The sequence below is a fragment of the Haloarcula vallismortis ATCC 29715 genome (assembly GCF_000337775.1).
Taxonomy (GTDB): Archaea; Halobacteriota; Halobacteria; order Halobacteriales; family Haloarculaceae; genus Haloarcula; species Haloarcula vallismortis.
In genome coordinates, this window is sequence record NZ_AOLQ01000059.1 from 57,384 (window position 1) to 144,252 (window position 86,869).

The 86,869-nt window shown below is 64.1% G+C and carries 97 protein-coding genes and 1 pseudogene (1 of these 98 running past the window's edge); 55 read left to right on the forward strand and 43 right to left on the reverse strand.

All coding sequences use genetic code 11. From position 1 onward, the window contains the following. The 4 genes from C437_RS14070 to C437_RS14080 all read left to right on the forward strand — a co-directional run. Window positions 1-138, forward strand: the 3' end of a protein-coding gene (locus tag C437_RS14070; RefSeq protein ID WP_004517642.1) for a lamin tail domain-containing protein. The gene continues 1,311 nt to the left of window position 1, outside the view; only the last 138 of its 1,449 coding nucleotides appear in the window; the start codon falls outside the window, past its left edge; it ends in the stop codon at window positions 136-138. Further along, window positions 138-422: a DUF3006 domain-containing protein gene (locus C437_RS14075; protein WP_004517643.1), complete on the forward strand. Its 285-nt coding sequence runs from the start codon at window positions 138-140 to the stop codon at window positions 420-422. The genes C437_RS14070 and C437_RS14075 overlap by 1 nt, the downstream gene beginning before the upstream one ends. Window positions 423-482: 60 nt before the next feature. Continuing rightward, entirely contained in the window at window positions 483-650 is a 168-nt protein-coding gene (locus C437_RS20680) for a DUF7837 family putative zinc-binding protein (protein ID WP_004517644.1), read from the forward strand. Between the two features lie 149 nt (window positions 651-799). After that, complete coding sequence (locus C437_RS14080; RefSeq protein WP_004517645.1) at window positions 800-1,105, forward strand: hypothetical protein; 306 nt, start codon at window positions 800-802, stop codon at window positions 1,103-1,105. A gap of 71 nt (window positions 1,106-1,176) precedes the next feature. Here C437_RS14080 and C437_RS14085 read toward each other — a convergent pair whose 3' ends face one another. After that, the gene (locus tag C437_RS14085; protein WP_004517646.1) at window positions 1,177-1,914 is read right to left on the reverse strand and encodes a ribonuclease H-like domain-containing protein; all 738 of its coding nucleotides are present in this window, start codon (window positions 1,912-1,914) and stop codon (window positions 1,177-1,179) included. 86 nt (window positions 1,915-2,000) lie between these two features. Next, a complete protein-coding gene (locus C437_RS20375) occupies window positions 2,001-2,174 on the reverse strand; it encodes a hypothetical protein (RefSeq protein ID WP_160163018.1) in 174 nt (57 codons plus the stop codon). A gap of 145 nt (window positions 2,175-2,319) precedes the next feature. Here C437_RS20375 and C437_RS14090 point away from each other — a divergent pair, with 145 nt between their 5' ends. Further along, window positions 2,320-2,694: a universal stress protein gene (locus C437_RS14090; protein ID WP_004517647.1), complete on the forward strand. Its 375-nt coding sequence runs from the start codon at window positions 2,320-2,322 to the stop codon at window positions 2,692-2,694. On the opposite strand, the gene C437_RS14095 is transcribed toward C437_RS14090, so the two are convergent. The 3 genes from C437_RS14095 to C437_RS14105 are packed head-to-tail and all read right to left on the reverse strand — an operon-like array spanning window position 2,691 to window position 4,548. Then, window positions 2,691-3,419 carry a ParA family protein gene (locus C437_RS14095; protein WP_004517648.1) on the reverse strand — a complete coding sequence of 243 codons (729 nt, stop codon included), beginning with the start codon at window positions 3,417-3,419 and terminating at the stop codon, window positions 2,691-2,693. The genes C437_RS14090 and C437_RS14095 overlap by 4 nt on opposite strands. 42 nt (window positions 3,420-3,461) lie before the next feature. Continuing rightward, window positions 3,462-3,890 carry an HIT family protein gene (locus tag C437_RS14100; RefSeq protein ID WP_004517649.1) on the reverse strand — a complete coding sequence of 143 codons (429 nt, stop codon included), beginning with the start codon at window positions 3,888-3,890 and terminating at the stop codon, window positions 3,462-3,464. Window positions 3,891-3,924: 34 nt separating this feature from the next. Further along, window positions 3,925-4,548, reverse strand: a complete 624-nt coding sequence (locus C437_RS14105) for a uracil-DNA glycosylase (protein ID WP_004517650.1) — start codon at window positions 4,546-4,548, stop codon at window positions 3,925-3,927. Between the two features lie 104 nt (window positions 4,549-4,652). On the opposite strand from C437_RS14105, the gene C437_RS19940 reads away from it, so the two are divergent. Both C437_RS19940 and ileS read left to right on the forward strand, forming a co-directional pair. Next, complete coding sequence (locus tag C437_RS19940) at window positions 4,653-4,823, forward strand: DUF4177 domain-containing protein (RefSeq protein ID WP_004517651.1); 171 nt, start codon at window positions 4,653-4,655, stop codon at window positions 4,821-4,823. Window positions 4,824-4,907: 84 nt separating this feature from the next. Next, the gene (gene ileS, locus C437_RS14110; protein ID WP_004517652.1) at window positions 4,908-8,132 is read left to right on the forward strand and encodes an isoleucine--tRNA ligase; all 3,225 of its coding nucleotides are present in this window, start codon (window positions 4,908-4,910) and stop codon (window positions 8,130-8,132) included. Between the two features lie 102 nt (window positions 8,133-8,234). On the opposite strand, the gene C437_RS14115 is transcribed toward ileS, so the two are convergent. Then, window positions 8,235-9,089 carry a ribose-phosphate diphosphokinase gene (locus C437_RS14115; RefSeq protein WP_004517653.1) on the reverse strand — a complete coding sequence of 285 codons (855 nt, stop codon included), beginning with the start codon at window positions 9,087-9,089 and terminating at the stop codon, window positions 8,235-8,237. Window positions 9,090-9,324: 235 nt separating this feature from the next. On the opposite strand from C437_RS14115, the gene C437_RS14120 reads away from it, so the two are divergent. After that, window positions 9,325-10,437 (forward strand): PAS domain-containing response regulator, encoded by a 1,113-nt coding sequence (locus C437_RS14120; protein ID WP_004517654.1) that lies wholly within the window; start codon window positions 9,325-9,327, stop codon window positions 10,435-10,437. Between the two features lie 81 nt (window positions 10,438-10,518). On the opposite strand, the gene C437_RS14125 is transcribed toward C437_RS14120, so the two are convergent. Both C437_RS14125 and hemL read right to left on the reverse strand, forming a co-directional pair. Then, window positions 10,519-11,337: an HVO_0234 family beta-propeller protein gene (locus C437_RS14125; RefSeq protein ID WP_004517655.1), complete on the reverse strand. Its 819-nt coding sequence runs from the start codon at window positions 11,335-11,337 to the stop codon at window positions 10,519-10,521. 1 nt (window position 11,338) lies between these two features. Beyond that, window positions 11,339-12,676 carry a glutamate-1-semialdehyde 2,1-aminomutase gene (hemL, locus tag C437_RS14130; RefSeq protein ID WP_004517656.1) on the reverse strand — a complete coding sequence of 446 codons (1,338 nt, stop codon included), beginning with the start codon at window positions 12,674-12,676 and terminating at the stop codon, window positions 11,339-11,341. A 177-nt stretch (window positions 12,677-12,853) separates the two neighbouring features. Between hemL and nasA the strand changes: the two genes are divergently transcribed. From nasA to C437_RS14145, 3 genes are all read left to right on the forward strand, one after another. Beyond that, window positions 12,854-14,962 (forward strand): assimilatory nitrate reductase NasA, encoded by a 2,109-nt coding sequence (nasA, locus tag C437_RS14135; RefSeq protein WP_004517657.1) that lies wholly within the window; start codon window positions 12,854-12,856, stop codon window positions 14,960-14,962. Between the two features lie 320 nt (window positions 14,963-15,282). Then, on the forward strand, window positions 15,283-16,605 hold the full coding sequence (locus C437_RS14140) for an MFS transporter (protein WP_004517658.1): 1,323 nt from the start codon (window positions 15,283-15,285) through the stop codon (window positions 16,603-16,605). A 425-nt stretch (window positions 16,606-17,030) separates the two neighbouring features. After that, window positions 17,031-18,797 (forward strand): nitrite/sulfite reductase, encoded by a 1,767-nt coding sequence (locus tag C437_RS14145; protein ID WP_004517659.1) that lies wholly within the window; start codon window positions 17,031-17,033, stop codon window positions 18,795-18,797. A gap of 259 nt (window positions 18,798-19,056) precedes the next feature. On the opposite strand, the gene C437_RS14150 is transcribed toward C437_RS14145, so the two are convergent. The 5 genes from C437_RS14150 to C437_RS14170 form a co-directional block, all read right to left on the reverse strand. Continuing rightward, a complete protein-coding gene (locus C437_RS14150; protein ID WP_004517660.1) occupies window positions 19,057-20,412 on the reverse strand; it encodes a substrate-binding protein in 1,356 nt (451 codons plus the stop codon). 171 nt (window positions 20,413-20,583) lie between these two features. Continuing rightward, window positions 20,584-21,228 (reverse strand): chemotaxis protein CheC, encoded by a 645-nt coding sequence (locus C437_RS14155; RefSeq protein ID WP_004517661.1) that lies wholly within the window; start codon window positions 21,226-21,228, stop codon window positions 20,584-20,586. Between the two features lie 201 nt (window positions 21,229-21,429). Beyond that, the gene (lrp, locus tag C437_RS14160; RefSeq protein WP_004517662.1) at window positions 21,430-21,888 is read right to left on the reverse strand and encodes an HTH-type transcriptional regulator Lrp; all 459 of its coding nucleotides are present in this window, start codon (window positions 21,886-21,888) and stop codon (window positions 21,430-21,432) included. 9 nt (window positions 21,889-21,897) lie between these two features. Beyond that, window positions 21,898-22,263 carry a P-II family nitrogen regulator gene (locus C437_RS14165; protein ID WP_004517663.1) on the reverse strand — a complete coding sequence of 122 codons (366 nt, stop codon included), beginning with the start codon at window positions 22,261-22,263 and terminating at the stop codon, window positions 21,898-21,900. Beyond that, window positions 22,256-23,584, reverse strand: a complete 1,329-nt coding sequence (locus C437_RS14170; protein WP_004517664.1) for an ammonium transporter — start codon at window positions 23,582-23,584, stop codon at window positions 22,256-22,258. Before C437_RS14170 ends, C437_RS14165 begins: the two co-directional genes overlap by 8 nt. A 464-nt stretch (window positions 23,585-24,048) precedes the next feature. On the opposite strand from C437_RS14170, the gene C437_RS14175 reads away from it, so the two are divergent. Then, window positions 24,049-25,659: a methyl-accepting chemotaxis protein gene (locus C437_RS14175; protein WP_004517665.1), complete on the forward strand. Its 1,611-nt coding sequence runs from the start codon at window positions 24,049-24,051 to the stop codon at window positions 25,657-25,659. Beyond that, window positions 25,659-27,008, forward strand: coding sequence for a PAS domain-containing sensor histidine kinase (locus C437_RS14180; protein WP_004517666.1), 1,350 nt, complete (start codon window positions 25,659-25,661; stop codon window positions 27,006-27,008). The genes C437_RS14175 and C437_RS14180 overlap by 1 nt, the downstream gene beginning before the upstream one ends. Window positions 27,009-27,078: 70 nt before the next feature. Here C437_RS14180 and C437_RS14185 read toward each other — a convergent pair whose 3' ends face one another. The 5 genes from C437_RS14185 to hemB form a co-directional block, all read right to left on the reverse strand. After that, on the reverse strand, window positions 27,079-27,561 hold the full coding sequence (locus C437_RS14185; protein WP_004517667.1) for a DUF7519 family protein: 483 nt from the start codon (window positions 27,559-27,561) through the stop codon (window positions 27,079-27,081). Next, a complete protein-coding gene (locus C437_RS14190; RefSeq protein WP_004517668.1) occupies window positions 27,558-28,814 on the reverse strand; it encodes a DUF58 domain-containing protein in 1,257 nt (418 codons plus the stop codon). The genes C437_RS14185 and C437_RS14190 overlap by 4 nt, the downstream gene beginning before the upstream one ends. Then, the gene (locus C437_RS14195; protein WP_004517669.1) at window positions 28,811-29,338 is read right to left on the reverse strand and encodes a DUF7269 family protein; all 528 of its coding nucleotides are present in this window, start codon (window positions 29,336-29,338) and stop codon (window positions 28,811-28,813) included. The genes C437_RS14190 and C437_RS14195 overlap by 4 nt, the downstream gene beginning before the upstream one ends. Beyond that, window positions 29,335-30,030, reverse strand: a complete 696-nt coding sequence (locus C437_RS14200; protein ID WP_049919817.1) for a DUF4129 domain-containing protein — start codon at window positions 30,028-30,030, stop codon at window positions 29,335-29,337. Before C437_RS14200 ends, C437_RS14195 begins: the two co-directional genes overlap by 4 nt. A 96-nt stretch (window positions 30,031-30,126) precedes the next feature. Further along, window positions 30,127-31,107 carry a porphobilinogen synthase gene (gene hemB, locus C437_RS14205; protein ID WP_004517671.1) on the reverse strand — a complete coding sequence of 327 codons (981 nt, stop codon included), beginning with the start codon at window positions 31,105-31,107 and terminating at the stop codon, window positions 30,127-30,129. Between the two features lie 811 nt (window positions 31,108-31,918). On the opposite strand from hemB, the pseudogene C437_RS14210 reads away from it, so the two are divergent. After that, a pseudogene (locus tag C437_RS14210) lies at window positions 31,919-32,062 on the forward strand (type II toxin-antitoxin system VapC family toxin); the annotation flags it as partial. On the opposite strand, the gene C437_RS14215 reads toward C437_RS14210, so the two are convergent. After that, a complete protein-coding gene (locus C437_RS14215; RefSeq protein WP_004517673.1) occupies window positions 32,059-32,796 on the reverse strand; it encodes a competence/damage-inducible protein A in 738 nt (245 codons plus the stop codon). The pseudogene C437_RS14210 and the gene C437_RS14215 sit on opposite strands and share 4 nt — an antisense overlap. A 402-nt stretch (window positions 32,797-33,198) precedes the next feature. Here C437_RS14215 and C437_RS14220 point away from each other — a divergent pair, with 402 nt between their 5' ends. Continuing rightward, complete coding sequence (locus tag C437_RS14220) at window positions 33,199-33,948, forward strand: potassium channel family protein (RefSeq protein WP_004517674.1); 750 nt, start codon at window positions 33,199-33,201, stop codon at window positions 33,946-33,948. A gap of 14 nt (window positions 33,949-33,962) precedes the next feature. Here C437_RS14220 and C437_RS14225 read toward each other — a convergent pair whose 3' ends face one another. Together C437_RS14225 and C437_RS14230 are read right to left on the reverse strand one after the other, a co-directional pair. Then, a complete protein-coding gene (locus C437_RS14225; RefSeq protein WP_004517675.1) occupies window positions 33,963-34,166 on the reverse strand; it encodes a hypothetical protein in 204 nt (67 codons plus the stop codon). A gap of 45 nt (window positions 34,167-34,211) precedes the next feature. Then, window positions 34,212-36,299, reverse strand: coding sequence for a (Fe-S)-binding protein (locus C437_RS14230; RefSeq protein WP_004517676.1), 2,088 nt, complete (start codon window positions 36,297-36,299; stop codon window positions 34,212-34,214). Between the two features lie 144 nt (window positions 36,300-36,443). Between C437_RS14230 and C437_RS14235 the strand changes: the two genes are divergently transcribed. Then, a complete protein-coding gene (locus C437_RS14235; protein WP_004517677.1) occupies window positions 36,444-37,064 on the forward strand; it encodes a hypothetical protein in 621 nt (206 codons plus the stop codon). 105 nt (window positions 37,065-37,169) lie between these two features. Next, on the forward strand, window positions 37,170-37,832 hold the full coding sequence (locus C437_RS14240) for a CRISPR-associated protein Cas4 (RefSeq protein WP_004517678.1): 663 nt from the start codon (window positions 37,170-37,172) through the stop codon (window positions 37,830-37,832). Between the two features lie 31 nt (window positions 37,833-37,863). Here the strand turns inward: C437_RS14240 and C437_RS14245 are convergent, their stop codons facing one another. From C437_RS14245 to C437_RS14255, 3 genes are read right to left on the reverse strand one after another with little or no spacing between them, the layout of a single operon-like run. Further along, a complete protein-coding gene (locus tag C437_RS14245; protein ID WP_004517679.1) occupies window positions 37,864-38,448 on the reverse strand; it encodes an L-threonylcarbamoyladenylate synthase in 585 nt (194 codons plus the stop codon). Window positions 38,449-38,450: 2 nt separating this feature from the next. Further along, entirely contained in the window at window positions 38,451-38,960 is a 510-nt protein-coding gene (locus C437_RS14250; protein ID WP_004517680.1) for a redoxin domain-containing protein, read from the reverse strand. Continuing rightward, window positions 38,960-39,238 (reverse strand): glutathione S-transferase N-terminal domain-containing protein, encoded by a 279-nt coding sequence (locus C437_RS14255; RefSeq protein ID WP_004517681.1) that lies wholly within the window; start codon window positions 39,236-39,238, stop codon window positions 38,960-38,962. The genes C437_RS14250 and C437_RS14255 overlap by 1 nt, the downstream gene beginning before the upstream one ends. A gap of 98 nt (window positions 39,239-39,336) precedes the next feature. Between C437_RS14255 and C437_RS14260 the strand changes: the two genes are divergently transcribed. Continuing rightward, on the forward strand, window positions 39,337-40,725 hold the full coding sequence (locus tag C437_RS14260) for a hemolysin family protein (RefSeq protein ID WP_004517682.1): 1,389 nt from the start codon (window positions 39,337-39,339) through the stop codon (window positions 40,723-40,725). A 50-nt stretch (window positions 40,726-40,775) separates the two neighbouring features. Further along, window positions 40,776-41,147 (forward strand): cupin domain-containing protein, encoded by a 372-nt coding sequence (locus C437_RS14265; RefSeq protein WP_004517683.1) that lies wholly within the window; start codon window positions 40,776-40,778, stop codon window positions 41,145-41,147. 25 nt (window positions 41,148-41,172) lie between these two features. Here the strand turns inward: C437_RS14265 and C437_RS14270 are convergent, their stop codons facing one another. After that, window positions 41,173-41,385, reverse strand: coding sequence for a hypothetical protein (locus C437_RS14270; RefSeq protein WP_004517684.1), 213 nt, complete (start codon window positions 41,383-41,385; stop codon window positions 41,173-41,175). Window positions 41,386-41,509: 124 nt separating this feature from the next. Here C437_RS14270 and C437_RS14275 point away from each other — a divergent pair, with 124 nt between their 5' ends. The 3 genes from C437_RS14275 to C437_RS14285 all read left to right on the forward strand — a co-directional run bounded on the left by C437_RS14275 (window position 41,510) and on the right by C437_RS14285 (window position 42,575). Beyond that, the gene (locus C437_RS14275; RefSeq protein WP_049919826.1) at window positions 41,510-41,824 is read left to right on the forward strand and encodes a hypothetical protein; all 315 of its coding nucleotides are present in this window, start codon (window positions 41,510-41,512) and stop codon (window positions 41,822-41,824) included. A gap of 30 nt (window positions 41,825-41,854) precedes the next feature. Then, window positions 41,855-42,268 carry a hypothetical protein gene (locus C437_RS14280; protein ID WP_004517686.1) on the forward strand — a complete coding sequence of 138 codons (414 nt, stop codon included), beginning with the start codon at window positions 41,855-41,857 and terminating at the stop codon, window positions 42,266-42,268. A 100-nt stretch (window positions 42,269-42,368) separates the two neighbouring features. Beyond that, window positions 42,369-42,575 (forward strand): hypothetical protein, encoded by a 207-nt coding sequence (locus tag C437_RS14285; protein WP_004517687.1) that lies wholly within the window; start codon window positions 42,369-42,371, stop codon window positions 42,573-42,575. Here C437_RS14285 and C437_RS14290 read toward each other — a convergent pair. Next, complete coding sequence (locus C437_RS14290) at window positions 42,572-43,873, reverse strand: CobW family GTP-binding protein (protein WP_004517688.1); 1,302 nt, start codon at window positions 43,871-43,873, stop codon at window positions 42,572-42,574. The genes C437_RS14285 and C437_RS14290 overlap by 4 nt on opposite strands. A 145-nt stretch (window positions 43,874-44,018) precedes the next feature. Here C437_RS14290 and C437_RS14295 point away from each other — a divergent pair, with 145 nt between their 5' ends. The 3 genes from C437_RS14295 to C437_RS14305 all read left to right on the forward strand — a co-directional run bounded on the left by C437_RS14295 (window position 44,019) and on the right by C437_RS14305 (window position 47,409). After that, complete coding sequence (locus tag C437_RS14295) at window positions 44,019-44,315, forward strand: hypothetical protein (RefSeq protein ID WP_004517689.1); 297 nt, start codon at window positions 44,019-44,021, stop codon at window positions 44,313-44,315. Next, entirely contained in the window at window positions 44,315-45,289 is a 975-nt protein-coding gene (locus tag C437_RS14300) for an ArsA family ATPase (protein WP_004517690.1), read from the forward strand. Before C437_RS14295 ends, C437_RS14300 begins: the two co-directional genes overlap by 1 nt. Before the next feature lie 254 nt (window positions 45,290-45,543). Then, a complete protein-coding gene (locus C437_RS14305; protein ID WP_004517691.1) occupies window positions 45,544-47,409 on the forward strand; it encodes a carbon starvation CstA family protein in 1,866 nt (621 codons plus the stop codon). 44 nt (window positions 47,410-47,453) lie between these two features. Here the strand turns inward: C437_RS14305 and C437_RS14310 are convergent, their stop codons facing one another. Together C437_RS14310 and C437_RS14315 are read right to left on the reverse strand one after the other, a co-directional pair. Next, entirely contained in the window at window positions 47,454-48,053 is a 600-nt protein-coding gene (locus tag C437_RS14310) for a DUF6517 family protein (RefSeq protein WP_049919818.1), read from the reverse strand. Continuing rightward, a complete protein-coding gene (locus tag C437_RS14315) occupies window positions 48,050-48,733 on the reverse strand; it encodes a hypothetical protein (protein WP_004517693.1) in 684 nt (227 codons plus the stop codon). The genes C437_RS14310 and C437_RS14315 overlap by 4 nt, the downstream gene beginning before the upstream one ends. 176 nt (window positions 48,734-48,909) lie before the next feature. Between C437_RS14315 and C437_RS14320 the strand changes: the two genes are divergently transcribed. Continuing rightward, window positions 48,910-49,125 (forward strand): hypothetical protein, encoded by a 216-nt coding sequence (locus tag C437_RS14320; protein WP_004517694.1) that lies wholly within the window; start codon window positions 48,910-48,912, stop codon window positions 49,123-49,125. 5 nt (window positions 49,126-49,130) lie between these two features. Here C437_RS14320 and C437_RS14325 read toward each other — a convergent pair whose 3' ends face one another. Further along, complete coding sequence (locus C437_RS14325) at window positions 49,131-50,330, reverse strand: inorganic phosphate transporter (RefSeq protein WP_004517695.1); 1,200 nt, start codon at window positions 50,328-50,330, stop codon at window positions 49,131-49,133. Window positions 50,331-50,458: 128 nt separating this feature from the next. Here C437_RS14325 and C437_RS14330 point away from each other — a divergent pair, with 128 nt between their 5' ends. Further along, a complete protein-coding gene (locus C437_RS14330; protein WP_004517696.1) occupies window positions 50,459-50,740 on the forward strand; it encodes a hypothetical protein in 282 nt (93 codons plus the stop codon). A gap of 192 nt (window positions 50,741-50,932) precedes the next feature. Here the strand turns inward: C437_RS14330 and C437_RS14335 are convergent, their stop codons facing one another. Next, entirely contained in the window at window positions 50,933-51,631 is a 699-nt protein-coding gene (locus C437_RS14335) for a DUF5828 family protein (protein WP_004517697.1), read from the reverse strand. Window positions 51,632-51,889: 258 nt separating this feature from the next. On the opposite strand from C437_RS14335, the gene C437_RS14340 reads away from it, so the two are divergent. The 8 genes from C437_RS14340 (at window position 51,890) to C437_RS21305 (ending at window position 59,506) form a co-directional block, all read left to right on the forward strand. Continuing rightward, complete coding sequence (locus C437_RS14340; protein WP_004517698.1) at window positions 51,890-52,582, forward strand: type 1 glutamine amidotransferase domain-containing protein; 693 nt, start codon at window positions 51,890-51,892, stop codon at window positions 52,580-52,582. A gap of 198 nt (window positions 52,583-52,780) precedes the next feature. Beyond that, window positions 52,781-53,833 (forward strand): TAXI family TRAP transporter solute-binding subunit, encoded by a 1,053-nt coding sequence (locus C437_RS14345; RefSeq protein ID WP_004517699.1) that lies wholly within the window; start codon window positions 52,781-52,783, stop codon window positions 53,831-53,833. A gap of 61 nt (window positions 53,834-53,894) precedes the next feature. Then, a complete protein-coding gene (locus C437_RS14350; protein WP_004517700.1) occupies window positions 53,895-54,383 on the forward strand; it encodes a DUF1850 domain-containing protein in 489 nt (162 codons plus the stop codon). After that, the gene (locus C437_RS14355) at window positions 54,380-57,091 is read left to right on the forward strand and encodes a TRAP transporter permease (protein ID WP_004517701.1); all 2,712 of its coding nucleotides are present in this window, start codon (window positions 54,380-54,382) and stop codon (window positions 57,089-57,091) included. The genes C437_RS14350 and C437_RS14355 overlap by 4 nt, the downstream gene beginning before the upstream one ends. Window positions 57,092-57,131: 40 nt before the next feature. Continuing rightward, on the forward strand, window positions 57,132-57,809 hold the full coding sequence (gene upp, locus C437_RS14360) for a uracil phosphoribosyltransferase (protein ID WP_004517702.1): 678 nt from the start codon (window positions 57,132-57,134) through the stop codon (window positions 57,807-57,809). A 264-nt stretch (window positions 57,810-58,073) separates the two neighbouring features. After that, window positions 58,074-58,511 carry a DUF2391 family protein gene (locus C437_RS14365; protein ID WP_004517703.1) on the forward strand — a complete coding sequence of 146 codons (438 nt, stop codon included), beginning with the start codon at window positions 58,074-58,076 and terminating at the stop codon, window positions 58,509-58,511. Window positions 58,512-58,557: 46 nt separating this feature from the next. Next, on the forward strand, window positions 58,558-59,142 hold the full coding sequence (locus tag C437_RS14370; protein ID WP_004517704.1) for a DUF7090 family protein: 585 nt from the start codon (window positions 58,558-58,560) through the stop codon (window positions 59,140-59,142). 205 nt (window positions 59,143-59,347) lie between these two features. Beyond that, window positions 59,348-59,506, forward strand: a complete 159-nt coding sequence (locus C437_RS21305; RefSeq protein ID WP_044952319.1) for a DUF7563 family protein — start codon at window positions 59,348-59,350, stop codon at window positions 59,504-59,506. A 103-nt stretch (window positions 59,507-59,609) separates the two neighbouring features. Here C437_RS21305 and glmM read toward each other — a convergent pair whose 3' ends face one another. Further along, window positions 59,610-60,926 carry a phosphoglucosamine mutase gene (gene glmM, locus C437_RS14375; protein WP_004517705.1) on the reverse strand — a complete coding sequence of 439 codons (1,317 nt, stop codon included), beginning with the start codon at window positions 60,924-60,926 and terminating at the stop codon, window positions 59,610-59,612. Window positions 60,927-61,010: 84 nt separating this feature from the next. Continuing rightward, the gene (locus C437_RS14380) at window positions 61,011-61,187 is read right to left on the reverse strand and encodes a hypothetical protein (RefSeq protein WP_241431692.1); all 177 of its coding nucleotides are present in this window, start codon (window positions 61,185-61,187) and stop codon (window positions 61,011-61,013) included. Between the two features lie 58 nt (window positions 61,188-61,245). On the opposite strand from C437_RS14380, the gene rpiA reads away from it, so the two are divergent. Beyond that, entirely contained in the window at window positions 61,246-61,932 is a 687-nt protein-coding gene (gene rpiA / locus C437_RS14385; RefSeq protein WP_004517707.1) for a ribose-5-phosphate isomerase RpiA, read from the forward strand. A gap of 47 nt (window positions 61,933-61,979) precedes the next feature. Here the strand turns inward: rpiA and C437_RS14390 are convergent, their stop codons facing one another. Beyond that, window positions 61,980-62,147 carry a hypothetical protein gene (locus C437_RS14390; protein ID WP_004517708.1) on the reverse strand — a complete coding sequence of 56 codons (168 nt, stop codon included), beginning with the start codon at window positions 62,145-62,147 and terminating at the stop codon, window positions 61,980-61,982. Between the two features lie 289 nt (window positions 62,148-62,436). Between C437_RS14390 and larB the strand changes: the two genes are divergently transcribed. From larB to C437_RS14410, 5 genes are all read left to right on the forward strand, one after another. Continuing rightward, window positions 62,437-63,201: a nickel pincer cofactor biosynthesis protein LarB gene (gene larB, locus C437_RS14395; protein ID WP_004517709.1), complete on the forward strand. Its 765-nt coding sequence runs from the start codon at window positions 62,437-62,439 to the stop codon at window positions 63,199-63,201. 102 nt (window positions 63,202-63,303) lie between these two features. Continuing rightward, on the forward strand, window positions 63,304-63,453 hold the full coding sequence (locus C437_RS21310; protein WP_420182198.1) for a DUF7563 family protein: 150 nt from the start codon (window positions 63,304-63,306) through the stop codon (window positions 63,451-63,453). Between the two features lie 27 nt (window positions 63,454-63,480). Further along, window positions 63,481-63,765 carry a GIY-YIG nuclease family protein gene (locus C437_RS14400; RefSeq protein ID WP_049919819.1) on the forward strand — a complete coding sequence of 95 codons (285 nt, stop codon included), beginning with the start codon at window positions 63,481-63,483 and terminating at the stop codon, window positions 63,763-63,765. Between the two features lie 91 nt (window positions 63,766-63,856). Continuing rightward, the gene (locus tag C437_RS14405) at window positions 63,857-65,254 is read left to right on the forward strand and encodes a phosphohexomutase domain-containing protein (protein ID WP_004517711.1); all 1,398 of its coding nucleotides are present in this window, start codon (window positions 63,857-63,859) and stop codon (window positions 65,252-65,254) included. Between the two features lie 24 nt (window positions 65,255-65,278). Beyond that, on the forward strand, window positions 65,279-65,731 hold the full coding sequence (locus C437_RS14410; protein WP_004517712.1) for a pyridoxamine 5'-phosphate oxidase family protein: 453 nt from the start codon (window positions 65,279-65,281) through the stop codon (window positions 65,729-65,731). 12 nt (window positions 65,732-65,743) lie between these two features. On the opposite strand, the gene C437_RS14415 is transcribed toward C437_RS14410, so the two are convergent. Together C437_RS14415 and samp2 are read right to left on the reverse strand one after the other, a co-directional pair. Continuing rightward, a complete protein-coding gene (locus C437_RS14415; RefSeq protein WP_004517713.1) occupies window positions 65,744-66,127 on the reverse strand; it encodes a GNAT family N-acetyltransferase in 384 nt (127 codons plus the stop codon). Window positions 66,128-66,151: 24 nt separating this feature from the next. Further along, complete coding sequence (gene samp2 / locus C437_RS14420) at window positions 66,152-66,352, reverse strand: ubiquitin-like small modifier protein SAMP2 (protein ID WP_004517714.1); 201 nt, start codon at window positions 66,350-66,352, stop codon at window positions 66,152-66,154. 79 nt (window positions 66,353-66,431) lie between these two features. On the opposite strand from samp2, the gene C437_RS14425 reads away from it, so the two are divergent. The 4 genes from C437_RS14425 (at window position 66,432) to C437_RS14440 (ending at window position 71,521) form a co-directional block, all read left to right on the forward strand. Beyond that, entirely contained in the window at window positions 66,432-67,409 is a 978-nt protein-coding gene (locus tag C437_RS14425) for a replication factor C small subunit (RefSeq protein WP_004517715.1), read from the forward strand. 92 nt (window positions 67,410-67,501) lie between these two features. Further along, window positions 67,502-68,131: an archaellin/type IV pilin N-terminal domain-containing protein gene (locus C437_RS14430; protein WP_004517716.1), complete on the forward strand. Its 630-nt coding sequence runs from the start codon at window positions 67,502-67,504 to the stop codon at window positions 68,129-68,131. A gap of 64 nt (window positions 68,132-68,195) precedes the next feature. Continuing rightward, the gene (gene alaS / locus C437_RS14435; protein WP_004517717.1) at window positions 68,196-70,979 is read left to right on the forward strand and encodes an alanine--tRNA ligase; all 2,784 of its coding nucleotides are present in this window, start codon (window positions 68,196-68,198) and stop codon (window positions 70,977-70,979) included. 350 nt (window positions 70,980-71,329) lie between these two features. Beyond that, complete coding sequence (locus tag C437_RS14440; protein ID WP_004517718.1) at window positions 71,330-71,521, forward strand: DUF7511 domain-containing protein; 192 nt, start codon at window positions 71,330-71,332, stop codon at window positions 71,519-71,521. Between the two features lie 20 nt (window positions 71,522-71,541). On the opposite strand, the gene C437_RS14445 is transcribed toward C437_RS14440, so the two are convergent. Continuing rightward, entirely contained in the window at window positions 71,542-73,404 is a 1,863-nt protein-coding gene (locus tag C437_RS14445) for a cation:proton antiporter domain-containing protein (RefSeq protein ID WP_004517719.1), read from the reverse strand. Between the two features lie 82 nt (window positions 73,405-73,486). Between C437_RS14445 and C437_RS14450 the strand changes: the two genes are divergently transcribed. From C437_RS14450 to C437_RS14475, 6 genes are all read left to right on the forward strand, one after another. After that, window positions 73,487-74,248: an alpha/beta fold hydrolase gene (locus C437_RS14450; RefSeq protein WP_004517720.1), complete on the forward strand. Its 762-nt coding sequence runs from the start codon at window positions 73,487-73,489 to the stop codon at window positions 74,246-74,248. A gap of 42 nt (window positions 74,249-74,290) precedes the next feature. Beyond that, entirely contained in the window at window positions 74,291-74,878 is a 588-nt protein-coding gene (gene hisB, locus C437_RS14455) for an imidazoleglycerol-phosphate dehydratase HisB (protein ID WP_004517721.1), read from the forward strand. 75 nt (window positions 74,879-74,953) lie between these two features. After that, window positions 74,954-75,457, forward strand: a complete 504-nt coding sequence (locus tag C437_RS14460; protein WP_004517722.1) for an ACT domain-containing protein — start codon at window positions 74,954-74,956, stop codon at window positions 75,455-75,457. A gap of 39 nt (window positions 75,458-75,496) precedes the next feature. Further along, window positions 75,497-75,850, forward strand: coding sequence for a DUF4260 family protein (locus C437_RS14465; protein ID WP_004517723.1), 354 nt, complete (start codon window positions 75,497-75,499; stop codon window positions 75,848-75,850). Between the two features lie 2 nt (window positions 75,851-75,852). Further along, on the forward strand, window positions 75,853-76,188 hold the full coding sequence (locus C437_RS14470; RefSeq protein WP_004517724.1) for a 2Fe-2S iron-sulfur cluster binding domain-containing protein: 336 nt from the start codon (window positions 75,853-75,855) through the stop codon (window positions 76,186-76,188). 66 nt (window positions 76,189-76,254) lie between these two features. Beyond that, window positions 76,255-76,857 (forward strand): IMPACT family protein, encoded by a 603-nt coding sequence (locus tag C437_RS14475; protein ID WP_004517725.1) that lies wholly within the window; start codon window positions 76,255-76,257, stop codon window positions 76,855-76,857. Between the two features lie 6 nt (window positions 76,858-76,863). On the opposite strand, the gene ygfZ is transcribed toward C437_RS14475, so the two are convergent. The 4 genes from ygfZ to mutL all read right to left on the reverse strand — a co-directional run bounded on the left by ygfZ (window position 76,864) and on the right by mutL (window position 82,442). Next, window positions 76,864-77,949 carry a CAF17-like 4Fe-4S cluster assembly/insertion protein YgfZ gene (gene ygfZ, locus C437_RS14480; RefSeq protein WP_004517726.1) on the reverse strand — a complete coding sequence of 362 codons (1,086 nt, stop codon included), beginning with the start codon at window positions 77,947-77,949 and terminating at the stop codon, window positions 76,864-76,866. 38 nt (window positions 77,950-77,987) lie between these two features. Next, the gene (locus C437_RS14485) at window positions 77,988-79,220 is read right to left on the reverse strand and encodes a carboxypeptidase regulatory-like domain-containing protein (RefSeq protein WP_004517727.1); all 1,233 of its coding nucleotides are present in this window, start codon (window positions 79,218-79,220) and stop codon (window positions 77,988-77,990) included. Between the two features lie 51 nt (window positions 79,221-79,271). Continuing rightward, complete coding sequence (locus C437_RS14490; RefSeq protein WP_004517728.1) at window positions 79,272-80,216, reverse strand: sugar kinase; 945 nt, start codon at window positions 80,214-80,216, stop codon at window positions 79,272-79,274. A 72-nt stretch (window positions 80,217-80,288) separates the two neighbouring features. Beyond that, on the reverse strand, window positions 80,289-82,442 hold the full coding sequence (gene mutL / locus C437_RS14495) for a DNA mismatch repair endonuclease MutL (protein ID WP_004517729.1): 2,154 nt from the start codon (window positions 82,440-82,442) through the stop codon (window positions 80,289-80,291). 135 nt (window positions 82,443-82,577) lie between these two features. Between mutL and C437_RS20685 the strand changes: the two genes are divergently transcribed. Together C437_RS20685 and C437_RS14500 are read left to right on the forward strand one after the other, a co-directional pair. Beyond that, window positions 82,578-82,721 (forward strand): hypothetical protein, encoded by a 144-nt coding sequence (locus C437_RS20685; protein WP_004517730.1) that lies wholly within the window; start codon window positions 82,578-82,580, stop codon window positions 82,719-82,721. Window positions 82,722-82,826: 105 nt separating this feature from the next. After that, window positions 82,827-84,095, forward strand: a complete 1,269-nt coding sequence (locus C437_RS14500) for an HAD family hydrolase (RefSeq protein ID WP_004517731.1) — start codon at window positions 82,827-82,829, stop codon at window positions 84,093-84,095. A gap of 12 nt (window positions 84,096-84,107) precedes the next feature. Here C437_RS14500 and C437_RS14505 read toward each other — a convergent pair whose 3' ends face one another. Further along, a complete protein-coding gene (locus C437_RS14505; protein WP_004517732.1) occupies window positions 84,108-84,965 on the reverse strand; it encodes a hypothetical protein in 858 nt (285 codons plus the stop codon). Window positions 84,966-85,181: 216 nt separating this feature from the next. Between C437_RS14505 and C437_RS14510 the strand changes: the two genes are divergently transcribed. Next, window positions 85,182-85,688 carry a hypothetical protein gene (locus C437_RS14510; RefSeq protein WP_004517733.1) on the forward strand — a complete coding sequence of 169 codons (507 nt, stop codon included), beginning with the start codon at window positions 85,182-85,184 and terminating at the stop codon, window positions 85,686-85,688. A gap of 64 nt (window positions 85,689-85,752) precedes the next feature. Next, window positions 85,753-85,953, forward strand: coding sequence for a hypothetical protein (locus C437_RS14515; RefSeq protein WP_004517734.1), 201 nt, complete (start codon window positions 85,753-85,755; stop codon window positions 85,951-85,953). A gap of 14 nt (window positions 85,954-85,967) precedes the next feature. Here the strand turns inward: C437_RS14515 and C437_RS14520 are convergent, their stop codons facing one another. Together C437_RS14520 and C437_RS14525 are read right to left on the reverse strand one after the other, a co-directional pair. Continuing rightward, complete coding sequence (locus C437_RS14520; RefSeq protein ID WP_004517735.1) at window positions 85,968-86,417, reverse strand: molybdopterin-binding protein; 450 nt, start codon at window positions 86,415-86,417, stop codon at window positions 85,968-85,970. Between the two features lie 76 nt (window positions 86,418-86,493). Then, window positions 86,494-86,805: a DUF7521 family protein gene (locus tag C437_RS14525; RefSeq protein ID WP_004517736.1), complete on the reverse strand. Its 312-nt coding sequence runs from the start codon at window positions 86,803-86,805 to the stop codon at window positions 86,494-86,496. Between the last annotated feature and the right edge of the window lie 64 nt (window positions 86,806-86,869).

Here is an 86,869-nt window from a genome sequence, read left to right on the forward strand (position 1 = left end):
ACCCTCCACACCGGCAGCGGTACGGACACGGACACCGACCTTTACTGGGGGTCCGGGCGTCCGATATGGAACAACGGTGGCGATACAATCACCGTGACCGACACCGACAACGAGACTGTGCTGAAACGGAGTTACTAATGGTATCCGACGGAACCTACACCGCCGTTATCGACCGAATCGAGGACGGAATCGCCACGCTGGAAGTAGACACCGAGGACGGAGTGTCTGCCCTCGACATTGAGGCGGCTGAACTGCCAGCCGAGGCACGGACGGCCGACGTGGTTCTGGAAATCACTGTTGTGGACTCGGCGCTCGCAGACGTAACCCATGATCCCGAAGAAACCGCCGACCGGGCGAGCGAGGCGCAGCGTCGCTTCGATCGGTTATCGAAGCGACCGCCACAGGACGGCGACGACACCTAAGGCCGCCACACACTCCGTAGGAGCCTGGTAACAATATGTGTTGAGTGCGTAGCTCGGTGTATGTGGAACAGTGACATAGAAACGGCCGACCCACCGCTGGGGCGGTGTCCGGCCTGTGACGTGACGATTCCCGCAGCGAATCTCGTTATCGCGTACGACACGACCGGCGACTGGCCGCGGATGCTCGCTACGTGTCCAGACTGTGAGGACGCGGTGAATCCAGTGTAATTCCTGTCGGCACAGAAATGACAGCTTTCCTGACCGTGAATACAGATAGACGTGCTGGTGCAGTCGCCTATCTGTGTAGTGACCACGGATTAGGTGGGGTATACTGTTGATTCAACTAATGATACTGAGGTCAGACAGGGTGAGTGACGGTGGGGTCATCGAGCGGCGATAGTCCCCCGCTCCCACACCAGAGCGACACCGACGGACTACGGCCGACGGATCCCGGCCGCTATCTCGATACGCTTGCGCTTGCCGCCCGCGGGGCTTGGACCGTGACGCTCGCCGGTGTCCGACCGTTTGCCTTTTGGGGAGCGGTATTGCTACCGCTGTTGTACATCCCCTCGCTCTACGGCGTCGGCACTGAACAGGACACGGCGCTGTTCGTCGAACTCGTTATCTGGCATATGGCTTCTATCGTTCTCGGTCACGGACACACGCCGTTCTGGAGTGAGTAGCCCGGCAATTCCCTTACGACCGCTGTCCACCTGAAACGATGGGGGTATGAGGACGGTTCTCTCCCTCGGTCTCAGCCAACGAAAACCTGCTCGTCAAGCCGTTCGGTGGCGGTCTCGGCCAGCGTCCTGAGGTTCACCGTATCCTCACGGTTGTACGACACCAGCGTTTCGAGTGCACCGTCTCGGCCCTGCTCGTGTTCCCGCCAGAGTCGCACGGCGTCCTTACCTGAAATGTCGGGCCGGTCCCGCTCGATACCGATGTCCTGCTCGACCTGTTTGAGCCCGCCGGAGAGTCCGATTTTCTTGCAGGTGTACATCAGGTCCAGATGCGGGCGGTCGAGGTCGACATCGAAGTTCGCTTCGAGAAAGGGCACGTCGAAGCGCTTGCCGTTGAACGTCACCAGCAGGTCCGCGCCGTCGAACGCGGCCCGAAGGTTCTCTGCGGTCAGGTCGTCGCCGGCAATGAGCGTCTGTGTTTCTCCGTCTTGGTGGAGGCTCACCGTCGTCACCTGATTGCGGTCCTGATCGAGTCCAGTCGTCTCGATATCGAAGAAACAGGCCCGTTCGCGGAAGGTTTCGTACAGTCGCCAGCGCTCGCTGCTGGGGAACGTATGATCGAAGTAGGTAACATCGGTTTCGGCGATGCGCTCACGTCCCTCGTCGATGAACTGCTGGATGCGGTCGCCACGCTGGCCGCCGACGACGGACGGTTCGAACTGGTCCCAGTGGGTGATACCCTGTTGCCAGATAGACTGCTCGGTCTTCTCCCCGACGCCGTCGGTACCGATGAAACTGTTCTCGACGCGCACGCTCTCCGGTACAGGGTGGGCTGTATGTAAGCCCGTCGGTGCGAGTGATGCGCGACCGACCGGCGACTACGGACTGACTGCCCGGTTCAGAGCCGCTGTGTCCCACACATCTGGAGAATGCTGTCGTACACTGACTGGTCTTCCAGCGGAACGACGACGGTACTGTCACAGTTGCGACACACTGACTGGGGCTGGTCGAACGTCCGCTCACAGAACGGACACACGAACACTGTGGCCCCAGTGGACGCCACTTTGCTCATAGTTCCCGGAAGACATCCGATACCAAGGGCGTACTTGTTACGTCTATACGCCGGCCGCGTCCAGCCACTATACAAATAGTACTGCTCGCTGTGTCCGGCCTCTCTGAGCGAAAGCACGAAGCCGGGTGGAGCCCATGGTGGCACAATGACCACGTTTCTGCTCGCCACCACCTCGGTTCACGTCACAGCGGCCGCCGCTGACTACCTCCAGCACCGACTCGACCCGGCAGACGATCACGATATCGTCGCGGTCGCCGTCCGCGACCCCGACGCGCCGTCGCGGGACGCAGGTGACGCCGTCAACGTCGCCCGCTCGCGGCTCGCGTCGTTCATGCCCGCCACGGAAACACGAGAGGGAACGCCCCTGACAGAGATACTGGCAGCTATCGACGAGCACGACCCGGACGAACTGCTCATCGGACCACACCGCGGGACTGACGACAGCGACGGTGTCGGCTCGACAGCCCGGGACCTCCTGACCCGCGTTGCCCGTCCCGTCATCGTCCTTCCGCTTCCCTAGCGGGAGAACAGGCCGTCGTCCTCGAAGGTCAGGCCGAGGTCGACATCAAGCAGGTCTTCGGCTATCGCGGCGACGGCCGGTGCGACATCCGAATCGGGCTCCGCCGCGAGCGGTCTGGGTGCGTCCGGGCCGATATGTGGGACCGTATGCGCCGCGTCCTCGATAGCGTCGCCGTTCTGGCCGTGCACGCGGGTTGCGACAACGGCTGCTGCTGGCGCGTCGATGTCACGGAGTCGGCCCTGTTGTCGCGGAAGCAGGTCGCCCCCGCGCTGGCCGGCCGGCACCACGAGCGCCCGCCGCTGTGCGGTCGTGGCGGCGGCGACGGCCTGATTCGATGCAATCGGCGGCACGTCGAGGAGGACGTGGTCGAACCGCCCGGCTACCGCTTCGATGGCCCGTTCGAGCGCCTGTGCGCTCTCGGCTGACTTCGCCCGCGCGAGGCGCTCGAACGGTGCGTGGGCCGGACAGAGCGCGACTCGCCCGTCTGCGTCGATGTCCCACTCGAACAGCGCGTCATCGATTGGCGCGTCCCCAACGGCCACCGCGGTCACGTCGGTGTCGAGTCGCCCGTCGACATACGTTGCAAGCCCCTGCGTGCCAAAGGCCGCGTCGACGACGGCGACGGACCGCCCACCCCGGGCCAGCGTTGCCGCCGTCTCGACTGTTAGTCTGGTCGTTCCAGCCCCACCGGTACACCCGACGAACGCAAGCGTCGAAACCCCCATGCGTCGCTGTTGGCGTATCTTTCGATAAAAAGATACGGAATTTTACGTCTGTTCGGCGACGATGTCCGATTCGATAGCGTCCAGTTCGTCATCAGAGAGGTCGGGGCGGTCGGTGACCAGCGCGTGGATCGGCCGGCCGCCATCGTCCTCGAATCGCGGGACGATGTGGCCGTGAACGTGGGGGACCTCTTGCCCGGCTTCCTCGCCGTTGTTGAACGCGACCGTGCTTGCGGGGGCGTCGACGGCCGCCTCGACCGCAGGGACGAGTTCGTGCAGGGTCGACATGACCGCACCCGCCACGTCGGCGGGTGTGTCGTTCAGCCGCTCGTGGTGGGCTTTCGGGATGACGAGCGTGTGGCCCGGCGACAGTGGGTTGGCGTCCAGAAACGCCAGCACGGTGTCGTCCTCGTAGACGGTTCGACCGGGGATGTCACCGGCGACGATCTGGCAGAAGATGCAATCCTCGCTCATGGTCGCCTCTGTGTCCGGCGGTCACAAGAAGGTTCTAGGTGTCGCTGACACCGGCGACCGCATCTGTGATAGCGTCGACGTACGTCTCGCGGTCATAGCCCAGCCGCGAGAGCCAGACCTCCTGATAGGAGGGGTGGAGCAGCGGAACCACGGGGACGCCCAGCGCCTCGTTCCGTCGGGGAGTGAGTACGCTGTCGAGGAAGCCATCGAGGGCCGCGTCGTCGAGTGCGAGGACCGTCTTCGTCGCGTGCTTTCCCGTTGTCACGACTGCTGCCGGCTTGACCGTCTCGACTTCCTCGACGAGATACGGGCGACAGTTCCCCAGTTCCGCGCCGGTCGGGTCGCGGTTCCCCGGCGGGTGGCACTTCACCGCGTTCGTGTAGTAGCAGTCTGTGTGGCCGAACCCGGCATCGGCGAGCAGTTGCCGGATTTTCCGGCCGGAGCGTTGCGAGGTGTAGGCCAGCCCGGTCAGATTACCGCCCCGCCACTGCTCGGCCTCGAGGTCGCCCTCGGCTGGGGCCTCACCGACGACTACTATGTCGGCGTCCAGCGGTCCGTTACCCCACGAGATGCAGGTCCGACTTTTGGCGAGTTTTGGGCAGCGCTGACAGTCCGCCGTGAGCGCGTTTTGTTGCTCGTCGTCCGGGAACTCGGGCACAGGCGAGGGCACGGATGTAAGCGGCAAAGCCGTGGCGGTCAGCAGACGCCGCGGCCACCGCGTAGCCCAAAACCTTTGCTGGTGGCGGCTATCGCAACGCGTGTATGCCCTCCTACGAATACAAGACCCTCGACGTCGACACCGGGATGTTCGGAAGCAGTAGTGTCCCCACCGAGAAACTGAACGAACTCGGCGCTGATGGGTGGGAAGTAGTCGCACCGATAACCGAAAACAGCGGGCAGACAGCCGGGTTGCTCCTCCAGCGCGAGCGCTGACTGACGCACGGGGCTGTCGGCCTGCTGTCTGAAGAGAACGCACACAACCGATTGTCCTTTATTGGAGGCGGCGAATGTGCCGGTATGGAACGTTTCGCCGCTGTCGACGACCAGTACGACCCCGACGCCGTCGAGGACGGCGTCTTCGAGTACTGGGACGACGTCGACGCCTACGAGCAGACGAAGGCCTATCGGGCCGACGGCGAGGATTACTTCTTTGTTGATGGACCGCCCTACACCTCCGGCGCGGCCCACATGGGGACGACGTGGAACAAGACCCTGAAGGACTGTTACATCCGCTACCTGCGGATGCAGGGCTACGACGTCACCGACCGGCCGGGCTACGATATGCACGGCCTCCCGATCGAGACGAAAGTCGAGGAGCGACTCGACTTCGAGAACAAGAAAGACATCGAGCGCTTCGGCGAGGAGAACTTCATCGAGGAGTGCAAGGATTTCGCCGAGGAGCAACTCGAAGGCCTCCAGAGCGACTTCCAGGACTTCGGCGTCTGGATGGACTGGGACGACCCGTACAAGACGGTGAACCCCGAGTACATGGAGGCCGCCTGGTGGGGCTTCCAGCAGGCCCACGAGCGCGGCCTGGTCGAGCAGGGCCAGCGCTCTATCAATCAGTGTCCCCGGTGTGAGACCGGTATCGCCAACAACGAGGTCGAGTACCACGACGTGGGCAAGCCCTCTATCTACGTGAAGTTCGATCTGAGTGACCGCGATGGCAGCCTGGTCATCTGGACGACGACCCCGTGGACCATCGTCGCCAACACCTTCGTCGCTGTCGACGGCGACTTAGACTACGTGGGCGTCGACGCCGAGAGTGAGGGCGAGACCGAACGACTCTACGTCGCCGAGGCCTGCGTCGAGGACGTGCTGAAGGCCGGCCGCTACGACGACTACGAGGTCGTCGAGGAACTCACTGGGGAGGAAATGGTCGGCTGGGCGTACGACCACCCGCTGGCCGAGGAAGTGCCGGACCACGCCCAGGGCGAAGGCTCCGGGCAGGTGTACACCGCTGACTACGTCGAGGCCGACCGCACGGGCCTCGTCCACTCCGCGCCCGGCCACGGTGAGGAGGACTTCGAGCGCGGACAGGAACTCGACCTCGAAATTTTCTGTCCGGTCGGGTCTGATGGCGTCTACACCGACGCCGCCGGCAAATACGAGGGCACGTTCGTCCGCGACGCCAACGACGATGTCATCGCGGACCTCGACGACAACGGCCACCTCCTCTCCAGTGAGCAGGGCCACACCGTCCGTGAGGGGCAGTGTTGGCGCTGTGACACCGATATCGTCCGCATCGTCACCGACCAGTGGTTCATCACGGTCACCGACATCAAGGACGAACTGCTGGCGAACATCGAGGACAGCGAGTGGTACCCCCAGTGGGCGCGGGACAACCGCTTCCGGGACTTCGTCGAGGACGCGCCGGACTGGAACGTCTCGCGGCAGCGCTACTGGGGTATCCCCATCCCTATCTGGCTGCCTGAAGACTGGAGCGGCGACATGGACGACGCTATCGTCGTCGGCGACCGCGAGGAACTCGCCGAGCGCGTCGACCAGGACATCGACCCCACAGCTGTTGACCTCCACAAGGGAACTGTCGACGACCTCACGATCACTGAGGACGGTACGACCTACACCCGTGTCGGCGATGTATTCGACGTGTGGCTCGACTCCTCCGTCGCGACGTGGGGGACCGTCGACTACCCCGAACAGACCGAGGACTTCGAGGAACTGTGGCCTGCCGACCTCATCATGGAGGCCCACGACCAGACCCGCGGGTGGTTCTGGTCCCAGCTGGGCATGAGCACCGCCGCGACGGGCGAGATTCCGTACAAGCAGGTGCTGATGCACGGCTACGCCAACATGCCCGACGGCCGCGGTATGTCCAAATCGAAGGGCGTCCTCATCGACCCCCACGAGGTCATCGAGAAGCACGGCCGCGACCCGATGCGGCTGTTCCTCCTGTCGGTGACTGCCCAGGGCGAGGACATGAACTTCTCGTGGGAGGAGACTGCCGAGATGCAGCGTCGTCTCAACATCCTCTGGAACGTCGCACGCTTCCCGCTGCCGTACATGCGGGCTGACGACTTCGACCCCGAGGAAACGACGGTCGAGGACGTCCGAGACGACCTCGAACTCGTCGACGAGTGGGTCCTCTCGCGGCTCCAGAGCGTCACCGAGGCGATGACTGACTCGATGGAGGACTTCGAGAACGACAAAGCGGTCGACGAACTGCTCGACTTCGTCGTCGAGGATGTCTCCCGCTTCTACATTCAGGTCGTCCGCGAGCGGATGTGGGAGGAGGAAGACAGCGCCTCGAAGCAGGCCGCCTACGCCACCCTCTATCGCGTGCTCGAATCCGTGGCCGCGCTGTTTGCACCGTTCACGCCGTTCGTCGCCGAGCAGGTGTACGGCGCGCTCACCGGTGACGCCGGCCACCCGACGGTCCACATGTGCGACTGGCCCGAGGTTGAGGATGCCCTCCACGACCCCGCGCTCGAACGCGAGATTGAGGTCGTCCGCGAGGTTGAGGAAGCGGGCTCGAACGCCCGCCAGCAGGCCGAACGCAAGCTCCGCTGGCCCGTCACGCGCGTCGTCGTCGATGTCGACAGCGACGACGTGGCCGACGCGGTCCGCGCACAGGAAGCCATCATCGCCGACCGACTCAACGCCCGCGCCGTCGAGGTCGTCGGAGCCGACGAGGAGTGGGGCGAACTCCAGTACTCCGCCGAGGCCGACATGAGCGAACTCGGCCCGGCCTTCGGCGACGACGCCGGACGCGTCATGAACGCGCTCAACGAGGCCCGCGTCGCCGAGCAGTCACTCGATACCCTCGAAGGCACAGTCAGCGACGCACTCAGCGAGAACGTCGATATCACAGAGGAGATGGTCGAGTTCCGCCGCGAGACTCCCGAGGGGGTCACCGGGACGGAGTTCGCCGCGCTGGACGGCGGCGGCGTCGTCTACGTCGATACTGCGCTCACTGAGGATATCGAGAGTGAGGGGTACGCCCGCGAGGTCATCCGCCGGGTCCAAGAGATGCGGAAAGACATCGAACTGGACATCGAGGCACGCATCGTCGTGGACCTCGCTATCGACGACGAGCGCGTGGATTCGCTGGTCAGAGAGCACGAGGACCTGATCAAAGAGGAGGTCCGTGCCGACGAGTTAGATGGCGTCGAAGACGGCCACCGCAAGACGTGGGACGTCGAAGGAACCGAGATGGAGATCGCGATAGCGCCGTGCGAGGCCGACCAGCGGGAGGCCTCTGAACAGGCGAGCGGCGACTAAGAGAAGCCGCGAGCCGTCGCTGCGGCTGAAGCGTCGGATTAAGCGGCACGCAGTCGCGTTGCAACGAGCGAGATTTTTCGGCCTCGTGTTTCAGACGGGTGTCTACAGTTCTTCGGAAACGATGGGTGCGGCGCTGACCTCGCTGACGGCGCGTTCGAGCGTGTCGGTCCCGTAGACGGCTTCGACGCCGGCGCTGTTCAGTTTTGTCAGGGCGTTGCTGGCGAGCATCGGGTGGACGCAGGTGACAAAGATTCGCCGGGCGTCGCGGTCGTCGAGGACGCCGACGGACTTGCTCATCGTCGACCCCGTGGCAATGATATCGTCGACCAGCACGACGTCCCGGCCCTCGACCGGCGCGTCGCTGGGGCTGATTTCGATACTGCCGGTGTCGTAGTCGCGTTCCTTCTCGAAGAAGTCCGTCTCTCCCTCGCCGTAGGCGTCCCGGACTGTCTTCGCGAGGCCGATTGCCCCCTCGTCTGGCGAGAGGAAGAGGGGGTCCGTCAGGTCTGCAGGCAGTGGTTCGGCGAGGACGCTCGCGGCGTCGACGTGGGTGGCCGGCACGTCGAAGAAGTCACAGACAGCCGGTTCGTGGGGGTTCACCGTCACGACGCGGTCGGTCCCGGTCGAGATAGCGCGGGCCACTGCCCGCGAGGAGACCGGCTCGCCGGGCTTGAACGCCTCGTCCTGCCGGGCGTAGCCCATGTACGGGATGACGGTGACGACCTCGCTCGCGCCGCTCTCGCGGGCCGCGTCCTGCAACTGGAGCAACTGCAAGTGCGCGTCGCTGTCGACGGTGGAAGCGATGACGACGGCACGCTCACCGGAAACCGTCTCGGGCACCTGAACGACGTGCTCGCCGTCGGGGAACCGCTCGTACTCGACCTGTCCCAGCCGCTCACCGGTCGCCTCGGCGAGGGTCGCCGCGAACGCCTGCGTGTCCGCCCCGGGGATAATCATGTGCGGTGGGTGGCTGTCCGGGCTAAACCCTGTTTCGGTTCCTCGACAGCGTGATTGATTCGATATCTAATCCACGTATCAGAATTCTATCACTCTCTGCAGACGACGCTCACGTAGCTTTTGTGTCCATGCCGATACCACGATGAGCCGACATATTTGGATAATAGCATTAATATTTAAGTGATATATTTATTACTGTTCGCCTTTATGTCAGAAACAGAGCGGGACTCTCTGTATGATAACCATATTACATGTAGATGACGAGCCCGGCTTCGCGGATTTGACTTCGCAGTTTCTCAAACAGGAAGACGAGCGGTTCGAAGTCCGAACGGCGACAAGTGGGACCGACGGCCTCGCCATTCTCCAGGCGGAGGCCGTCGATTGCATCGTCTCAGACTACGATATGCCAGGGATGGACGGGCTGGAGTTTCTGTCGGCGGTTCGCCAAGAGCACCCTGACCTGCCCTTCATTCTCTACACCGGAAAAGGGAGCGAAGAGATCGCGAGCGAAGCCATTACCGCTGGCGTGACGGAGTACATACAGAAGGAGCACGGAACCGAGCAATACGCAATCCTGGCCAACCGGATCACGAACCTCATTGAACGGCACCGCGCCGTCCGCACAATCGACCGTAGCTACCGGGCGATGAAAACTGCTAGCGAGGGGATTAGCCTCATCGACCCGGACGGGCGGTTCTCGTACGTGAACCCTGCGTTTGCGGACCTGTTTGGATACGGGCCGGACGAACTGACCGGCGAACACTGGACAGTTCTGTATCACGACGACGAAGCGGATCGGCTGGAGAACGACATCATCCCGGCGGTCCAAGCAAACGAGTACTGGTCGGGCGAAACAGTTCGACTAATGAAAGGCGGAAACAGGCTCGTCACAGACCATCGCCTGGCTCACGCTGACGACGGGGTGATCGTGTGCACGGCGCGGGACATCACGCCTGAACGGACGCAATCGACGGAGCAGAGCACTCAGTTCGACGTGCTTATCGATGCTATGGACGACCACGCCTTCTTCACCCTCGACCACGAGGGATACGTCACTCGCTGGAACGACGGTGCTCGACGATATACGGGTTACGGTGTGGATGAGATACTTGGAGCACACGTTTCGACGGTCCTCGGGGAATCAGACCCGGCGAACCCACTCTCAGAGCGCCTCCTCGAAACAGCGAAAACAGCGGGGTCTGCCGCCCACGAAGGGCTGCAGGTCCGACAGAACGGTACGCGCCCCGGGACAGACGTCACGGTCTCTGCGAGCTTTGACGAGTCCGGAACGCTTCGAGGCTACGGGATTATTTTGAAAGAAGCCGACGAACAGCAGATACCGCAGTAAGGAGGTCCGTCCACCAGCTAGCGCTGGTCTGTTCGGTGAACCGAAGTAGGGCATAGTCTCACTCTGCCACTGCCGTCCGAATCAGGCCACCGCGACGCCAACGACGTCGGGGACGCCCAGTGAGCGCTGTCGCCAGCCACCCTGTCCGTCGGCGGTCGCCTCGGCCGCGGTCGCAACGAGGAAGGTGCCGTTCTCGGTGATAGCGTAGGTGTCGTCGCCGTAGGTCACGTCGACGACGCGCTCGGTCGCCGGCAACGCACAGGGCTCCCACGCGCCGTTTGCCAGTTCGTACAGGCCGTCCGCCGCGGCGGCGTGGACCCGGTCGCCGTCGCTTGCAACCGCCAGGTGTCGGCCTGACCGGACCTCGATCCACTCGCCGTCGCTGTCGGCGTTCTCGCCTTCGTAACGGTACAGCCCGCTCTCGGTCGCGGCGTAGTCGCCGGCCACGTCGGCCACGTCCACGAGACCGAGTCGGTCGAGGTCGGGCAGGGCGTACACCCCTTCTGCCGCGGCTAGGCGGTCGCCGTCGATGGCACGCACGTCGTCGACGTTTCCGAGCTCGGTCCATTCGCCGTCGTCGTACCGAGCGACGCGACCGCCGCCGGCTGCGAGCAGCCCGTCGCCGTCGTAGCCGACGGCGGTGGCCGGCCCGAACCCGGTCGGGACGAAGCCGTCGTCGGTCAACACGAGCACGTCCTCGTCGGTGGCGACCGCGACCTCGCCGCTTGCGCCGGCGACATCACGGGCGTTGCACCGTTCGCTCAGGCTGAAGCGCCCGATCTGGCCGCCGGCGGTCTCGACGCGGGTGACGCCCAGTCCCGACGCGACATACGCGTGGGTCTCCGGGCGTTTCTCGCCGTACATCCGCTTCTCGGAGAGTGCGATGTCGTCGTCGCTCACCTCATATCGCCTCTTTGTATGCTTCGAGCGCATTCTCTATGTCTTCACCTGTGTGGGCATCACAGATGAACTGTGACTCGAACTGGTTCGCCGTGAGGAACACGCCCTGGTCCTTCATCGCGGGCCAGAACAGCCGCTCCCACCGTTCGGTCTCGGCCTGTGTCACGTCGCCCCCGGTCTTCGGACAGTAGTCGAAGCGCGGACAGGATTCCCGCTGCCGGCAGCCAGCCTCGCAATGTCCGTCGAAGGAATCCGGGCCGTCGCGGGTGAAGATGATCTTGAACATCGAGTCCCGGCCGACGACGGTGTACTCGGGGGCCTGATCTTCGAGGATATCCTGCAGGCCTGCCCGGAGGCGGTCGCCGAGCTCGTTGACGTGGTCGTATACGTCGTGTTCAGCTGCATACTGTAACGTCTCCAGACCGGCCGCCATCGTCACGGGGTGGCCCGAGAACGTCCCGGACTGGAACACGTCGCCGGCGGGCGTGAACTGCTCGATGATCTCGCTTTTGCCGCCGATAGCTCCCACGGGGAAGCCGCCGCCGACGATCTTGCCGAAGGTGGTGATGTCGGGATCGATGTCGAACGCGCCCTGGGCGCACTGGAGGCCGCCGACGCGGAAGCCGGTGATAACCTCGTCGAAGATGAGCAGCGAGCCGTGGTCGTCACACAGCTCCCGGAGCGTGTCGTGGTAGCCCTCGACCGGGTGAACGATGCCGTAGTTCCCGAGGATGGGTTCGGTGAGAACGGCCGCGATGTCGTCACCGTGTTCCTCGAACACTTCGTGGGCGGCCTCCTCGTCGTTGAACGGAACGGTCAGCGTGTGTTCGGCGAAGCTCTCGGGGATACCGGGGCTGGAGGGTGCGGTGTGGTCGCCCTCGCCCTCGACCAGCGTGGACTCCTGTGCGCCGTGGTAGCCGCTTTGCATCACGACGATCTTGTCCCGGCCGGTGTAGCCACGAGCCAGTCGGACCGCCGAGACCGTCGCTTCGGTCCCGCTGTTGACAAACCGCAGCATCTCGACGCTGGGGACGTGCCGCGTGACAAACTCGGCCAGTTCAACCTCAACTTCGGTCGGCGCGCCGTACATCGGCCCTTCGGCGGCGTGTTGCTGGATGGCTGACTGGACCTGTTCGGGGAGGCTGTGGCCAAGCAGCAGCGGCCCGTAGCCCATGACGAAGTCGATATATCGGTTGCCGTCGGCGTCGATGACGTGCCCGCCGTCCCCCTTCTCGACGAAGAACGGGTAGGGCCGCGTCGCTCGCACGGAGGAGTTGACGCCGCCCGACAGCACCGACAGGGCGCGGTCGTACAGCGCTCGTGACTGCTCGTGGTTCATACGCTGCCGTTTGACCGCTGTCAGAAAGAAACTGTTGTTACCCGGCGGTGCTACCGATCTAGTGGACGGATGTCACATACGCTTCGGTGAAATAAGTATTTCGTAAAGAGACACTGTTATACAGTGTGTATTCATCTATGTACATACGACAATGGCATCCGAACGTACTGTAATCTTATGCCAAACTGGACGAATGGGCGTCGGCACGGCGCGTGGGTGGCTGTGAGCGACTGGGTTCCGACGACGTGTATGCGGTGTGCCGTCGGCTGTGGACACATGCACCAGGGGGCCGATGAGGGCTACGGCATCGACGCCGTTCGCGGCGATGCCGCCCATCCGGTCAGTCAGGGACTCGCCTGTGCCCGTGGCCTCAGGGAGAGCAAGGCCCCCGACGGGGAGTGGCTCACCCGGCCGATGGTCCGCAGTGACGGCGAACTCCGCCAGACGCAGTGGGATGTGGCGCTGGCCCGCGCCGTCGAGGGGCTCCAGGCCGTCCAGCAGCGGGACCCCGATTCCGTCGCTGTCCTCGGAAGCGGCCAGCAGACCAACGAGGCCGCCTACGCGCTGGGAAAGGTCGCCCGCGGCGGCTTCGGCACGACGAACTACGACGCCAACACGACGCTGTGTATGGCGAGTGCCGTCACTGCTTACTACCAGGCCTTCGGCAGCGACGCGCCGCCGTGTACCTACGCCGACATCAGCGACGCCGACCGCCACGTCGTCTGGGGGGCGAATCCGGCGGTCGCCCACCCCGTGATGTTCCGCTGGATTCAGCAGTCCGCCGACGAGGACGGCGTCGAAATCATCGTCGTCGACCCTGTTCGCTCCGAAACTGCGGAGAACTCCGAGCACCACGTCGCACCCGACCCGGGGAAAGACCTCGCGCTGGCCCGCGCCGCCCTCGCCCGCATCGTCGAGACGGAGCGGGTCGACCGCGAGTTCGTCGACGCGGCGACCGACGGGTTCGAGGACCTGCTCGCGACCCTGCCCGATGCCGCCGACGCGGCCGCCGAGGCTGGCGTCGAGATGGCCGAAGTGGACCTGCTCGCCGACGCGATGGACCAGCAATCGCTGGTCTACTGGGGGATGGGCATCAATCAGCACATTCAGGGAACCGAGACCGCCCGGGCGCTTATCGACCTGACGCTGGCGACGGGGAACCTCCGGCCCGGCGGCGGCCCGTTCTCGCTGACCGGCCAGGCCAACTCGATGGGGACCCGCATCTGCTCCTCGAAGGGGACCTGGCCCGGTCAGCGGGCCTTCGAGGACCCGGACCACCGCCGGCTCGTCGCCGACCACTGGGACGTGCCGGTCGACCGCCTCCCCGACGACACCGGTCCCGGTCCGGTCGGGATGCTCGAAGAAGGCCCCGAGGCCGTCTGGGCCGTCGCAACGAACCCCGTGGCCGGCATGCCCGAGGCCGATTCGGTCCGCGAGACACTCGAAGACGCCTTTGTCGTCGTTCAGGACGCCTTCCACACCGAAACGACGGAAATCGCCGACGTGGTCCTGCCCGCCGCGACGTGGGGGGAAAGCGACGGGACGACAACGAACATGGAGCGGACCATCTCCCGGGTCCGGTCAGCGACCGACGTCCCAAGCGGCGTCCGGTCGGATCTGGACATCATCGCCACTATTGGCTCGCGGCTGTTCCCCGGCCTCTTCGACGGCAAGACCTCTCCAGACCCGTCGGCCGTGTTCGACGAGTTCGCCGCGCTCACTGAAGGGACGGTCGCCGACTGCTCGGGCATCACCTACGAGCGGCTGGACGACGTCCACGCGGTCCGGTGGCCGGCACCGGACGAGGCGAGTTCGGGCGGCTACCGCTACTACGACGACGAGTCGTGGTCGTTCCCGACGCCGTCCGGCCGGGCGCAGTTCTCGACCAGTCGTCAGGGGTCGCTCCCGGAGCCGACCGACGACGACTACCCGCTGACGCTCACGACGGCTCGCGAGGCCGACGGGTACAACACCGGCGTCCGGTCCCGCGGCGGGGAGGCCGGCACGCTGGTGGCCCGCATCCATCCCGAGACGGTTGCGGAACACAGCGAACACGTCTCCGATGAGACGCTGACCGTCGAGACTCGCCGCGGCTCTGCGACGGTCGCTATCGACCGGGATGAGGGCGTTCCCCGCGGGATGGTGTGGCTCCCGATTCACCATCCGGCGACGAACCGGCTGACACTTTCGGACCGGGACCCCCAGTCCGACGAACCGAACTTCAAGCAGTGTGCTGCCCGCCTCGTGGCGGCCGAGGCTGAACTGCCGCCGGCGACGGCTGACTGAGTCCGTCTACGGCGCAGCCCACCCAGTTCGTCAGTCAGGCGAACTCTGGCGCAGTGTGACGGGATCCAAATATGTCAAATTATCTCTGTGAAGATTGGGCGTTCAATGTCCTTAAACAGGGGATATCTGATGATATATTTGCTTACCATCCACTCAGCCGGACTATAATACCCGTTATGTAAAGGGATATTGTTATTAAATGGTAGTACCTTCGCATTTCATGTACTGATGTGGTCACACATCCAAAATATAATCGGATTGGTGGACAAAAATTCGTTAATAACCGTGAATAAGCCTCATTCCGTAACTGAGGTGTTGCCATGGGTCTGATCAAGATGACGAAATACCGGACGCTGCTGCTGGCGACCATCGGCTTCAATTTCTCGTTTCTCATCTGGTTTTCCTTCGCGCCGTTTACCGGCCCGATGGCCGAAGAGTTCGGGCTGTCAACCGCTGAAATCGGTATCCTGGCGAGTTCGGCCATCTGGATGGCTCCGTTTGGCCGGATGCTCACTGGGTGGCTCTCAGATAAGTTCGGTGCGCCGGCCATCTTCGCCATCGTGTTGGCCTACGTCGGCGTGTTCTCGATAGGGAGCGCCTTCGCACAGAACTACTCCGTGTTCTTCGTGTTGCGCCTCATCGTGGCGACGGCCGGCATCACGTTCGTCATCGGTATCCAGCACGTCGCCGAGTGGTTCGAAGAGGAGAACCTCGGCCTTGCGGAGGGCATCTACGCCGGCGTCGGGAACGCCGGTGCCGCCGGGGGCGCGCTCATTCTCCCCCGCGTGTTCGGCACCGGTTGGAACGGGCCGCTGTTCTCGACGAACTGGCGAGCCGCGTTCTTTTACACCGGCATTGTCTCTATCCTCCTCGCAATCGCCTACTACACGCTCGGTGAGGCCGCAAAGAGCGAGGAGAAACGTCAGGCGACCAAAGAGAACACCAGCTTCAGAGGCTGGCTGCACACGGCCACGCGGTACGGGACTGTCGTCCTCGCCGCCGCGTACATCATGTCGTTCGGTCTCGAACTGTCGATGAACGGGTGGCTCGCCACCTACTACCGCGAAGCGTTCAACCAGGACAACCTCGTCATTGCGAGCACCTTCGCGGCGACGTTCTCGATTGCGGCGGGGCTGCTCCGGCCGTTCGGTGGCTACGGCAGCGACCTGCTGGCTCGCAAGGAGAAGAACATCCTGCCGTTCTTCGAGGGCCAGTACCGCGGACAGTGGACGTTCCTCGGGCTCTGTTTCATCGTGGTGATGATGTTCGCCATGACGCTGGCCGGCCTCTCCGGAGTCCTGCTGAACGCGGTCGTCATCGGCTTCCTCGTGGGCACGGGGTGTGCTTGGGCTGAAGGCGCTATCTTCGCGCAGGTGCCCGCGATGTTCCCCAACGACTCCGGCTCGGTCGCGGGCGTCGTCGGCGGTGTCGGCACTGTCGGTGGTATCGTCTACCCGCTGTTTTACTCCGCCCCGTGGCTGTCGAATCTCCACATCGGGTACTCCGTGACCGCTCTCACTATGCTCCCCATCGTTGCGCTGTCGGCGTGGGTGTTCCGGCCGGAGATCGCAAAAGTCGCCAACACGGCCGGGTTCACCGGGAGCACGCAGGAAGGCACCAGCGTGGCCTCTGGCGACGACTGACGCCTATCGGCCTCGAACGACGCTTCTCTCTTTTGTGCAGACGTTCAGACTCGACCTGTGGAACGGCTGTCGCGCCGTCGTTCTTCGGTTCGCGCGCAACTGACACCTCAGTTCTACGGGGTCACGGACCCCGTGGGCGAACCACCCTCCCGAAGCGTGCCGACGTACCGTTCCAGCACTCGACCGGCAATCCGACTGCCGTACTGCGGTTTCGACCGCTCCGCCGGTGTGGTGTATAACTTCCTTAAACACCTCTCAGACGGTATAATTCTGGACGGCCGTTTTCTAACCCATCCCCACTCTTTATTTCTTTAACGAATAGGGTTATAAGGAATCAAGCTCAGTAATTAGACGTGAATTAGCGGACATTCAGGTAAATATGAGAGATAAAAAGCTACATCCATTAAGATTGGGGGTTCACGACGATGGCACATAAAAAAGAGGAGTACAAGGCGGAGCTGTACGGCGACGAGGTGCGGGAGAAATTAGCGGAGTTCGCGGAACAGGGCTGGGAGTCGATTCCCGAGGACGAACGCGAGAAGTGGTTCTCGCGGTTCAAGTTCTGGGGCGTGTTCCATCACCGCAGCGGGCAGGAGTCGTATTTCATGATGCGACTGACCAACTGCGGTGGCGTCTTGGAGCCCGACCAGCTCCGGGCCATCGGCGAGGTCGCTCGCGACTACGCCACGGGACCGGCCGAGAACCCCGAATTCGGCAACGGCTGGATCGACTTCACGACGCGCCAGTCCATCCAGCTGCACTGGCTCAAGCTAGAGGACATCCCGGACATCTGGGAGAAGCTCGAAGCCGTCGGCGTCTCCTCGCGGTCGGCTGGCGGAGATACGATGCGGAACATCTCGGGCTGTCCGGTCGCCGGCAAGGCAGCGGAGTACGTCGAGTCCCGCCCGATCCTCGACGAGATTCAGGAGACCATCCGCGATGATAACGACCTCTCCAACATGCCCCGGAAGTTCAACATCTCGGTGACGGGCTGCAAGCAAGGGTGTGCTCAGGACAGCATCAACGACATCGGGCTGGAGCCGGCCCACAAGTTCATTGACGGCGAAGAAGTCGAGGGATTCAACGTCCGTGTCGGTGGCGGCCTCGGCGGCCGCGAACCGCGCGAAGCCCGTCCACTCGACCTGTTCATCCGGCCCGAACACGCCGTCAAGACCGTCCGGGCGTTCGTCGAATACTACCACGAGGCGGGTAACCGTCAGAACCGCTCGAAGAACCGTGCACGCTTTTTCGTCGACGAGCACGGCACCGACGCCATCCGCGCGGAACTCGACGAACGGCTGGATTTCGAGTTCGAAACCGCCGGGACCGACTTCCGCGGGGAGTACACGTACAACGCCGGTACGGCGACCGAGTACGGTGCCCACGATCACGTTGGTGTCTACGACCAGAACGACGGCAGGAACTATGTCGGTCTCTCGGTACCGGTGGGCCGACTTTCCGCTGAGGACACCATCGAACTGGCTGACCTCGCCGACGCCTACGGCTCCGGCGAGGTACGACTCACCCGCCGGCAGAACCCGCTCATCATGGACGTGCCCGACGACAGGCTCTCGAACTTGCTCAACGAGCCGCTGCTGGAGAAGCACTCGCCTGAGCCCAATCCGTTCGTTCAGGGCGCGATGGCCTGTACCGGCACGGAGTTCTGCTCGCTGGCGCTGACCGAGACGAAAGCGCGGATGGCTCGCCTGCTCCGCTGGCTCGGTGACAACGTCGACGTGCCCGACGACGTGGACCGTATCAAGATGCACTTCTCGGGCTGTACGGCCGACTGCGGCCAGGCGATGACGGCCGACATCGGCCTGCAGGGGATGCGCGCCCGCAAGGACGGCCAGATGGTCGAGGCCGTCGACGTGGGCGTCGGCGGCGGCATCGGCGCGGAGCCGACGTTCATCGAGTGGGTCCGCCAGCGCGTGCCCGCCGACGAAGCACCAGGCATGATAAAGAACATCGTCGAGGCCTACGCCGCGCTCCGCTCTGAGGGCCAGACGTTCCGCGAGTGGGTCGACGCCACCGGCCACGAGACCATCGTGGAACTGGCCGAGCCCCACGAGGTCGAAGGATACACCGACCCGTGTCTGGCCGACGGCAAACAATCGTGGTATCCCTTCGACGACGGCGACAGCCCGGCCCCGACCGACGCCGAAGGCCAGCCGATTTCCGCGGACGACTGACCATGGCGGACAGTTCGACCGACAAGGATGACGCGGCCGACCCGTCGGAACCTGTAATCAAGGGGGTGGCATACGACGCGGCACCGGAGCTACTGGAGTAACGCGGCCCCGGCTCCGAAAGCCGGTCCCAGCGACGTGACTCGCCCGTCTCAGGGCGTGTCCGTCCGCCTCTGACAGACGGGGACAGCTCGTGTCCATATCCCCGTTTGGTTCTCTGTTTGCTGTCCGTTCCGCTGCGCAGTAACGCCACACTCCGGCTTTAGTCCCCGTAGCCTCCGAGCTCGCACTCGGCGGCCGGGCCACTGTCGCAGTCGTATCCGACCGCCTTCGTGACACTGAGGAGGTCATAGAACCGACCGAGCGACTGCTCGGACTCAGAGAGCCCTTCGACCACTGGCACGCCACGCTGGGCCTGATGATCACAGCTCCGCATCGTCTGGCTGCCCAGCCCGACCGAGTACTCGTGGTCTTCCAGTTCTCGGATAACCGCTGGCGGGTAGAAGGTACCGGCCCGTTCTGCGGCCGCGGCGAACTGGAGCGTCTGTGCGTACGCCAGATGGGCCACGCCGGAGGGGCGCTGTGCGTTCCCGTATTCGGCGGTGAAGGCGTTCTTGAACTCGTCGGAGAGATCCGAGGAGATGCTGGTGTCCCACGCCACTGTCCCGACGACGCCGTCGAGTGCCTTCGAGGCGTTCTGTGCCACGATGCGGTTGTACAGCGGCACCACAATCCCCACCTCGTCCGGGAGGATTTCCTGAGCCGTTGTCAGCGAGTTCGCGGCGTCGAGTCCGTAGTGGTCGAGGAAGACGACCTCCGCACCGGCGTCCCGGGCCTGCTTGAGCGGTTCCTCGTAGTCTGTCGTCCCGAGACGCGTCGGGATGCTCGTGAGTTCGACCCAGCCACTCGACGTGAAGAAATCGCGAATCGACGACTCCATCGTCTTGCCCCAGTTGTAGTCCGCGTAGATCTGGACGTACTGGGCATTTCGGCCGAACCGTTCCTTGAGGACCGGCATCAGCGCCTGTGCGGTCATGTACGCGTTGAACATCTCCCGGAAGCTGTAGCGGACACAGTCTCTCCCTGTCGTGTCGTTCGAGTGAGTCAGACAGCACATATACGGGACTTTCTGGGCCTGTGCGACCTCCTGCTGAGCGATGGCGACGGAACTGGACGAGCCGCCGGAGAACATGACGACATCGTCTTGCTTGACCATCTCCTCGGCGTTGGCCGTCGCGACATCCGGTTTCGTCTCCGTGTCCCCAGTGACGTACTCGACGGTCTTTCCGAGCACGCCGTCGCCGCTGAGTACGTCGAAGGAGCGCTGGCCGACCCAGCCGCCGCCCTCGTTGAGGTGCGTGACCGCGAGCTCATACCCCCGGAGTTCGTCGCGCCCTTCGGCGGCATAGGTCCCGGACTGTGGGACGTTGAAGCCGAACGTGACCGCGTCGCCGTCGACAGGATAGTTCCCGAGCGGTGGATGCTCTGGTGTGTTTTCGGCTCTCGATCCCCCGCCCTGGTACCCCGCCAGCCCGGCGAGTCCCGCTGTCCCGACCCCACCGGCAATCTGTAGTAGCGACCGCCTGTCAACCGCTGCGCCCCCTTTTTCCAATCGCATACCAGTTGTTTTGATAATAAATATATATAATACTTATTTCAGTAGAAAAGGGTGATCAAGTAGTACAGACAGTGCTGGCCTCAGGTAGTGACGGCTGCTGGTCGTATTCCCGGCGGTTACAGTAACGACGGAGGCGCGATGAAACGAGATCGCAGAAACAGCGTGCCGATATCAGTCAAGAATGTCGCTGGCTTCGGTGTCTACCGCTACGTCGGTGTCGAGGTCGATATCCTGAATCAACGCGACGAGGTCTTCCAGTTCGGGGAACGTGTACACGGTCATCCCGAGGTCGCCGTCGTCAACAGTGATACGCGAGTCGACGACGAACACCAGATCTGAGTCCGGCCAGCCACCCATTTCGTCGATGATGCCGTCGGCCGGCCCGAACACGAAGTTCGGCGTCCCCATGTCGATGGTCGTCTCCAGCACGTTGGCCCACCCGTCGATGAACGCGGAGGTCATGATGTTGCCGATTTCCTGCATCGCCGACCGTTCCATGTCGGAGAACCCCTCGCCCTCGCTTGGCTCACCCATTCCACCCATCATTGCGCTGGCCATCTGCTTGCTGTCGGCCGGTTCGAGCAGAAACAGGACGTAGCCGTAGGGCGGTTCGTTCAGTTCGACGTAGATGCCGACGCCCTTGTCGTCGCCGATGTGTGTTTTGACGTCTGCAATGTCGAGAAAATTGATCTGTGAGGTCCGAACTGTCGCGTCGAGTCCGGTCAACTGACCGAGGTTCTCCGCGACCGTCCCGGACCCCTCCTTTGCCATCTGATTGAAAAGGTCCAGCTTCCGCACGTCGACTTTCAAGCCCATATCTACCGGAACGTCGCAAGCGGCTTAACGCCACCGCTGGGAGCCACACTCACCAGCGGCCCGGATTTGTCGCTATTTATCTCGGTTCCGCAGTATTGAATTCGGCCTCCCTCGTCACGGAGTCACTACAGACGCGTCCCACCGCACTGTCGCCGCGTCTCACCGAGTCGGCCCAACAACAAAAACACAGTGCAGGCGTCGTCAGGCGTCCGTTCCGTCGACCGGGAACTGCTCGTGCTCACACACCGTGTTCAGTACGACTGATGTCGAAGCAGAGCGGATATCCTCGTCGGTCAGCAGCGTCTTTATCCGCTCGTTCATCGACTGCGTATCGGTGAACTTCCCGACGGCCACGATGTCGTGGTCGCCGGTCACTTCGTAAACCGCAACCATCTCGCGTCGGTCACGTAGCTGCTCCACCACCCGTCCGAGCCCGTCGCCCTCGACGGAGAGCTGGAACACAGCGGTCACGTCGTAGCCCAGCGCCCCGTAGTCGATGTCGACGGTGTATTCGTCGATCACACCGGTCGACTCCAGGTCGTCCATCCGGCGCGACACCGTGGTCGCCGCGATGCCGGTCGCGGCGGCGACGTCACGGGCGCTCGCCCGGCCGTCCTGGAGCAGTGCGTTCACTACCTGTCTGTCGGTATCATCGACCATTTCGTCCGCTCAGACTGCCTCTGGGCCTTCTTTACCGGTTCGGACCTGGTAGGCGTTGTCCACAGGGAGGACGAATATCTTGCCGTCACCTTTCTCACCGGTGTGGGCACCGTCGGCAATAGCGTCGACGACATCCTCTGCGGGGATGTCTGCGACCACTGTCTCGACTTTGACCTTCTGGTGCAGGTCGACGACGTACTCCTCGCCGCGCCACTGCCCTTTCTTCGCGGGCTGTGAGCCGCGGCCGGAGACGTTCGTCACTGTCAGCGAGGGCGCGCCGACCTCCGCGAGCGCCTTCTTCACGTCGCCGAGTTTGTCCGGTCGAACCATTGCGACTACCATCTTGATTTCGGAGTCGTCGGTTTCGTCAGTCATCTTTGGAACCTCCGTCAGTACGCATGCTCGGGCTCACTTTACCACCATCGGCGACAACACTCTCGCCGCCACCGAACTCGGGGTAGGTCTCGACGCCGTGCTCGCTGACGTCCAGCCCCTCCTGCTCGTGTTCGGGCGTGACTCGGGCCTGCCCGGCTGCCTTGAGGGCGTACCAGACAACCCCGGTTGCGACAATCGTCCAGCCCGCGATGGCCACGACGCCGATCAGCTGTGCGATGAAGGCGTTGACGACTGACCCGACCGTGCCGGACGTGGCGACGAACGGGAACAGCAGCGTGCCGAGCACGCCGGCGCTTCCGTGGACCGGGAAGACGGCACAGACGTCGTCGATTTTCATCCGGTTCTCGATGAAGCTGAAGACGACCGGTAGCTGTCCGCCTGCGAGGCCGCCAACGACGATTGCGCCCCACCACGTCGTGGTGTCGGGAATCGCCGTGATGCCGACCAGCCCGGCGAGCAGTCCGTTCGCCACGTACAGGGTGTCAACCTTGCCGGTCTTCAGCCACGCGACCAGTCCGGCACCCATCGCACCACAGGCCATCGCAATGGTCGTGGTCATCGCGACACGGCCGACCGTTGCGAATGCTCCGAGAGCCAGCGATCCGTCCTCGACGACGAAGACGGTCGCCGCCGTCCCGACGTTGAAGCCGTACCAGCCGAACGCGAGGATGAGCGTTCCCAGCACGGCGAAGGTCAGCGAGTGGCCCGGGATGACGTTTGCGGAGCCGTCCTCGTTGTACCGGCCCATGCGTGGACCGAGAACGTACGCCGCCGTGAGGCCCGCGATGCCGCCCATGCCGTGTACGATCATTCCGCCAGCGAAGTCGTGGAAGGCCTCGCCGCCGAAGCTAATGTACGCGCCGGCCCACGTGATTCCGGTGACGACGGGGTAGATGACCGCCGCCAGCAGGAAGGTGTACGTGATGTACGCGCGGAGCTTGGCTCGTCCGGCGACAGCACCGGAAACGATGGTCGCTGCCGTCATCGCGAAGACGGCACCGAATAACCAGCCGACGTAGTCGTTTGCGGCCCCGGCGCCGAAGGCCGGCGAGAACCCGCTGCCGCCGACTAGGGCACTGATCCCTGAGCCGATCAGGAAGAACACCGTTACGCCGACCGACCAGGTCAGGAGGTTCTTCGTCAACTGGTTCGCGACGTTCTTCGAGCGCACCTGGCCCGCCTCAAGCATGGCGAAGCCCGCGTGCATGAAGAAGATCAGGAACGATACTGTAAGGACCCACAGAAGATTGACACCTTCTGCGAGTACGCTCGGGTCGACCTGTAGTGCAGTGTAGCTCATTTCTAGTTCACCTGTTTCGTTTTGTTATCGACTGCCGTCTGCATGTCCAACTTTCCCCCATTCTGGCTCAACTTCTTCAACTCTTTCACGAGAAAGGCTCTGGTAACACCACTACATAAGGTTTGCCTTTATGAACACGGAAATTAGAGGGGATGTGGTAGACGACCGTCCAAATTATGGTATGATATTATGGATATAAGGTTGTTCTCCGTAAAGAAAGTCCGTATATGTATACTGGAATTTTGGACGTTTGTCGACCCCAGTTCCGCCCGCAGGGGGCCAAATAGGCCGTTTTTGCTTGCGCGCGCTCTCGGCTGGCGGGTGTTGCCAGCGCCAACAGGGTTATACTTCGCGGCCACAGATTCGAATCCAGTATAAATGTCCGGAAAACAGTGGGGAGACGTGGCACAATGTCTCGATAAACTGTACAAATCGAACATGTATTGGAGGGTTCGCAGCTGATTATGGCTTCGGACCACTACCCCTCCGTTCCGGACCAGTCATCGGCTGTGACAGAGGAACGGGCAGTCGCGAATGCACAGGGGGCACTGGATGTCGTTCAGGCGGCGTCGATGACTGTCGGCGAGCAGCTCGCGGCGATTGATGACCGTGCAACAGCACAGGCGACCGACGCACAGCAGATTGCCGACAATGTCTCGTCGCTTTCCGCCACAATCGAGGAGATCGCCGCGACCGCGACCGAGGTCAGCGAGCAGAGCCAGCGGGCGACGGACGCAGCGAACGACGGTCGAGAGGCCGCGGCCGATGCCATCGAGTCGATGGACGAGGTCCGCGAACTGGGCCAGGCGGTCGCTGCCGAGGTGGCCGCCCTGCAGGACCGGGTCGACAGTATCGCCGACGCGCTGGCCGGCATCGACCGCATCGCCGACCAGACAAATATGCTCGCGCTGAACGCATCAATCGAGGCCGCGCGAGCGGGCGATACCACCGATACGGACGGGTTCGCTGTTGTTGCAGATGAAATCAAGGCGCTCGCTGAGGAGTCCCAGCAGCAGGCTGAAGAAATCGATACGACGCTGACGGCGGTTCGAGACGCCACAGGGGATACCGTCGAACAGCTCGATGCGGCCATCGACGGCATCGACACCGGGGCCGAGCAGGTCACCACGGCGATGGCACGGCTCGACGACGTGGCCGACACCGTTGCGGAAACGGCCGACGGCATTGCATCTGTCTCGGCGGCGACCGACGAGCAGGCGACGACGAGCGAAGCGGTTGCCCAGCGGTGTGAAACGGTGTCGGACCGCGCCGCTGCCATCGAAGACGACCTTTCCGAGATACGAGCCGCTCGCGCCGAGCAGACTGCTATGCTGGACGAGATCGACGACGTGCTCGCTGCCGCCGAGGCCGACCGGCAGAACCGACTGGCGGACGCGCCGACAGTTTCGACCGGCATCGACGGCCTCGACGACCTCTGTGGCGGCGGGCTTGTCATGGGCGGTCAGGCCGTGGTCCGGTACGCCGATGGGACGCAGGTCGACGGTGTCGTTTCACAACTGTGTGCCACGGCTGTTGCTGCCGGCCGGGCGGTTTCGCTGACACCGCCGCCGTCGCTGGACCGGTCGACGCTGGCCGCTGCGTTCGCGGCGACCGACCACTCGCTCGAAGACGCGCTCGACGACGATGCCCTGTTCATCCTCGACCCGTTCGGGCACTGGGACGCCCGGTACAACGTGTTCGACCTGGAACGGACCTCGCTCGCTGCCGCCAACGAGACGACGGCCACCAGACGGGACGCCCCGCTGGTTATCGTCGGGAACATTCAGGGAGAAATACAGCTGATGGGCGAACAGGCGGCCAGAGAAGCCCGGTACGAGAACGACGATGGCGTCTTCGAACCCCACGACACAGTGGTCAACGTCATCGACGACAATGCGGTCCCGGAAACGCTCGGGGCCTTTTACTCCGGCGCTGCCGATCAGGAACTCACGCTGACACGGACTGACGGCCACGAGCACTTGACGCTCACCGCCTCGCCGCGTGGCACTGTGGGAGCGAAACAACCGGTATCACAGCTGTCGAGTCCACCTTTCCTCCGACTCAGAGACAACTGATGTTCGGTATCGACGACACCGGTCGGTTCACGTTTGCGACGGCTGAGTTCGCTGCACTGCTCGACCGAACACCCGCCGAACTTGTCGGCACGCCCGTCGACGCGCTGGTCGTGGCCGAGGACAGAGAGACACTGACTGACGCCAGACAGGCCGTCAGCAACGCGTCGGGCCGGGTGACGCGGACCTGCCAGGTCACACTCCGCCAGAGCGTCCGCTCTCGTTCGGTTACGGTCGAACTTACGACCGCAGACGACGGGTCCGTGGTCGGCTCGCTCTGTCAGACGGCCGAGGCAGCCGACCCGTTTCAGTACCTGTTCGACCTCATTCAGGATGCGGTCGTCGGCTTCGAAATCGTCAACTTCGTCCCGATTGTGCGGACGGTCAACCCTGCGTTCGTCGAGACCTTCGGGTACGACTGCGAGGAGATCGTCGGCGAACCACTCAACGACTACATCGTCCCTGGCGACCGCGTCGAGGAGGCGGTCAACTACGACCAGCGGACGGCCGCCGGGGAAGTCAACTACGCCGTCGTCTCTCGAAAGACGGCTGACGGCTGCCGCGAGTTCATCTACCGCGGCGTTCCGTACGACACGGCCGACGGCCGTCGCTGTGGGTTCGCAATGTACACGGACGTGACGGATAGCCGGCGGCAAAAGCGGCGGCTTCGTGTTCTCCACCGCGTCCTGCGGCACAATCTCCGGAACGAGCTTTCGGTCGTGTTCGGGACGGCGGAATACGTTCGTGCCAACGTAGCCGACTCGTCGGTCTCGCTTGCCGCGTCCCGGGCCCTCGATGCGGCTGACCGCCTTGCCGCCGTCAGCGAAAAGGCCCGGAGCGTCGAAACTGCATTCGATGGGGACGCTGACCAGTCGGTCGACGTGGCGGCACTGGCCCGGGCTGTCGCCGACAGCTACCGCCCCGACGCAGCGGTCGAAACGGCACTTCCGAGCACACTCCCTGTCACTGGTGGGACGGCCGTCTACGACGCCATCGACAACCTCGTCGAGAACGCAGTCGAACACACGCCGCCGGATACGGCCGTCCGAATCACAGCCGAACAGGCTAACGGCGACGCGCTCGTCCGTGTCCTCGACGACGGCCCCGGTATTCCCGCTGTCGAGCGGGCCGTTGTGTTTGAGGACGCAGACATCACCAACCTCCAGCACGGCAGCGGCCTCGGTATCTGGCTTGCCCGGTGGGTCGCAGAGACAGCCGGCGGCGGCATCGAGTACGACCGAACCGACGGATGGACGACCGTCTCGCTTCGGTTCCCGCTGTCTGATGCCGATGCCGAGGACGTGCTTACGGTGGTCAATTCTCCGGAATCAGCGGCTGAGCCGACACGGTAGTCGCTGTGATGTGTTTAGAAGCACCCCGTCCCAGTCGCCAAGCCGGCCGAGACCGACCCAGCCCGGGCCGCTATCGCCTGAGCGCCGCGGTGAGTGCGATTGCGCCCAGCACGACGCTTGCCAGCGCCAGCGGCGACAGCGGTGGCACGTCGAGCTGAAAGAGCAGGGTCGTCACGACGACGCTCCCGCCGACCAGTCCTGTCGTTCCCGCAACATGGGTGAGTTCAACGGGCGTTCCGGGGGCGGTCCCAAGGTCCGCGTGGATGTCGATAGCCGCGTGGGCGAACGTCCAGGCCAACACCGTCGCGCCGCCGGCAAGCAGCACCGTCGTCGTGGTTGCCCCCTGCAGGGCGGCCACTAGCAGCGCCAGAAACAGCGACGCGCTGGCGAGGTCGACCAGCCGCCCGGACTGAATCAGCTGCCCGCCGGCGAGCAGCACCACGCCAACGAGGGCGGCGGCGGTCGAGACGGCGCTGATACCGGCGACGAACAGTGTCACAACACCCGCCGTCAGCGCCGCACCGCCACAGACGGCTCCGGTTCGCGATATCATCGGCCACCCCGCCAGGCCCGTTCGGTCACCTGTTCCAGCGGCTCAGTCCCGCCCCAATCGTGGACCGATATCCCGGCCGCACGCAACCGACGGAGCCGCTCGCGGCGTTCGAGCCGCGCCAGCCGGTGTCCCGCCGTGTCCGTCGCGGTCGGGTCGGGACTCAGGACCGTCACCGGGTGGCCGCTGGCGGCGAGTCGGCGGACCAGCGCCTCGCTGTCGTCGTCACACAGCGGGCCGAGGAAGACGACGTTCGCCGCCGTCGGCAACTGCGCGATGAGCTTCGTCGTATCCGGCGTTCGGGTGACCGATGTCGCGGCGAACGCGCGGTCGGTCCTGAGCAGGTCCCGGGCCTGCTGCTGGTGGGCGGCGCTCGTACCCGGTGCGAGCCACGCGTCATGTGGTGAGTACGCCGCGACGCCGACCTCGTGGCCGTCATCCGGGAGCCCCTCGACGAGGGCGACGGCGGCCATCGTCGACCGCTCGATTGCTGTCTCGGCGTCCGGTCGCGGGGCCAGTGCGGCGGCTGACCTGGCGTCGACGACGACCACGACCGTCGCCGACTGTTCGCGGCGGAACTCGACGGTCCGCAGGTCACCGGTGCGGGCGTACTGGTTCCAGTCGACGCGCGAGAGCGGGTCGTTCGAGCGGTGCTCTCTGACCGCGTAGAAGGAGAGGCCCTCGCCGCCCTCGTCCACAGGCACTGTCCCGGGCCGGCGGGCCACTGCGGGGACCAGCGGCAGCAGCGCCGAACTGGTCGGCTGCTCCCAGGTAACGGTGTCTGGTTCGGCCGTGACAGATGTCCGTCGGGCGACGACGCCGACCACGTCCCTGACGATCACTGTCGCCGGGTCGAACACGCAGCGGTCGGTCCCGCCGGTAATCTCGTAGGTGATCGTCGTCGACGCGCCGGGCCGAAGCGCTGTCCCGAGCGACGCCGACCCGTCGACTACCCGAACGGAGTTGGGGACGCCGTCGGCCAGCCGGAGGTCCGGAATCGTCCGTGACCCGTCGTTTCGGACAGTCAGCGCGACCGTCACTCGCTCTCCCAGCGCCGGCTCTGTCGGTGTAATCGAGCGCTGTATCGACACGTTCGCCGCCGGCGGGACAGAGACCCGGTCGTACGCACTCAGTGTGACGCCGAGCCCGCCAAGCAACACGAGTGCGGGGACCTGCCCAACCAGCCCGACACCGACGGCGACCAGCGCGGCCCCGGCCAGCCCGAACCAGCGGCCGGTGCGGTGGGTCTCGCTCATCGCTCCTCGTCGCGCCGTCGGAGTTCAGCTGTCGCGTGGGCGACGCGCCGCTGGAACGGGTGGACGCCCGAGAGCCACCCGGACAGCCGCGCCCGAAGCGATATCGGCGTCCCGTCGAACAATTCCTGCGCTGGCTTCCTGTCCGTCCACGCACCGGAGCGAAGTGCGTCCATCGCATCATCGGGCGAGAAGCCGTCCCGCTGGAGCACGGTGACTGCGACCCCCTCGACACGTTTCCGGATCGCCTCCTGTCCAGCCCCGGCAGCAAGCGCTTCGTCGATATCGTCGCCCGGGACCGTGACGTACTGGCTGTCAGTGTCCGGCAGCGCCATCCCGCGTTCGCTGTCGAGGGAGCGAACGAGGAGCGCAAGCAGCGCGACACCGCCGGCGAAGACAGCCGCGGCGAGTATCGGGAGGTCCGAGACAGCGCCAGCGGGCAACAGCGGCGCGCCGAGAGCGGTGAGACCGATGCCGATGGCTGTCGCGACGAGGCCGAGCGCCAGCGGGACCCGACGCAGCGTCACGGCTCGGCCTCCGTTTCGGACTCGTCACCGATGTCGTCGGGACTCGCCGTGACGGCATCCGTGTCGTCAGTCGCCCGTTCCAGCGCCTCGCGGGCCTGCGATTCCAGATCCGCATCCGGCTGGTCTCGGCCGTAGCGGACCCGCTCGAACACCGACCGTAGCGAGGCGACGGCGTCGGGGTCGGCACCGGCAGCCGCCGCGTCCGCCTCGATGTCCTGTGGCGTCGAGGAACTGCGTTCCGGGGCGACCGCGTTTTCGAGGGCGGCCCACGCACGGTACACGTCGTTTGTGAGCGGAATCTCGATCTCGCTAGCACTATGGGACAGGCGTCTCTCGGAACCCGTCGCTGTGACGGCTGGCGTCTCGCCGCCCGCCTCATCGATTGTCCGGCTCTGACCGGCCAGTCGCCAGAGGACGACCAGACCCACTGCGAGGCCGACGGCGAGCGCACCGACTGCCGGGGCGGGGACGCTCGGCAGCAGCGCGCGGGCACCGCCGTCACTTTCCGGCGGGTCGATGCTACCGGGCGGATCGGTGAGGCCCTGTCCGTCGGGGTTGTCGATCTCGCTGTCGTCCCTGGTCATCTCTGCCTGCTCGGACCCGGTGGCAGCATCGAGGCTCGCGGCCCCGACGCTGAACGACAGCAGCGCAATCGCGGCGACAACCGCCACGAGGAGGGACTGTCGCTGCATACAGCCACTCCGCTCCTGTCGCATGAATAGGTTGGGGACCTGTGACTTGTCGTGGGTTTCCCACGGGTGTGGTCGAACAGCCCGAAAGCCACCGAGTTAGAGTTCGTCAGCGAGGTCCTCGGCGAAGTAGGTCAGAATCAGGTCCGCGCCGGCCCGCTTGATAGACAGCAGCGACTCGTAGGCGACCGCTTCGAGGTCGAGCCACCCCTTCTCGGCGGCGGCGTGGAGCATCGCGTACTCGCCGGAGACATTGTAGGCGGCAACGGGATGGTCGTAGGACTCGCGGACTTCCTTGACGATGTCCAGATACGGCAGCGCGGGCTTGATCATCAGCACGTCAGCGCCCTGCTCGACGTCGAGGTCGACCTCGCGGCGGGCCTCGCGTGCGTTCGCGGGGTCCATCTGGTAGTGTCGCCGGTCGCCGAAGGCCGGCGCGCCGTCGGCGGCGTCCCGGAACGGGCCGTAGAAGGCCGACTCGTACTTCGCGGCGTAGCTCATGATTGGTACGTCGGTGTCGCCCTGGGCGTCCAGCGCCGCTCGAATCGCGCCGACCATGCCGTCGATCATCCCCGACGGCGCGACCATGTCGGCCCCGGCCGCGGCGTGGCTCGCAGCGATTTTCCCCAGCAGGTCCAGCGTCTCGTCGTTGCGCACCGTCAGCCGCGGGTCCTCGGCGGCGGCGTCTTCGAGGACGCCGCAGTGGCCGTGGTCGGTGTACTCACAGAGACAGACGTCCGTGATGACGTAGGCGTCCGTCTCGCTTGTAATCTGGCGGGTCGCCTCCTGTACGACGCCGTCCTCGGCCCAAGCGCGGCTGCCGCGCTCGTCTTTCGACTCCGGGACGCCGAACAGCATGACGGCTTCGACGCCGGTCTCGCGGACCTCCTCGACACGCTCGACCGCGTCATCGATAGGGACCCGTTCGTGGCCCGGCATCGTCTCGATAGGGACCCGTTCGTCAGTCGTCGCGTCGACGAACACTGGGGCGATGAGGTCAGATGCCGAAAGGTCAGTTTCGCGCACCAGCGGTCGGACGCCGTCGGTCCGCAGGCGGCGCGGGCGCTGTGTCAGGTTCATACTGCCATTTCAGACCGTGGCCGGCATCAACCCACCGCTTGTATGCTTAAATAGAGCCAATATTTTCGCCGACGGCGGCACATATCCAGTTAGTCATTCCGTCTTCGTGGCCCGATTTGCGAATATATCGGAGAACTAGCCTGTAATTGAGTATTTTGGTTGGTATGGACCGTCAGTCAGGCCATGCACTGCACACAGACTCGGGCGCAGCTATCCCATTCATACACTGGCTTGTCTCGGACTATTTCCCTCATTGACTGAAGCCTCAATAGGGGAAGAAGGCACAATTTAGCAAGGAGCTATAGTATCACCGGACAGCCTTTCAGTCTTCGTTTTGGTTACGAGATAGCGGGCATAGTGCTCTACGTCAATTTCCTTTTCGCCCTTTGCCATTGCATATGGGCGTCTGACCCGGATAATAATTCCACGATCCGATTGGTTTACTACGGTCTGCTTTGGACCCGCAGTAAATGAACCTACGTCCCAGCTATCAAGGCAACTCGCACTCTGAAGCCGATCAGTCACATAGTTCGTTTCCGAGCGTAATACGCGTTCTTTTGCTTCAGAGACATTGATCTGTGCGCCAATAGTTGGAGTTTCTTGACCACTGGCTACGGCTGATTTCGGCGTTGCCGGGTCGTCTGAAAGCGTCGAACATCCTGTGAATGCAAGGCTACAGGCAATAGCGAGAAGTAGGACCATTCGATGGTACATATGGCGAAATTACTGGTACCTGACAAATATTTTGTGGGCAATGCTATTCCGTGATATGTTCTTCATCGGCCGTGCCCTGTTTTTTGAGGGTGTGGCTGTCCGGGAGCGGTACGAGGATCACTGTCTGAGTTTCACCGATGCGACAACGATTGCCCTGGTGGAACACCACGACTTTGATTACGTGCTGTCTTTCGACGACTTCGACGGCCTCGTCTCGCGGCTGGACCCCACTGACCTCTAGTACTCGTCGGCCGTCTCGATTCGCTCGCGGAGCCAGGCCGCCGCGTCGGCGACGGCCGCCGGATTGTCGCCGGTAATCTTCACCCGTCCCGGCGCGTCGTCTTTGCGCGGATAGCTCCCGACGGCCACGTCGAACTGTTCGCGGGCTTCGGTAACACGGCCGACCAGCGCGCCCTCGGGCGCGGGCGTGTGAATCGTCTCCGTCGTCCGGTCGCCGTCGAACTCGTCGGCGACGGTCTCGTACATCGCTTGCAGTTCCTCGGGGATGCCCGGGAACACGTACACGCGGTCGATGACACAGCCGGCGGCGAAGCTCTCGTCCGTCAGCAGCGCCTGCCCGCCCTCGGGGACCGACGCCCACGCATCGAGGTCGAGGTCCATATCGTAGCGGTCCACCATCTCGGGGTTGTCATCAGCGAACCGCTCGGCCTTCGCTTCGAGGTGTGCCCGAACGTCCTCGGGAACGACGAGGTCGCGGCCGAACGCCCGCGCCACAGCAGCCTTCGTGATATCGTCGGGCGTCCCGCCGATGCCGCCGGTGACGATGACCGCGTCGAAGGCGTCGTGGAACCGCGCCACGGCGTCGGCGATGACCGCCTCGTCATCAGGCACGGTCAGGACGCGAGTCACGCTCGCGCCGGCGGCCGTGAGCTGGCGGCCCAGCCACGACGCATTCGTGTTCTCCGTGTCGCCAGCCAGCAGTTCGTCACCGACAGTGAGCAGTGCGACCTCCATCATCTCGCTGTGAGTGTCTGGCGGCGTTAAGAGTTTGGCTGGAACGCGTACGTGGACACGAGCTCCGATGTCGTGAGCCTGCTGCGGACCGAACGCATATGAATGGTGTATAATGACATTATATCTAGCCTAGCCATATTTCGGTAACATACATATACTGGGTCCGGCAATTCAAAATCATGGTACTTGTCACCAATTGTGTTGATTGTGTCAAACGGGTGTACCCGAAAAGAAGTCGTATGCCGAGCACGGACCGCGACAGCGCTGACCCGGTCGACGAAGCGTCCACAACATCCGCTGAAACGCTGACAGACTGACGCTGCTGGCAGCACACCGCGTCGGCTCGATATCGGGCGCGTCGCGGTGTGTCGTAACGGCAACTCTTGATAGGTAGCTACAGCAATGGAACGAAGCGACAGCAGCACAGACACGGACCGGTCGTTGCTCCGGCAACTCTCGAAACCGGTTCTTGCGTTCGTCGGACTGGTCGCCGCCGGCGTGATTGGCTTCGTCACGCTGGGCGGGGTCGGCGTCGTCAACGCCCTGTTCTGGCTGCTCGACCCCACGAGCATTGAACTCCACTTCCGGACCCACGACGGGCCTGCGACGCTGGTCAAAGGCTATGCCATCGTCGTCCTGACTGGTCTTGTCGTCGCCGGTCTGTGGACCGGCGAGACAGCGCTGTCGGCGGCTTTCGGCGGCCAGATTCAGACAGAACTCACACGTATGCAAATCGCACAGCGAATCGAAGACCTGAACGACCATATCGTCGTCTGTGGCTACGGGACGTTCGGACAGACTGTCGCGGAGCAGATAGGCGATACAGACACCCGAGTGGTCGTCATCGAACAGCAGGCGGAACAGTACGAACGGGCGCTCGACGACGGCCACCTCGCGCTGGAGGCCGACGCGAGTCGCGAGGACGCGCTGACAGATGCGGGTGTCAAGCGAGCCGACACGGTCATCGGTGCAATCGACGACACGAACGCGAACATCCAGATAGCGGTGCTAGCGAGCCAACTCGCGCCCACGGTCCAACTCATCGTTCGAGCCGGCGACCGGCAGGACGAGACTGTGGCTCGCCGTGTAGGCGCGGACGAGGTGATAATCCCCGAGGTTGTGAGCGGGAAGCAGGTGTGTGAACGGCTGTGACTCCGGGCTGGCCGTCACTCCTCGGCTAACTCGGATTCGAGTGTCTCGACCTTGCGTTCGAGTTCGGAAATGCGCTTTTCGTAGCCGCGTTTCCCGTCGAGAAAGTTGTAGATGAGTATCATGCCGGCGGCTGGGAGTCCGACGTACAGTGCTAGTGCTATACCCATGACAAGAAGTTCCGTTGCGCCGGGTAATCCCGGAATCAGGAGGAGGACCATAGTGGTCCTTTTCATTTCAGCTATTTGGAAATTCACATCCGAGAGTCAGACTCCCGCTTCCCCGACCGCCTCCGCCAGCAGTTCCGTCACACCGACGATTTCGAGGTCGTCCTCGTAGCCGCCGGTCTTGCGTCCGTCCTCGTACATCGTCATGCACATCGGGCAGGCGACGACGAACTTCTCGACGGCTGCGCCCGCTTCGGTGTCCTCTAGGGCTTCCCGTAGGCGCTCCTCGCTGGGCTTCGTCTCCTCTTCGAGGTCCATCCAGAGGCCGCCACCGCCCCCGCCACAGCAGAAGGAATCGTCGCGGTTGCGCGGCATCTCGTGGAGGTCCGCGCCAGTCGCGCGGATGAGGTCCCGCGGGGCTTCGAACTCGCCGTTGTACCGCCCGAGGTGGCAGGGGTCGTGGTAGGTGACGGTGTAGTCCAGTTCTATCCCGGCGAGGCCGAGTGCGCCGGCACCGGCGAGGTCAGCGACGACCTGCGTGTAGTGGAACACGTCGTCTTCACCCCATTCACAGGCCTCGAACTCGGGGTACTCGTTCATGAACGTGTTGTATGCGTGGGGGTCCGTCGTGACAATGGACTCGAACTCACAATCCAGCATCGCGGCGGCGTTGTCCTCGACGAGCATCTCGTAGAGGCCCTCCTCGCCGACGCGGCGCACGTCGTTGCCGTCGGTCTGTTCGGCCTCGTAGAGGATGCCGTAGTCCACGTCTGCGGCCTCGAAGACGGTGGCGAGCGCCTGCGCGATCTTCTGGTTGCGCTCGTCGTAGCTCGGGTAGTCGCCGACGTACCAGAGGTACTCGACCGGTTCGTCGCGGGCGTCGGGCACCTCGAAGTCGAGGTCCTCGGTCCAGTCCGGCCGGGCGCGTTCGGGGTCGCCGAAGGTGTTGCCGTGCTGGAACACGTTCATCATCGCGTCCTGCACGTGTTCGTCCATCTCGCCGGCCTCGGTCAGCCGGCGGTTCATCTCGGTGAACTGCGTGACGTGCTCGATGTCGACCGGGCAAGCGTCCATGCAGGCCATACAGGACATGCAGGACTCCATCGTGTGGGCGTCGATGACTGAGGTGCCGCCGTCGGCGATGATGGGTACGTCCTCGCCGCCGGCGTCGCGCTCCTCCCGGTAGCGTTTCAGGTCGAGGATGACGTTCCGCGGGTCTAGCGGCCGCCCGGACGCTTTCGCCGGACAGACTGAGGAGCAGCGCCCGCACTTGGTACAGGCGTCGTGGTCGAGCAACTGTTTCCAGGAGAAGTCATCAATTTCGCTGGGACCGATATCGTCGGGGTCAGCGTCCGCCGGGACACCGGGCAGTCGCACGCCGGCTTTCTCGTCGCGGGCGACGAGGTTGGCAAACGACGAGAGCATGTGGAACGGCTTCGCGTAGGGAATCCAGGCGACGAACCACAGCGCGACCAGCGAGTGGCTCCACCAGACGAAGGGGTACGCGCCCGCTGCCATCTCCGGTGTCATCCCGGCCACGATGAGCACTTCTTTGACCGACCAGCCGACGAAGCTCACCGTCTCGAAGGAGACATCCCGGACCGTCGAGGTCCCGAGAATGCGGATGCCCTCGGTAAGGTAGCCGCCAACGCCGAGCACGAACAGCGAGCCCAGAAACAGGTCGTCCTCGCGGGAGGTGTGCCGGTCGTGCAGGCGGTCGAGTTTGCGGCCGTAGCGTCGCCACAGCGCCACGCCGACGCCGACGACGAACAGTAGCCCCATGGCGTCCATGACGAACGAATAGGAGAGGTAGAACTGGCCGACGAAGAAGGACTCGCCAGCCAGCGGCCGGTAGAGGTCGATGTCGATACCCAGAATCGTCGTCCCGATGAGCAGTGTCAGAAACCCCCAGACGATGAAGGCGTGCATCACACCGGCGACAGTGTCACGGTCCAACTGCTTCCGATTTGACAGCGCCAACTTCGCCGCTGCGACTGTCCGCTGTGGCAGTTCGTCCAGTCGCTCAAAGGGGTCCTCGCTGCCCTGACTATAGCGGGCGACGCGGTTGTACACACCGTACAGAAAGACGATGACAGCGAGTGCTGCGAGATAGTAGAACAGCACCTTCCCCACGTCGCCGATACGCCAGAACGTTGGGCGCGTGGTTGTTTGGATTATTGATGACATACGGTAACACCCGATTTGTGTCCGCTTAAATCTTGCCACGACCCCGTCGCGGTCCTGCGAGAATTTGAGAGCTGTTGAAAGTTTCTCCGAATCACGTTGCTCGTCCGACAGATATATCCCTCCCGAGAAGTAGTATCATGTTCGATGGACGAGAAGACTGAAGAACTCCGTGACATCTTCATGGACGTCTCCGGCGAGGAGGCTGTGACGGAGTCCCAAGAAGCGTCGAGAGGGTCCCTGACCGGCACTGACGAGGCCGGTGTCGTGGACCGACTCGGTGATGTCATCGAGCGGATGCGCGAGCGGTACGAATTCCGAACCGAACTCGCTGACGATAATCTGGTGACAGTGGTCCGCCTGTTCTACGAGGGGAGCGACGACGCGACCATCGCGGCCGAGATCGACGCGGACGAGCCCGACGTGGTCGAAGCGCGACTGGACCTGCATCTTCTCCGCGAGGAGGACACAGAGGCACCGTTTGACCTGCCCGCGTTCCGCCGTCGTGTCGCCGACAGCGACCCGTCCGCCGCCGAACTCGCGGCTGAGTTCGATATCGACGAGTCCCGGGCCGCCCACTACCGGCGCGTCGTCGCCGCACAGGGCGCTGCCCGGCGTGTCTCTCACCGGTTCCAGAGTGAGTTCGAGGACGTACTCACCGACGCCGGGCTGTCGACACAGCACGCCGCCGCCCTCCGCGAGGACGGCCTCGACGAGGCCACCGAGGACATCGATTCGCTTGACTCCGGCGCTGACGTGTCGATGTGACCCGCTGACATCTTCTGTCGCGGTAGAGTTGGCCGACTGCGCGGCTGTTTCACAACCCAGAGGTGCGCCGAACCTTCTTGTGGGAGAACACGACCACGCATCCCCATGTCGACACACACGTTCAGGGAACTGGAAACGGCCGCCTACTGCCCGCGGAAGCTCTATTACCGCCGCCGCGACGGGGCAAGCGAGATTCCTGACGAGGTCGAGTCGGTTCGCCGGCTCGCTCGGGAGTACGAGCGGCTGCTAACTGACGATGCCGCCCTGCTGGCAGCCCCTATCGAAGTTGGACCGGACGAGTATCGCGACCGGCTCAGGGGGCTTCGAGAGCGGCTGGTTGACTGGGACGCGCTGGTCGCCCCGACAGCGACAGACGCGTATCTCGAAGGGAAGGACGCCCGCGGGATCGCACACAAGGTCGTCGCCGGGCAGGCCGGTCCCGCACCGTCGCTCGTGTTCGCTGGTCGGCCGCCCGAAGACGGAGTCTGGGAGCCCCAGACTGTGCGGCTTGTCGCCGCCGCGAAGGCGCTCTCCTGGGAGCGCGAACGCGACATTGATACCGCCTACGCCGAGTATCCGGCGTACGGCGTCATCCGGCGTATCGAGGTGAACACGCGGCGAGCCGGGGTCTATCGCCGGGCAATCAGAACCGCCGACAGCATCGACGGGCCGCCGGGGCGGGTGCGAAACGACGCCAAATGCAAGCCCTGTGAGTTCAGCGACGACTGCGGGGTGAAAACGCGGTCGTTGCGGTCGATGATACGGTGAGCCGGCGCGACTCGAAACGGTGACCCGGCAGTCAGTCTTGCTCTGCAAGCCACGACTCGACGGCGTCGGCGTGTGCGCCGCGGCGGTGTATCGTTCCGCTGTCGACGTTCACGACCGTCGAGCCGGTGCCGCCGTCAGTTTCGCCGTCGTCGAGTACGACGGCAGCACGCTCGCGGATGGCGTCGAGGTCACCAACGGTGCGGGCGCTCGGGTTCCCGGAGACGTTAGCGCTCGTTGCCGTGAGCGGCCCCGTTTCTGTGAGGAGTTCGAGCGCGAGGTCGTGGTCGGGGATGCGAACCCCGACACGGTCCCGACCGGCGACCAGCACGTCCGGGACCACGTCCCGGCGCTCGACGACGACGGTGACCGGGCCGGGGAGGAACTCGCGCATGAACGCCAGCTCGCGCTCGCTCGCGCGTGTGTACTGGCGAGCGGTCTCGACATCGGGAACCGCCATCGAGATCGGCTTGTCACGGTCACGGCCCTTCGCCTCGAACACGCGCTCGACAGCAGCGGCGTCGAGCGCGTCCGCGCCGAGACCGTACACTGTTTCCGTGGGATAGATGACCAGCGCTCCGTCGCGAACCGCTGCTGCGGCGTCGTCGACTGTCGCCATGGTTAGAGCTGGGCTTCGATGTCGTCGTAGTCCGGGAAGTCGGGCCACTCCTCAGCGACCCACGCGTACTCGATAGTCCGGTCGCTATCGAGGACGAACACGGCCGGCCGCGGCTCCTCGATACCGGCCATCCCGTCGAGGTTCATGTCGATGCTGTACTGCTGTGCGACGCCGTTGGCTGGGTCCGAGAACAGCCGGTAATTCCCCTCGATCTCCCGCTCTTCGAGCAACTGCTTGTGCTCGTACGGCGTCGAGATCGAGACGCCGACGACGGTGGCCCGCTCGTGCCACGAGCGGTCGCGGATCTCGTTCCAGATGTAGGTTGCCGGGAACGCGCCGTCCATCGCGTGGAACACGAGGACGACCCGGTCGCTATCGGCACACAGCGACGCGAGCGACTCATCCTCCCAGAACTCCTCGTTGACCAGCGGGCGCGTGAAATCCTGCGCGGTGTCGCCTTCTTCGGGGTGGTCGACCGGGTCGAGGTCGACGACGTCGAAATCGAGGTCCATCAGGCCGCACCTCCCGCTGTCTCTTCGCCCTCGCCGTAGGTCCGCTCCAGATACGCGACGATGTTCGCGCTCTCGGACATCGTGACGCCGGTGTTCTCGTCGACGATCGCCGGGACGGTTCGCTTGCCGGACAGTCGCTTGACCACGTCGCGGTCGGCGTGCATCGGCTCGACGAACCGCGACTGGTAGTCGAGATCGTAGGCGTCCAGCGTTCGGACGACGCGCTCACAGAACGGACACGCCTGCAGCCGGTACAGCGTGATGTCGGGCTCGCTCATACTCTGGGCGGCGATACGCGCGAAAGCCGGGTAAGGGCTTCGCTGGCAACCCGTTCATGACAAGCCTTAATCCCCGCCCATTACAACTTCGACCGTTGATGGCCCTGGATCCACCTGCGCCGTTTGAGCTGTCTACAGCGACGTTGCAGGCTATCGAATACGCCGGCGTCACGATACCACAAGACGCGGTGCTGGTCGGTGGTGTTGTCACGCTCGTCGCACTGGTTGTCCTCTCAGCGTTCTTTTCATCTTCAGAAATTGCGATGTTCTCGCTGCCAGCACACCGGACGGAAGCGCTCGTCGAGGACGCTGTTCCGGGTGCGAAGACACTCAAACAACTCAAGTCGGACCCCCACCGCCTCCTGGTGACGATTCTCGTCGGCAACAACCTCGTCAACATCGCGATGTCCTCCATCGCTACTGGGCTCCTCGCGATGTACGTCGATAGCCAGGGGCTGGCTGTCGCCATCGCGACGTTCGGAATCACCGCCATCGTGCTGCTGTTCGGCGAGAGTGCGCCCAAAAGCTACGCGGTCGAGAACACCGAATCGTGGGCGCTACGTATTTCCAAGCCGCTCAAGGTCGCTGAGAAGGTGTTGCTGCCGCTCATCCTCCTCTTTGACTATCTCACCCGCGTCGTCAACAAGATTACCGGCGGCCGCTCGGCCATCGAGACATCCTACGTCACCCGTCAGGAGATACAGGACATCATCGAGACGGGTGAGCGCGAGGGCGTCTTAGACGAGGACGAACGCGAGATGCTCCAGCGCACCCTCCGATTTAACGACACCATCGCCAAGGAGGTGATGACCCCGCGGCTGGACATGACTGCCGTCGCAAAGGAGTCCTCCGCCGAGGAGGCCCTGGAGACCTGCATCCAGAGCGGCCACGCCCGAATCCCCGTGTACGAGGGGAGTCTGGACAACGTCATCGGCGTCATCCACATCCGCGACCTCGTTCGGGACCTCAACTACGGCGAGGCGCTGGCAAAGGACATGGATTTGGAGGACCTCATCGAGCCGACACTGCACGTCCCCGAGTCGAAGAATGTCGACGACCTACTGACCGAGATGCGGGCCGAGCGCCTCCACATGGTCATCGTCATCGACGAGTTCGGGACTACCGAGGGGCTGGTGACGATGGAGGACCTGACAGAAGAGATTGTCGGCGAGATACTCGAAGGCGAGGAGGAAGAGCCAATCGAGTACGTCGGCGACGACACGGTGACGGTCAAAGGCGAGGTCAACATCGAGGAGGTCAACGAGGCGCTGGACCTGGACCTGCCCGAAGGCGAGGAGTTCGAGACCATTGCCGGCTTCATCTTCAACCGTGCCGGACGGCTCGTCGAAGAGGGTGAGACCATCACCTACGACGGCGTCGAGATCCGCGTCGAACAGGTCGAGAACACGCGCATTATGAAGGCTCGCGTCGTCCGCCTCGAAACCGACGCAACGGAGCCGGTCGACGCCGAAGAAGCCTCGGACTGAGATCTCGCGGTAGCAGTCGTTTTACGTCGGTCGCCATCGACACCGGTAGCATGGGATACCACCATATCTCCGTCGACGACATCGAACCGACACCGGACCGACCCAGCGTCCAGCGCTCCATCAGCGATGCGGCCGGTCTGGAAAACGCCGCCGTGAACGTCTACGAGGTCGCCCCTGGCGAGGACATCCCGCTCGCGTATCACTACCACGACGACCAGGAGGAACTGTTCTACGTCCTCTCGGGAACGCTGGCTGTCGAAACGCCCGAGAAGACCTACGAGGTCGACAAAGACGAGGCGTTCGTCGTCGAACCGGACAGCCCCCAGCGGGCGCACAACCCCGAGTCGGCGACCGAATCAGTACGGACGCTCGTCGTCGGCGCGCCCGCAGTGGACGACGTCCATCCCTACGACCCCGAGTGAGCGTTGCGACCACTGGGCGGGACCGTTACTGGAGCGTAATAGCGTAGGTCAACGCGAACAGCAGTATCGCCCCGGTCGCGACGTTGATCGCGGTGAGTTCCGCCGCGCCGATGACGCTCAGCCCCCAGACGATAGTGGCTGCAAACGCCGTCGACAGCACGACGTTCATCGCGATGAGTACCCGCGGATCGCCCTGTGACCCGCTTGCGCCCTCTTCGAACCCGTTCGCGTCGCTCATGCCCACGAACACGGACGGGACACTCCTTAGCTCTTTGGCAGTGCCCGGCGCGTTCGCTCCGCTCGCGCTGGCTGTACGGGGCGGAGTCGCGCAACTAAACACGTTCGGGGTCCAACACGGGCGTATGAACGCTCAGAACCGTCACGGGGACCCGGTCGACCCGGTTCCGTTTCTCGTCTGCACCGCGACGGCGGTGATGCTACTGTTCTCTGTCGGCCCGCTGTACGGCCTCGCCTACGGACTTCCGGTGTGGGCCGGTCTAACAGTTGCGACAGCCGGGACCATCACTGTCGCCGTTGTTTCCTATCACCGGCTGGTCTGGACGGCCCCGCCGCCCTCGGTACACATCGCCCCGGAGCTTCGTTTCCAGCGCCTCATCTACATCGGCATCGGGTTCGCTGTTTTGCTGGTCGCTGTTTCGGCCCCGCTGGCCCTGTGATTTACCACCCCGGTACACATGTGGACTGGTATGCGCGAGGTCGAACGCTCTCGGTTCGTGATGGCGCGGCCGCCGGCTGTCCACCGCACGCTCTCGCCGGAGGCGGTCGTCGCGGCGGAGGGGACGTTTACCGTGACGGCTGTCGAGGAAACTGAGACGGGAACACTCGTCACCGCGGCCGGTCCAGGGATGTCGGTCCCGCTTCGCTTCGAATCGAGGGACGACGGGCTCCGGTACACCGCTGAGGGCGAGGTCGGCCCCTTCGACCATCTGGAGACCCAAATCACCGTCACGCCGGAGGACAACGGCTCGCGGATCACGATGCGGTCGACCGTCTCACTGAACCTGCCGCTCCCCTTCGCTGACCGCATCGCCGCCTGGAAGCGCGGCAACGAGCTAGAGCGGGCCATCGAAGACCTGGTGGCGGACGTACCCGGGGCCTGAAGCGGTGAAGAGCGCCACTGAACGGCCCGCCTGTCGCTGGTCGTGAGACGGTTGCACACAACCACGATAGGTTTAGTAGACGCAACATAAACATACAATCATGAGCATCATCGACAGCGTCAAGGAGGCGCTCACGTCACAGCCGGAGACGAAGTCCCGCCCCGACGACGGCTCGAAGGGCGCGTACTGGTGTGACGACTGCGGCGTTCGTATCAGGGACGTCGAACTCGACGGCGAGCCGATCTGCCCGGACTGTGGCGAGGAGATGCGCTTCGAGCGTGCGGCCGGTCGGGACTGTGCCTGTTAGGGGCTCCGGATCACTGTCTCGTCGCCCTGTTCTGCCGGGAACGGCCCCGTGAGCGACTCGCTGTCCGTCCATTCCGCGTCCGTAACGAGCGCATCATCCAGCGCCGTCCGAAGGGCTTTCTCGTCGTACTCCGTTCCGATGAACACCAGTTCTGTCCGACGGTCGCCGTACTCGTCGTGCCAGTCGAGCTCCGGCCGGTTCGAGCGATACATCTCCCGCTCGACTTCTGGGAGGCTCGCAATCCAAGGCCCCTGCGCTTCGGCCCGTATCGAGGGGCCGGCCTGGCCGAGGACGACACGGAACTCGGTGCCTGCCAGCCAGACGGTCCCCTTCGAGCGGACGACACCCGACGGGAGGTCCTGAAGCACGTCGGCCAGCCGGCCGGGGTGGAACGGCCGGCGGCGGCGGTAGGTGAAGGAGGTGACGCCGTACACCTCTTCGGGGTGGTGGTGGCCGGCGTGTCCGTTGCTGCTGTCGCCCGCATGGCGCTCGTCATCGTGGACATCGCCATTGTGGTCGTGACTGCCTTCGCTGTGGCTGTGCCCGGCCTCGGCCAGGGCTCGCTTCCAGCCCGGCAGGTCGTTGATTTCGTTCTGGTCGAACAGTTCTCGGTCGAACAGCTGGTCGGGGTCGACCTGTGAGAACGTCGTTCGGACCGTCTCGGCGTCGGGCTGGAGCGCCCGCACCAGCTCTTCGGCCTCGTCGAGTTCCGATTCGGAACAGAGGTCAGCCTTGTTCAGGAGGACGACGTTCGAGAGTTCGACCTGTTCGACCATGAGGTCAGAGAGGGGGCGGTCGGTGTCGTCGGCCGCTGTGTCGTCGCCATCACCATCGGCGTTCGCTACCCCGGCACCGCGACGCTCCGGCGTCTCGCCGGCGAATGCGTCGAGGAACAGTCGGGTATCCAGCACGGTCACGAGCGTGTCGACGCGATAGAGCGCGGCTACGCGCGACTCTGTGGTGAACAGCCGCGCGACGGGGGCCGGCTCGGAGATGCCAGAAGATTCGACGACCAGCGCGTCGAAATCGCGGTCGTTCGCCAGGCGGACGACCGCCGTTTCGAGGTCGTCCTGCAGCTCACAGCAGATACAGCCGTTCGACAGTTCCGCGACGCCGTCGTCCACGTCCAGTTCTGACCCCTCCGCAATGAGCTCGGCGTCGACGTTGACCGTCCCCATGTCGTTGACGAGGACGGCGATGTCGCGGTCGCCGGCTTCTGTCAGCAGATGGTTCAGCAGCGTCGTCTTCCCGGCCCCGAGGCTCCCCGAGAGAATCGTGACGGGAATGGTGTCGCGCATACCCCCTGTTGTGGGTCGGCTCCCTTCAAATCGCGCCTCGTTTCCGGTAGCTGGACACGACCGCCGTCCCGCCACGGCGCGTGGGCGGCGGCGACGGGTAACTGCGACAGCTTTTACTCCGTGCCTCTCGCACACACGACCCACGATGGAACTGGCCGACCGAATCGAGCGCTTTCGCCGGACGTTACGGGAGTGGGCCCGCGGACTGTACCACGGCATGATAACGCATCCGGCCTACGAGAAAATCGAGAAGGAGGCCGAGGACACCGAGGACGCGTTCATGCTGGCCTGTTTCCCCGACGCCTTCGGCATCCCGTCGCCGGTGTCGTACTACACCGCCGAGCTGCTGCCCTACCTCGAAGACACCTTCGAGGCCTGGGAGCGACGGCTGTGGGACCGGGGGTCGTACATCGAACGCAAGGGCCAGCAGTATCACTTCTGATGGAGCCGTTCGTCTTCTTCGGCGGGAAGGGCGGGGTCGGCAAGACCACTGTCTCCTGTGCCTACGGCGTCAAGTCTGCGCGGGCGGGCTTGGAGACGCTCGTCGTCTCGACGGACCCGGCCCATTCGGTGACAGACGTGTTCGACCAGCGCTTCAGCGACGACCCCGAGTCCGTCGAAGGTATCGACGGGCTCGACGCCATGGAGATCGACCCCGAAACCGAGAGCCAGCGCCACCTCGATGGCATCCGCAACGACCTCTCCGAGCAGGTGTCGGCGGCGATGGTCAACGAAATCAACCAACAGCTGGAGATGGCCCACCAGACGCCGGGGGCCTACGAGTCGGCCCTGTTCGACCGCTTCGTCGACGTGATGCGCAACGCCGACCCGTACGACCGGGTCGTCTTCGACACGTCGCCGACCGGCAGCACGCTCCGGCTGCTTGGCCTGCCGGAGTTCCTCGAAGGGTGGATCGACCGGCTGATGCACAAACGCGAGAAGAGCATCGACCTCTTCGAGAAGGCCGCAATCGGCAACAACGAGCCCCGGCGCGTGATGGACGGCGACCCGGTGCTTGCGCGCCTGCAGGACCGCAAGGAGTTCTTCGAGTTCGCCGGCGGCGCGCTCCAGTCCGACGCCGCCTTCTTCCTCGTGCTCAACCCCGACCAGCTCTCGGTCAACGAGACGCGGCGTGCCATCGCCGAGATGCGCGAGCGTGACCTCTCGGTCCGGGGGCTCGTCGCGAACAAGCTCACGCCCGAACCGGAGTCCCACGAAGATGGCCGCGGGGCCCGGTATCTCCGGGACCGGGTCGCCACTGAAAACGAGCGACTGCAGGAGGTCCGCGAGACGCTCGACCCGCCGCTGGTCGCCGAAATCACGACCCGTACGGCGGAGGTGAAAGGCGACCTGCTCGGAGATGTCGCAACCGAACTCGACGTGGAAACAGACGCCGAGGTGCCGACGTTCGTCTGATACGAATTGGTGTAGCGATGTACCGATATGCGCCGTCCGGGGCTGGCACAAGCTTGAACTGATTTACGACAATCCGTACAAGCTACTCGCCGGCGCTCGTGTACAGGCCGCGCATGACCGATAAGTAATCAGATATTAGATTTTCGTTGATAGTCGAAGCTGTGTAGCCAAGCGTATTCTGACGGACTTGAGAAGTATAAGAAATATATAATAACTATTAATAGCTTGATGTTGGTTACCATTCATGCACACACATGACACAGGTAATCTGGATCGTTCTGGCAGTACTGGTGACGTTCAGCGTGGGGTACCTGGGGTATTCGAAGTACCTCGCACGGTTCCTCGAACTCGACGCGGACAGCGAGACACCGGCACACAAATATGAGGACGGGCAGGAATACGTCCCGTCGAAGAAACCGGTGCTGCTGGGACACCACTTCTCAAGTATCGCGGGTGGGGCACCGATTGTCGGTCCGATTACCGCAGGCGTAATCTGGGGATGGGTTCCCGCGCTCCTGTGGATTGCCATCGGCAACCCGCTGATGGGCAGTGTCCACGACTTCGTCTCGCTGTCGAGTTCGCTTCGACACGAGGGGAAGTCAATCGGCTACATCATCGGCGAGTACGTCGGTGAGGGCGGGAAGAACATGCTGCTCTGGTTTGCCTTCCTTACCATCATCCTCGTCGTCGCGGTGTTCGCACTCGTCGTCGGAATTGTGTTCAACTCCTACCCCGAGGTCGTGACAGCGTCACTGGTCTACATAGCCCTTGCGCTGGCGTTTGGTGTGTACCTCTACCAGTTGAACGGCCCGTTCCTGCCGGGGACGGTCCTGTTCGTTGCTGGTGTCTTCGCCGGTGTCTGGGTGGGTATCCAGTACCCCATTGCACTGTTTGAGCCAACGGCAGGACGGACTGCAGACATGGCGGTCACAGTGCTGATCGGCGGCAGCGGGTCGTGGGTTCCCGGTGCATCTGCCCTCGGCGGCAACACCGCCGCGTGGATTCCGGTCATTATGCTTTACGCAGCGGTGGCGAGTGCCCTTCCCGTGTGGGTGCTCCTCCAGCCGCGTGACTATCTCTCGTCGTTCTTGCTGTACGCCGGTGTCGGTGGCGCACTGATTGCAATCATCGCTGGCACCCTGCTTGGCTCGGCTAGTCAGCCCCTCGTCGTCGATAGTTCCATCGGAGCGTTCAATGGCTTCTGGGGCGCTGAAAGCGCGGGCCTGTTCCCGCTGTTCCCGCTGTTGTTCATCACAATCGCCTGTGGGACAATCAGTGGATTCCACTCGCTCGTCTCTTCGGGGACGACTGCGAAACAATTGGACAAAGAGACCGACGCGCGACTGATCGGCTACGGCGGCATGCTCGGCGAGGGACTGCTCGCGTCCGTGGCACTCGCGACCCTCGCCGTGGCTGGCCTCCCGGAGGCGTCCGGTGGTATCGGCGCCGCACTGCCGACCTTTGCGGGCGGCGGTGGGATTGTTCTGACCAGTCTGGGTATCCCAGCCTCGTTCGGGGCACCGTTCATGGCGCTGGTGCTCGTGAGTTTCCTGCTTACCTCGACTGACACGGCCGTTCGACTCGGGCGGTACATGATGGAAGAGATTGTCGGCCTTCCGGCCGGACAGACCACCAGCGGATTCAGCGTCGGTGGGGGCCTTCGCTCGACGCTTGGCGAACTCGGTCGCGGACGGTACACTAACCCGGTGATTCAGTGTGTCTTCGCCTACATTATGGTCGTCTCGGGTCAGTGGACCGTCCTGTGGGGTCTGTTCGGTGGTGCGAACCAGCTACTGGCTGCCCTTGCACTGCTTGCAGGGACCGTCTGGCTGGCTAACTGGAGCGACGACAAGCAACTCTACTCGACCGGCGTCCCGATGGCCATCATGGTCACAATCACGGTTCTCGGACTCGCGTGGCTAGCGTTCTTCCAGAACATCTACCAGACAATCATCGTCGGCGGCGCCTCGGGAGTCCAGTTGTTCGCAACTGTGGTACAAAGCCTCTTGGCACTTGTTCTCATTGGACTTGCGCTAGCGCTCGTCAAGAAAGGCTACGATAACATTGGCACGGTCCGTGACCGTGGTCCCGCTGGCGCGGTCGAGCCGGGCGACGACTGACACGGCGACGACTTCTCCGTTTTTTCAAGCGTCGACAGCGACAGCTACGCGTCTCGCGTAACCGCCTCGAACGGCGGCGCGTCGTCGTCCGGGTCGGTCGCTACCGCCGTCACCGAGTCTTCACCGGCACGAACGCGAACACGAGCGAGGGCCTCCTCGCTGCCGCTGAGCGTCGCCGCTGCTGCCATCTGTGTCGTCTCGGTTCCGAGAAGGGTTGCCGACCCGTCCTCAGACCACTCCGAGAGGGCCTCGACATCGGTATCGGTCGCGAGCACGACGACCCGAGCGTCGTCAACGGCCGTCAGCGGGTCGCGGACGACCTCAGGCTGGTCGACGACCCGAACGGCCGGGGCAGTCAGGAGCCCGAACCGCGCCCCGCTCGCCGACTCGTACACGCGCTGGAACACCGTGGCAATCACATCCTGCCGCGATGTCAGCTCCACGTCGCCGGAGAAATCCACTGTCACTGTCGTTTCGATGGTGGGGCTACTTTCGGCAACGAGCGAGTACTCGCTCGACCCGGGAAGCACCGCCGGTGCGCTGGCGCTGGCCTCGATAGGCTCGCTCTCCTCCGGCAGGACGCTACAGCCGGCCAGCGCAGCCGTGCAAGCGACGACAAAACTGCGCCGGCTCGGCGGCATCATTTCCAGAATCGCTTGGCGAGCCGCGAGAGCACCCCTTCCTCGGGCTGGGCGACGTCATCCCAGAGGACGAACGCCTCGACCACGTCGGCGGCCTCGCCAGCGACGGCCACTTGCTCGTCGGGAACGATGACGCCCAGATTGACCTCGTAATGGCCGTAGTAGCCGTACTTCAACAGCGTGCGTTCACGCTGGCCCTCGACGAACGACCGGACCTCGTCGGGCAGTTCGTCGGCGATGAGGACGAATGTGAAGTCGGTGCGGTAGTGTTCCTCGTTGGCGGTCACGCGCTCGTCGGCTAAGTCGTGGCCCAGCTCGACCAGCCGCTTCAGTTCGCCGACCGTCGGTCGGCCGACGCGACGGGCGTAGAGGTACTCCTCGGACTCGTGGTCCCCGTAGGACAGCGCCGGGTGGAAGAACTGTTTCTGATTGAGGACCCGCATCTCGCCGTAGAGGTCCCAGCGCTCGCCCCGGAGCCGGTGGTCACGCTCCAGCGTGTAGTTGTACATCAGCCGGTCGCTCACCCGGTCGAAGTAGGGGTCGTCGTCCCAGTGTGGGACCTCCTCGACGATCTCGTCGGGGAGCTCCGATTTCGGGACTGCCCCGGTCACGGGGTCCTCCCAGTCGTCTGCACCGTACTCCGGCGATTCCCCGACCGACTTGGACTCGGTTTCCTCGCTCATCGTGCCGAGTCGCGTGGGCGCTCAGTTCGCACCGGTCCCATGCTGCGGTAGCTCATACCATGCCGATGCCGTGTCGGCATCTTAAGCGCGTCGGTCAGCCGACGGTCGTCCACGGGCCGTACACGACCGCCGCGGCAGGTTTTTGATGCTGGCCCAGCAATTAGTCACCAACAATCATGGCGAAAGACACCGAGGCCTGCGGCCGCTGCTCGATGACCGTCGTCGTCGACGCTGTCGACGAAACTACCGACGAACAGCTCCACGGCCCCTTCGGCGAGGACCGCATCGAGGTCGACCGGCGGGACATCGAGCGCGTCTCGCCCGAAGCCTGGATGGGGCGGCTCTCGACCCGCCTCAACGAGGCCGTGAATCGCTACGTCTGGGGTCGCTAAGCGAGTCAGAGGAGTGCGTCGATAATCCAGAACAGCCCGTAGCTCAGCGCGAACGCCAGCGCGAGCGAGCCGACCCAGGCAAGCACCGTCTTGCCCATCTTCTCTCGACTGACCTCGCCGCCGCCGGCGGCCGCGCCGGAGCCGACAATAGCGGAGACGATAATTTCGTTGAACGACACCGGAATCCCGAAGAAAACGGCCGCCTGCGCGATGATGAAGCTCGGAATCAACGCGCCGATAGACCGCCGCGGGCCGAGCGAGGAGTAGTCCTGTGCCAGCGCCTTGATCATCCGTGGCGCGCCCGTCCACGAGCCGATGAGGAGGCCGAGCCCGCCGAACAGCAGGACTCCGGTGATGGGGATGGCTGCCGTCGGCCCCTCGCCGAGCAGGGGCACAAGCGGTCCCAGCGCCAGCCCGACCTGGCTCCCGCCGGCGGAGAACGCCACGAGCCCGCCCATCACCAGCAGGAAGTGCCGCTGCCCGGCGGCCGCATCTGACCTGATATCCAGATAGAGCAGTCCCCCCGCGAGTACGCCGATAAGGAGCGTCACGACGACTATGGACGAGAGCATCGGCGTCCCGGCCGCCCGCGCGACGGCCCGGGCCACTGACGCCTGCTCGCTGCCGGGTGCCAGCAGGACGAACTCGATGTTCGCCAGAATCACTCCGACCAGCCCGCCAAGCAGCGGTACGAGCCGTTCCTCGGTCGTGGCCTCGTGGCGGAGCGACCACGCCGTCCCGAACGCGATGCCGCCGCCGACGAAGGGGGTCAGCACCCACAGCGAGACGATTTCGATGTATTTCGCCGTCGCCGGCTGGCCGCCCATCGCCAGCCCGACGCCGACGACCGCGCCGGTGACGGTAAACGCCGTCGCGATGGGGTAGCCGGTGAAAATCCCGACGGCGACCAGCACCGCCGCGGTTATGAGGGCAACGATAGCGGCGACAGCAGAGAGGCCACCGCCGCTCGGGAACAGGACGAGTTCGCTCCCGACGGCTTCGGTGACGTTGGCCCCCTGCAGGACCGCGCCGGCCAGTCCGAGGAGACCGACGAAGAACCCGGCCCGCATCACCGAGATCGCGTTCGCACCGACCGCCGGCGCAAACGGCGTGGACCCGGACGACCCGGCACCGATAGCCCAGGCCATGAACAGACTCGCGGCTGACGCGACAACAAGCGTCGCAATCGTACTCGTCGCGACCATCTGTCACGGCGTTTGCCCCGCCCTGCAATGAGCCTACCGTTCGCGCGCCCGTCACGAACCGACTGCCGACTGCCGACATCCGACAGCACGGCCAAACGTTCAGGTGGCAGGGCGTAGTTCGCTCGCATATGTCCGCCACTGAAGAAACGGTCCGCGTCTGGCTGGTCGAACGGACCTACTCCGACGACGAACAGAACCTCATCATCCTCACGTACGCGACCCCCGACGGCGACCAGTACTTCCGGAAGGAGCGCGCCCTGACCTCCTTTTCGGATGTGCGGGAGACGACGGCCGCCGTCGACGCTGACCCGGACAACCTCGGGTCAGTCGACGACCCGGACCTGCAGGCCCAGTACGCGGCCGAAGCGACGCGGATGGCCGAGAAACACGACCCTGACGACGCTATCTAGCGACCAGCACGGCCGAATCCACGCTTAGTTCGTCTTCGCCTCTCGGACACAAAACCGATGCCGGCGGCACGGACCGCCTTAGTTCGTTTTTGCGTCGACGATGCTGGAAGCCGATGCCGCTCGCACTACGGCGAGCTTAGTTCGTCTTCGCATCTCGGACACAAACACAATGCCGGCGGCACAGAGGCCGCCCTAGTTTGTTTTTGCGTCCGTCCCCTCGCCCGGCTCTGTCGCATCCACACCCTCTGCGGCCTCGACAGCCTCAGTGACTTTCTCGGTATCGACGTGCCAGCGGTCGACGGCCTGCTCGAAGTCGGCGAGCTTGTTCGAGACGCGCATCTTCAGGTCGTCGTCGTTGACGTTGACCTCGAAGACGTACTCCGGGCGGTCGTCGTCGCCGACGCGGCGGAGGTTCGCGCTGATGAGGTCGTTGTCGAAGTAGTAGGGCGCGATCTGTGTCATCACGTTCCGGTAGACGGTGTCCTCGACCTTCCGCAGGGCCTTCCGGCTGGCGGAGTCGGCCGCGCGGGCCACGTAGTCGACGGACTCGCTCCAGCGCTCCATCGCCTCGTCCGGTTCGTCGAGGTTCTCGTAGGACTCGCTGAGCTTCTCACCGGCGGTCTGGAGGTCCTCGTCCGGCCCTTTGCCGGCCTGCTCGCCCTTGCCCTCGTCGACACTCGCCTGGTCCGCCGTTTTCTCGTTGACGTCCTCGTCCAGTCGTTCGTGGCTTTTGGGCCGCCACTCGTCGAACTCACTGAGGGCGTCCTCGTCGACACCTTCGCCCGAAGCGATGTCTTTCAGCGCCTGTGTGATGCGCTCGCCGTGTTCAACGATGTCGACCCAGCCGCCTTTCGTCTTGAATCCTGAAACGCTCTCTTCGATGTCTGCCATGGTATAATAGATCGGTCTATGACAGCCGCGGAACCTGCTGCAGTAGGCTGTCCATCTGTACACACCGGATTGCTGCTCAGTGAGGTTAAACGTTTCCGCCATGGCGGCAGACACGATACACTCCCGCCGAACACCTCCCCAGTCCTCGATATCGACACGTAGGTGGAGTGTTGCTCCCGTCCAGCGACCTGCCCGCTCGTCCTGCTTCGCTCAGCACCGAACGGCCGCTTATAAGGATTGCACACGAATAGTAGTTTGATGTCATCCGCACTATTCGTCGTAAGCGAACACGGGTACTGGGGCGAGGAATGTATCGAGCCGCTGACGACCCTCTCAGACGCTGGCCTTGATATCACGGTGGCGACACCGACCGGCGAGCCGCCGGTGCTTGACGAGCGCTCCGTTGACCCCGAAGAAGTCGGCGAAGACCTCTCGGAACACGTTCGTGAGGTCCACGAGACCGACGAGCGCCTGAACAACCCGATTCCGCTGGCACAGGCCGACGCCGGCGACTATGACACCGTCGTATTCCCCGGCGGCCACGGCGCGGAATGGGATATCACGCAGGATGTCCACGCCCGCGAACTCCTGCGCGAGAGCGTCGCTGACGACGACGGCAAAGCACTCGTCGTCTGTCACACGGTCGGGATTCTGGCCTTTACTCGCGACGGCGACGGCGAGTTCCTCGTCGACGGCCGCTCGGTTACCGGCTTCCCGAACGCCTGGGAGGAGGGCATCGTCGACGAGAACGACCTGCTCCCCGACGGCCGCAAGCTTCCGTACTGGGTCGAAGACGAAGTGAAGGCCGCCGGCGCGGACTGGGACGCCGAACTCGACGCCGACACAAGCGTCACCGTCGACGGCGACCTCATCACGGCCCGGGGCCCGCCGTCGTCGGCTGCAGCCGCCCGGACGCTCCTCGACGAACTCGGTATCGAGACACCTGCGTAACGGGTCCGGCACGCCAGCCACGGCCACACATCAATCTGGCTGAATTTCTCGAAACAGATAATATTTCGTCCAGTCGAGCGCTTCCGTACAGTCGCCGTCCCCGAGAATACGGTGGCATACGGTATCGCACAATATAGTCAAATAACGACTGTGTACTAGCTAACCTTCTTGAAGGCCCCGTGCAACGTAGACATACGTATGACTAACAACTCCACGCGGAGGCGGTTCCTCAAGACAGCAGGCGTTGCAGGTGTCGCGGCACTCGCTGGCTGTGGCGGCGGCGATGGCGGCGACGGCGAGGGCGGCGACGGCGAGATGACTGAAGGCGACGACATGACCGAAGGCGACGACATGACCGAAGGCGACGACATGACCGAAGGCGACGGCGGCGACATGGAGACGCGCCTCTCCTGGCACGCCGGCGGGACCGGCGGGACCTACTTCCCGCTCTCGAACGAGTTCAAGACGGTTGTAGAAGACAATACGGACTTCACGCTGAACGTCCAGTCGACCGGTGCAAGCGTCGAAAACGTCGGCAGTCTCGCCAGCGGTGACGCCGACTTCGCGCTCATCCAGAACGACATCGCCTCGTTCGCGAAGAACGGCACCGGTATCGATGCGTTCGAGGACAACGCCGTCGAGAATCTTCAGGGCGTTGCGACCCTGTACCCGGAGACCATTACGCTCGTCACCCTCGCGGACACGGGGATCACGCAGCTCTCCGACCTCGAAGGCGCGACCATCAACACCGGTGACCTCGGGAGTGGGACCCAGGTCAACGCGCTCCAGATCCTGGAATCGGTCGGCATCTCGGACTTCTCCGAGCAGAACGCCTCGTTCTCACAGGCCGCAGATCAGCTCCGAAACGGCGACATCGACGCCGCGTTCGTCGTCGGCGGCTGGCCGGTCGGTGCCATCGAGGACCTTGCGAACACCAACGACCTCGTCATCGTCCCCATCTCCGGCGACAACCGCGAAGCGGCAAAGGAGGACGCGTCCTGGTTCGCCGACGACACCATCCCCGGCGGCACCTACACCGGTGTCGAGGAGGACGTCGAAACAGTCGCCGTTCAGGCGATGATCGCGACGAACGCTGAACAGCCCGAATCGACGGTCGAAGGCGTCACCGCGGCCATCTTCGACAACGTCGACGACCTCTCCATCAAGACGGACTTCATCAGCAAGGAGTCCGCACAGGATGGGATGTCCGTCGAACTCCACCCTGGCGCAGCGGCCTACTTCGACGCGTAACGCCGCCGACTGACGTCACCAGTATTGTTTACTAACCGTCTTCTACTATCCAGCAACCGGAATGAGACGACGATATGTTGCCATCGCGGTGCTCGTTACCCTTCTCCTCATCGGGACTGTAGCGGCGCTTCCCGGCGGGCGTGCACTGGTCGTCGAAGACGCTGAATCCGGTGAGCAGTACCTAACAGTCCCGGTCGAGGACGGAACAACCGTGGCGCTGGAGTACATGCACAGTGTCGAAAAAACGCGCGTCTACGACGAGTACACGGTCCGTGGCGACCATCTTGAGATGACCCGTATGGAGTTCGAATCGTTCGGCTGGGGACTCCCAAGTGGAGCCAACGTCACCCGGCAAGACGGGATGTATGTCTTTGACCCACCGGGTAACTACACACGTGTGACAGTCTCTCCCGGTGATGTTGCAGGACATAACCTTCACGTCGGAGGCGAAACCTACGACTTGGTAGCCCGCACCAACGGCCACTCGGTCCACCTCTATGTGACCCAGCGCTCGTCGTTCGGTGCCGCAAAAGACCAGTTCAACACATGACTGACACCACACGACCTGACGACGGCGGGGAGGCCGTATCGGACGAGGAAGTCGATGAAGTACTGCAGGAAATCGAGCGGAAACGCTCGCTCACAGGCTGGGCGGTTGTCCTCGTCGCGCTCATCGGCATCTCGTTTTCGGTGTTTCAGATGTGGCTCGCGGCGAAAGGGTTCGTCCTCTCGATTTCGCTTCCCGGCGCTGGTGATGTCGTGTTCGCGTCACTGCAACTGCTCCAGATAAACGCCGTCCACGTCTCTTTCGGTCTCATTCTGACGTTCTTGCTGTATCCCGGCAGTACCGGCGATGGCCCGCTCTCTCGACGCTGTATCGCGCTCGGGTCGCTGGTCGACGAGAAACTCGGCCCGGAACATCCGGTATCTCGCGCTGTTCACGCCGTCGGGGACGCGCTCGCCTGGGTGTTCCTCGACCGCGACATGGACCGCGTGACACCGTCTGATTTCGTCTTCATCGCTCTGTCGGTACTGTCGGCCGCGTACTTCATCACCGACTTCGACGAGATTCAGCGCATGCGTGCGCTGGGCGTCCAGCGCGGCCGCCCGATTCAGGAAGTATTCACCTTTCTTGAGCCGATAGCGGGCCTGCTCGGACCGCTCGCCGACACTTCCTACGCGTTCGTGCTTGGCGTGCTCGGCGTCCTGCTCGTCCTCGAAGCGACCCGCCGCGCCATCAGCCTCTGGCTGATGGTCATCGTCGCAGCCTTCGTCGTCTACGCCCGCTTCGGCGTCCTCATTCCACAGGACGCCGCCTACGTGGGCGTCCTCTCCATCCCGGAACTGTCCTGGCCCTCTATCATTCAGAACCTCTGGTACAACACGGAAAACGGGGTGTTCGGGATTCCGGTCACCGTCTCCGTGCAGTTCATCTACATCTTCATCCTCTTTGGCGCGTTCCTCGAGATGTCCGGCGCGGGGCAGTGGTTCATCGACCTCGCGTACGGCGCGACGGGGACGCGGAAGGGCGGCCCCGCGAAGGCCTCTATCCTCGCCAGCGGTTTCATGGGAACCATCTCCGGTTCGTCCATCGCGAACACAGTGACGACCGGCGCGTTCACGATTCCGTTGATGAAGCGGTCGGGCTACTCGCCAGAGTTCTCCGGCGGCGTCGAGGCGTCTGCCTCCTCAGGAGGGCAGATTCTCCCGCCGGTGATGGGGGCTGCCGCGTTCCTCATCGTCCAGTACACGGCGACACCGTTCGCCGATGTCATCGTCGTCGCGACGATCCCCGCCATCGTCTTCTTCTTCGGCGTCTGGGTGATGGTCCACTTCGAGGCGGTCAAGGAGAACATCGGCGGGCTCGACCCCTCCGAACTCGTCGACCTCCGCAGTCACTTCCGTAGCGGGTGGTTCTACCTCGTCCCGCTCGGCCTGCTGTTGTACTACCTCATCATCGAGCGGCTGTCGGTCGCCCGCTCGGCGTGGTTTACGCTCATCGCTATCGGAGCGCTCACCACGCTCGTCGCGGCCTACAGCGACGAGACACGCGGTCGCCTCGGAGCAGTGTTCGGCGTGCTGTTTGGCGCGTCGCTCCTCTCACAGTTCCTGTTCGGCGCTGGCGTCCTGGCGGCGCTGGCCGGTGACGGGACCGGGGCGCAGTCGATTGTGGACGCGTTCTCGGCCACTATCGGCGACCTCGGAACGCTGTTGATTCTGTCCGGCGTCCTCACGCTCATCACCAAGCCGCGCCTCGACTCGCCGCTGCTGTCGTTCGACAACGCTGTCGACGACGCTGCTGAGACGACCGCCGACGCCGTCGGTCGCCCGGACCTGGCCTCGAACGGGCTGTACAGGCTCGGCGTGTTCCTCGGAAAATCAATGGAGAGCGGGGCCAGAACCGCGGTACCGGTCGTTATCGCCGTCGCCGCCGCCGGTATCATTCCGGGGGTCATCAGTGTCTCCGGCCTCGGCCCGAACCTCGTCTCCCTCATCACGGCCGTCGCGGGCGGGTCGCTCGTCTTGCTGCTGGTCGTCACCGCGTTCTCGTCGATTATCCTCGGGATGGGGATGCCGACGACGGTGACCTACATCATTCTCGTCTCTCTGCTCGCGCCGGCGCTGACGGCGTTCGGCGTGCCGCTGCTGGCGGCACACCTGTTCATCCTCTACTTCGGAGTCATCGCCGACATCACGCCGCCGGTCGCGGTGGCCGCCTACGCCGCGTCCGGCGTCGCGAAGTCAGACGCTTTCGAGACCGGTATCGAGGCGTTCTCGCTGTCGCTCAACAAGGCAATCGTCCCGTTCGCGTTCATCGTTACGCCGGGCATCATCCTGCTCCGGCGGAACCCTGACGCTGCTACCCTTGATGTCGGAGACAAATACCGGGTCGTTGGGACCGCAGACCTCCTCGATATCGGCTACGCAATCCCCGAGATACTGATACCCGTGATCGGCGTCTTCCTCGGCGTTGTCGCGCTGGCCGCGACAGTTATCGGATTCGCGTACGCACCCGTCTCCCGCGGCGAGCGGGCAGCGTTCGCGTTCAGCTCGCTGCTTCTGATGGCCCCTGGTCTCGCAGTGTCTGGAACGTACGACATCCTCGGACTAGTCGGTCTCGCTGGCGGCGAGATGACGGTGTTGCTCGACATCGCGCTCCGCGGTGTCGGTTTCGCTCTGTTCCTCTTCCTCATGGCCAAGAACCGCCAGCGCGGCGGTGACCCTGCGGTACGGTCTGGCACGGCTGAGCCGGCGTGAGTGAGAACCGTTTAACCCATCGGGGGTCAACGGGCACGATATGCCAATCGAACAGCGCGGCGACGCCTCTGTCGTCACGCACGCGCTGGCGCGAGACGAACTGACTCGGATACGAAACGTCGAGACCGAACAGGTCGCGTTCCGGAAGGGACTGGTCCGTCTCGGCCGTATCTGTGGCTACGAAATCATCGACGGCCGGATGGAGACCGAGTATACGGAGATCCAGACACCGTTGACCACGACGATGGGTGAGCGAGTCAAAGGGCTCGACGACGTGGTCATCGTCAACGTCCTCCGCGCCGCGACGCCGTTCGTCGAGGGACTGCTCAAGGCGTTCCCCCGCGCTAGACAGGGCGTCATCTCCGCCAGCCGGGACGAGGAGGCCGGGATGAACGACGACGGCGAGTTCCCCATCTCAGTCGAGTACGTCAAACTGCCCGAAATCACCGAGGACGACACCGTCATCATCGCGGACCCGATGCTTGCGACCGGGTCGACGATGGCCACGGTACTGGACTACATCACTTCGGAGAAGACAGAGCCGGAGAACCTGCTCGTCCTGGCCGCGGTTTCCGCGCCCGAGGGCATCGTCCGCGTCTCGGAAGCCCAGCCGGACGCTGACATCATCAGCGTCGCTATCGACGATGAACTCGACGAGGACGGATTCATCGTTCCGGGGCTCGGCGACGCCGGTGACCGGGCCTTCCGGACGACCTGAACGGTCGCGGCTCGCTCGACCTGTCGGCTGAGGGACGAAACGTTTTTATATTCGGCCCGAATTCGCTGATGATGTCGCGATTTTCTGGCCACCCACAGCTGCTGTACCCCCTCACTTCACCTGGAAACCAAAGGACGGCGGCACATTTTCGGTCCAGTTGAAACGTAGAAGACAGCTGTAAATATCCCCGCGGCGAGTGGGCGTCCTTCTTGTTAGACAGTGGCGGACCGGGAGACTTTCCTGTTGACGGGACAGCAACCCGGTATGGTTCGACGCCGATACCGGGTCGCGGACACTGCCCAGCAACTCGTCGGCGGGTTCCTGCTCGCAGGACCGTTCGTCGTGACTGAGGAGGTGTGGGTGCTGGCCGAGAACATGTCCTGGTATCACGCGGTGCTCGTCGTCGGTATCGTGTTCGCTATCGGCTACGGGGCGCTGTACAAGGCTGACGCCGACCGTGACGTGGACTCCGAGGCGGAGGTAGCCGGAATTCCGGTACGGTTCGTCTCACTGATGGGCGTCGCGTTCGGGTCGGTCACCATCCTCGCGTTCTCGCTGACCGCACCTGATACGTTTCTCGTTGACGGTGGAATTCTGCCGGACCCGACGCCGATGGCTGTGTTCCTGACGACGCTGAAAGCCATCACTGTCGGCGCAATTTTCAGCGTTGTCGGGGCTGCGACGGCGGACAGCGTATTCTGACTGCGACCCGCACACTTAATTGGGTTCCCCACTCCTTGATGTGCATATGGAGTATACGCTGGCTATCGACAACGCGCCGGAGACAGTTCCAGGTGGCACGGGAATCCTGCTCCTGCACCCGAGTACCGGTGAGACGGACCGACTGGACACGGACTTCCTCGCGACCGACACGGACTCGATGCTCGTCATCTCGACCCGGACTACCGCCCGGGAAGTCAAGCAGAAACTGGAGTACTACGAGGTCGATGAGTCGAAAGCGACCATCCTCGATACGCTGTCGGTCGAACGGGGCTACACCCGCCGCCGTTCCGAGGGTGTTCGGTACGTCTCCGCGCCGGACGACCTGTCCGGTATCGTCTCGGAAACCGAGACGTTCCTGCAGGACCACGACGGCAAACTCCGCGTGACCTTCGACTCGCTGACGGAACTCATCTACTACGCTGACGAAGATGGCGCGCTGTCGGCCGTTGGGGACATTCTCGATCTGCTTGCGGAGTACGACGCCGTCGGGATGTTCCATCTCGCCGACGAGGTTCACGACGAGGAGACGGTCGCGAGGTTCCGGGAACTCTTCGACGGTGTCATCGAACTGTCTGAGGACGGAACTGTCTCGAGTTCCTTCGAGGCGTAACTGACCACGATCCGTCCCGAATCCGTTGTTCCTTCGAGCGGTTCCCAACAGATAACCGACACTATGGGCTCACTGAGGGCTCCGATAGCGGTTCCCGCTCCCAAACGAAACGGTGTTTTCCCCCGGCAGCGCCGCCAACACCCCGTATGCGAACTCTTACCAGACCAACAACAATTAAGAGGGTATAACCCACATACAGGGTTGTATGCCGGAATGCCAGAACTGCGGTAATTTTGTAACGGCTGACTACGCGCGTGTGTTCACGCCGAACGGGGTCGAAAAGCCCAGGGTCTGTCCGCAGTGCGAGGACAAGATTCGTGACGGGGCAGATGTCCGTGAGGCCCGGTCCACACGCCGTGGATAGAACCGATCAGGAACTGCCGCCCTGTGACCTGACGGTTGCGGGGACGCTTTCCTCGCCGGCTGCACTCGCTTCCACTCGCTGTACTGGACAGGCGTTTCAGGGTCTACACTAGCGCGTCTGTCAGGCGTGTCCGTGCTTCTTCAAACACCGCGTCAGCACGGTCTGTGTCGCGGGCCTCCGCGGTAATCCGAACGAGTGGCTGTGTGCCGCTGGCTCGCAAGAGGAACCACGCGTCGCCGAGGTCGACGCGGACGCCGTCGAGCGTCGTCACGTCGTCGTAGGCGTCGGTTACCGTCTCCCGAACGCGGTCCATCACAGTTTCCTTCTGCTCGGTTTCGATGCTGTCCCGTCGGATGGGGTAGTCCGGCACGTCGTCGGCGCGCTCGGCCAGCGAGCGCTCGCTGTCCAGGGCCGCAACGGTACAGGCCGCCAGCGGCCCGTCCGGACACAGCGTTCGCTCGGGCCAGATCCACGCACCGCTTGGCTCGCCACCGAAGGCCACGCCCTCGGCGCTCGCGGCCTCGGCGACGTACACGTCCCCGACCGGGGTGTACTCGACAGAGACATCAATATCACTGAGGTGGTCTTCGACGACGAGGCTCGTGTCGACCGGGACGGCGACCCGCTCGCCCGGTGCCGCCGCGGCGCGGGCGAACACGGCCAGCAACACGTCGCCGGAGAGAAAGGTCCCGTCGGCCGCGACCGCCCGCATTCGGTCGGCGTCGCCGTCGTGTGCGATACCGAGGTCGGCGTCGGACTCGGCCACCAGCGTCGTCAGCGACTCGCAGTTCTCGGCTTTCGGCTCCGAGGGCCGACCCGGGAACGCGCCGTCGGGCTGGCCGTTGAGCGTCTCGACGGAACAGCCCAGTTCCGAGAGCGCGTCGACGCTGACCCGCCCCGCACCGTTGCCGAGGTCGACGACGACGTGGCTGTCGAGGTCGCTTTCGCCAATCTCCGCGACCAGCGCGTCAACATGACGCTGACTGGCGTCCCATGACTCGCTGTCGCCGCTTTCGTCCCACGACGCTGGCTCGAATGCGCCCTCGTCCAGTCGCTGCTCGATAGTCGACCGGAGGTCCGCGTCGAAGGCTTGCCCGCTAGGTTGCCAGAGCTTGATGCCGTTGTCTTCCGGCGGGTTGTGGCTCGCCGTCACGGCGACGCCGGCATCGGCGTCCTGCCACGCAACCGCCCGGCCGATAGTGGGTGTCGCCGCATTGCCGAGGTCGACCACGTCGACGCCGCTCTCCCGGAGGCCGGCCGCCAGCGCCGCCTGCAGGTACTCGCCGCTCGCTCGCGGGTCCCGGCCCACGACGACCCGCTCGCAGTCGATGCCCAGCGCCCGCCCCACGGAGAGCGCCACCTCGGCTGTCACCGTCTCGCCGACGGGACCCCGAATCCCGCTCGTTCCGAACTGTATCATTACTGCTCTCTGCGTCGGGCCGGCCCTAAAATCCATCCGGCCTCGGACAGGGACTGCGGGCCGGCGGTCCCGGCGCTTGGTCTGTCACTGCGCTGGCGACCACTCGCAGGCCGTGCCGGTCGTCAGGCCCGCCTCGTCGATGTGAGCCGAGAGGCAGCCGTAGTTACAGAACTGCGCTGTCGGCTCTCCGTCGGGCGACTCGCTGACGAACACAGGGTCGTGGGTCTCGACCGGACAGCCACAGTACGTGCAGGCGGTCATACGGACGCTTGCGGCCGGGAGAACAAACGTTTTGTCCGCGTCTGTCGACCCACCGCACATGAAACAGGGCGGCTCCGACGCAGCGAAACAGGCAGCGGGGGAATCAGCGGCCGAAGCAGTCGAGGACGGCATGGTCGTCGGTCTCGGGACGGGATCGACGGCGGCCCACGCCATCCGCGCCATCGGGCGGGCAGTCGACGCCGGACTGGATGTGGTCGGCGTCCCCACGTCCTTCCAGTCCCGCCAGCTGGCCCGTGACTGTGGCATCCCGCTGGCCGACCTCGATGACGTGTCGGTCGACCTCGCCATCGACGGGGCCGACGAGGTGGCCGACGGCGACCTGATCAAGGGCGGCGGCGCGGCACACGCCCGAGAGAAGATCGTCGACGCGAATGCCGACCGCTTCCTCGTCGTCGCCGACCCGACGAAAGAAGCCGAGCGGCTCTCGGTGCCGGTACCTGTTGAAATACTGCCGATGGCCCGCTCGACGGTCGCCACGGCGGTCGAGGACGTGGGTGGCAACCCGGTGCTCCGCCGTGCAGAGCGCAAGGACGGCCCCGTCGTCACCGATAATGGGAACCTCGTCCTCGACTGTGACTTCGGTTCCATCGACGACCCCGCCACGCTCGCCAGTGACCTCGCCGCGCTCCCCGGTGTCGTCGAGCACGGGCTGTTCGTCGACACGGCTGACGAGATTCACCTCGGCACGGCAGACGGCGTCACCGTTCGAACGCTATCGAAGTAGCTGTCGCTGGTCGGCTTGCGTCAAAAAATACGCTGCTTGAAACGACCTTACAGGTCGCGCGGCTGGACCGTCTTCCGGTCGTTCTCGTCAGCTCGTCGGGCTGCGTCCTGGAGCAGCTCTTCGACTTCCTCGTCGAGTGCGTCGTAGAAGTCGGACGCTACGTTCATGTCGTTGAGCTCTTCCTTAACGGCGGCTTTGACGATTAGGTCTGCCATACAGACGAGGTATCGACGGGGGTTACTTATATACTTTCTCCAATTAGTTCGCTCTCGACCCTATTACCGGCAGTTTGAGGCGTTATACGACATATAACCCCTTATAAATCCGGAATTGTGTTGGCAGTAATCCATCAGAATACGCCTTCTGGGCTGTGCTAGACGGCTATTGTCCCGTTACTCCGGCCGAGCGTCGCTCACGCGCGCTCGCACAGGCCCGGCCCTGATTGGGACGAGACGACGACTGGGGACCGACGGATAGGAGTGGTCGTATCCCTGAGTGGGTCCCATGCGCGATATACTCGATTCGGTTGCGGCGGGCGACCTCTCTCCGGCAGAGGCCGAGGCGGCGCTTGCGGGCTATGCGACCAGTGGGGCCGGACGGTTCGACGCTGCCCGGGAAGACCGTGCCGGCGTTCCCGAAGCCGTCCTGGCAGACGGAAAGACACCGACGGAAGTGGCGGATCTGGCGGCGACAGCTATCGAAACGACGGGACGAGCTATCGTGACGCGACTCGATACGGCCGACGCGACCGCGGTCCGGGAGCGGTTGGACGAGACCGCCCCGGACGCGACGGTCCGATGGGATGACCGTTCGAACTGGCTGGTAGCGACAACGCCCGCGTTCGAACGTCCGTCACTGGATGCGTCAGTGGGTATCGTCACCGCCGGGACGTCCGACGCCGTTCCAGCCGGTGAAGCCGCGCTCATCGCCGAGGAGATGGGTGCGACGGTGACCCGTATCGACGACGTCGGCGTTGCGAGCCTCGCCCGGACGATAGACGCTGTCGATGGCTTCCGAGACCAGGACGTGCTCATCGTCGCAGCGGGTCGCGAAGGCGCGCTGCCGACGGTCGTCGCCGGCCTCGTGGACGTGCCGGTCATCGGCCTGCCCGTCTCGACCGGCTACGGCCACGGTGGCGAAGGTGAGGCAGCCCTTTCGGGACTGCTTCAGTCCTGTACCGCCCTCTCTGTCGTGAACATCGACGCCGGCTTCACTGCCGGAACGCAGGCCGGCCTAATCGCAAGACAGCTCGACGATGCGCGGTCGTAGACGCCCCCGCCACCCGCAAGCATACCCAAGTATTTGGGTAAAGAGCTATGGGAACAACGCGCGTACGCGTATACGTCGGCGGTGGTGTCGCCGACGAACACGATGCCTGAATGTGATCATTGCGGCGCGCACGTCTCAGACCAGTTCGCCCGAGTGTTCGCGGATGAACGCGGGCATATCAGGGCTTGTCCCAACTGCTCGGCAAACGCTGGCATTGCCGAGGTATCGAGAGAGCGCGCCCAACAAGTGTGAGGCCCACTGGGCCACCAGCATCGTGCGATGACTACCGCGCGGAGCCCTTACCACGTGTACGTCCTCCGGTGTGACGACAACACGTTTTACACCGGTTACACAACCGACGTAGAGCGTCGCGTCCGCGAACACGACGCCGGTGACGGCGCAAAGTACACGCGCGGCCGAACGCCAGTCGAACTAATCTACGTTGAGTCGTTTGACTCACAGTCCGACGCAATGAGCCGTGAATACGAGATCAAACAGTACACGAGAGCTGAGAAGGAACGGCTCGTCGAATCCAGCGACGCCGAAGCGGACTTCGATATCTGAGTCGCCGCTCACCTCCCGCTGTCGATACCGGGAACATGACCGCTTACCGATGAGGCGTGACTTTTTGTCTGGGGGCTGAGAACCGCGGGCTATGGACAACGATGCGGATGCCGACGCAGGTGCAATCGCCTTCGGGACGGACGGTTGGCGGGCGACGCTGGACGTGTTCACGAAGCCGCGGGTTCGGATGGTGGGGCAGGCCGTTGCCACGACGCTCGCCGAGCGCGGGGCGACCGGGACCGTCGCTATCGGGTACGATGCCCGTGAGACCTCGCCCGGGTTCGCCGACGAACTCGCGCACGTCCTGCGTGCGAACGGTTTCGACGTACTCTTGCCGGACCGGGACACGCCGACACCGATCCTCGCCTGGACGGTGAAAGACCGCGACCTCGCGGGGGCACTCCAGATCACGGCCAGCCACAACCCACCGGAGTACAACGGCGTGAAGTTCATCCCCGGCGACGGGTCGCCGGCTTTGCCCGACTGGACGGCCGCCTTCGAGGAAAACCTCGCCGTCCTCGACCCGCTCCCCGAAGACGAGTGGGGCGAACGGACTGAGGAAGACCTCATCGGCCCGTTCCACGACCACGCGTTGGAGTACGTCGACACCGACCTCGACGGCTTGCCTGTCGCCTACGACGCGCTGTACGGCAGCGGCCGCGGCGTCACCGACGCCTTGCTCGAAGCGGCTGGGGCCGACGTAACGCGGCTCAACTGCGAGCAGGACCCCGAGTTTGGCGGTGGCTCACCCGAACCGTCCGCGGAGAACGCCGAGGGCCTCGTTGCTGAGGTCAGCGACGGCGACGCCGCGCTGGGAATCATCAACGACGGCGACGCTGACCGAATCGGCGTCGTCACGCCCGATCGGGGCTATCTGGACCCCAACCTGTTTTTCGCCGCGATGTACGACTTCCTGCTTGAGGACGGGGCGGGCGACGTGGTCCGGACGGTGTCGACCTCCAGTATCGTCGACCGCGTCGCCGAGGCTCACGGACAGAACGTCCATGAAGTCGCCGTTGGATTCAAATGGGTCGCCGAGGCGATGGCCGAGCACGACGCGCTGTTCGGGGGCGAGGAGTCCGGCGGCTTCGGCCTGCCGGACCACCTGCGGAACAAGGACGGCGTGCTGGTGGCGCTGGTCGCCGCTGCCGCCGAGCGCGAGGAATCACTTGACGCTCGTGTCGACCGACTGCTGAACGAACACGGCAAAATCCATCAGGACCGAATCAGCGTGGACTGTCCGGACGACCGAAAGGAACCAGTCCTCGACGACCTCGAAGTCGCGCTCCCGGACACGCTTGCGGGGGTCGCCGTCGACGGTATCAACACTGTTGACGGGTTCAAAATCCGGCTCGAAGACGGGACGTGGGTGCTCGTTCGCCCTTCGGGCACGGAGCCAAAACTCCGTGTCTACGCTGAGGCCGGGAGCGACGCCCGGGTCGACGAACTGCTTGATGCCGGTCGGGATCTGGTTGAACCCCTCGTTTAAGCCCACAGCGCGCACCGTCGACACATGGACACCGACATCGCGTTCGCCTACACAGAGGGGATGCCCGACGACGTTGTCCGAGACCGCCTCGCTGCGAGCGAGCGCGGTGTGCTCGCGCTGGCTGACGGCGACGACGCCTACGCCTTCCCGGTGTTTCACCACTACGAGGACGGGTCGCTGTATTTCCGCTTGGGCGAGACGAGGGGAAGCGAGAAGTCGGCGTACCTCGACGCAACTGAAACGGCGACGTATGTCGTCACCGAGACAGAGGCGACACCGGACGCGGAGTCGTGGACCGGATGGAGCATTATCGCCCGGGGACCGATAACGGCTGTTCCCGACGATGATCCGGCCTACGCGGCCGTCGAGATAAATGAGCGCTACGCGCCCATTCGGGTGTTTGAGGAGGCGACCGACGAGATGGACGTGACGCTGTACGAACTATCAATCGAGGTACTGACTGGCCGGCAGAACTGATCCTGACGGGGGCTACTCGCGAATGCCGCGACACCGGTCGCCCCCGTTGCCGAGGGACTCCACGTCGAACCCCAGTGCCTCGTAGAACGGCCGTACGTCCGCGTCGAACTCGGCGGTGACCCGGTCACGCCGGTCGAGTGCGGCCTCGATGAGTGTCGTTCCGATGCCCTGTCCGCGCCGACGCCGCCGGACGGCGACGGCTTCGATGTGAGACCCGTCGAGCACGAGTGCGCCGAGAATACGCCCGTCTGCCGAGTCGTCGCCCGACACCGCGACGAGCGTGCCACCGTCTTCGATACCCGCCCGGACAGTCGCGACGGCTATTGACAGGACCGCGCCGTCGAGGACGTTCATCACCGCAGGCACTTCGTCGGCGTTTGCTGGACGGACGTGCATAGCTGTGCTGACTACTACCGCGCCTTACCCGCCTTTGATGAGACGCACGACCTGAACGCGGTTGGCCGTGACAGGCTGGTCAGTCGGCACGTGCTCGCCGTCGACGAGAACCGACACCTCGTGGGGGCTCAGGTCGACCGGTGCGAGCAGGTCGCCGTAGGTCGCGTCTGCGTCCACCTCCAGTTCGTGGGTATCCTCGCCGGCGATTTCGACGGTGATGTGCATACCCGGCCGTACACCACCGACGCACCTGAGACTGTCGACTCTCGCGGGGTTTAAGACCGGCCCACGCCTCCAATCGTCCATGAGTGAGGCCGAGTCCGAGTCGCGGGCGGGACGCGAGGAGGTCTGGATCGAGAAGTACCGCCCGCAGACGCTCGACGACGTGATGGGCCACGAGAACATCGTCGGGCGACTCAAAAGCTACGTCTCGCGCAACGACCTGAGCCACATGCTGTTTTCCGGGCCGGCGGGGACGGGGAAGACGACGTGTGCGACGGCTATCGCCCGCGAACTGTACGGCGACGACTGGCGCGAACACTTCCTCGAACTGAACGCTTCCGACGAACGCGGGATCGACGTGGTCCGGGACCGCATCAAGAACTTCGCCCGGACGAGCTTCGGCGGCGTCGAGTACCGCATCATCTTTCTCGACGAGGCCGACGCCCTGACAAGCGACGCTCAGTCGGCGCTGCGCCGGACGATGGAGCAGTTCTCGAACAACGTTCGCTTCATTCTCTCGTGTAACTACTCCAGCCAGATCATCGACCCGATCCAATCGCGCTGTGCGGTCTTCCGGTTCTCGCCGCTGGCCGATGACGCCGTGGCCGAGGAAATCCGAAATATCGCCGCACAAGAGGACATCGAACTGACCGAGGACGGACTCGATGCACTAGTCTACGCCGCCGACGGCGACATGCGAAAAGCCATCAACGGCCTGCAAGCCGCGTCGGTCAGCGGTGACACGGTCGACGAGTCGGCGGTGTACGCCATCACCTCGACGGCTCGCCCGGAGGAAATAAGGACGATGGTGCAGTCCGCACTTGACGGCGATTTCACCGCATCCCGGGCGACCCTCGATAGACTGCTGACCGAGGAGGGTATCGCGGGCGGCGACGTCATCGACCAACTGCACCGCTCTATCTGGGAGTTCGATATTGACGACGAAGCCGCCGTCCGGGTACTCGAACGCATCGGCGAAACCGATTATCGAATCACCCGCGGCGCGAACGAGCGCGTCCAACTCGAAGCGATGCTGGCCTCGCTCGCACAGGGCGAATAGGGTGCTACTCCCCTCTGAACCCAATTTTTCACACCTGATAACTGGCAGGTGAGCTTTATGAAGAAAGGAGTATAAGGATATCAACAACTGAAATGCAACGTTTACGACCAGCTACAGACGGGACGGGTGAGGACCGCGGACAGGTCGGGATCGGGACGCTTATCGTGTTTATCGCGATGGTGCTGGTCGCGGCAATCGCGGCCGGCGTGCTCATCAACACGGCGGGGTTCCTGCAGAGTTCCGCGCAGGCAACGGGCCAGCAGTCTAGCGATTCGACGACCAACCGCATCCAGGTCGTCGGGATGACCGGTGACCACTTCACCGACAACAGCGAGGTCGGCGTGGTTGATATCGTCGTCAGGCGGGCACCAGGGGCAAGCAACGTCGACCTTGACAAGACAACAATCCAGTGGATCGGTCCGAGCGGCTCGTACTACCAGCTCGCGGCTGGCGGCGCAGATGGCAACCCCGATGGTCGGTTCGTCGTCTCGACCGTACAGGATAACGACGGCTCACAGCCAGTGCTGAACGACGTCGAAGACCGGTTCAGAATAACGCTTGACCTGGGTGACGATAGTTCCGTCGGTGCTGTACCATTCGGTGAGGAATTACCCGAAGGCGAGACCGCGACACTGCGTATTACCTCGCCTGCAGGTGGGATGACGACCGAGGAAGTCGTCGTGCCGAAGACGCTCTCCGGGGAATCCTCGGTCACGCTCTGACGGCTGTGGATATCGCCGGTCCCTTCGGAACAGTTTTAGGCGAACGTGGGCCAACTGAACACCAATGAGCGACCTCGACGAGGCCTACCAACTCGACTACTTCGAAGAGGAAGGCTTCCACAGACAGGAGTGTGCCTCCTGTGGCGATATGTTCTGGTCCCGCGTCGAGCGCGAGACCTGCGGCGAACCGCCGTGTGCGGAGTACGACTTTATCGACAACCCCGGGTTCGACGAGTCCCACTCGCTGACAGAGATGCGCGAGGCGTTCCTTTCCTTTTTCGAGGAACGCGACCACGAGCGCATCGAGCCATACCCCGTCGCCGCTAACCGCTGGCGCGACGATGTGCTCCTGACACAGGCGTCGATATACGACTTCCAGCCGCTCGTGACCTCGGGAACGACGCCGCCGCCGGCGAACCCGCTGTGTATCAGCCAGCCCTGCATCCGGATGCAGGACATCGACAACGTCGGGAAGACGGGCCGGCATACGATGGCCTTCGAGATGATGGCCCATCACGCGTTCAACGCGCGCGAGGACATCGAGGACCCCGAGCAGTACGCCTACGAGGGTGAGGTGTACTGGAAGGACGAGACGGTCCGGTACTGCGACGAACTGTTCGAGGAGATGGGGGCGAATCTGGACGAGATCGTCTACATCGAAGACCCATGGGTCGGTGGCGGCAACGCCGGCCCGGCCATCGAGGTCATCTACCGCGGGGCCGAACTCGCCACGCTCGTCTTCATGTCCATGGAGCAGGACCCCGACGGCGAGTACGAGATGAAAGACGGCAACCGGTACTCGCCGATGGACACATACATCGTCGACACCGGCTACGGACTCGAACGCTGGACCTGGATGAGCCAGGGAACACCGACGGTGTACGAGGCCGTCTACCCCGACATGATCGCCTTCCTCAAGGACAACGCCGGCATCGAACTCACCGACGAGGAGGAGCGAATCGTCCACGAGGCCGCGAAGCTCGCGGGCCGGATGGATATCGACGAGGCCGAAGATATCGAAGCTGAGCGGGATACCATCGCCGCCGAGGTCGGCGTCGAGGTCGCAGAGATGCGGGAACTGATGGCGCCGCTCGAAGACATCTACGCAATTGCCGACCACTGCCGCACCCTCGCGTACATGCTCGGCGACGGCATCGTCCCCTCGAACGTCGGGACAGGCTATCTGGCGCGGATGGTGCTGCGCCGGACGAAGCGGCTGGTCGACGGTGTCGGCGTCGACGCGCCGCTCGACGAACTCGTCGATATGCAGGCCGAGCGCCTCGACTACGAGAACCGCGACACCATCCGCGACATCGTCCGCACCGAGGTCGAGAAGTACCGCGAGACGCTGGACCGCGGCGGCCGGCGCGTCCGCCAGCTTGCCGACGAGTACGCCGAGAAGGGCGAACCGATTCCGACCGCCGAACTGGTCGAACTGTACGACTCCCATGGCATCCAGCCGGACATGGTCGAAGAAATCGCCGCCGAAAAGGGCGTCTCGGTCGACGTGCCCGACGACTTCTACGCGGTCGTCGCCCAGCGCCACGGCGGCGACGACACCGCAACCGAGGAGTCACAGATGCCGTACGAGGACCGGCTTGCGGAACTACCGGAGACCGACCGGCTCTACTACGAGGACCAGCAGCGGACCGAGTTCGAAGCGGTCGTTCTGGAGGTGTTCGACCGCGACGACGGCGACTTCGACGTGGTGCTGGACCAGACGATGTTCTACCCGGAAGGCGGCGGTCAGCCGCCGGACCAGGGGACGCTGTCGACCGACGACGTCTCCGCCGAGGTAACCGACGTCCAGCAGTACGGCGACGTCATCGTCCACACCTGCGACGACGACCCCGGCAAGGGCGAGTTCGTCCGCGGACAGGTCGACGCCACCCGTCGCCAGCGCCTGATGCAACACCACACGGCGACCCACATCGTCATCCACAGCGCCCGGCAGGTGCTCGGCGAGCACGTCAGACAGGCCGGGGCCCAGAAGGGCACCGATTCCGCCCGCATCGACATCAGCCACTACGAGTCAGTGAGCCGCGAGGAGGTCAAAGAGATCGAACGCCTCGCGAACGACATCGTGCAGGACAACATCGCCGTCACACAGGAGTGGCCCGACCGCAACGAGGCCGAGGAACGGTACGGCTTCGACCTCTATCAGGGCGGCATCCCGGCCGGCGAGCAAATCCGGCTCATCACTGTCGGCGACGACGTGCAGGCCTGCGGTGGCACCCACGTCGCCCGCACCGGCGACATTGGGGCCGTCAAACTGCTGAACACCGAGCGGATTCAGGACGGCGTTATCCGGCTGACCTTCGCGGCGGGCAACGCGGCCATCGAGGCGACCCAGCGCACCGAGGACGCGCTCACCGAGGCCGCGGATATCCTGGATGTTGCGCCCGACGCCGTCCCGGAGACCGCCGAGCGGTTCTTCGACGAGTGGAAGGCCCGCGGTAAGGAGATCGAACAGCTCAAAGAGCAACTCGCAGAGGCCCGGGCAAGCGGCGGCGGCGACAGCGAGAAGGTCGACGTTGGTGAGGCCACTGCTGTCCTCCAGCGCATCGACGCCGATATGGACGAACTCCGAGCGCAGGCCAACGCTATCGTCGAACAGGGCAACATCGCGGTGCTTGGCTCGGGACTCGACGGCGCGCAGTTCGTCGTCTCCGTCCCCGACGGCGTTGATGTCGACGCTGGTGAGGTCGTCGGCGAACTCGCCGGTCACGTCGGCGGCGGCGGCGGCGGCCCGCCGGACTTCGCACAGGGCGGCGGCCCCGACGCGGACGCCTTAGACGACGCGCTGGACGACGCGCCGGAGATACTGCGAACTGTCGCGAACGTCTGACCGGTCCCCGTTCTTTCCCGCCGGTGGTTCCGCGCTACAACCCGTCGCTTCGGACAGTTGTTCGATTCGGACTCGATATTCTGCCCGAACGAACCAAATACGAGCAATAGATACAATTACATTTAGTTGTATTAGGCGTATATGGATGAGTTTCCAAAAGTATTTTTACTAACTGCCCATCTATAGCAAATATGAGCGGAGAACGTGACATCGCACACATTCAATCCCACACGGAGTACGTCCGGTCACAACGGACGTGCCGGCGATGTGGGACCGGTGTCCCCGCTGCTAGTGACCGTACTACTGATGAACTGTGTGAAAACTGCAGTGTTACCCGTGCTACCTGACTCATGAGTGCTACCACGTCGCCCCCGACGGACACCGACCTGAATGAAACGCCGGAGTTCGAACTGGACTGCCTGTACGACGACCCCGAGGACCCATCGGAGCTGACGATTTTCCCCTCAGACAGCCACCAATCCGTGACCGAGTGGGTCACTGCGGACCGCTCGGCGGCAGTCTCGCTCGAGGAACTGCGCTGAGTGACGCGTCCTGTCCCGCCCTAGTCGCCCTGACACAGTCTTCTGGCGTCCTGCATCGCCTCGTTAGTCTCGCAGACGAGCGTCAGGTGGTCGCCGCTCGCGAGGCGGAAGTCGCTGTCGGGGACTCTGTCGGTTCCGTCACGGCTTACCATCGCGACCAGACAGCCGTCCGGGAGCGTCTCGGCGACCTCTTCTATCGGCCGGTCGGTCAGTGAGTCGTTCCTGAGTTCGACCTCCAGTACGTCCCCGGTACGACCGGAGTCCGACAGCCAGTGAGCGAGAGACGGCCGCTCGACCGCGTCGTCGATGGCGTCGGCGACGGCGAAGCTCGCCGAGATAGTCTCGACATTGAGGTCCGCGAAGGCCTCGACGTTGTCCGGCTGGTTCGCTCTGGCGACCACGGTATCGACGCCGAACCGGGTCATCGCCAGCTGTGCGACGAGCAGGTTTACGTCATCGTCCGCGGTCGCGGCGACGACGACTGATGCCCGGCCCGCCCCTGCTTCTTCGAGGACGCTCGCGTTTGTCGCGTCCCCGTGGACGACGCGGTGGCCCTCGGCGCGGGTCCGCTCGACCGTATCTTCGTCGCTGTCGATGAGAACGACTTCCTCGCCACGCGATTCGTAGCGTACTGCCAGTTCCCGGCCGACACGGCCGCCACCGACGATGAGTGTTTGCATGGGCAGGATATCGAGTGCTTGTGCGAAGTGACGCGCCAGCCCGCCTTGAAACATGACGGTCGCGAAGATGACGAGAAAGACAGTGCCGACGAGGACCGCCGCAGCGTCCGGATTTTCGGGTCGCAGTTCGATGGCGAACAGCGTGGCGACGCTGGCCGGGACGATACCTCGCGGCCCCATTGCGCCGACGAACATCCGCTCGCGAACCGTCAGCCGCCCGCCCAGCGTCGAGAGGAACACGCCAAGCGGGCGGACGAGCGCGACGACGGCGATGACGACGACGAGGCCGCCAAACCCGAGCGCACGCAGGTCACCGAGCGATAGCTGGGCGGCCAGCACGATGAATACGAACGAGAGGACAAACAGCGTAATCCCGCCTTTGAAGTCGGCAATCTCCTCTTCGTGGGGAATGTCAGCGTTCCCGAGCACGATTCCGGCGACGGCGGCGGCTGCAATACCGGCCTCAGAGAGCCACATGCTCCCCAGCGCGTACGCCAGCAGCGCCGCGGTCAGAACCACGACCCGGGCGTTTTGCAGGGCATTATCCGCCGAAAGGTGCCACCGCTGGAGCAGGAGTGTGATGCCACCGCCGACGGCGATACCGACGATGTGGCCGACGGCCAGCCGGGCGACGAACGCCTCGACGACGACCAGCGGTGAGGACTGGCTTGCGATGACGAACTCGAACGTCGCCACGGCGAGGATAGCGGCGGTCACGTCGTTGATGATACCCTCTGTTTCCAGTGCGGCGGCGACCCGATCTCTGACCGGGACCACTTGCATAATCGGTGTGATGACCGTCGGTCCGGTGGCGATCAGCAGGCTCCCGACGAGGACGGCCACCGGCCACGTCGTCCCGAACACGACCTTGACGGCGACGGCAGTCCCGACGAGCGAGACGAATGCGCCGACTGTCACCAGTCCCAGTGCCTCTCTGGACGCTTCACGGACCCGCTCGACGGTGAGGTGGAACGCTCCCTCGAAGACGATGATACCGACGCTGAGGCCGACGATAGCCTGTAGGCCCGCCTGTCCGAATATCGCGGGGTCGACAAGGTCGAGCGCCTGCGGGCCGACGAGGACGCCGGCGATCAGCAGGAACGCGACGCTCGGAATCTGGAGCCAGTCGGCGACCAGTTGCGCGGCGACACCCAGGCTCACAACCAGCACGACAGCGCCGATAAGTGATGCTGCTCCGGACACGGGACGGGCGGCCCTTCGACAGCCACCGACAAAGACCTACTCACCGAAAGAGACACACTGCCGGCGCGGGAATCGACAGCCAATGCCGACCACACGTAACCGCGACGTATCCCTCTACTACGAGGCTGACGGCGACGGCCCCACTGTCGTGTTTATCAACGACGTGGGGTACGGTGCGTGGCTCTGGGGCTGGCACTACGACGCCGTCGCCGGCCCGTACGAGACGGTTGTGTGGGACCTCCGCGGGACCGGCCGGTCGGACGCGCCGGCGGGACCATATGACGTAGAAACGCTGACTGCCGACCTCGAAGCCGTGCTGGCCGACCACGGCGTCGGGAGCGCCCACCTCGTCGGGGCCGGCCTCGGCGGGATGGTCGCGCTCAAGTATGCTCACCAGTACAACCGCGCCCGCTCGCTGACGCTGTACTGTACGGCGGGATCTGGCGATGCGGTCGATCGGGAGAAACTCGATTCGCTCGCGCTGGACGCTCCATCATCGCTCGAAGGTGCGTTTTCGCCGGCATTCCGTGACCACGACCCGGACCTCATGGAGCAAATCGCAGGCTGGCGCGCCGAGGAGGACGCGACCGGCGAGGCGCGCGCGGCACAGGCCGGCGCAATGACCGGCTTCGATTCACCGCCGCTGTATGAGATTACCCAGCCTGCCGAGGTGTACTACGGCCTGAACGACCCCGTCGTCAAATCTGACGCCGCGCAATCGCTGGCCGCCGACCTCCCCCGCGGGACCGGGGAGGCCGTCGAGGGTCGCCACTGCTGTTACATCGAGTACGCGCCGGCGGTGACCGACCGACTGCTCGCGTTTCTTGACGAGCAGACCGACTGACCGGACGCAATCCACAAATACGCGGCCTGATACGTGCTAAGTATGACTGACCGGACGGCGGCCGTCACGCGGACCACGGCCGAGACGGACATCGAGGTCACGCTCGATATCGACGGCGACGGCGACAGTACCATCGACACCGGTATCGGCTTTTTCGACCACATGCTCGACTCGTTTTCGACCCACGGGCTGTTCGACCTGACCGTGCAGTGCGACGGCGACCTGGACATCGACGACCACCACACCGTCGAGGATGTCGCCATCACGCTCGGCGAGGCGGTCACCGAGGCGCTGGATGACAAGCGCGGCATCCGCCGGTTCGCCGACCGCAAGGTCCCGCTTGACGAAGCCGTTGCAAGCGTCGTCGTCGACATCTCCGGGCGGCCGTACTTCGAGTTCGACGGCGAGTTCTCACAGGCCGCGGTCGGCGGGATGACCAGCCATATGGCGAAGCACTTCTGTCGCTCACTGTCGATGAACGCCGGGCTGACGCTGCACTGCGGCGTCGAGGGCGAGAACGCCCACCACGAGATCGAGGCGCTGTTCAAGGGACTTGCACGGGCACTCGATGACGCGACTCGCATCGACGAGCGCCGGTCCGACGTGGCGAGTACGAAAGGCGAACTGTAGTCGCCAGCGGTGGGAAGCCGTCGCTGTTTCGACTGCTGGCGGCACCGATTAGTGGCCCCACGTCAACCACTCCGTATGTTCGACGAGATTATGCAGAAATTCGAGGACTCCCCTGGCCAGCAGGACGTCATCCGTTTGTTGCTGGAACGAGGGTTCTCCGTCAACGCGGACGGCCGCGTCGTCTCAGGCGGCATCGAAATCCCGAACACGGGCATCGCCCGCGAGGCCGGCGTCGACCGCCGCGTGGTCAACGCCACGACGGACGCGATACTCGACGACGACGACCTCCGGCGCATCTTCCGCAACATCTCCTCCGTGCCGAGCCTGCTCGACCTCGCGCCGGTGCTCGACCTGCACGCAGTGACGGTCACTGTCCGCGCCGCCGACGAGTCCGGCATCGTCTCGACGGTCACGTCGGCTATCGCCGACCACGGCATCTCTATCCGGCAGGTCCTGAGCGAGGACCCCGAGTTCACCGACGAGCCGAAACTGTACGTCATCACCGACGAAGAACTGCCCGGCGACCTCATCAACGAGATTCGCCGCCTTGCGTTCGTCCGCACCATCGAGCTGGCGTAGCGCCGGCCGATTTTTGCCGGTCCCCGCCGACGGTCCGGTATGCATCCGCGAACGCTCGTCCGACTCGAAGGCGCGCTCGTCGGGGCCGGGGCGACCGGGCTCTACGCCCTGCAAGGGCGGTCCTTGCTCATCTTTCTCGCCCTGATCTTGCTCCCCGACCTCTCGATGGTGAGCTATCTCCACAGCACACGCGTTGGAGCGGCCAGCTACAACGTGGTCCACACGTACCTCGGTCCGGGGTTGCTGGCCGTCGCAGGTATTACCGCCGCGGTAGACATCGCCGTCGGCGCAGCGCTCGTCTGGACCGCCCACATCGGGGCGGACCGCCTGTTCGGCTTCGGGCTGAAGTACGCCGACCGAGAGTTCGGCGACACGCACGTCCAGCGGCTCTGACCATGCCGGCAACGCTCACTGTCGAGACGCCCGCAGGCGAAACGCACGAACTCACCGCCGAACCCGGGGCTGTCCTCCGGGATGTGCTGCTCGATGCCGGCTTCTCGCCACACGGCCGCTACGCGGAGCGGGTCAACTGCGGCGGCCGCGGCATCTGTGCCACCTGTGGCGTCCGTCTCGCCGAACCGCCCGCGCCCGACCACTGGCACGACGACCTCGCCGACCGGTTTGGCTACCCCCGACTCTCCTGTCAGCTCCGGGTCCGGGACGGAATGTCGGTCAAACTGCTTGACAAGCGGGTCTGGGGGTCGCGACAGTCCGGCGACGACACGGACTGATTCGAGGCCATGCTCACAGACGGCGCAACGACAAACGCTATTCCGCGGCCGGGCCTACACCAGCCCGTGACGGACAGCTACCTGACCGTTCCGGGCCGCGGCGAAGCGCGCTTCGAGGTGCGGGGCTCGGAGTTCATCGGCCACGTTTCGCCTGCGGCGACGGTCGACGACGCCGAGGCGTTCGCCGACGCCGTCGGCGAGGAGTACGCCGACGCGACCCACAACGTCCCCGCCTACCGTGTCCGAGCGGACCCTTTTCGGGAGTATTCCAGCGACGACGGGGAGCCGAGCGGCAGCGCCGGCGACCCCGCGCTGAACGTCCTCCAGCAACGCGAGATTGAGAACGTCGTCGCCGTCGTCACGCGCTACTACGGCGGGACGAACCTCGGCGTCGGCGGCCTCGCCAGTGCCTACTCCAGAGCGGTGAAAGAGGGCGTCGACGACGCCGGCGTCGTCGAGGAGGTGCCCCACGAGCAGTTCACCGTAACCGTCGCCTACGACGACTCCGGGAGCGTTCGGAGCGTGCTGGAATCGGCAGGTGTCGAGTTCGAGGCTGACTACGAGGCCGAGGTGGTCTTCGAGGTCCGCGTGCCAACCGTCGACGGGAGCGACCTGCGGGACCGGATTCGGAGCGCGACCAGCGGACGAGCGGCTATCGAGATGGAGTGACCTCCGCTACTCGTAGGTCGGCAGCCGCGCCGACTGCGCTGACCCGCTGATAAATGGCAGGTCGACCTGCTGTGCGCTGACCGGCTCGCCGTCGACGCGGATGGTCAGTGCGGCTTCGGGGCGCTCCCAACTGAGATTCGCCAGCGCAATCGGGGCCTCACGCATCGGGCTCTGGCCCGCGCGGGTCACGTCGCCGACGTGCTCATCGCCGGCGAACACTGCGGCACCGGGTTCCGGGACGGCTTCGACGGCGAGACCCACCAGCCGCTGGGTCGGGTGGCCGCGGTTCTCGATACGGGACACGACTTCCTGACCGACGTAACAGCCCTTTTGGAAGTCCAGCGCGTTGCGGAGGCCGAGATCGTTCGGAAGCGCGCCCTCTATTTCGCTATCGAACAGCGGTGTCCCGGCTTCCAGCGTCAGCGTCTCCCAGGTCCGGTAGCCGAAGGGGACGGCGTTGAGTCCGCGGTTGACCAGCGTGTCGAAGACGGGCTCGGCGTCATCGGCGCTACAGACCACGTCGTAGCTCTCCTCGCCGGTGAGGTTGTCTGTCCGGATAACGGAGACGCCGGCGTCGCCGAGTTCGCCCCGCTCGAAGGTCAGCGGCGCGGGCGGGGTCCCGGTCTGGTGGAGGACGCTGGCGATTTTCTCGGTCGCCTTCGGCCCGTGGACGCCGAAGACGGCGAAGTCGTCAGTCGCCACCTCGAACTCGACATCCTGAATGAAGGTCTTGTCCGCCCAGTCGGCGGCGAGGTCCTCGGCCTTCTGTGGCGGCGTAAACACGAGCAGGCGCTCGTCGGCGTTGTACACGTACATGTCCGTGTCGACGCGGCCGTCAGGGTCGAGTAAGAGCGCGTAGCAGCCCGCGCCGTCCTCTTCCGGGACGTGGTTCGAGACGGCGTTGTCGACGTAGTCGACGCGGTCCTCGCCGGTGACGACGATTACGCCGTAGCCGTACTCTATCGCTCCGACGACGTTCCGAACCGCGCGGTGGGTCCGCTCCGGTCGCCCGTAGTTGTCAACGACGCGTCGACCGCCGACCTCCCTGAACGTCGCTCCGTGGGCCTCGTGAACGGACTCGAGAACAGTCATTGTACGGATGTGCGGCCCTCGCGGGGAAAAACGTCCCGTTAGCGCCGCCGGTGTGCGAGGGCGGTCGCTACGAGCAGTGCGGCCATCGTCAGGGCGACAGTGAAGCCCGGGCCGCTACCGTCCGTCGTTTCGGTCTCCGTCTGTTCTGGCGTCGTCGCTGCCCCGTTCGTCGTCTCCTCGCCCGGCCTGAACGCGGTCACGTTCGTCGTCGTGGTGAGATCTCCGGCTGTCGCGGTGAAAGTGACGTTACCGGCTGCGGGAACCGTTGCCGTTACCTCGCCGTCCGCGTCAGTCTGTCCGACTTCGGTTCCGTTCCGAGACACGGTCGCGTTCGCCACTGGTTCGTCGTACTCGTCGGTGACCGTGAACCGCACGTTCGCGTCGACGACGACCTGTCTGTTGTCCGGCGTGAGCGTAATCTCCGGAGTACGCCGGATATCTACGTCGATCGACGTTTCGTCTTCAGCCACCCTGACGCGTCTCTCGGCCGTCTCGTAGCCTTCCTTTGTCACTGTGAGGTCGTACCGGTCGTTGACCGGCACGCTGACCGACGCCGTCCCGTCGGAGAGTGTCGGCACGGTGCCGTCGAATCCGCTGTCCGATTCGACCCGAACGGTCGCGTCCCGGATCGGTCTGGAGTCGTTGAAGTGTTCATCGACGACTGTGGCTTGCAGCAGGACCGACCCCTCCCGTATTTCGACTGTCGTGGTCGTCTCGTCGCTAACCTCCACTTTCGTCAGGTTGCGGTAGAACCCCGGCTTGGTGACGATGACACTGTACTCGCCTTCCTCGACGGGCTGTGTGGTAATGGTCCCGTCGCTGCCCGCGTTCCTGTCGACTACGTAGCTCCCGTCCCGATACAGCCGGATTCGGGCGTTTTCGGCCGGCTGGCCGTCCGCCGTCACCGCGCTGACTGTGGCTGTCGCTGCCTCCGAAACCGTCATCTCGACGGATTCCGACTCGGCATCCTCGACGACGTAGGGGGTGTTTCTGACGTACTCGTCGTCATCTATCTGGAGCATGATGTCCGCCCCCTCGGGGACATCGATAAGTGCCTGCCCGTTTGCCCGAGTCGTCTCGTTGGACGGCCCGCCCGCGCCGTCGTCCCACGTCGCCGAGATATCGATACCGCTGAGCGGGTCACCATCCTGATCGACTACGGTAACGGTGAGTGTCACTTGCGACTGTGCGGCAGCTGTTCCCATCAGCACACCGGCCCCTACCAGCAGTGTCAGCAGTACAGTTGGTAACACAGCACGGTGGCCGAGCATACCTGATTATTAAAAGAGTGGACGTAAATCAGTACTGCCGGTAGGAACTCCCTACGGCCGCCTAGACTGCTGTGAACCGACGACCCGCTCAACTTCAGACGGCTCGAGTGGCGTCAACGGCCCGGCCATTGTTCGAGAGAGTGCTGCCGCCGCGACGCCGTGGAGCAGCGCTTCGTCCGTGTCAGCACCGGCGGCCAGTTGCTGGAGCGTCGCGCCGATGAACGCCTCGTGTTGTCCCGATTCGTCGACTGCGGTCGTTTCGATGGCATCCTGCTCGTGAATGACGCCGTCGTGGTAGGCTACCGCACCGTACTCGCTCCGTGTGAGAATCACGCGGGTGAGATCGTACTCTGTTGCGAGCGTGTGCACGACTTCTCGCGGGCTCCCCGTTGTGTCAAACACCGCTGAGACCTGCTCTTCGGCGGCAAAGAGGGTGTCGACAGCCGGAAGCAGGCCATCGAGAGCGGCCCGCGCGTCGTCGGCGTCCCACAGCCCAGGGTGGAAATCGAGATCGAATGCTCGCATCCCTGCGGCCGCTCTGAGCAACGCCCCCGTCGTGTCGGCGGCTGTGTCAGACAGTGAGAGGGTTGCGCCCGAGGTGAACACTACGTCTGCGTTCTGTATCTCCCCCATCGGCAACTCACCGGGCGTCAGCGTCGCCATCGCGGTGTCGCCACGGTCCTGTAGCAGCCGCTCGGTACGGGGCGGGTCGGCGTCCTCGTGGAAGGTGAGCCCCTGCCGTCCGACGTCTGGCTCTGCCCAGACAATGTCTGTCTCCAGCCCGAACTCGTGGAGTTCCGCGACGACGCGCCGCCCGAGTGGCGTGTCCGGGACCTTCGACAACCACCGTGCGTCAGCCCCGAGTCGGCCGGCCGTCGCCGCAACCCCGCTCGCTGTCCCGTCGACGCGAATCGACGCCTCGCGGGCCGTTTCGAACCGCTGTCCGTCTGGGGGTGCAAATCTGAGAGCGGTCTCGCCGAACGTTACAAGTGACATACCGCGTGCATCGGGAGACGTAGGTTTAGTTTAATCGGCTGTATCGACTGCTGTGTCGAGGACAGACCCTCGCTATCGCCGCCGACCGCCGTGTCCGGGGTAATCACGTTCGAACCGGTCTTCGAGCTCTTGCCGGTCGATGTGAATAACCGTCGGCCGCCCGTGAGGACATGCGTAGGGGTTCTCGCACTCATCTAGCGCAGCGAGCAACTCCCTGACGGAGCCCTCAGTCAGCGACGTGTTTCCGGTCACGGAGGGGTAACACGCCAGGTCGCCGAGCAGTTCGTCGGCCGCAGCCTCGACTGTCGCCGCCGCTTCGTCGTCGCCGGCGACAAAGGCACCCAGTACATCTCTGACGATGTCTGGACCGGCCACATCGGCGATGACGCCCGGGAGGGTTCGGACCTCGACGCTTCGCTCACCCGTCCGGGCCGTGTGGAACCCCAGACTTGCCAGCGCGTCGCTGCGCCGGTCGAACACCTCGGCCTCACGCGCGGTCAGTTCCAGTTCGACGGGGTCGGCGAGTGCCTGCGTCGTGGTTTCGCCCTCGAACTTGGCCTTGAGCCGTTCGTAGTTGACCCGCTCGTCCGCCGCGTGTTGGTCGACCAGTACGAGGCCGTCGTCTGTCTCCGCGACGACGTAGGTGTCGGCTAACTGTCCGAGAATCCGCATCGAAGGCAGTGACTCGTGGGTCGCTTCCGGTCTGTCGCCGAGGCGTACCTGCTCCTGTCCGCCGGTGAACTTCCAGTCCTCGCGCGTGCTCTCTGTCCGGGCCGTTCCGGACGCTTCGGAGCCTCCATCATCGCTATCTCCACCCAAAACGCTACCCCCTGCCTGCCGCTCCCCGGAGTTGCCTGACGCGTCGTCGTTCGCCTCGGCCGCGGAGGCCCGGTTCGGATCGACTGACTGATCTGAGACGGTCGTGTCAGAGGACTGGTGACCTGCTGTCTCGGCCTGAGGGCCGTCAGGTCGCTCTGTGGGAGCAGCATCCGACTCCTGTATCGTCGTCTCAACACTGTGCTCCGCTGTTGTGCTGTCCGTCCGCGCTGTCGTTGCTGTTTCGTCTGCGGTGTCCCGGTCGTCAGAACGCGACGGCTGGCGCTCTCGCTCGCTCGCTCCGTCTGACTCCGGCGTTATCTCGGTCTGCTCGGGTGCCGACCGGCCACGCGGGGCTGTCGAGCGCAGGAGCCCTTCCCGTAACAGCGCATCCTCGACGGCAGTCCGGACCTGCTCGCGAACGCCCTCGTCGTCGGCGAAGCGGACCTCTAGCTTGCGGGGGTGGACGTTCACGTCCACGTCGCCCGCGGGCACGTCCAGAAAGAGGACGGCGAAGGGGTAGCGGTCCGGGGCGATCTGGGTGCCGTAGGCGTCGATGACGGCGTCTCGAACGGTGCCGGCCCTGACGTAGCGGCCGTTGACGTACGTCGAGAGGTACTCGCGGCCGGCGCGGTTCGTCTCGGGGTGGGATACGAGGCCGTGAACGCCGTCGAGTGGCCCGTCGGGGAAACTGTCTGTCTCGTCGTCACCCGCGTTCGCTCCCGAACCCGCACCGACTGAAATCATCGACTCGGCGACCTCCCGCCCGTAGACGGACATCACCGTCTCGCGCAGGTCGCCCTGGCCGGTCGTCGAAAACGTCTCGCGGTCGCCGTGGGTCAGCGAGACGGCCACGTCGGGGTTCGCCAGGGCGTAACTGGCGACGACGGTGTTGACGTGTGCGAACTCCGTCGACTCCTGTTTGAGGTACTTCCGGCGGGCCGGGACGTTATAAAAGAGGTCTTCGACCGCTATCGTCGTCCCCTCCGGACAGCCGGCGGGGCCGACTGACGTAACGTCGCCGCCTTCCAGCACCAGTTCGGTGCCGACGTCGCCGCCGCGGGGTCTGGTTCGGACCGTCAGCCGCGACACTGCGCCAATCGCGTGCAGGGCCTCGCCGCGGAACCCGAGCGTTCCCACGCCACCCTCCAGGTCCGCGATGTCACGGATCTTCGAGGTGGTGTGTTTCTCGACGGCCGTCTTGACAGCGTCGCGGTCCATCCCCACGCCGTCGTCCGTGACGCGAATCCCGTCGGTTCCGCCGGCTTCAACGACAACCTCGACTCGGTTCGCGTCGGCGTCGATGGCGTTCTCGACAAGTTCCTTGACGACGGAGGCCGGCCGCTCGACCACCTCGCCGGCCGCGATGCGTTCGACGGTCCGGTCGTCGAGCCGCTGGATATCGGTCATTCGTGCCTCCCCATGTGATTGCTACCGGCTAACGGGCGAAGCGACTTGATACTGTCTGCCCTCAAGCGGGTGTATCAGTCTCATCATGGAAATAGTTAACACAGAACAGTCCTGACCCTCGCATGGTGACGACCCATGTGCCACCACACAGAACGCTCCTGGACCGAAGCAACGGCAGACGACGAGGCAACTGACGAGGACGAGGAGGAACTGCCATCCTTCCTCAACGAGGAGGCGCCCGAAAACGAGGTGCTGACCGACGGCGGCGACGAGGCGTAGCAGGGTTCCCCTCGGCAGCGGCGTTGGCAACCAGCCATTTTTGTTGTGTGTGAGTGACCCAAACCCGATAGCTAAAGTACGTTCGCCGTTAGTCGCCAGTATCCTGTGGATCTCGACATGGAACAATACGACCAGCTATACCGTCTCTACAAGAGCGTAGACACGACGACACTGCGTGGCTATCAGGAGTTCGTCGACCTGTTTCCCCCGCTCAGCTCGACTGTCGCGCTGGAACAGTGGGAGACCGCCAGCGACCGCCTCGACGCCCTCAAGGCCGACATCACAGCGGAATTCTCCGGGACCGGTGAGACCTACGCGGAAATCGCGGCCCGACTGACCCGCGACGAGGCCTTCACCGCGCTTGACCTCTATTCGAAGTACGACCGGGCGGTGAACGTGCTTGTGCTGGACGTCGACGAGACGCTCCGGTCGGCCGGCGACACCGACAACGAAATCCCCCGCGATACGCTGTATCTCCTGACGCAGTTCCACGAAGCGGGCGTCCCCATCGTCGTCTGTACCGGCCAGACCCTGGAGAACGTCAAGGGATTCATGATACAGGGCCTTGGCAACGACCTCGTTTCCTCCGGACAGATGAGCATCGTCTACGAGTCCGGTAACGGCGTGTTCACGCCCAAACACGGCCAAAACACCAAGCGACTTCTCTACGAGCGCCTCGACGACGCAGTCGTGGCCGTATTCGAGACTGTCCGCCGCCGAGTCCTCTCTGAGGCTCCCGACGCCGTCGGGAAGCGCTGTCACCTCCAGGGCAACGAGTTCAACGTCACGCTGAAACCTAACGCCGAGGTCGGCAGCGACAACGCCGTCGAAGTCATCGATGAGTCCCTTCGGTACCTCTGTGGTTTAGTTGGCGACGCTATCGCCGGGCAAGTCGAGGCTGAGGTGTCGGACCCGGCAGCGTACGCACGAGCCTACTTCAGCCGCGACCCGGAGATTCTCGATGTCTTGGCGGCGGGCGACCTGTCGACCGACGCCGACATCGACAACGCGCCCGAGGCGTTCCGGGACATCCTCGAACGCGTCGACCTGGGCTACTACGAGGGCGACGCGGCCGAACTTGTGAGCCTTGAACTCGATAAATCCGCCGGCGTCGAGGAGGCCTTCGACGTGCTCGGCATCGACGACCCGTTCGCGCTCGTGATGGGCGACAGCAAGAGTGACTTGCGGGTGATGCGCTGGATCGACGAAAACGACGCCGGTATCGCCGCCGCCCCCGCCCATTCCTCGCCCGACGTACTCGATCACGTCAGTTCGCGCGACGATCTGGTGTACGAGGCCGGCGACGCCAGTACGGTCCTGCGGACTGTCTACGGTATCAGCCTTGTCGAGCAACTGGACAAGCACGGCGAGTGAGCTACCGACGCCCTACGTGTTGATTGGGGCTTCGCTGCTGCGGTGCTGTTCGGACCACCCGCCGGCAGCGGGGGACTCCGGGTCGATATCAGCAACGAACCGCATCGTCGTGACGTTGAGGGTTAGCCCCAGAACCCCCCCAATCAGGATTCCGAAGGGTATGCCGACCGTAGGAAGGTTGACGACGACAGCGGTCGCCACTGCTGAGACGAGCAACACGAGTCCCACGTAGCCGATTGTGTAGGAGAGATATGGCCCGCCATTGACGGCCAGTTTGTACGAGCCCCTGGCCGCTGCTACCACCCCAGTCCGGCGCAGGACAATCAAATACGGCGTGGCCCAAAACAGATAGCCGGCGGCGATGAACGCTGGAATCAAAAGGAACACGGCGCCGACCACTGCGCCCCCGTCACCGAGGCTCCCGAAGCCAAACAGTCCCAGTGCCAGTGGGGCGAGAACAATATACGGGAGGGTAGTTATCACCAGAAACGGGACAAAGTAAGCTATCGCGCTCATCGCAAAGCCCTCGTGGCGATCAAGAAGCTCTGCGGCGATTGTTCCGAAGTACCCTCCACTCAGCCCGGCACGCAGCAATATCACAGCCGGTATGACTATCATCGCGTACGGGGCCGACAGTGGAAGGCCAGTGTTTGTCGTGACACCGCTGCCGGGTAGACTCACGAACTGCCAGATAGTCACAACGGACGCAGGGACGCCGAACTTGACACCGATGTGAGCCCCGTCGTAGGTGAGTATTTGCCGGATACTGTCCGTCTGCATGACCGCAAGCAGTATTGGAATCAGGACTAGCGATATGTTCTCGCCCGCCGTCTTCCAACCATCGGCCAGTCGGGTGGTAAACGTCGGCATCAGTCGCGTGCCCTCGCTGGGCACGAATGCTTGTTTGATACTGACCGTGGCACACGTAGTGCTATCGGGCCGAGCCGTCACTGTGCGGCAACCGTTGGACTGGTGGAGGGCATCGGCTCAGATGTTGACACACAACAGGATATGCGTTCTGGTGGGACCGCTCCGCTCTCTCGCTCTCCACCCAACAGTTAGGCGTTCGCCGACCGAACTGCAACCATGAGCCTTGATACCGTGTTCGGGCAGGTGCCGGACCCGCAGTCGTACTCTTTTCCGGACTACTCGCTCCCACAGGGTGACCCGGTCAAACCCATCGCGCTGACCGACGACGAACTAACGGCGCTGCTCGACCTGTACGACGCGTTCAGTGCTGTAGACCCCACAGGTATGGATTCGAACCCGTTTCTGCGGGCGACCAGCGAGTTCCTCCAGCAAACCCTCGGTGCGCCGCTCACACGGCCCGACGAGGAGTTGAACGACGACATCGCCGCCCTGCTCAACGACTTTTCGGGCGATCTGGGCGACCAGTCGATGGGCGTCGTCGACGCCACGCCAGCCCACCACCGGACGCTGTACTTCTTCCTGACCAGTTGCAAGGCATACCACATGGCTCCGCATCTGCGGTTCGACCCCGACCCGGCCGCCGTCGAGACGTTGTATGCAGTGTATGAGCGCGTCACTGAGCAAGCGTTCTATCTCAAGCGGCCCAAAAGCGTGCTCGAGTGACGACCGGCGTGCGCCCGGCGGCCGCTCCGGTCCGTTTATCGGGGAGCGAGGTAAACTCCCGCCAATGACAGCCGACCAGCCCGAGATTCCGGTCGTGTGCGAGGCCTGCGGGACGCGGACCTCGGTGGCGTTCGACGATGTCGAGGACGCCGTCGCGCGCCACAACGAGCAGCTTCACGACGGCGACCCGGTCGCCGAGGTCGACCCTGCTGTACTGGAGGAACTTGCCGACCGACTCGCGAAGGACATCGGTCTGCTGGAGTAATCAGCCGGTTAGCGTCACTCGTCCAGCGGCAACCGCTCGTAAGCCTCGCGGTCAGCACCGGCAGCGAGCGTGCGCGGACGCAGGCGGCAGACGTTCTTGACCGTTCGCGGGCCAAGGACGTGCGGCGAGACGAACCGGGGTCGCTCCGGCTCAGTTCCGGGGCCGTCGCCCAGCGCGAGCACTGCGCCGTTGAGGTCGACGAGCGGGATACACGCCAGATCGCCGTTCGCCGACTCGAACTGGACGTGGGTCGTCTCGCCGGGCATCGACGCTGCTTCCAGCAGATCGAAGACGGCGACGCCGGTGTACTTCCGTTCGATCCGGTCGCCGGAGGCACACTCGAATGCGACTGGTCCGTGGACGACATCGAACGGGAGCTGGTCGGGTGCCACGTCCCAGGGGACCAGTAGCGGGTCGGCCCCGTCGATGCGGACCGTCGGCCGTTCCTCCGACATTTGTGCCATAGCTACAGCTTCTGACCGGACGGACTTGAGATGTTCGTCGTTAGAGCGCGTGGTCTACCGGGCAGACCACCCGGAGTCACTCCCGTGAGTGGAGCGAGTACGCGATAAAGAGCACGCCAACGAACTGGAAGGCGCGAGTGACGAGTGTCAGCGGCTGCTGGAACTGGCCGGGAAGCAGGCCCTGGCGGAGGAAGACTGAACCGACGAACGCGACGACGAAGGCCACCGCTGTGAGGCAGAACAGCCCGACAGAGAGGTACTGCATCGCACGGCTGTTGTGCCGCCGATACCCTCGGTAAGCCTGGTAGCCGACGTACCCGCCCAGTACAGTCGAGCCAAACGCCAGGGCAGTGATGAGCCAGTTCATGAGTGTCTCGATAGCGACCATATCAGAGATTCTCCCACATTTTTGTGAATCGGTCCGCGGTGTCCTGTTCGTCCTGTCCCGGGAA

What these genes read in the sequence shown, in the direction of transcription:
- C437_RS14075 (WP_004517643.1), top strand. Translation starts at nt 138, where the DNA reads ATGGTATCCGACGGAACCTACACCGCCGTTATCGACCGAATCGAGGAC.
- C437_RS20680 (WP_004517644.1), top strand. Translation starts at nt 483, where the DNA reads ATGTGGAACAGTGACATAGAAACGGCCGACCCACCGCTGGGGCGGTGT.
- C437_RS20375 (WP_160163018.1), bottom strand. Translation starts at nt 2,174, where the DNA reads ATGAGCAAAGTGGCGTCCACTGGGGCCACAGTGTTCGTGTGTCCGTTC.
- C437_RS14090 (WP_004517647.1), top strand. Translation starts at nt 2,320, where the DNA reads ATGACCACGTTTCTGCTCGCCACCACCTCGGTTCACGTCACAGCGGCC.
- C437_RS14095 (WP_004517648.1), bottom strand. Translation starts at nt 3,419, where the DNA reads ATGGGGGTTTCGACGCTTGCGTTCGTCGGGTGTACCGGTGGGGCTGGA.
- C437_RS14100 (WP_004517649.1), bottom strand. Translation starts at nt 3,890, where the DNA reads ATGAGCGAGGATTGCATCTTCTGCCAGATCGTCGCCGGTGACATCCCC.
- C437_RS19940 (WP_004517651.1), top strand. Translation starts at nt 4,653, where the DNA reads ATGCCCTCCTACGAATACAAGACCCTCGACGTCGACACCGGGATGTTC.
- ileS (WP_004517652.1), top strand. Translation starts at nt 4,908, where the DNA reads ATGGAACGTTTCGCCGCTGTCGACGACCAGTACGACCCCGACGCCGTC.
- C437_RS14115 (WP_004517653.1), bottom strand. Translation starts at nt 9,089, where the DNA reads ATGATTATCCCCGGGGCGGACACGCAGGCGTTCGCGGCGACCCTCGCC.
- C437_RS14120 (WP_004517654.1), top strand. Translation starts at nt 9,325, where the DNA reads ATGATAACCATATTACATGTAGATGACGAGCCCGGCTTCGCGGATTTG.
- hemL (WP_004517656.1), bottom strand. Translation starts at nt 12,676, where the DNA reads ATGAACCACGAGCAGTCACGAGCGCTGTACGACCGCGCCCTGTCGGTG.
- nasA (WP_004517657.1), top strand. Translation starts at nt 12,854, where the DNA reads ATGCCAAACTGGACGAATGGGCGTCGGCACGGCGCGTGGGTGGCTGTG.
- C437_RS14140 (WP_004517658.1), top strand. Translation starts at nt 15,283, where the DNA reads ATGGGTCTGATCAAGATGACGAAATACCGGACGCTGCTGCTGGCGACC.
- C437_RS14145 (WP_004517659.1), top strand. Translation starts at nt 17,031, where the DNA reads ATGGCACATAAAAAAGAGGAGTACAAGGCGGAGCTGTACGGCGACGAG.
- C437_RS14150 (WP_004517660.1), bottom strand. Translation starts at nt 20,412, where the DNA reads ATGCGATTGGAAAAAGGGGGCGCAGCGGTTGACAGGCGGTCGCTACTA.
- C437_RS14155 (WP_004517661.1), bottom strand. Translation starts at nt 21,228, where the DNA reads ATGGGCTTGAAAGTCGACGTGCGGAAGCTGGACCTTTTCAATCAGATG.
- lrp (WP_004517662.1), bottom strand. Translation starts at nt 21,888, where the DNA reads ATGGTCGATGATACCGACAGACAGGTAGTGAACGCACTGCTCCAGGAC.
- C437_RS14165 (WP_004517663.1), bottom strand. Translation starts at nt 22,263, where the DNA reads ATGACTGACGAAACCGACGACTCCGAAATCAAGATGGTAGTCGCAATG.
- C437_RS14170 (WP_004517664.1), bottom strand. Translation starts at nt 23,584, where the DNA reads ATGAGCTACACTGCACTACAGGTCGACCCGAGCGTACTCGCAGAAGGT.
- C437_RS14175 (WP_004517665.1), top strand. Translation starts at nt 24,049, where the DNA reads ATGGCTTCGGACCACTACCCCTCCGTTCCGGACCAGTCATCGGCTGTG.
- C437_RS14180 (WP_004517666.1), top strand. Translation starts at nt 25,659, where the DNA reads ATGTTCGGTATCGACGACACCGGTCGGTTCACGTTTGCGACGGCTGAG.
- C437_RS14185 (WP_004517667.1), bottom strand. Translation starts at nt 27,561, where the DNA reads ATGATATCGCGAACCGGAGCCGTCTGTGGCGGTGCGGCGCTGACGGCG.
- C437_RS14190 (WP_004517668.1), bottom strand. Translation starts at nt 28,814, where the DNA reads ATGAGCGAGACCCACCGCACCGGCCGCTGGTTCGGGCTGGCCGGGGCC.
- C437_RS14200 (WP_049919817.1), bottom strand. Translation starts at nt 30,030, where the DNA reads ATGCAGCGACAGTCCCTCCTCGTGGCGGTTGTCGCCGCGATTGCGCTG.
- hemB (WP_004517671.1), bottom strand. Translation starts at nt 31,107, where the DNA reads ATGAACCTGACACAGCGCCCGCGCCGCCTGCGGACCGACGGCGTCCGA.
- C437_RS14215 (WP_004517673.1), bottom strand. Translation starts at nt 32,796, where the DNA reads ATGGAGGTCGCACTGCTCACTGTCGGTGACGAACTGCTGGCTGGCGAC.
- C437_RS14220 (WP_004517674.1), top strand. Translation starts at nt 33,199, where the DNA reads ATGGAACGAAGCGACAGCAGCACAGACACGGACCGGTCGTTGCTCCGG.
- C437_RS14225 (WP_004517675.1), bottom strand. Translation starts at nt 34,166, where the DNA reads ATGGTCCTCCTCCTGATTCCGGGATTACCCGGCGCAACGGAACTTCTT.
- C437_RS14230 (WP_004517676.1), bottom strand. Translation starts at nt 36,299, where the DNA reads ATGTCATCAATAATCCAAACAACCACGCGCCCAACGTTCTGGCGTATC.
- C437_RS14235 (WP_004517677.1), top strand. Translation starts at nt 36,444, where the DNA reads ATGGACGAGAAGACTGAAGAACTCCGTGACATCTTCATGGACGTCTCC.
- C437_RS14240 (WP_004517678.1), top strand. Translation starts at nt 37,170, where the DNA reads ATGTCGACACACACGTTCAGGGAACTGGAAACGGCCGCCTACTGCCCG.
- C437_RS14245 (WP_004517679.1), bottom strand. Translation starts at nt 38,448, where the DNA reads ATGGCGACAGTCGACGACGCCGCAGCAGCGGTTCGCGACGGAGCGCTG.
- C437_RS14250 (WP_004517680.1), bottom strand. Translation starts at nt 38,960, where the DNA reads ATGGACCTCGATTTCGACGTCGTCGACCTCGACCCGGTCGACCACCCC.
- C437_RS14255 (WP_004517681.1), bottom strand. Translation starts at nt 39,238, where the DNA reads ATGAGCGAGCCCGACATCACGCTGTACCGGCTGCAGGCGTGTCCGTTC.
- C437_RS14260 (WP_004517682.1), top strand. Translation starts at nt 39,337, where the DNA reads ATGGCCCTGGATCCACCTGCGCCGTTTGAGCTGTCTACAGCGACGTTG.
- C437_RS14265 (WP_004517683.1), top strand. Translation starts at nt 40,776, where the DNA reads ATGGGATACCACCATATCTCCGTCGACGACATCGAACCGACACCGGAC.
- C437_RS14270 (WP_004517684.1), bottom strand. Translation starts at nt 41,385, where the DNA reads ATGAGCGACGCGAACGGGTTCGAAGAGGGCGCAAGCGGGTCACAGGGC.
- C437_RS14275 (WP_049919826.1), top strand. Translation starts at nt 41,510, where the DNA reads ATGAACGCTCAGAACCGTCACGGGGACCCGGTCGACCCGGTTCCGTTT.
- C437_RS14280 (WP_004517686.1), top strand. Translation starts at nt 41,855, where the DNA reads ATGCGCGAGGTCGAACGCTCTCGGTTCGTGATGGCGCGGCCGCCGGCT.
- C437_RS14285 (WP_004517687.1), top strand. Translation starts at nt 42,369, where the DNA reads ATGAGCATCATCGACAGCGTCAAGGAGGCGCTCACGTCACAGCCGGAG.
- C437_RS14290 (WP_004517688.1), bottom strand. Translation starts at nt 43,873, where the DNA reads ATGCGCGACACCATTCCCGTCACGATTCTCTCGGGGAGCCTCGGGGCC.
- C437_RS14295 (WP_004517689.1), top strand. Translation starts at nt 44,019, where the DNA reads ATGGAACTGGCCGACCGAATCGAGCGCTTTCGCCGGACGTTACGGGAG.
- C437_RS14300 (WP_004517690.1), top strand. Translation starts at nt 44,315, where the DNA reads ATGGAGCCGTTCGTCTTCTTCGGCGGGAAGGGCGGGGTCGGCAAGACC.
- C437_RS14305 (WP_004517691.1), top strand. Translation starts at nt 45,544, where the DNA reads ATGACACAGGTAATCTGGATCGTTCTGGCAGTACTGGTGACGTTCAGC.
- C437_RS14310 (WP_049919818.1), bottom strand. Translation starts at nt 48,053, where the DNA reads ATGATGCCGCCGAGCCGGCGCAGTTTTGTCGTCGCTTGCACGGCTGCG.
- C437_RS14315 (WP_004517693.1), bottom strand. Translation starts at nt 48,733, where the DNA reads ATGAGCGAGGAAACCGAGTCCAAGTCGGTCGGGGAATCGCCGGAGTAC.
- C437_RS14320 (WP_004517694.1), top strand. Translation starts at nt 48,910, where the DNA reads ATGGCGAAAGACACCGAGGCCTGCGGCCGCTGCTCGATGACCGTCGTC.
- C437_RS14325 (WP_004517695.1), bottom strand. Translation starts at nt 50,330, where the DNA reads ATGGTCGCGACGAGTACGATTGCGACGCTTGTTGTCGCGTCAGCCGCG.
- C437_RS14330 (WP_004517696.1), top strand. Translation starts at nt 50,459, where the DNA reads ATGTCCGCCACTGAAGAAACGGTCCGCGTCTGGCTGGTCGAACGGACC.
- C437_RS14335 (WP_004517697.1), bottom strand. Translation starts at nt 51,631, where the DNA reads ATGGCAGACATCGAAGAGAGCGTTTCAGGATTCAAGACGAAAGGCGGC.
- C437_RS14340 (WP_004517698.1), top strand. Translation starts at nt 51,890, where the DNA reads ATGTCATCCGCACTATTCGTCGTAAGCGAACACGGGTACTGGGGCGAG.
- C437_RS14345 (WP_004517699.1), top strand. Translation starts at nt 52,781, where the DNA reads ATGACTAACAACTCCACGCGGAGGCGGTTCCTCAAGACAGCAGGCGTT.
- C437_RS14350 (WP_004517700.1), top strand. Translation starts at nt 53,895, where the DNA reads ATGAGACGACGATATGTTGCCATCGCGGTGCTCGTTACCCTTCTCCTC.
- C437_RS14355 (WP_004517701.1), top strand. Translation starts at nt 54,380, where the DNA reads ATGACTGACACCACACGACCTGACGACGGCGGGGAGGCCGTATCGGAC.
- upp (WP_004517702.1), top strand. Translation starts at nt 57,132, where the DNA reads ATGCCAATCGAACAGCGCGGCGACGCCTCTGTCGTCACGCACGCGCTG.
- C437_RS14365 (WP_004517703.1), top strand. Translation starts at nt 58,074, where the DNA reads ATGGTTCGACGCCGATACCGGGTCGCGGACACTGCCCAGCAACTCGTC.
- C437_RS14370 (WP_004517704.1), top strand. Translation starts at nt 58,558, where the DNA reads ATGGAGTATACGCTGGCTATCGACAACGCGCCGGAGACAGTTCCAGGT.
- C437_RS21305 (WP_044952319.1), top strand. Translation starts at nt 59,348, where the DNA reads ATGCCGGAATGCCAGAACTGCGGTAATTTTGTAACGGCTGACTACGCG.
- glmM (WP_004517705.1), bottom strand. Translation starts at nt 60,926, where the DNA reads ATGATACAGTTCGGAACGAGCGGGATTCGGGGTCCCGTCGGCGAGACG.
- C437_RS14380 (WP_241431692.1), bottom strand. Translation starts at nt 61,187, where the DNA reads ATGACCGCCTGCACGTACTGTGGCTGTCCGGTCGAGACCCACGACCCT.
- rpiA (WP_004517707.1), top strand. Translation starts at nt 61,246, where the DNA reads ATGAAACAGGGCGGCTCCGACGCAGCGAAACAGGCAGCGGGGGAATCA.
- C437_RS14390 (WP_004517708.1), bottom strand. Translation starts at nt 62,147, where the DNA reads ATGGCAGACCTAATCGTCAAAGCCGCCGTTAAGGAAGAGCTCAACGAC.
- larB (WP_004517709.1), top strand. Translation starts at nt 62,437, where the DNA reads ATGCGCGATATACTCGATTCGGTTGCGGCGGGCGACCTCTCTCCGGCA.
- C437_RS21310 (WP_420182198.1), top strand. Translation starts at nt 63,304, where the DNA reads ATGCCTGAATGTGATCATTGCGGCGCGCACGTCTCAGACCAGTTCGCC.
- C437_RS14400 (WP_049919819.1), top strand. Translation starts at nt 63,481, where the DNA reads ATGACTACCGCGCGGAGCCCTTACCACGTGTACGTCCTCCGGTGTGAC.
- C437_RS14405 (WP_004517711.1), top strand. Translation starts at nt 63,857, where the DNA reads ATGGACAACGATGCGGATGCCGACGCAGGTGCAATCGCCTTCGGGACG.
- C437_RS14410 (WP_004517712.1), top strand. Translation starts at nt 65,279, where the DNA reads ATGGACACCGACATCGCGTTCGCCTACACAGAGGGGATGCCCGACGAC.
- C437_RS14415 (WP_004517713.1), bottom strand. Translation starts at nt 66,127, where the DNA reads ATGCACGTCCGTCCAGCAAACGCCGACGAAGTGCCTGCGGTGATGAAC.
- samp2 (WP_004517714.1), bottom strand. Translation starts at nt 66,352, where the DNA reads ATGCACATCACCGTCGAAATCGCCGGCGAGGATACCCACGAACTGGAG.
- C437_RS14425 (WP_004517715.1), top strand. Translation starts at nt 66,432, where the DNA reads ATGAGTGAGGCCGAGTCCGAGTCGCGGGCGGGACGCGAGGAGGTCTGG.
- C437_RS14430 (WP_004517716.1), top strand. Translation starts at nt 67,502, where the DNA reads ATGCAACGTTTACGACCAGCTACAGACGGGACGGGTGAGGACCGCGGA.
- alaS (WP_004517717.1), top strand. Translation starts at nt 68,196, where the DNA reads ATGAGCGACCTCGACGAGGCCTACCAACTCGACTACTTCGAAGAGGAA.
- C437_RS14440 (WP_004517718.1), top strand. Translation starts at nt 71,330, where the DNA reads ATGAGTGCTACCACGTCGCCCCCGACGGACACCGACCTGAATGAAACG.
- C437_RS14450 (WP_004517720.1), top strand. Translation starts at nt 73,487, where the DNA reads ATGCCGACCACACGTAACCGCGACGTATCCCTCTACTACGAGGCTGAC.
- hisB (WP_004517721.1), top strand. Translation starts at nt 74,291, where the DNA reads ATGACTGACCGGACGGCGGCCGTCACGCGGACCACGGCCGAGACGGAC.
- C437_RS14460 (WP_004517722.1), top strand. Translation starts at nt 74,954, where the DNA reads ATGTTCGACGAGATTATGCAGAAATTCGAGGACTCCCCTGGCCAGCAG.
- C437_RS14465 (WP_004517723.1), top strand. Translation starts at nt 75,497, where the DNA reads ATGCATCCGCGAACGCTCGTCCGACTCGAAGGCGCGCTCGTCGGGGCC.
- C437_RS14470 (WP_004517724.1), top strand. Translation starts at nt 75,853, where the DNA reads ATGCCGGCAACGCTCACTGTCGAGACGCCCGCAGGCGAAACGCACGAA.
- ygfZ (WP_004517726.1), bottom strand. Translation starts at nt 77,949, where the DNA reads ATGACTGTTCTCGAGTCCGTTCACGAGGCCCACGGAGCGACGTTCAGG.
- C437_RS14485 (WP_004517727.1), bottom strand. Translation starts at nt 79,220, where the DNA reads ATGCTCGGCCACCGTGCTGTGTTACCAACTGTACTGCTGACACTGCTG.
- C437_RS14490 (WP_004517728.1), bottom strand. Translation starts at nt 80,216, where the DNA reads ATGTCACTTGTAACGTTCGGCGAGACCGCTCTCAGATTTGCACCCCCA.
- mutL (WP_004517729.1), bottom strand. Translation starts at nt 82,442, where the DNA reads ATGACCGATATCCAGCGGCTCGACGACCGGACCGTCGAACGCATCGCG.
- C437_RS20685 (WP_004517730.1), top strand. Translation starts at nt 82,578, where the DNA reads ATGTGCCACCACACAGAACGCTCCTGGACCGAAGCAACGGCAGACGAC.
- C437_RS14505 (WP_004517732.1), bottom strand. Translation starts at nt 84,965, where the DNA reads ATGCCGACGTTTACCACCCGACTGGCCGATGGTTGGAAGACGGCGGGC.
- C437_RS14510 (WP_004517733.1), top strand. Translation starts at nt 85,182, where the DNA reads ATGAGCCTTGATACCGTGTTCGGGCAGGTGCCGGACCCGCAGTCGTAC.
- C437_RS14515 (WP_004517734.1), top strand. Translation starts at nt 85,753, where the DNA reads ATGACAGCCGACCAGCCCGAGATTCCGGTCGTGTGCGAGGCCTGCGGG.
- C437_RS14520 (WP_004517735.1), bottom strand. Translation starts at nt 86,417, where the DNA reads ATGGCACAAATGTCGGAGGAACGGCCGACGGTCCGCATCGACGGGGCC.
- C437_RS14525 (WP_004517736.1), bottom strand. Translation starts at nt 86,805, where the DNA reads ATGGTCGCTATCGAGACACTCATGAACTGGCTCATCACTGCCCTGGCG.